We start from the raw sequence: 86,799 nt of genomic DNA on the forward strand, positions 1-86,799 counted from the left end.
ATGATATGTCTTCAATGAAAGGTATGGATCATGATATGTCTTCAATGAAAGGTATGGATCATGATATGTCTTCAATGAAAGGAATGGATCATGATATGTCTTCAATGAAAGGTATGGATCATGATATGTCTTCAATGAAAGGTATGGATCATGATATGTCTTCAATGAAAGGAATGGACCATGATATGTCTTCAATGAAAGGTATGGATCATGATATGTCTTCAATGAAAGGTATGGATCATGATATGTCTTCAATGAAAGGTATGGATCATGATATGTCTTCAATGAAAGGTATGGATCATGATATGCCTTCAAAAACAGTAAGCTCTTCTGGATCTGATCAAGTGGTTTACGGATGGGCGAATGCATCAACACCAGCTGGTCTAAAAGCACTTCAATATAGTGATTTACAATCTTTAACCCCCCAAAAAGATACCCGTGCTCCAGAACGTGAAATTGAAATCCGCTTAGGTGGAAATATGGAGCGCTATATTTGGACAATTAATGGTAAGAAGTTTAATGAAACTGAACCATTTAAAGTGAAATATGGTGAGCGTATACGCTTGAAATTTGTTAACGATAGTATGATGGCTCATCCAATGCATTTACATGGCATGTTTATGCAACTGGAAAATGGCCAAGATCCTAGCAATATGCCGAATAAACATACAGTAATTGTTCCACCAGGTAAAACAGTTACAACTTTATTAACGGCTGATGAGTTAGGTGAATGGGCTATCCATTGCCATTTGCTCTATCACATGTCTGCTGGAATGATGAATAAACTTATTGTGGCAAATGTCGATAGTAATAGTACTGATTCGAAAGATGTTGTTGCTCAACCTAATACTAATGATAAGGGGGTAAATCAACATGCGCACCACTAAAAAAATATATTCTAAGACATTTTTATCTATAGCTTTAATTGGATTATCAGGTGTAGCTTTTGCAAATGATACTGCTGTTCAAAGCATGGATAGTAGTACTAAATCCTCTCAGTCCGAGAGTATGAAAATGCTGTTAAAAGAGCCTGGTGGATTAGGTTATGTTGATCGTAATACTTACCAAAATTCAACTTCTGGTAATGATGGAGATAATGGTATAGGCCTGGAAGCCGAAACTTCTAATAACCGAAATCATGATAAACATCTGAAAGAACATGGTGGACAAGTTTTCCAAATGACTAAGTTTGAGAATGAGTGGACTGTGGATGAAGATGGCAAAGGTGCTTTAGGATCGAAAATTGAAACATTGATAGGTACAGATGAAAATCGCCTATTTATTGAAGCAAATTTGGATAAAGCAGAAAGTCATGATCCAAAATATGATGTATCTGCGCTTTATAGCCGTAATGTAGCACCCTTTTGGGATGTACAGGCTGGGGTGAGATACAGTGAAGATAAAAATAACAGCAACAGCGATCGGGTTGATGGTGTTGTTGGCGTGTTGGGATTAGCTCCATATTTCTTTGAAACCCAAGCTTATTTGTACGGTGGTGAGAATAATTTTTGGGGGGCAAGCTTAGAAGTCGAGCGTGATTTCCTGTTAACCCAGAAATTGATCACACAACCTTATCTTGAAGTAGATGCTGTATTTAGCGATGATTCTAACTATGCTGCAAAATCAGGTTTGTCTGAACTAAAAACCGGTATTAAAACCCGATATGAAGTCACTAAAAGAGTCAGACCTTTTGTGGATGTTGCTTACCAATATGAAAAAGGACAAAAAGCAACTAACGTGCAAGAAGCAACTGAGTCCGAAAAAGGATGGAAATATGGTGCAGGCATCGAATTGGTATTTTAAAATACTATAACTTGAAATCATGAATAGTAGTTTCGGCTACTATTCATGAAATTGTTGCTATTACGATTCAATTCTGTAAAACTAAAAAAGCTTAAAATTTGGTCTATGTCTATGCAGTGGTTAAAAACATGCCTATCGCTGTTTTTATCGTTTGCTATCCTGTTAGTAGGATCGGCTGCTGTTGCCTCGTCTGTACATAAACGATGTTTAATGCCATCTGAACAGATGCAATCCATGCAAATGGAAGAGTCGAAAAATCAGAATATGATGCATACTGATTGTATGAAAGGAGAAGCAAAGTCCAAAAAAACTCTGCATGATCCATCCTGTCTGTCTGAACAAGATTGCATTATGTCTTTTACCAAGCTTGTATATGCTAATGACGTTCAGGGTATTTTGCACTCAATGGTTTCCTTTCCTATAGAGCGCTCAGCTTTTTACTCTTTAGATCAAAATCTTCCTTCTCCATACCCTTCGGGTTTATGGAAGCCTCCACGCTCTAACTAATTTGATAGTCCTCTATCATTCATAGAATTTTCTATGAATGTTCTGCGCGTGCGCGTAAACATTTTAGAGCAAAAAATATGAATATTTATAAAGAAAAGCAATCTCATCGTAAGAGATGGCCAATAGCTACTATCTGTTTCTGTCTGGTCTATGGTCAGGCTTATGCTGAGCCATTAACTTTGAATACAGCTATGAAGCTTGCTGAGCAATATGCACCTACCCTAAGAGCAAATAGTGCAAGGATTGAAGGGGCTGAAAATATGGTTTCAGCTTCAGGTATTTTACCCAACCCTAAATTATTTGTAGGTTTAGATAATTACCCTGTATCCGGCGATGCCGCATGGTCAGTCACACGCGAAGGTATGACTATGCAAAAAATTGGCGTGATGCAAGATTTTCCAAATCGTGCCAAAAGACAAGCTGAGGTCGATTTAGCAAAAGCTGAACTAGGTTCGGCCAATGCTCAAACTGAGATTCTGCGTATTGAGGTACGTCAGAAAGTCGCATCTGCTTGGCTTAAGCGCTTTTATCTTGAACGTAAATTAGCACTATATGATGAACTGTTTTCAGAGAATCGATTACTTTCTCAAATTACTCAAACACAGGTCATCTCTGGTCGTACAATCATTGCCGATGCACTTGATCCAAGACAAGAAGCCACGGTATTGCTTGACCAGAAGGATGATTTACTTCGTGATTTAAATAAAGCCAAGTTAGAGTTGCATCGGTTAGTCAGTGCAGAACCTACTGAAAATCTCTCTCAAATTGAAACCTTACCTGACCAAGCACCATCTATCTACCTTGATACATCAAAGCTATATCATCATTTGCATCAACATCCTGAATTAAAAGCATTTCAGGCAGAAAAGCAAACTGCTGAAGCAAAACTGAAGCAAGCTCAGGCTTTACAGAAACCAGATTGGGGTATTGAACTTGCTTATCAGCATCGAGCACCCGAATTTGGCGATATGATCGGGGTGCAACTAACAACAGAGCTTCCTGTCTTTTCAAAAAGACGTAGTAGTCCACTCATTCAGGCAGCTTTAGCCGAACAAAACAGGATTACCGCCGATCAAGAAGTCCAATACCGTGACCATCTCACTATGCTAGATGATGGGTTATCCGATCTTGATGCACTTGATCAGCAAATTAGACGTGCGATGCAAACAAGTATTCCACTCGCTAAACAAAAAGTGGGTTTACAGTTGGCAAGCTATCAAGCAGGTAAAAGTAATTTGTCTAATGTTATTGCTGCTCGACAAGCTCTTTTAGAACAGCGTTTGCGTCTCATTGATCTCCAACAGCAACAGGCTGTGACTAAAGCCCAACTTTATTATGCCTTTGAAGAACCGACCTTAAACCATGTTGAGGGGCAGCCATAATGTTAAGAAATAAATTAGCAGTTACTGTCATGGGCGTTGCGGTAATTAGTCTGGCTGCGGGTGGTGGTGCTGGATACTGGATTGCACATCAGAAATACAATCCTCAATCAGGTCCGCAACAGGCTGCCAAAGTGTTGTATTGGTACGACCCAATGAAGCCTGAACAGCATTTTGATAAACCGGGGAAATCGCCATTTATGGACATGCAACTGGTTCCTAAATATGCAGATGAAAATACTACGATGACTGAAGACAGTTATCCTGCGGTTAAGATTGATCCATCCCTCCAACAAAATTTAGCAATTCGTTATGCTTCAGTCGAACAAGCTGTGATGGGAAATACTTTGTTAACCAATGGTATATTGCAGACCAATGAACGACAGGTAGCTATTTTACAAACAAGAGCAAGTGGTTTCGTCCAACGAGTGTACGGACATGCTGTTGGGGATATGGTGACGCAAGGCAGTCCCATAGCTGATATTTCAATACCTGAATGGACAGGAGAACAAACTGAATTTCTAGCTGTACTCCGAACAAGAGATCGTTCTCTTATTCAGGCAAGCCGACAACGTTTACAGCTTTTAGGAATCCCACAAAATGTGATTAATCAAGTCGAGCGGACACATCGAGTGCAATCCAATATGACTTTAAGTGCACCTGTAAGTGGATTTATTGATTCGTTAGAAGTCCGCAATGGAATGGCTTTAGCTATGGGGCAAACGCTTGTCACCATCAAGGGGATAAGCCCAATCTGGTTAGAAGCATCTGTTCCAGAAGCACAAATTGCCGGGATAAAACGGGGAATGAAAGTTGAAGCTACTTTTGTTGCATATCCTCAAATAGTGTCCGGTAAAGTCATTGATATTTTACCAACTTTGGATAGCACGAGTAGAACCATAAAAGTTCGTATTGAGTTGCCCAATAGAGAGGGATTGCTCAAGCCGGGAATGTTTGCTTCCGTTAAATTCTCCAACAACCCACAAAGCAATTTAGTTATACCAGAGCAAGCTGTTATACGTACAGGTACTCGGAACGTTGTCATTGTGGGACATGAGCAAGGGCGTTTTGAACCTGTTGTAGTACAGTTAGGTCAAAGTGATGGCAATAAAATTGCAATTCTAAAAGGGTTGAAAGCTGGTCAGAAGGTGGTAATTTCAGGGCAATTCCTGATTGATTCTGAAGCAAATTTACAAGGTGTATTGGATAAGCTGAACACTGGACAATCGAAGACTTCATCTCAAGTGGTTAAGACATCAATATATCAAGGCATTGGTAAAGTTGAAAAAGTCACAGCTCAAGACATTACCATTTCACATCAGGCGATTCCTGAGTTGGGTTGGGGGGCTATGACTATGAGCTTTAAACAACCAGTGCAACCATTTACCCAAATTCAGCAAGGCGATCAGGTCCGTTTTAGTTTTACACATGCTAGAGATACTTACGTTATTTCTGACATTTCCAAGATGTCTATGACATCTATGAAGAACTAAACGGGAGGACGATTATGATTGCCCGTATTATTCGTTTTTCAATTGCAAATCGTGTATTTGTCCTGTTGGCCGCTTTAATTCTGGCTGCTTGGGGAACTTGGGCCGTAAAGAATACTCCGGTCGATGCATTACCAGATTTGTCTGATGTACAAGTAATTATTCGAACTAATTTTTCTGGTCAGGCACCACAAATTGTTGAAAATCAGGTGACCTACCCTTTAACAACAACCATGTTATCGGTGCCCGGTGTTAAAACTGTTCGCGGTTATTCTTTTTTTGGTGACTCATTTGTTTATGTCATCTTTGATGAACATACTGACCTTTACTGGGCCCGTTCTCGTGTATTGGAGTATCTAAATCAAATTCAAGGGAAAATGCCTGCAAATGCGAAATCTTCATTGGGACCAGATGCCACTGGCGTTGGTTGGGTTTATGAATATGCATTAGTAGACCCAACAGGACAGCATGATCTTTCGGAGCTGAGAAGCATACAAGACTGGTTTTTAAAGTATGAACTGAAGACATTACCTAACGTGGCTGAAGTTGCCACAATTGGGGGAATGGTTAAGCAATATCAGGTTGTCTTAGACCCAAGCAAGATGGCTACTTTAGGTGTCACACAAAACAATGTCATTGAGGCGATTCAAAAAGCTAATCAGGAAACTGGTGGTTCAGTTCTGGAAATGGCTGAAACGGAATATATGGTGCGGGCTTCTGGTTATTTAAAAACTTTAGATGATTTTCGCCAAATTCCTTTACGAACAAATAGTTTCGGTGTTCCTGTTTCTTTAGGTGATGTTGCAACTATTCAACTTGGTCCAGAAATGCGTCGTGGCATCAGTGAATTGAATGGGCAAGGTGAAACGGTTGGGGGTGTCGTGATTTTACGAGCAGGTAAAAATGCACGTGAAACGATTACTGCTGTGAAAGCGAAGCTAGCTGAATTACAACAAAGTCTACCGAAAGGTGTACAAGTTGTTCCTGTATATGATCGCAGTCAATTGATTGATAGAGCAGTAGAAAATCTCAGCCATAAATTAATTGAAGAGTTTATTGTGGTGGCTTTAGTCTGTGGACTATTCCTCTGGCATTTACGTTCAGCAATGGTGGCTATTGTTTCTTTGCCGCTTGGGATTTTATCTGCTTTCTTGGTGATGCATTATCAAGGGCTAAATGCCAATATCATGTCGTTGGGTGGTATTGCTATCGCGATTGGCGCTATGGTCGATGCCGCAATTGTAATGGTTGAAAATGCACATAAGCATATCGAAACTTGGCAACACGAACATCCTGAGCAAGTCTTGGAAGCACAAGTCCGTTGGAACATCATTACACGTTCTGCCAGTGAGGTCGGGCCAACTTTATTTTTCTGTCTACTCATCATTACCTTATCCTTCATTCCTATTTTTACTTTACAGGCACAAGAAGGTCGCTTGTTCTCACCACTGGCATTTACTAAAACCTATGCAATGGCAGCAGCAGCAGGTTTATCCATTACCTTGATTCCCGTTTTAATGGGTTATTGGATTCGAGGGAAATTACCTTCTGAACAGCGTAATCCACTGAACCGTTTTCTGATCAAAATATACAGCCCTATGTTGGATAAGGTTTTAGCTCATCCAAAGACAATTTTACTTGGTGCATTGCTAATTTTCCTTATTAGTCTTTTCCCTTTAACACGGTTAGGTGGGGAGTTTCTACCCAATATGGATGAAGGTGATTTACTGTATATGCCTTCAGCTTTACCGGGATTGTCCGCAGCAAAAGCTTCTGAGCTACTCCAACAGACTGATCGAATGATTAAAACCGTTCCTGAAGTTGCAACAGTATTCGGTAAAGCTGGTCGCGCAGAGTCAGCCACAGATTCTGCACCATTAGAAATGTTTGAAACCACGATTCAGTTCAAACCACGGTCTGAATGGCGTTCAGGTATGACACCTGACAAATTGATAAAAGAACTAGATAAGGCAGTCCAAGTACCGGGTTTAACAAACATTTGGGTGCCACCTATCCGTAACCGGATTGATATGTTGGCAACTGGGGTGAAAAGTCCAATCGGGATTAAGGTTTCAGCAAATGATCTGCAAGATATTGATCGGGTAGCACAGCAAATTGAACAAGTGGCTAAACAGGTGCCCGGTGTTAGTTCAGCTTTAGCTGAACGGCTCACAGGTGGTCGATATGTTGATGTTGATATTAACCGTATGCAGGCTGCGCGATATGGTCTCAATATTAAAGATGTACAGCAAATCGTCTCATCAGCGATTGGCGGGGAAAATATTGGTGAAACTGTTGAAGGCTTGGCACGGTATCCCATTAATGTACGTTACCCACGAGAGATTCGAGATTCACTGGAAGCCTTAAGAAATTTACCGATTCTAACTGAATCTGGTCAACAAATAGTCTTGAGTAGTGTTGCTAATATTCAAATTACAGATGGGCCGCCAATGCTTAAAAGTGAGAATGCCCGTCCAAGTGGTTGGATCTATGTCGATGTACAAGGACGTGACTTAGCTTCGGTTGTACAAGATTTGAAGCAGGCCATAGACCAAAAAGTAAAACGTTCTTCTGCCATGAGCATTAGCTATTCAGGACAGTTTGAGTTCATGGAGCGTGCGAATGCTCGCTTAAAAGTTGTTATTCCAATTACTTTGATGATCATTTTTCTATTGCTCTATTTGATTTTTAGGCAAGTACAAGATGCTGTTCTGATTATGGCAACACTACCTTTTGCCTTGATTGGTGGTATTTGGGCTATGTACTTGAGTGATTATCACTTTTCGGTTGCGATTGCTGTTGGTTTTATTGCACTTGCTGGTGTTGCCGCAGAGTTTGGTGTAGTCATGTTGTTCTATTTAAAGCAAGCAATTGAGCATGCACAGCAAAGCCTATCTTCTTCAACGGCATCCTTAACAGAGCAACAACTCAATAAGGCAATTCATACAGGAGCCGTGCTACGTGTTCGCCCTAAAGCAATGACAGTCGCTGTCATTTTGGCGGGGTTAATCCCTATTCTGTTGGGGACTGGAACAGGTTCTGAATTAATGAGTCGTATTGCTTTACCTATGGTTGGGGGGATGATTTCAGCCCCTCTCTTATCTATGTTTGTTATCCCTGCGGCATATCAGCTTTTAATCAAAAGAAAACTATCAAAGAATTGATAGTTTTATTATTTCGTCAAAAGAGGTTTTATTATGTTGAAATTTATGAAAATTGTGGCTCTTGTTGCAACTGTTGCTGCGTTAAGTGCATGTAGCAAAAATGAGGCATCAGAGCAAAAGAAAGCGGAAGCACCGATGGAGCAGATGAGTAAAGAGTCATCTACAGTTGCAACAGCTCAAGCTGTTGGTGTGATTACTGCTATTGATACGAAAGAAAATATTCTAACACTCGACCATGAAGCAATTCCTGCAATTAAATGGCCTGCAATGACCATGGGCTTTAAAGTTGCAGATCCAGCATTATTGAATGGTTTAACTGTAGGGGAAAAGGTTGACTTCGAATTAAAAATAGAGGGTGAGAGTCAGATTATTGTTGCTGTGAAAAAAAGCTCATAATCAGTTTGATACTTAAAAGAAAAATGGATGCGAAGGCATCCATTTTTCTTTATGAAATATTCTTATTTTGATTAAAGTCTACTAATAAGCTGATATGTAATGAAGGCAAAGAAATACGCAAGCCCAAATAAGTAAGTCGCCATAATAACAGGCTGTTTCCAGCTACCAGTTTCACGACGAATGGTCGCTAATGTTGCAAGACAATGTGGTGCGAAAATGTACCAAACTAATAATGACATCCCTGTAGCTAGCCCCCAACCATCAGGACCAGAGATTTGACTCAACAATGTTTGAGTTACAGTATCTTCATCTCCAGACATAGCATAAATTACACCTAAAGCAGCAATGACAACTTCCCTTGCAGCCATAGCAGGAATTAATGCGATACAGATTTCCCAAGTAAAGCCAATAGGTGCAAATATAGGCTGAATAATGTGTCCAAGTTGTCCAGCTAAACTATAGTTGATAGCAGGCATCGTGGCATGCTCAGGTGGTTGAGGGAACGTAACCAACACCCAAAGCAATATAGATAATGCTACGATAATACCACCAACTCTTTTTAGAAAGATCGTAGCTCGATCATAAAGTCCTAATGCAACGTTTCGAATATCTGGCAATCGATAAGTAGGCAACTCAAAGATAAAAATACTTTCTGTTTTATCTTTTCTAACTAGTTTCAAAAATAAAGAAACACATAATGCTGAAACAATTCCAGCCATATATAGTCCAAAAAGAACTAAACCTTGTAGGCTCAACCAACCATAAACTAATTTGTTTGGAATGAATGCCGCAATTAGCAAAGCATAAACAGGTAATCTTGCAGAACAAGTCATTAATGGCGCAATCATAATGGTTGCTAGACGATCTCTTTCCGAACTAATGCTTCGTGTTGCCATGACACCAGGAATAGCACAGGCAAAACTAGACAATAGTGGAATAAAGGAACGTCCACTTAAACCAGCTTTGGACATTAATTTATCCAAAAGGAATGCTGCTCGTGGCAAATAACCTGATTCTTCTAAAATTAAAATAAAGAAGAATAAGATAAGGATCTGCGGCATATAAGCCAAAACACTACCCGATCCAGCGATTACCCCATCAACAATAAGACTTCTAAGTAATGGATGAGTAATAAGCGGGCCAATTGTATTACCTAACCAAGCAATTGCATTTTCAATTAATGAGATAAAAGGTTGTGCCCAGATAAAAACGGCTTGGAACATGACAAACATGGTAAGCGTTAGGATGACTAAACCAAGTACAGGATGTAAGAAAATTTTATCCAAGAAAGCTGTTCTTGCATCACCGTTATCATTTTTTAAAATTACCTGTTTAGTAATATTTTTAATCTGATCAAAATGATTCAGATCAGAATGATAAGGAGTGACAAATAGATTTTTTTGATCTAATTGATTTAGTAGTTCTTGCACGCCTTTAGTTTTAACGGCAACAGCCTCAATAACAGGGATACCCAACAATTCTGATAGCTTATTAATATCTATCGAAATACCACGCTTTTTGACCTCATCCATCATATTTAAAACAAGAAGCATTGGTCGATTCAATGCCCTTATTTCAAGCACAAGACTTAAATGTAAATGTAAATTAGTGGCATCAACCACACATACATATATATCAGGTAGAACCTCACCCTCAAGCTCACCTAAGCATACAGCCCTTGTTACCTCTTCATCTAGACTCGTAGGCTTTAAGCTGTATGTGCCGGGCAAATCTAAAACTCGAACTGATTCACCAGAAGGTAGTTTAAAAAAACCTTCTTTCCGCTCAACAGTAACACCAGCATAATTAGCTACTTTTTGACGAGTACCTGTTAAAGTATTAAAGAGAGATGTTTTCCCACAATTTGGGTTACCAATAAGTGCAATATTTTTACTGTTCATTTGAAACAATCTCTACAAAAATTCGTTCAGCTTCATTCTTTCTTAACGCAAATCGAGAAGTTTCAATTTGAACCAATACTGGATCACCACCGAAAAGTCCCTTAGCTAGAACTTGTAAAGTTTCACCAATTCTGAAACCTAACAATTCAAGTCGTTCGAGAACTGGATCATTTTTATCTAAATATTGGTTACCTTTTTTTAGGTCAACAATTTTGACAAATTCGTTTGGTTTAACTTGGAATAAATTCATTTTTAATACTCTTATTTCAATGCCAAAATTTTTCGAGCACCGTTAAGTACGAAAAGTGAAACAATTATTCCTATAACAAGATCTGGATATGCGGAACCTGTCAAAGCAACTAGTATCCCTGCACAAATCACACCAAAATTGACTATGATATCATTGGATAAAAAGACCCAACTAGCCTTCATGTGTGCACCATCATTTTTTTGATGAGACATTAGGTATATACAATAAAAATTGGCAATTAGCGCTAAAGCAGCAATTCCAATCATCAAGAAAGACTCTGGCTCACTACCATAAATGAACCGACGCACAACATCTACAATTACAGAAGTAGCGAGAATTAACTGTAACCAGCCTGAAAGATGCGCTGCTTTTAATTGTTTTTTTACACTTTTACCAACAACAAACAGTGCTATACCAAACACTGTGGCATCAGCAAGCATATCCAATGAGTCAGCAATCAAGCCTGTAGAGGCAGCTACCAAACCACTGATAAACTCTATAAAGAATAATAGGAGATTAATCGCTAAAAGAATTTTTAAAACTTTTGCTTGTTCAGACGTATCTGCTTTTTCAGGCATTTCACCCACAGAGGCAGCGGTACTTTCAAGTTTGGCTCCAAAACCAAGTGCTTCAAGTTTGCTAGTAATTTCATTAAGACCATCATTATGAAAAACTTTTAATTTCCGATTAGGTAAATCAAATATTAGTCCTTTGACCTCACTCACTGGAGACAATGCCATACGAACCATTTGCTCCTCAGCAGAGCAATCCATTTTCGGAATCAGAAACGTACTGATTTCTTTTGCATGCTCTTTATTTACATAGGCTTCAGTTTTATTTAATTTAGCGCCAAACCCAAGAGCTTCAAGTTTTGCAGTGATTTCATTACTTTCACCATTATGCATAACTTTTAGGTTTCGATTCGGCAAATCAAAAACTAGCCTCTTAACATTTACCAAAGAAGATAAAGTCATCCGAACCATTTGTTCCTCTGCGGAACAATCCATTTTAGGGATTTTATAGTCACTGATGAAAGTCGCTACACCCTCATTATCACTGATTATCTCAGGTGAACTTATTGAATCTGGGGTGCAACATGAGTTTGACTGCGTAGAACATGGCTGAGTACTAGCACAAGAATCTTTTTCATCTGGCTTAGATTGTTGTGGTACTTCATTACCACAACAAGAGCTTTTACTTTCTTCAGCAGTTAAATCTTTACTGTTACCAGAATTTGTTTCTGATTCATTTTGATTTTGCTTAGTGTCTTCACAAGAACTTTCTTTATTACAACCGCAACCACTCATTGATGTGCCCATAGTCATATCTTTACTTATTGCATATTAAAATCTCTATAGCTACTATAGAGTCAAGTTGGATTTTGAGTATTTCTAATGTTTATGAAGATAGGAGAGCTCTCTGAGAAAACGTCGTGCTCAGTACTGACAATACGGTTTTATGAAAAAGAAGGTTTAATCCCGCAACCTGATCGAACTCAAGGTAACTATAGACTATATACTGAAGATTACATTGATCGGTTGAAATTCATTGTGAATTGTCGTTCTTTGAATATGAACTTAATTGAAATCAAAAAATTACTAAATTATAAGGATCTGCCTAATCTAAATTGTTCTGATGTGAATGAGCTTATCGATTCACATATTAACGATGTAGAGGAAAATATTCGGAATCAGCAGAAACTCATACAGCAGCTATTAGAAATAAGAAAGACTTGTGATGGGTTATGTACAGTGGACAAATGTGGTGTACTGAAGAAGTTAGCCTGAATAAAAAGTTAGTGATCACATTTGTTTCTCAAACTTACTGATACGTATATTGGCTTATTTAATATTATTGCTAAATTCTTAATCTAAAATGAATTGTTTACAGCAGTTTTTCAAATTTAACTAGCTTATTTAATGGATTGTATTTTGCAGACCATCATATATGAAGTTGCATATATATGCTAATTCATATATAAAGATATTAATATATTAGAGGTCCCAGTTTCATGACAACTTCATTAGATGTAAAGATTTATCACAATCCTGCTTGTGGCACCTCTCGGAATACTTTGGCTTTGATTCGCAATACAGGAATTGAACCAACCGTTATTGAATATCTCATTACACCACCTAGTCATGACGAATTAGTTAAATTGATTCAGGATGCAAACTTAACAGTAAGAGAGGCTATTCGTCAGAATGTAGATCCTTATCGGGATTTACAGCTTGATCGTAGTGATTTGAGTGATGAACAACTACTCAGTTTTATGCTTGAACATCCTATTTTGATTAATCGACCATTTGTTGTTACTGAATTAGGTACTCGCTTAAGTCGTCCTTCAGAAGTTGTCTTGGATATTCTGCCATTACCACAAAAAGGTGCTTTCACTAAAGAAGATGGTGAACAAGTGATCGACGAAAATGGTCAGAGAGTAAATTAAAAAATTTAGTTCTTGTATGTGATTATCTGCATATCCAAATTTATAGGTAGCAAAGATGGATCAAGTTAATTTTTTTAAATGCTTATCAGATGAAACCCGTCTCAATATTGTCACTTTAATTGCTGAGAATAAAGAACTCTGTGTTTGTGATCTGACAGAAAAGCTACAACTGAGTCAACCAAAGATTTCTAGGCATTTAGCTTTATTACGCTCTTCTGGTCTCTTACAAGACAGACGACAAAGCCAATGGGTGTACTACAGCATTAATCAACAACTTCCAGCATGGTGTTTTGAAATTCTAGATACTTTAAAAAAAACATCATCTAGTCAAGTTGTAAGCAATACCAACACGCTTTCTATAAATAGTTATTGTGAGTAATAGATTATGAAATTCCTTTTTTTGTGTACTGGAAATAGTTGTCGTAGCATTTTGTCTGAAGTGCTTTTTAACAGTCGTGCTCCTCATGACTGGAAAGCATACAGTGCAGGTAGTAAGCCATCAGGACAGGTGCATCCATTGACTATTGAAACTTTGGAAAACCTTGGTCTTTCAACAGAAGGTTTATGGAGTAAAACCATTGATGACTGTGAGCAATATAAACCTGATGTAGTGATTACTGTGTGTGATTCAGCAGCTCAAGAAGCTTGTCCTCTTTATTTGGGGGGAGCGATCAAGGCACATTGGGGCTTGGCTGATCCATCACATTTAGACTTGCCTAAAGAGGAAAAATTAAAAGCTTTCCAAGTGACAGTAGACCATATCAACCGTCGTTTAGATGCTTTATTTGCACTTGATACAGCAAATATGTCTCGTCCTGAATTAATTGCTGCAATCAATCACATATCAGATATTGAATGAGAAAATCATGGCTCAACAAAGACTGTCATTTTTAGATCGTAACCTGACGCTATGGATTTTCATTGCGATGGGGTTGGGGATTGCGATAGGTGTCTTCTTACCTCAAGCTTCCGTTACTTTAGACAAAATGAGTGTGGATTCTGTCAATATTCCAATTGCGATTGGTTTGATTCTGATGATGTATCCACCGTTAGCCAAAGTGGACTATGCAGCTCTACCACAAGTATTTAAAGACAAAAGAACATTAACTTTGTCTTTAGTACAGAACTGGATTATTGCTCCTGTATTAATGTTTGCATTAGCAATTATTTTTTTGCATAGCTATCCAGAGTATATGACTGGACTAATCCTGATCGGATTAGCTCGTTGTATTGCAATGGTTTTAGTTTGGAATGGTTTAGCCTGCGGCGATAACCAATATGTAGCAGCATTGGTTGCATTCAATAGTATCTTTCAGATTTTGTTCTTTAGTACTTATGCTTGGTTATTTCTTACCTTCTTACCACCTTATTTTGGTATTGCTGGGCAAGTAATCAATGTGGATTTTTGGACGATTACCCACGCGGTATTAATTTACTTGGGTATTCCTTTTTTTCTTGGTTTCTTGACCCGTTTGATCTTAGTCAACGCCAAAGGCTTAGAGTGGTACCAAAATGTCTTTTTACCGAAGATCAGTCCATTAAGTCTATTGGCATTACTGTTTACTATTGTTGCTATGTTTAGTCTCAAAGGTGGAGATGTAGTGAGTCTGCCTTTGGATGTAATTCGAATTGCGATTCCATTAACAATTTACTTTATCGTAATGTTCTTCATTAGTTTCTTTATGAGTAAGTGGATGGGTAATGACTACCCAAAAACTACAGCAATTTCATTTACTGCTGCGGGTAATAATTTTGAGTTAGCACTGGCTGTAGCCATTGCAACCTTTGGTTTAGCATCGCCTGTGGCATTTACTACAGTCATTGGGCCATTAGTTGAAGTACCAGTTTTGATTGCTTTGGTCAGTGTCTCTTTATGGCTAAGAAAAAAGTATTTTGAATCGGTGTAAATCTATGAATCTCCCAAATGTTGATATGAATCTTCTTGATCGACCTACTTTAGAGAAAGTTCAAGCTAAAGCACTGGATCATGCACCACGCATCTTATTGTTATATGGCTCGAATCGTGAACGTTCTTATAGTCGTTTAGCGGTGATGGAAGCAGGACGAATCTTGGAGGAGTTTGGTGCTGAGGTGAAAATCTTTCATCCGAAAGGATTGCCTTTGCCAGAAGATGCCGATACTGAACATCCAAAAGTAAAAGAATTGCATGAACTTTTGGCTTGGTCAGAGGGTATGGTTTGGTGTTCACCTGAGCGTCATGGTTCTATGAGTTCTATTTTTAAATCCCAAATCGACTGGATTCCTTTGGCTGGTGGTGCAATACGTGCGACGCAAGGTAAAACTTTAGCACTTATGCAAGTTAGTGGTGGTTCACAATCTTTTAATAGCGTTAACCAGATGCGTATTTTGGGGCGCTGGATGCGGATGATTACAATCCCGAATCAATCTTCAATTCCTAAAGCCTTTTTAGAGTTTGAAGAAGATGGACGTATGAAAGCATCTTCTTATTACGATCGTATAGTAGATGTGATGGAAGAACTCTATAAGTTTACATTACTTACGCGTGGACAAAGCCTGTATCTAACTGATCGATATTCTGAGCGTAAAGAATCTGCTGAAGAATTATCTAAACGTGTTAACCAGCGTAGTCTGTAACACATTGGAGAGAACTAAATGCAAAGTAGACATTCACGTCTGATAATTCTCGGTTCTGGCCCTGCGGGCTATAGTGCAGCTGTCTATGCAGCGCGTGCAAACCTTAAACCTACTTTAATTGCGGGTTTACAACTAGGTGGGCAACTTACAACAACAACCGAAGTTGACAACTGGCCGGGCGATCCTGAAGGTTTAACTGGTCCTGCATTAATGGATCGTATGCAAGCACATGCTGAACGCTTTGGTACAGAACTCGTCTATGACCATATTAACGAAGTGGACTTAAATGTACGTCCTTTTGTTTTAAAAGGTGACATGGAAGAGTACACATGTGACGCTTTGATTATTGCAACTGGTGCTACAGCTCAATATCTTGGCCTAGAGTCTGAACAAAACTTTATGGGACAAGGCGTAAGCGCATGTGCAACATGTGATGGTTTCTTCTACAAAAACCAAAAAGTAATGGTTGTAGGTGGTGGTAACACTGCTGTTGAAGAAGCGCTTTATTTATCAAATATTGCTTCACATGTAACGCTAGTACACCGCCGTGATAGCTTACGTTCTGAAAAGATTTTGCAAGATCATTTATTTGCTAAAGAAAAAGAAGGCAAAATCAGCATTATCTGGAATCACGAAGTTGAAGAAGTATTGGGTGACAATACTGGTGTAACAAGTGTTCGCCTTAAATCAACTCAAGATGAGTCTAAGCAAGACGTAGAGGTTCATGGTCTATTCGTTGCAATTGGCCACAAACCAAATACTGGAATGTTTGATGGTCAATTAAACTTACGTGATGGCTATATCCAAGTACAAAGCGGTACTTCTGGTAATGCAACAGCAACTTCTGTAGCTGGTGTTTTTGCTGCTGGTGACGTCGCTGACAGCATTTATCGTCAAGCGATTACTTCAGCTGGGTCAGGCTGTATGGCTGCTCTAGATGCTGAAAAATATCTAGATCAATTGAACGATTGAAAAGCTAATTCAATCACTTGAAAGTTTTAAGAAATAAGCCCAGTCTGTTAAACAGGCTGGGCTTTTGATTTTGTTTATGACAATAAAGAAGAGGGAGAGATAATTTGTCTCAATTACAAGCTGAAGTAGATGTAGTCATTATTGGTGGTGGACAAGCAGCTCTTGCTACAGCCTATTTTTTAAAACGTAAGAAAATTCCATTTGTGATTTTAGATGACCAAAATCAGGCAGGTGGTGCATGGTTACATGCTTGGGAGTCTTTACGTCTTTTTTCTCCAAATACTTGGAGTTCGTTGTCGGGCTGGATGATGCCAAAAACTGAACAAACTTATCCAACGCGGAATGAGGTGATTCAATACTTATCTGCATACGAACAACGCTATCAATTTCCTGTCATTCGACCTATACATGTTGATCATATTGAGAAAAAAAATGACTGCTTAGATGTATATGCGGGTGATAAATATTGGCGAGCAAAGGCCGTTGTCAGTGCTACAGGTACATGGAGTCAGCCTTATATTCCACATTACGAAGGATTAGAAAGATTTAAAGGAATACAAACCCATTCAGCACATTATGTTAATCCAGAACCTTTTATTAATAAAAAGGTTCTAGTGATAGGAGGAGGTAACTCTGGTGCTCAAATTCTTGCTGAAGTTTCAGAAGTTGCAGACACTATTTGGATCACAGTAAATCCTCCTCAATTTTTATCGGATGATGTTGATGGGCGTGTTTTATTCCTTCGAGCAACAGAACGTTTGAAGGCACAACAGGAGGGACGAATAGTTGATCAATCCATTGGTGGTCTAGGGGATATTGTCATGATTGATAGTGTCAAAGATGCACGTGAACGTGGGGTATTACATAGCAGAGAACCCTTTAAAGCATTTAAAGAATATTCGGTTGTTTGGGAGGATGGTTCAACACAATTGGTTGATGCTGTGATTTGGTGTACAGGCTTCAAAGCATCCCTAAATCACTTAAGGAGTCTAGGAGTGATAGAACCTAATCAGACTGTTGCTGTCAATGATGGGCGTTCAATAAAAATAAACAACCTTTGGCTAGTTGGTTATGGTGAATGGACAGGCATGGCATCGGCAACATTAATTGGGGTTTCTAGAACAGCCAAAGCAGTAGTCGATGAAATAGCTGTTTACTTAGCTATAGATTAAAAATTCTTAAATAAAGGGTGGCTAAAGATATAGAAGGTTTATATATTTTTTATATCAAACACTTATATTTTTTTTTGGTGGTATTGGTTCTAATTTAGTTAGTGATCAATAACTGGAAAATTTTAACTAGACTCTAGTTGCTTAATATAATTCCCAATAAAACTAGTCTACTGTTTATATACTCTTTCATGAGTAAGGAGGTATCTGAGTACTACAAAAGTTGTTATTACTCAGATACCGACAGATTTAATTGAGCTAATTACACTGTAAGCAGAACCAATTACAGAGATGAAATCATGAAGTCTATAGATGAAATAAAAGCTCAAGAGGTATGTGTAGCTATTCTATTAGATAAAAAAGCTACTAATACGCAAGCCAAGATACTTCCTAGTGAAAATATAATCATTGATAGGTTACTTGAGCGTAAAGTTGAGTTACAACATGCTTATAGTGAGTTGTATTCAAAACTAGGGAAATATCATCAAGCCCTCACAAATTTTTTAGATTTGTTAGTAGAAATTACTTCAATGCATAGTCCAGAGGAAGTAATAAAGTCTAGAGCTGCTCAGAAAAAATTGAATGAGATTAATCAGCAAATTTCTATTAAAGCTCATGAATTAGCAGCTCTCCTAGAAACTAGATCCGAGTTAATAAATACTTCTGGCTTTATGACAGATACCCATTATCACATTGGTAATGTAATTCGTGAAGCATCTCAGAATAATCCGTATTTTAGAACATCTTTGCTAGATAAATTAAAGCAACTCCAAGGTCGGTTTGATCTTAAATATTGGCCTCGGTTAGATGATGTAATGAAAGTTATCGCTGAAGATGCAAGAATGGCCGTACCTATTGCTATTGATTCTATTACTGAAGTGGCAACAAGAGGTGAGAGAGCTTCCTTAGTTGATTATTTTAGAGCTTTATTTGAAGCTATTGAATGTAATCGTCAGAAAGAATATGGTTTCTTACCTAATGACTTTAAGTTAACAGATAATACAATTGCTACTTTAGCTAATTGCGCCTTAGCTTTAGAGCCAAAAGAAATGATTGATGGCCTATATGTGAAAAATTTTAGAAGTCGTGAACGCAAACGCATAGGTAGTGACTCCTAATTTTAAATATGTGGACAAGTCTGGATTTGTCCACATACATAAAACAATCTATAGACTACCTATCCCTATAACAGAAAGTATTTTTACTGTTATTTATTATTTAAGATCATTAGAGGTTAGTCAGACTGTAATTCTGTTAGAAAGACCGTGACTAAATTAGGTTTTGAATGAAGGAATTATGGGCAGCTTATGTCAATTCAATATCTAACATATCAAACTTTAAATATTGATTTATTTAATTAAATTTATTCTTTTATTTCAAAAAAATCTAACAAAGACCATATCACTGATAAATATTTAAGCAATTAAAGTAGTTCTCAATAATTAGTTTATGATAATTACCAAAATGGGAATTGAGTTGTATTTTGAAATGGTGTAATTTATTCCCAAATTGGGAATATTTTTAAATGAAGCTTTTAGGTCTTGAAAAAATAACAGTGATTGAGTGTGAGTTTGCTAAAAAATGGCTCATAAGTTGGATCTCTGAAATACGTGATGCTCATTGGCGGGGCGCGGAAGATATTCTGAAACAATTTCCAAAAGTATCTATTTTGGAAAATCAATGTTTCGAATTTTCGATACATAACTCTAAATGGGTTATTTGTCTACAAATCGCGTTTTCTCAAAGAATAGCGATTATTAAAGCTGTAAACATTAAAGGTGCTAACAATGGAATTTAAAGTTATTCGTACAAGAGAGCAGTATCAAGCTTATCTTGACGAAGTGCATTCTTTAATTATGCTAAATCCGGCTATAGGAAGTCCTGAGAGTGATCGGTTGGAATTATTATCGGTTTTAATAGAAGATTATGAAAATAAACAATATCCGATAGAGGCGCCTGATCCTATTGATGCAATTCTATTTAGGATGCATGAGAAAGGGTTAAAACAAGCTGATTTGGCCCCATATTTTGGTACTACTAGTAGAGTTTCTGAAGTTCTTAATCGAAAAAGAGCTTTAACCGTAGATATGATCCGAGCATTATCTGTAGGGTTGGGACTGTCGGTAGAGACATTAATTGGTTTATCAAATTCAAAGAATACATTAGATAAAAATAATATTGATTGGTCTAAATTTCCTGTTAAAGAGATGAAAAATAGGGGGTGGTTAAAAACATTTCTTGCTGATACGGCAGCATCAACTGAGAGTATTATCCAAAAATATATTGCTCAATCAGGGTTACAAATCGGCTCAGCTTCTTTTAAACGAAAGTTGTCTGGTGATGCCCAAACACCTAATACGATGTATGCACTGTATGCGTGGCTAGCTAGAGTCATTCTCCAAGCTAGAGATAAGAAAGATAGTCTAGGAAAATATGACCCTAATTTAATAAATAGTAATTTTTTAAGAGAGTTAGCTCAATTAAGCTGGTTTGAGCATGGGCCAATATTAGCAATTGAATACTTAGAAAAGCATGGAATTGCTGTAGTCATTGAGCCTCATCTTAAGGGTACGCATCTTGATGGAGCGGCATTGAAGGACAGTGACGGCACTCCTATTATTGGGCTAAGTTTACGATATGACCGATTGGATAATTTTTGGTTTACGTTACTACATGAATGCGCACATATTTGGAAGCATGTTGATGAAACAGAAGCATTTCTCGATGATTTAGATTCATCAAGTATGGAGGATCGGAGGGAGGCTGAAGCAAATCGATTGGCAAGAGAGGCATTTATACCAAGAGGAGTTTTGAGACGTACAGAGGCATTTATCTCACCAAGTAAAGAATCTATTGAAAAGTTGGCTAAAGAGTTGAGAGTTCATCCAGCAATCATTGCAGGGCGTATTCGAAAAGAGTTGGGAAATTACACCTTATTTTCAGACTTGGTTGGTCAATATCAGGTCAAGGCATTATTAACCAATTCTCATTTATTAAGTGTTGAGGAGTAGAGATGATGAAAATTCCAGAATATGTCCCAATCATGAAAGCGAAGCAAGGTGAATTTGATGCGATAAAACCTATTAGGTCTGAGCAGTTAGAATATCAAATACAGCCAACTTTCCACCCTTTATTTGAAATGCCTAATATTTATAAAGAAGGGGTTTCAAGACTTGTTGATATTAATAGCCGTTGCGAGAAAATAGGGAAATTATGGAGTGGAAATATTGCTTTAGTGGATGGTTATTTTTGGAAACCATCTGAAGCTTTATTGGAGAATGGTGAGCATTTCCTAACCTATACGTATAACAAATTGTTTGCATTAGGAGTAAAGGTAGTTCCTGTAATTGGTTATGACCGTTGGTTTGATCAAATGAGCAGTCTTTATCATCAAACAATGAAAAATTTAAATTATCCAGAGGCTCCTTATTTTTGTATTAGATTAGATGGTGAGGCAATGTATGATATTGATGAACCTGATTTTTTCAAAGAACAACTAGAATCAATTATTTCTGATTTAAAATTAGCAGAAAATAATTGTTCTATATTATTAGATTTTGGGGATGTAAGTGTCAATCGTATAACAATTGAACAGATGCTAAGCAAGTCTAGAGACTTTTTAGAAGTATTAACTGAATATGATTTTAAATACATTTCTATCAGTGGAGCTTCATATCCTTCAAGCGTTGCAGAAGCCATTGAAGATCATGATACGGATGGTCCAGTACTTCGAAAAGAAATGGTTGTATGGCAGACTTTAAGAAACATGTTCCCTAATGTTAAATTGAAGTTTGCAGATCATGGAGCAAGACATCCAGCTCCAGAAAAGCAGATTATTAATCAACATACGAATGGAAAAATTATCTACACTATAGATAAAAATTACTATGTCGTAAGAGGCCATCCATTTTCTAGAGATGGTGGAAGTCATGGGCATAGAAAGCAGCTAGCAATGAGATTAATTAATTCTATCTATTATGAAGATGTAAGCTTTAGTTGGGGAGACAATAAAATCTTTGAATGTGCGCACGGTATTAATAATTTTATAGGAAATCCTACGCAATGGGTTGCAATTGATACGAGCCACCACATTCGGTATGTCTTAGAGGAAATAGGATCTTTTGAGCTAGCTTATCAAAAATAGATCAAATAAAAATCCAGCCATTCATAAATGGGCTGGATTTTTAAATTATTTTTCAGTAATTAAATTTTTACACTAAATTTACACCATGAATTTTATTTTTGTTTCTAAGTTTTTAATAATAAATGATATTTTATTTTAGTTGATCCTATCCATCATAGGTGCGACAGAAATTCTTTTAACCATTTGATTTAATTTATTTTTTTTATTTAAGGGCGAATTTTCTGTTACACTCATGACAAATTTACCTTAGAATTTCGGAATATTTCAGCATCTATTCGTATATTCTCGCATTTATTGCACCGTATTTGTACCGCGAGTTTCGAATAAAAAAGGGTGCAAATTTATATGAATATTATGGTTAAAGCAATTTGAAGTTTAGGGAGATAGGGGTGATTGAGGTAATAGAAGAAGATGGATTTTTAACTGAATTAAAAGTTATGAGTTCCACTAGTGGGGGATGTTCGGCAACAACTATTTTGGCGCAAGTTGAATGGTCTGATGGTGTAGTGCGTGATACATATATTAAAATTTTTGACCATCAAGATCGTGTAAAAGAAATATTGAATGAAAGCTTTGGTCATTTATGTGCTAACACAGTAGGGTTAGAACAACCTGAAAAAGTAGCACTTATAAAAATTTCAGTGGATGATTATGCTCCATCTGCATCCGATCAGTATGCATCAGATAATGGATTCTATTATGCTTGGGCGTCAACTACTATTGGCTCGGAAAATCTAAAGAAAATTTATTTTAAGAATCCTGATAATGGTGGACTTCCGGATGAGTGGAAGAACTATGCTGATTTCCTACAGAGTTGGGAAAAATTCCCATGCTTAATTTCACTTGATGATTGGATAGGAAATTCAGATAGAAATCCAGGAAATATAATATTTATTAATAAAAACAGACTTGGAATTATTGATCATGGGAGATTGTTTGGTGTCCATGATTGGAGATACGAACCTGTTGATCCAAATAATGATCTTTGGATGAATCAAGCTTTAGAATGTTTTAAAATATTTTATAAGCCGAGTTTCCCAAATCATATTGCTTGTCAACCAATCTTCAACGAAGCTATTGAGCATTCCAGTGTATTTCAAATACATAAAGATATGATTGAAAGCCAAATTGTAGATATTGTAAAAATCTTAGAGCCTCACCATACTAGTGCAGAAACTTTAGTATCTGCTTTCATCAACTATTGTTTAGAGCGTTTAAAAACAATAAATATAAGGTTAAGAACGCAACTAGGTCATTTAGGAGCAACAGTATGAATAATCTAACTAGTGCTACTGAAAAGAAAAAAAATATAAAAGGTAATTGGTCTATAGTTCAGTGGGTACCTGATATAGCGACAGAAGAAACTCATAATATTGGTATTGTTTTGGATGTTGAAAATGACTCATCTTTTCGGTTCTTAGATACATTTGACAGAGTGAAATGTCTTTACGATGAAAACACTGTTATGCATTTACAGGATGTAATCGAATTGACACACGATGCTCTTGGTGTTGGAAAGCATAATTTTTCAGACCAAATAAAGCTTATCAACAAGGGGATTACGAAGGGTAGAAGCCTTGATGAAATATTGGATAGATTATATTTGAGAGCTATTTCTTTGGCTAAACCTCATGTTCAAAGAGAAGTGAGAAGAGATAGTTTTTCAATAGTGCGAAATGATGATTTTGTAAAAAGGGTTCCTAAAAAAATCAGGGAACAATTTATTAAATCAAATGATCGTGATTTAGCAAATCTATTTCCTGTAGATCAATATATTGATGTTCTTAATAACCGTTTAAAAGTTCCAATTCGCTCAAATAGCCATTATGGAAGTATTACCTCTGTAGTAACGACTAGTACTAATACGATCAATACGAATTATTTAATGGCTGCAACAGATCTTTTAGCTGCTGCAAAAGGTGATGGGAAAATTCCTACTTTCTTCGTTTTAACTCCGGCTGAGGATGAACTTGCTAAATTAGATAAAAGTAAAGTTGATCAAATTGATCTAACTATAGATCGGCTTAATTTCAAAATGGAGCAGCAAGACGTTAAATTGATCTGTGAATCTAGCGAAGATTTGTTGGTTGATAAAATGAAATTTTGGGCGAAAGAAGTAGCTTAACTCTATTGTAGTAAATTAAATAAAAAACCTCATTTTTGAGGTTTTTTATTTAATTTTTTGTACCTTATTTGTGCCTTGTTATATTTGTAATTAAATAAGATGTTGAAAGTTATAGTTTAATTTTAAATACCATCCAATCTATCATGGGTGCGACAGAAATACGAGGTTGTAACGATTGAGGTGATTGCATAACCAATAGCCCAAAAGTCGCTAAATTAATGAAAGGGCAGCATTATACGAGGTTTATGCTTGAATCGACAGGAGCATTTAACCGAGTAATTTATAACCACCCTTGTATTGAATATAGAAAGATGATTTTTAACAAATTACTTTATAGCTAAGCCATTTACTTTTTTTGTAAGAAAGCATCAATCACGCTAAATAAAATACAAAACACAACGAGCCCCACACCTGCAAAGCAAGTCATAGTCCATCCACCACGATTCCATGCAAAAATCCCTAATGCCGAACCACCAGCACCACCAATAAAGTAAGTAGTCATATAGATGGCATTAATACGAGATTTAGCATCTGGACGTAAACGGAAGATAATACTTTGGTTGCTGGTGTGAACAAGGGCAAGTGCCAATTGAATTAGAGCAAAACCAATAACATAAGCTGAAAGTAGAGTTTGTCCGAAATAGAAGCAAATCCAACTTACCAAAAACAGCCCACAGCCCATCCAAGTGAGGAGGCGTGTATACCCTTGGTCGGCATATTTACCAATATAGCGTGTTGATAATGCCCCAAAGATACCGACTAGTGGGACTAGTCCGATAAATAGATCGGGCAAATGGTGTGCCGAAGTCAAAAGTAAGGCGATGGTGGAATACAAAATACTTACTGCGGCAAAGGCGAAAGCACCTGTAAGCGCTCTTAATAATAGTCGCTTTTCCTCTTTTAAGAGTTGAGCCATGGAAACAAATATTTGTCCATAGTTCATTTTCATGCGTAAGACATAAGGCAGACGGCTTTTTAAAGTAAATGCCAACAGAAGCATTAATACGCCGCTGACGACATAGACTACTTTCCAGTGGAAAAGGTTGGAAAATAAGCCAGCTAAACTGGTAGAGAGTAAAATTCCGACCAATAAGCCACTCATTAAAAAACCAATGATCTCGCCAGTTTTTTCGGGCTTTACGGTCATTGTGGCAAGTGGGATGAGGACTTGGGCAGCAACAGAAAACAATCCCGCTAAAATTGTACCAATCCACAACATGGGTAAGTTCACCGCAAAAGCAGATGTAAATAGACCAACAGCGCAAAGCACCATCAAAAACGGAATAGCTTTGGCTTTATTGACAATATCACCCAATGGGACAATAAAGAGTAAACCGAGGGCATAAGACACCTGTGCAAATGTCACTGTTAAAGCGGCTTGTGCTTGAGTTACAGCAAACTCTTGCTGGATAGAGTGAATTAGAGGCTGACAATAATAATTCACACCTGCACATAAACCGCATGCTGCTGCCATCAACCAAAGCAAAGGTTTATTTTGACTGATATCTTCAGGGGTAGACATGACGTTCTCTCAGTTTTATTGGGTGTATGCCGTTGCTTCAACTTCAATAAGCATGTGTTCTAGTGCAAGGCGCGGCACAGGAATAAGTGTACAGGCAGGAAAAGAATGATTTTTCCATAAATTTTGCATAATTTTAATCAGAATTTGATGTTTTTCGACCGAGTGGTCAACAACTAAAACTCTCAATACAGCAATATTGCTAAGCTCTGCATTGGCCGCTTTTAAAGCATGTTGAATATTATCAAAAACTTGGTTCGCTTGTTCTTCAAAACTTGGGCTTAATTCACCTTGGGAATTTTCGCCTCCTTGACCTGCTAAATGAATAATATTCTTAAAGCTCTCCACTACAGCAACATGACTATAAGCGTTTGGCGTTGGGTTATATAAAGTTGATGGATTTATGATTTTAAAAGTTTCTTGACTCATTGGAGCTCAACCATTCATTAAAATTTAGATGAGTATCCAACCTCAACTTAAGTTGAGGTCAAGAGAATTTAATGTTTTAGTCTTTTCTTTCTGAGTGTAATCATCATGACACCGACAATATTAAGAAGGCAGCCGATCCATTGCCACATATTGAGATGTTCATTTAAAAAAGCAACGGCAAGCAAAATCGTTAAAACTGGTCCAATTGAAGCAATCATTGCAGATTGAGAGGCACCTAATCGTTCAATGCTTTGCATGAGCATAACGGTGGGTAAAACGGTAACTAAAAAGCCTAAGCCAATGCCATACCAAATTACACTAGAGGGGAGTTGTAATAGAAGTTGAATAGGTTGAGGTGTGCTTAGTGCGTAATGAGTTAATGTACCGATACAAGCCACAGTTAAGGCTAACCCTGTGAAATTCCAAGAGCCAAATTTCTTAATGAGAGGTGGCGTCAGCAACAAATAGCCAGCGAAAGCCACGGCACTTGCAAATACGAAACTTGTCCCTAACCAGAAGTTGCCCTGAATTGGTGCGTTGTTGTGCTCCTGAAGCATAACCAGCACGGTTCCACCATAACTAAGAAAAATGGCAAAGAAACTTTTTACATCTAATTTTTGTTTGTAGAGTAAGCTTGATACGATGACTGTAAGCGTGGGATATAAAAATAGAATAATTCGTTCTAAAGAGGCACTAATAAACATAAGGCCCATGAAATCGAGCCAACTTGCAAAGTAGTAGCCTAATAGACCAGCAAAAATTAAAATTAGCCAATCCTTCTTTTTTATGCCCTGATTATGATGCCTGTTAAACCAGCAAATTAATAGAAAGAACGGTAAAGCGCTTAACATACGTAAAGCCATCAGGACCGTACCGTCTACTAATGGAGAAAGGGCATAAGTCTGTTTAATAAAGATTGCTTTTGTACTGAATAGAAACGCAGAGCAAAGAGCAAAAAAAGACCCGATTTGAAACGAAGATAAAGAAATTTTCATATACAGGACTGTATAAGAGAGACTATTGTCTGCAAAAAAAGAAAAACCTTCCCATATTACACCTCTAAACAAATATCGTGAATCATCAGTTCAAAATATGGGTATTTATTAAATAAATAGTGGGTGGTATTTTAAAAAAGTTCAATTAGAATCCAAATTCTGTACAAAGAATACACATGGGGGAAACATTGCAGCTTGCAATGTTTTTGACAATGAGAAATTAGCTTGAGGAACGCTCATGCAGATCGGAATCCCAACCGAAACTGTCGTCGGTGAAAATCGTGTAGCTGCTACGCCAGAGACAGTAAAGAAGTTGATTAGCGCTGGTCATAGCGTTGTGATTGAACGTGGTGCTGGTGTAAAGGCTGCGTACATTGACAGTGCTTATGAACAGGTCGGTGCAACCATTACGGATGATGCCTATACGGGTAGTCAAATTATTTTGAAAGTTCGCGCACCACAGGGCGGGGAAATTCAGAAACTTGCAGCAAATACCGCTGTTGTAGCAATGTTTGATCCTTATCGTAATACCGAGCTAGATCAGTTTGCGAATCAACAAGTGTCTGCTTTTGCTTTAGAACTGCTTCCTCGTACGCTTTCTCGTGCACAAAACATGGATGTGTTGTCTTCTCAAGCAAACTTAGCTGGTTATAAGTCAGTTTTACTTGCTGCTGCTGAATATCAACGCATGTTCCCAATGCTTATGACTGCTGCGGGTACTGTAAAGCCTGCGCGTGTTGTGATCATGGGTGTTGGGGTTGCTGGTCTTCAAGCGATTGCAACTGCAAAACGTTTAGGTGCAATTGTTGAAGCGACAGACTTACGTCCTACAGCTAAAGATCAAGTTGAGTCTTTAGGTGGCAAGTGGTTAGACGTCCCAATGTCTGAAGAAGAGCAACAACGTGCAGCAGATGCCGCTAAAAATGGTTATGGATGGATGCCGGGTGAGCAATACATCAAAGACCAAGCTGCGATTGTAGATAAAGCTGTTTCTAATGCTGACATCGTGATTACTACTGCATTGTTACCAGGTCGTGATGCACCACGTTTAATTAAAGCTGAAACTGTTGCCAAGATGAAACCGGGTTCTGTCATTTTAGATATGGCTGTTGAAACTGGTGGTAACGTTGAAGGCTCTAAAGTTGGTGAGACTGTGTTTACAGAAAATGGCGTGAAAATTTTGGGTGTCCCAAATATTCCGGCAACTGTAGCAACAGAAGCTTCTGCATTGTATGCGCGTAACGTTTTTAATTTCGTAGAAACCTTATTCGACAAAGAGAAAAACTTTGCGATTAATCAGGAAGACGAAATCCAAAAAGCCCTATTGGTCACTCATGGCGGTCAAGTACTGCTTAAGCGTGGTTAAGGAGATTTCTCATGGTTGAAACTATTACAATTTTCGTCCTTGCCATCTTCGTAGGTTATTACGTGGTTTGGGGTGTTACGCCAGCTTTGCATACACCACTTATGGCAGTAACTAATGCGTTGTCATCTATTATTGTGGTAGGTGCGATGTTGCAAACTGTAGGTCTGCCAGTTTTAGGTGTAGATGCTAACGTTGCATTTCAAAGTGTGAATGTGGTGAGCGTACTCGGTGCGATTGCAGTATTTTTGGCAAGCATTAATATTTTCGGTGGCTTTGCAGTAACTGCACGCATGCTGGAAATGTTCAAGCCTAAGCAAAAGAAATAAGAGGGCTTTGACATGGAATTTATTCAAGCAAATGCAAACTGGTTGTACCTTGTTGGCGCAATCCTCTTTATCTTGACGCTTCGTGGCTTATCTGGTCCTAAAACAGCAATTCAAGGTAACCGTTACGGTATGATCGCAATGGCGATAGCAGTTGTAACAACCTTCTTTGTTGCGAATAACCCAGTTATTTGGATGATCGTTGGGGCAATGGTGTTAGGTGCAATCGTGGGTATTGCGCGTGCACGTACAGTGCCAATGACTCAAATGCCGGAAACTGTTGCGCTTATGCACTCATTGGTGGGTTTGGCTGCGGTATTAATTGCGATTGCTGCAATTTTACATAACAACCAACTTACTGAACTATTCGCTCAAAATGAGGCGGCTTTAACAGCAGCTGGCGTGCAGCATGCACACATGAGTAAGGTTCATTTATTTGAATTGTTTGTTGGTTGTTTCGTTGGTGCGATTACCTTTACTGCATCTGTGTTTGCGTATGGTAAATTGGCTGCGAAAAAATGGGCTAAAACAATTTCTGGTGCATGGGTTAAACCTGTTCAAGCACTTATCTTTGTTGCGATGTTGGCTTGTGGTTTCTACTTCTTTACAACTGGCAACATGACTGCTTTCTGGGCAATGACAGCACTTGCACTTGCATTTGGTTGGGTTTGGATTGCACCGGTCGGTGGTGGTGATATGCCTGTAGTGGTATCGCTTCTTAACTCATTCTCTGGTTGGGCAGCGGCAGGTATTGGTTTTACTCTTGAAAACAACATGTTGATCGTTGCAGGTTCGCTTGTAGGTTCATCTGGTGCGATTCTGTCGTACATCATGTGTAAAGCAATGAACCGTTCGATCATCAATGTATTGTTTGGTGGAGCAATGGGTGGTGCAGCAGTTGCATCTGCAGATAAAGGTGAACAAGTTCAACGTAACTACCGTTCAGGTTCTGCTGATGATGCTGGCTTCTTGATGTCAAATGCGGACAGCGTTGTGATTGTACCGGGTTATGGTATGGCGCAAGGTCGTGCTCAAAATGCGGTAAAAGAGTTATGTGAAATTCTAAAAGAGCAAGGTGTTCGCGTCCGTTTCGCAATTCACCCGGTTGCAGGTCGTATGCCTGGTCATATGAACGTACTACTTGCTGAAGCGGACGTAGCATATGAAGACATTTTGGAAATGGATGAGATCAACTCAGACTTCCCTGCAACTGACGTAGTACTTGTAATTGGTGCAAACGACGTTGTAAACCCAGCTGCAAAAGATGATCCAAGCTCACCAATTTATGGTATGCCGATTCTTGAAGCTCATAAAGCGCGTACAATCATGGTGATTAAGCGTTCTATGGCAACTGGTTATGCTGGTCTAGACAACGATTTGTTCTATAACGAAAAAACAATGATGATCTTTGGTGATGCCAAGAAAGTTGTTGAAGATATGACAAAAGCAATTAACGGTACAGGCCACTAATTTGCTTTGAAATAAAAAAACCACCTTCGGGTGGTTTTTTATTTTGAGCTGGTTTTTTAAAGAAATTTTTCTACAAGATCCATAGATTGTTGATACAGGTCACGTGCCAGTTGCTGATTTTTAGCGTGTGATGATTTCCAGTCTGGCATATGTGCACTCACATATTCACCATTACGGTTCTGCCATGCATCTCCAGTTGCCATTTCTGTAATGAGTTTTGCTGGAACTGAGGTTGGGACTAAGCCTAATTTCATCGCCGCATAGACAGGTTTGGGTAAGTCGCGATAAATATCAGAAGCGACACCGCCCGGATGTAATGCATTATTGGTAATTGAACTTCCGGCTAACTGTTCTGCTAATGCATTGCTGAATAGCAAATTCGCAAGCTTTGATTGACCATAATAGAACAGGGGATTGTAAAAGCCTTCTGCGCGAAATTTATTGGGTTTAATTGAACCAACCCAGTGAGCAATAGATGCAAGATGGATAATGCGCGCTTTAGGAGATTGTTGTAAAACTGGGAGTAGTTTTTGAGTTAATAAAAAATGACCTAAATAATTAACCCCAAATTGTTGCTCAAAGCCTTCACTGGTCAACTGTTTGGTTTTGGCAAATAAGCCTGCATTATTAATGAGTACGTCAAGGTTGCCATAGCGATCAGCAATTTCATAGGCAGCTTTTCTGGTTAATTCAAGACTATTTAAGTCGAGAGAAACGATATCGACTTGTCCTTGGTTGAGTGAGCGTAGTTTGTTTTGTGCCTCTTGTGCTTTTTGAGGATTTCGACACGCCAAAATCACATGTTGCCCTTGTTTTACAAGTTGTTCTGCTGTGGCAAAACCAATACCTGTGTTGGCGCCTGTAATGAGTATCTTCACTTTTTAGTGCTCCGGTTATGCTATTTATTGATGAGACTATAAGAATTGGTATAGTGCTGGAATTCTGACAATTTGTCATGTCAATTTTAAATAAGAGTGATGACTTGCTTGTTAGTGTTATTAAAGTTTTGTTGAGTTACCAGCTTTTCATAGAACATGAGGGTAAAGGTGGGTGTTTAAATAATAAAAGTTTCAGTAAGTGTATAAACAAAAAGCGGCTCAAAAGAGCCGCTTTTTTAAAAGCAAAATTTTATGCGACCGACTCTGGAGCAGTACGCCATAAGCTTTCTAAATCATAGAATTTACGAGCTGTTGGTAGCATTACGTGTACTACAACAAAGCCGAGATCAATTAAGATCCATTCTGCATCTCGTTCACCTTCAACGCCAATCGGGCGGAAACCGGCTTTTCGAGCTTCTTCTGCAACATTGTCAGCAAGTGCTTTGACGTGGCGAGTAGAAGTACCACTTGCAATTACAATAGCATCAGCGACATTGCTAATTGAGCTAACATCTAACTGGAGAATATCTTTTGCTTTTACATCAACTAAAGCGTCGTGGACGACTTTGAGACAAGCTTGTACGTCTTTATTTGAGGTGTTCATTGCGAAATCGTGAGAATTAGACACGCTGGGCGATGGTTCTAAATTCATATAGGGTATATTTTCCTGACAATTACTCACTATCTAATATAGTGGTTTTTGCGCTAAATTTCAAACAGAAGTCGTAACAGTTTATATATTTACATCATCAGAAAAGTATTTTTTCTTCCATGTAAACGACTGATTTGAACCATTTTCAGGTTTATATTCCGCTGCAATATAGTTCTGATATGAACTTTGCTTTAACCAAGAAAAAATTTGTTCATAAGGAATTTGAGCTGTATCAGGCTCATGGCGGCCCGGACAGTCTGCAAATTGAATATGTCCAATTAAGTTAATATTCTCTTGCAAACCCTCAAGTACATCTTCACCCATCATGGCCATGTGATAGCAGTCATATTGCATTTTGAGGGCAGGGTGATTGACTGCTTCTAGCATTTCTTGGCCCTGCGCAATGTTCTGCACCAAAAAGCGAGGCATATCCGTGCCATTAATCATTTCAAAAACGGGTTCTATATCATGTTCACTGAGTAAGTTGCAGGCAAGTTTTAAATTGGCTGCTAGTGTTTTTAAACAAGGAAGTAAGTCAGCATCTAGTGGTTGCTTACCCGCCAAAATATTAACACGAGGAACGTTTAAAGCCGTGGCATAGCTAATAGCCAATTCTAATGCCTCATGGAAAGCTGTTTCTTGGCCGGGAATGCCTGCTAAACCGTTTCCGCCTTGCATAAGATCACCTGCAGGCACATTAATTAAACAAAGGCTGAGGTTGTAGCGTTCGAGTTGAGTTTGAATATCTGCAATAGACAATTCATAAGGGAATTGAATTTCGACATATTCAAAACCCTGTGCATGGGCTAGAGCAAAACGTTCGATTAAAGGAACTTCGGTAAAAATCATGGATAAATTGACTGCAAGACGACCCATACTCAAACTCCGTTTATTTTTGCTCTATTAATTGAATCATAGTAGCTAAATCTTTCTCGGCAAAGCCATTTTTTTGGTGAGTTTGTAGCTGTAATAGAGCTTTTTGTGCAACTGGGATATCTAAATTAACATTGTTAGCCAATGTTACTGCGTTGTTAAGATCCTTTGATAATGTTTGAACTTTCCACTGAACAGGTTCAAAGGTATGAGTTGCCATACGTGGGGTGAGAATTTGAAAAGGTTTTGAATCTGCAAATCCACCCGCTAAAGCTGGAGCGAGCAAAGTCGTATCTACACCTGCTCGATCTGCAAGAGCAACAGCTTCTGCAATAAGCGCACTGTTGGCTGCAACAATGAGTTGATTGCAGATTTTGGTGGCTTGGCCAGTTCCTGTATCTCCCATCCGTGTTACACGTTGAGATAAAACATTATAAACAGGCGTTAATTCTGTAATGGTTTGAGCATCACCACCTGCAAAAATAACAAGCGTGCCTTGTTCTGCTCCAGCTGTTCCACCTGATACAGGTGAATCAATCCAAATAACGTCATGTGTGGCAGCAGTTTGAGCAAGCGTTTTTGTTGCAGCAACAGATAAGCTCGAGAAATCAACAATTACCTGTTTAGCTTTTAAGTTCGGCTGAATTTGTTCAAATACTGCCTCTACGGCTTTGTCATCTGCTAGACAGATTAAAATAACAGGATATTCGCCAATATTTATAAGATCTAGAGGCTGTGCGCCGATATCAATCAGTTCTTCACATGCAGAAGGGGTTCGATTCCAAACCGCAACTTGAAAGCCAGCTTGAATAAGGCGGGTTGCCATGCGGCTCCCCATAAGCCCTATACCTAAAAAAGCAATAGGGGTGTTGCGATCAAAATTCATAATCTAAGCTCTTTATTTATATTGGCGTGGTAAAAAATTAACTTCCGGATGTTTGTCTTTTTTACGAGCAAGTTTGCTATTTTTACCAAGTAATAATTTAAGTTGCCAGATTTTTTCTAGACGTAATGATTTTTCTGGTTGGTGTTCCATTGCATCAAGTACACGTTTTGCAGCAGTGAGAGCATCGGGTGAGCGTTGTAACATTTCAGTGGCAATTTCATTTGCTTTTTCTAGCGGAGAGTCGCTTAAATGAGTTACAAGACCAATTTCTTTTGCATAATCTCCATCAAAAACGCGGGCCGTTAAGGTGAGTTCTTTTGCAAGATCAACGCCAATTAAGCCTTTTAATGAACGAGTAAGTCCCATATCTGGAACTAAGCCCCAACGGCTTTCCATAATCGACATTTTTGTGTCTGGATGAGAAATTCGAATATCAGCTGCTAAGGCAAGTTGCATTCCGGCACCAAAACAATATCCTTCAAGTGCCGCAATTACAGGTACAGGTAAATTTTGCCAAATAAGAAATGCTTTCTGGAAGAGACTTTGGCCAGGTTTCACAAGCTCCCAAATGGCAAAGGCAGAATTTTTCGGATTATTCAGATCAGATAAATCAATTCCGGCACTAAAAACTTGTGCTTCACCTGTCAAAATCACACAGCGGATCTCTCGATCTTTTTTAATGGCTTTTGCTGTTGAAACGAGTTCTTTGAGGAGGGCAAAACTCATGGCGTTACGTTTATCAGGACGGTTTAGATAAACTGTTGCAATGCCATTATTCTTTTCAATACGTAAAAGTGCCATGAAATTCCCGCTTATTTTTTTATCGACAAGCGGAGCATAACATGGCTGTAATTTGGAAACATGACAGCTCAGTCATACCATTTGATAGATACGCTAGTCAGGGATCACCAAGATTTGATGAGCAGCACTTTCTACTTCTTTCACTACAAGGCCTAGCTCATCAAAGCGTCTCATAACTTCTTCAATAAAACCTTCATCTGCTATACGGCGTTCTTTGCGTAGTGTTGAAATAAATTGCTCAAAGTCACCTGTCACTTGTTGTAGTTTTGGAGTCCCTACATAGCGAGTAGCGCCATAAAGACGATGTAAAACATGCTCAAGTTGAGGGAAGTCTTCAAGCTCAATGAGCTGCTGCATTTCGTCTAGCTCAGTTGGGAAACTATCAACTAACATTTTAAGTAAATCTTGAGCTAAGTCTTCTTTATTGGCTGCAAGCTGCAAGCTTTGTTGCCAGTTTAGAATTTCTGGATCTAATGCTTCTGCAACGACATGATGGTCTTTATCTGGAGCTTTTGCTGTAAAGTTGTTTTTAGTCCATTGCGTTAGAATCTGGATAATTTGTTCCATTTGAATTGGCTTGGTGACATAGTCATTCATGCCGACTTTGAGAAGTTTTTGTTTTTCATCGGCAAGGGCATGGGCGGTTAATGCAATAATTGGAAGCTGCATTTCTCCATCTAAAGTCGACTCTAATGAACGAATAGCACGCGTGGTATCAATACCTGACATGACAGGCATTTGAATATCCATGAATACTAGATCAAATGGTTTGAGTTTCTGATCGATTCGCTCTTGAATCAGATTAAGCGCTTCTTGACCACTGATTACTTTAGTTGTTCTAACGTTGAGTTCACCCAGTAGGGCTTCTAAAACAATTAAGTTAGGTAAATGGTCATCCACTGCCAGAATGTGTAAACCCTGACCATTAAAGTCTTGTTGTTCTTCTTCAAATACAGGTTGATCGCTCAACAGTTGAATAAGACCACTTCGGCTGAGTGGTTGATAGAGAGGACGAGCACGATATTCAGTGAGCATATTTGGCTCAAGCGTCATTTGATAGCCATAAACTGCCAAATTACCTTGATAACGACTACGAATTTCTTTTAATAACGCTTCAGTATCACCACTATGGTCAACAATGAGCCAGGTATTATCTTTCTGATCAAGATGTTTTAAACGACTAAATAAGTCCAGAATCGATTGTGTCTCGATGTGCGGAACATGATAGTTTTCAAGGTAATAACGTAAAACACTTGCTGTAGCAGGGTGGGCAAGATAAGACACCACTTGTAAATGTTCAAAGTGCGGGTGTTCAATCTCGTAATCTTCATCTACCACAAATTGTGCAGTAAACCAGAAGGTCGAGCCTTTTTCTGTTGGAGCACGTTCTTGGTTATCCTCAAAACCAATTTGGCCATGCATGAGATGGACAAGCTGTTTAGAAATAGCTAGACCTAAACCTGTACCGCCAAATTGGCGTGTAACGGATGCATCACCTTGCGAGAAAGATTCAAATAATTTTTTACGATCTGTGCCGCTTAAACCAATACCACTGTCTTGTACACTAAAATGAAGCAAGCATTGCCCAATATCATCATGTTCCATACGAACACGAACAATAATTTCACCGTCTGGAGTGAACTTAATCGCATTTGAAATCAAGTTGGTCAGAATTTGTTTGAAGCGTAAAGCATCACCAATCACTTGCTGTGGGATGTTATCTGCATAATAAAACGCCATTGCGATATGCTTTTGAGCAGCCAGTGGAGACAGCATATCCATGACATCAAAAACAGCTTCTTCTAAATCAAACGGTGCTGTTTCGAGCTCTAACTTACCCGCATCAATTTTTGAGAAATCTAATACATCATTAATTAATGCCAATAAATGGGCAGATGATTTGCGAATGGTTTGTAGGTAAAGATTTTGTTCGTTATTTAGATTTTGTTGGCGGAGTAATAAATGAATAAAGCCATCAATACTGTTTAAAGGCGTTCGAAGCTCATGACTAATATTGGCAAGGAAAACTGATTTGGCTTGGTTCGATGAAATTGCTTGGTCACGTGCTTGACGATAGGTAATGTTTTGAACTTCTAAGGTATCTAGCGTTCTGCGTAAGTCTTCTTCGGTTTGTTCGGTGTGTTCTTTTAACTCTAAAAAGCTAAAGTGCAATCGTTTAACAACGTTTGCAATATCACGCTGTAATAAGCGCAATTCACCCGTACTGTTAATGACCATATGCTGGTCCAACGTGTCTGCATTTAAACGTTGCAACTGCATGCGAATTTCGTACATCGGCGCAATCCAGCGACGCGAATAAAAATTCAAGCAAAGTAAAAGTAACAGTAAGGTCATTAAGCCAGTAATGACGAGGGCGATTAGAATACGGTAACGAGCCAATTCTAGTGGCTGATTATCCATTTCAATCACAAGCCAGACAGGTGCTTTTCCGGGTGTGTCGCTAATCCGCTGTCCATAAATATTGTTGTGGTTATAAGAGATTGGACCAAAAAAATTATTTTTTTCAGTAAAGTTTGGCCAGTAACGATTGTCTCGATAACCGATACTTAAATAAGTCTGACCATTACTATCAATTAAAGCAGCACGCTTTAGATTTTTTTCATTAAACATGCTTTGCATGATGTGCTGAGCATGGTCATATTCATCGGGCTGTAGTTCAACTAGGTGGTATAAATCTAGTGCGATTTGATTATAGCGAGCTAAAATTGCTGAGGCATGATGTAGCTGTTGTTGTTTTACTGAATGCGAGGTTTCAGTTAAAACCAGAAAAGCACCAACACACGTTAAAATCATAATGGGCACAAAAATAAGAGCAATCAATTGCCCATATGCATGATTCAGACGTAAGCGTTTCGATAAGGTTTTATTGAAATTAGACATGGCTACATCAGATTTATCTCTCTGTACGGCATCTTATCACGCTTTATTTTAAAACAGACGGCATTTTATAAATGACCGAGCTTTAATCGCTTTCATGAAAAAGCATATTGAAATGGGTGCAGTACCGAGCATTTTTTCATACAATAGGCCCACCTCGATATAGGTGTTGATCATGAGTAATACACAACCTGATTTTTTAGCTGACGAATTTTTGTTAGATCACTATGTAGGTAAGACACCTCTAGTTCGTTTGCAGCGATTAGCTTCTCATACGCAAGCGATAGTTTTAGCAAAATTGGAAGGTAATAATCCGGCAGGTTCTGTAAAAGACCGTCCTGCATATAACATGATTATGCAGGCAGAAAAACGTGGTCAAATTAAACCGGGTGATACATTAATTGAAGCAACCAGCGGTAATACAGGTATTGCGTTGGCTATGGTTGCGGCAATGCGCGGCTATAAAATGAAACTTATTATGCCGAACAATATGAGCCAAGAGCGTAAAGACGCAATGTTGGCTTATGGCGCAGAGCTGATTGAAGTAACGCCACAGCAAGGTATGGAAGGTGCACGTGATTTAGCCTTGCAAATGGAAAAAGAAGGCAAAGGTCACGTTTTAAATCAGTTTGGTAATCCTGATAATGTTGAAGCTCATTATCTAACGACTGGTCCTGAAATCTGGAAGCAAACAGGTGGGAAAATTACCCATTTTGTAAGCTCAATGGGCACAACCGGTACTATTATGGGTGTTTCTAAATATTTAAAAGAACAAAACCCAGATATTCAAATTGTTGGTTTACAACCTGCTGATGGCTCAAGTATCGCTGGTATTCGCCGTTGGCCAAAAGAATATTTGCCTACTATTTTTGATAGTAGCCGTGTGGATCGTATTATTGATATTCCACAAATTGAAGCTGAAAAAACTATGCGTAAATTAGCACGTATGGAAGGTGTTAGTGCTGGTACATCTTCAGGCGGTGCAGTTTGGGCATCAATCAAAATTGCAGAAGAAAATCCAGATGCTGTTATTGTTTGCATTATCTGTGACCGTGGCGATCGCTACTTGTCTACAGGTCTGTTTTCAGTACAGGACGATAACTCATAATTGAGAGAAATAATGCGTTTCCCTACCTTAGTTTTTGATATTGAAACTTTAACTGATTTAAAAGCGGGTGCGCATTTATATCATCTTGATTTACCTGAGGCCGATGTAGAGCAAGCATTGACGAAAATCCGTCGCCAAGAATCTGGTATGGATTTTCAGCGTTTGCCTTTACATGAAATTGTTTGTATTTCTGGCTTATGGGTGGATGAGTCTGGTTTTAGATTATTTTCTTTTAGTCGAGAACAATATTCTGAAGCCGAAATTTTACAGAAATTTCTATCTATTTTTGATAAGCGCCATCCGACTCTAGTAAGTTGGAATGGTTCGCAATTTGATTTACCAGTTATCCTATTTCGCGCTATGTATCATGGGCTCTCTGCACCTGGTCTGTTTGATCAAGGTGAGATTGATAGCCAAAAGCGTTTTAATAATTACCAAAACCGTTATCACCATCGCCATATAGATTTAATGGATGTGATGGCAATGTTTAATGGTCGTAATTTTCAAAAGCTTGATGATATTGCCTGTATTTTAGGTTTGCCGGGTAAGCGTGGCGAATCGGGTTATCATGTGCCTGAATATGTTCGTAATCAACAGTGGTTAAAATTGACGAGCTATTGTGAAGGGGATGTGCTCAATACATGGTTTATTTATTTGCGTTGGTTAGTACTAAAAGGCCAATTAAATGCAGATGAGCATAACCATTGGATCAGTTCGAGTATTGAATATTTACAGACTATACCACAGCAAGCCGATTTCCTTGAAGTATGGGAACGTACTTCGAAACATACTGAATTTACTTCTCACTATTTTAATTCTTCAGATTTTTAGGTTCATTCTTTGAAACAACAAGCCAAATCTCGCAACCTTCAACAACCTGAATATATTTTTCAGGTTGAAACACTTTCTCATGAGGGGCGTGGAATTGCGCATTATGGTTCTCATCCTGAGCACCCTGCAGATAAGCATGGCAAAAAAGTTTTTATTCGTTATGCATTGCCAGGAGAAACTGTAAAAGCTCGGATTACCCATCAAGCGAAGCGTCTTGAAGAAGCTGAAATGTTGCAGTTGTTAGGAGAACCTTCAGCACATCGTATAGAGGCAATTTGTCCTCATTATGGTATCTGTGGGGGTTGTAGCATGCAGCATATTCACCCTAATGAACAAATCCGTTTAAAACAAAATGTACTCCAGTCACATTTACAGCATTTTGCAGGTATTCAACCTGAACAGTGGCTAGAACCGATTCGATCTTTACAAAGTGATTATCGTCGTCGTGCTCGAATAGGCGTGCGCTATTTGCCAAAACCAGATCGCTTAATCATGGGTTTTCGCGAACATCATAGTAATCGTTTAACTTCGATCCATAGCTGTAGTGTTTTGGATAAAAACTTATCAAATAGTCTGCCTGAGTTACGCACTTTACTCCAAAGTCTAAAAGGCAAAGCGCACATTGGTCATGTAGAATTAGCAAAAGGTGATAATGAAATTTCTTTATTGGTTCGTCATGTAGAAAAATTAAACAATTCTGATGTCAACCAATTAAAGCAATTTGCGTTACACAAAGGGTGGCATTTGTATTTGCAACCTAAAGGTCCTGAAAGCATTCATCGTATTGATGATGAACAAGGTGCTTTACGTTTACATTATGCCTTAGAAAGGTTTAATGTAAATTTTGCTTTTTCGCCATTGGATTTTACTCAGGTCAATGCCACAGTAAATGAACAGATGGTTCAATTGGCATGTGAATTGCTTCAATTGCAACCAGGTGAAAAGGTACTTGATCTATTTTGCGGTTTGGGCAATTTCTCACTCCCGTTAGCACGATGTGTTGGTGAGAGTGGTCAGGTTGTCGGTGTTGAAGGGAGTGAAGAAATGGTGCAGCGAGCAACAGCTAATGCGGAATGCAATAGTTTGGTGCAAGCAACCTTCTTTTCACAAGATTTAACAAAAGATTTTTCGCATCATTCTTGGGCAAATCAAGGATTTGATGCATTATTGATTGATCCTCCTCGTGCTGGTGCATATGAAATTATGCAGTATGTATCAAATTTTGGAGCAAAAAGAATCGTTTATGTATCATGTAATCCAGCTACACTGGCAAGGGATGCGGGTGTTTTGGTCCAATATGGTTACCAGTTAAAAAAAGCAGCAGTGATGGACATGTTTACGCATACCGAACATGTTGAATCCATTGCACTATTTGAAAAAATTCAAGAGATAAACGATTAAAAACATGAGTTACATATTGAGGAGAATGGTATGGTCACAGTACGTGAACAGTTACCTGAACAACTAACCGAGTTGTCAGAGGAAACGACTGTAGAGCATGCCGCCGAAACGCAAATCGGTTTAGCCTCATGGTTGGATCGGGTGCGTGAAATATTAGATGGGGCGGAGCTTGAACAACTTGAAAAAGTCGCTCATTTAACCCTGCAAAAAGAGTTAGATTCAACGGTTAATCATCGTTCCAATACTTTTGCTACAGGCGTTGGAATGGCCGACATTCTGGCACATCTCCATGTAGATGAAGATACTTTATCAGCAGCAATGCTTTATCGTAGTGTACGTGAAGGCATTACCGATATAGAAGAAGTAAAACAGAAATTCGGGGAGCAAGTTTACAACCTTGTCAAAGGTACTTTGGCAATGGGTAAACTCTCAGAACTTATTGAGAAAAATAAACGGTTAGAAGATCACTTTAATAATAATCAACGAGAACATCTAAGCGGCATTTATAAAATGCTGATTTCGGTGACAGAAGATGTTCGTGTTGTTTTAATTAAACTTGCTGAACGTACTTATTCTTTGCGAGAGCTTGCAAATTCCTCTCGTGAACGCCAAGAACGTGTAGCGCGTGAAATTCTTACTATTTATTCGCCGTTGGCACATCGACTTGGTATTGCTCAGCTTAAATGGGAGCTCGAAGATCTAGCATTTCGCTATTTGGCTCCAGATCGCTATAAAGAGATTGCTTCATTACTCAACGAAAAGCGTTTAGAGCGTGAGCATTATATTCAGTTCGTCATTGACCGTTTGAAAAATGAGTTAGCGTCTTACGGTATTGAAGCTGAAATTACAGGTCGTGCAAAACACATTTATTCGATTTATCGAAAAATGAAGAGCAAAAACCTGAGCTTCGACCAACTTTATGACATTCGTGCTTTGCGTGTGTTGGTCAATAGTGTGCCAGAATGCTATCACTCTTTAGGTATCGTACATCAAATCTGGCGTCATATTCCGCATCAGTTTGATGACTATATTACAAACCCGAAAGCCAATGGTTATCGTTCTTTGCATACGGCTGTAATTGCTGAAAACAAATCTCTTGAAGTGCAAATTCGTACTCACGAGATGCATGATGAAGCAGAGTTAGGCGTATGTTCACACTTTAACTATAAAGAAGGTTCAAAGAATACCGACCATTCTTTTAACCATCGTTTGCATTCATTACGTGCCGTTTTAGAACATTATCAAGAGCGTAATGAAACGACGGTACATCAAAACGAAGATGAAACAGAAGGCTTTGAACAGTTACAAGACTTTGAAGGCTTTGAGAAGATTTATGTTTTCAGTCGTGATGGTGATATTAAGGAATTGCCGCGTGGCTCAACAGTTTTAGATTTTGCCTATCATGTGCATACAGAAGTAGGGAATAAGTGTTATGCAGCGCGGGTCAACCAGCGTTATGTGCCACTTACCTATACTTTAAAAACGGGTGAACAGGTTGAAATTTTAACTAAAAAAGATCGTGAACCAAACCGTGACTGGTTGGTGAACTCTTTGGGTTATATCAAAACCTCTCGTGCACGTGACAAGTTGCGTCATTGGTTTAGACAGCAAGACCGTAGTAAGAATCTTGAAGTAGGCCGAGAACTGCTTAATAAAGAGTTGGCTCGTCTTGCGATTCACCCAAAAAGTATCGACCTAAACGATTATTCATCACATTTTAATGTGAAGACCGGCGACGACATTTTGGTGAATTTGGTCAGTGGCGATATTAGCTTACATGCCCTGATTAATCAGGTGAACCGCCAAATGCATCTAGATCAGGATGAGCCTGAACTAGTACTTAAACCAACGTTAAATCCGCGTGCTAGCCATACGCTATCAGCACATGGCATTTTAATTGATGGTTTAGATAATGTAGAGCTGCACATCGCTCAGTGCTGTCAGCCGGTACATGGTGAATCAATCGCTGGATATATTACTTTGAACCGTGGTGTCAGCATCCATAAAGTCATTTGTTCTGACTATCAGCGGATGATTAAGCAAGAGCCAGAGCGTGCTGTTGAAGCTGATTGGGAAATGCAGCCAACACGGGGTCAAAGCGTTCAGATTGTGGTGGAAGCATATGATCGTCGTGGTCTGCTTAAAGACTTAACTCAAGTGATTTTCTCTGACCAAATCAATATTCGTCAGGTTAATACAATTTCTGAGGCAGATGGTATTGCTAATATGAAGTTGCTCATTGAGGTTAAAGGTTTAGCGCAGCTTTCTCGTTTATTGGCTCGCCTAGAGCAGCAACCTGGAATCATTAGTGCGCGACGCATGATTCAAGGCGTTTAATAAATTAAGTAAAAAGGCTGTCAAATGACAGCCTTTTTATTGCAAATTACTTTTTAGATAAATAAATATTGGTGAGTCGATTTAGAAACTGAGGGCTCAACGTTGATAGTTGATAAAGTAGTTTGGTTTTTATACCCACTGGAGTGTGAGTAGGCGTCCAAAAATGAGCCTTTTTCTCTACAAGCGTAAGCACCTGCTGAGCAATATCATTGGGGGTTAAATCTATCCCCATATTTTGAATTGTGCCTGCATCCATATTGTTAACCATTGCAGTTTGCACAAATAGCGGCATCACATCTAAAACGCGAATACCATATTTTTTCCATTCCACATCTAAACCTTCAGTAATTCCGCGAACTGCAAATTTACTAGCTGAATAAGAAATCAAATCAGCTTGCCCATAAATTGCAGAGGCTGAAGAGAGGTTGATAACGCGTGCAAAAGACGCTTGCTTTAAGTAGGGTAGAGCAGCGTGACAACCATTGATTACGCCGTTTACATTAATATTTATTGTTCTTTGGTGAGCTTTAATATCAGTCATTTCAAACGCGCCAGAATATAAAATACCTGCATTATTTACCAAAATATTAAGTTCACCAGCCCATTCGGTAAATTCTTTTAATGTGTATTGCCACTGGCTGTAATCACTTACATCTAGATAGCCGGCACGGGCATTTGGCCCTAAGTCATTTGCTAGTTCCTGAGCAAGCGATTCATTAATATCGTAAATGCCTACTTTATATCCTTGTTTGTAGAATACGTGTGCAATTTCAGCCCCAATACCTTGAGCGGCACCACTAATCAGAATACTGTATCTCATCTTTTTTCTCTTTGTCAGTACAATAGTGCGACTGATTTAATCGCTTTGATTTTGATCATAACAAATTAAAATCTTAGTTTGACTGACCGACTTTTTAAACTTGAGGGTTACCATGGATAAATTGCTTAAAATCATGCAAGAGTTACGTGAAAAATGTCCGTGGGATCAACAACAAACCCCAATGTCACTGACTAAATATGCGATTGAAGAGGCGTATGAAGTCGAGGCGGCCATCCGTCAAGGTGATATTAATGAAATTAGAAATGAACTAGGCGATTTGTTATTGCAAGTTGTGTTTCAATCACAAATGTTTAGTGAGCAAGGCGCTTTTAACTTTCAAGATGTTGTTGAGGCAATAAGTGAAAAGTTAATACGCCGTCATCCCCATGTTTTTCAGGCAGATCAATTTAATACTTTAACACCCGAACAAGTAAGTGAGCTTTGGAAACAAATTAAGCAACAAGAAAAACAAGGCAAGCGGCAATCAAGATTAGATGAAATTAAACATGGGCCAGCTCTGTTACAGGCACAAGAAATTCAAGCAAATGTAGCTAAGGTTGGGTTTGATTTCGAAACGGTAGAAGATGCTTATGAAAAACTAGAAGAAGAGTTGGATGAGTTTAAGCAGGCCCTAAAAAATCAAAATATTGATGAAATTCAAGACGAATTTGGAGATTGCCTGTTTTCATTAGTCAATGTTGGACGTAAACTTGCGATTTCAAGTGAAACATCACTTTTATCGACAATACATAAATTTAGAAGCCGTTTTGCTTTTATTGAAGATCAAGCGCAAAAACAGCAAAGAACATTAGAGGATATGACCTTGTTTGAAATGGATGAATTGTGGAATCAGGCAAAGCGGCAGTTAAAGTTAGGGGAAAAAACACATGCAGCTCAGCATGAATCTTTGGAAGAATAAGCACAACATTTTCATTGTTTTATTTTGGAGCCTGATTTCTTCAACCTTTGTTCAGGCTCAATCTTTTGATCAAAATTTTAAGGAGTGGAAGGCTAAACAGCAGATGTATGATCAGAAGTTGAGCATGCAACAAGCCTCTCATTCTAATAGTCCAAAAAGCTCAGTTATGACTGATTCGTCAGGGCAAATACACTTGAATCAAGCCAATATTGATGAGCTCCAAAAGCTAAAAGGTATTGGTGAGAAAAAGGCTCAGGCGATTGTAGAATACCGTCAAAAGAATGGCGGCTTTAAAAATATTGATGAATTTAAAAACGTAAAGGGTATTGGTCCAGCCATTTTTGAAAAGAATAAAACGCGTTTGACTTTATAAATCATCTGTCTGTCAATTATCATTTCATGCGCAAACTACAGAGAATCAAATTGCCCTTTGTGTGCGTTAGAGCTATGATTAGCGACAACTTGTTATTTACGTCCTGACGTAGGAGACAGCGTCTTTTGCAAACCTTGCGAGCGTCAAAATGTGGTTTGTCCACAGCCCAACTTCCTTCTTCGATTTTAGATGTGATCGATAGCCTGACTAAAGCTGGCTATGAAGCTTATATTGTTGGGGGTGGTGTCCGTGATTTAATGCTAGGGCTTAATCCTAAAGATTTCGATGCAGTCACTAATGCAACACCTTCCCAGATTAAAGAAGTTTTTGGCCGACGTTGTCGAATCATTGGCCGTCGATTTGAATTAGCACATGTCTATTCAGGGCGTGAGCTTATTGAAGTTGCAACTTTCCGTGCTCCTCCAAAAAAAGCAGTCACTAGTGCTTCGGGCATGATTTTACGTGACAATAACTGGGGAACAATCGAACAAGACTTTGCTCGCCGTGACTTTTCAATCAATACGCTATATTACCAACCGCGTAAGAGTATTGTGCTTGATTTCTGCAAAGCAATTGACGATGTAAAAAATAAAACTCTACGTTTATTAGGTGATCCGGCACAGCGCTTCGAAGAAGACCCTGTGCGTATGCTGCGGACTTTACGTTTTGCAGCGAAGTTAAATTTTAAAATTGATTCAGATATTCTCGATATATTTGATGCAGAGATGACGCAACTATTGCGTGATGTTTCTCCGCATCGTTTATATGATGAATCTCAGAAGCTCTTTACAATGGGACATTTGGCGCGTGTTTTGCCAATGTTGATTGAGTTTGGTGTTTGGAAACAACTCTTTGCCGATATTCAGCCTAACCTCACTCCATTTATTTTAAGAGCAGCAAAGAATACAGATCAGCGTATTCAAGTGGGTAAAACAATCAACCCTGCATTTTTCTATGCAGTCTTATTGTGGCAACCATTTTTAGAGCGTTGTGAATTTTATTTATCTAAAGGTGTGGTACCAGCTGAAGCGCGTGCACAAGCTGGTTTAGATGTCTTAAAACGTCAGGCAACACGCACTGTGATTCCTCGTTTTGCAGAAACTTTTATTCGTGAAGTTTGGGAAATGCAGACCCGTTTGCTTAATCCGAAACCACAGCAAATTGAAGCATTGGCTGGACATGCGCGTTTCCGTGCTGGTTTTGACTTCTTGTTACTTCGTGAAAAGTCAGGTGATGACACGACACAGGGAATGGGAAGCTGGTGGGAAGCCTACCAAGAAATGTCGAATGACGAAAAAGAAGCTGCAATTAGCCAGTACAATCGTCAGAAAGCTAGAAACCGTCGTAAAGCCGTTGCTGAACCTGTTGAAAACAATAAAGTTGAGACGGAAATCGAACCTTTGGTTGATATTCCTGAACCACGCAGCCGTCGTGGGAAAAAAGAACGTGCTCGACAAGAACAATCGATGGGTCGTTTCGTTGAAAAAGCCTCTGCTTCAGAAGCTGGGGTGATGAGCGACCATCCGATTTTGAAGCGTAAGCGAGTACAACGCGATTTAAGCCAAGTTATTTTTGGGCCAACGCAATGACAACGAAGACCTATATTGGTTTAGGAAGTAATTTGGGTGATTCGCGCCAAATCTTATCTGAAGCCATTGCTAAGCTTAAAACTTTAGGTGGAGTGAAAGTTTCTAAACTTTATCAAAGTCCACCTATGGGGCCTCAAGATCAACCAAATTATTTAAATGCAGTTGCAGAGCTAAATACAGATCTCATGCCTTTAGATTTGTTAGACCAGTTACAACGATTTGAGCAAGAAGCTGGTCGTGTACGCGTTCGTCGTTGGGGAGAGCGTACCTTAGATCTGGATTTGCTTATATATGGTGATGAAAAAATTCAAAATGAGCGCTTAACTGTGCCACACATTGGAATTCTAGAGCGAGATTTCGTTGTAATTCCTTTATTAGATTTAGACGCTGATTTACATATTAATGATCAGCCACTTAAAAATTTAGAACTCATACAGCAGCCCACGCTGACTGTACTTGCTGATGAGTCTTGGGCTTAAAACCTGACTTATTACGTTCTGCAAACTCCTGTAGAGGATACCATCATGATTAGTCTAAGTGACTTAAGAAAATTTAAAGCCGAAGGACGTAAGTTCTCTTGTCTAACTTGTTACGATGCGAGTATGGCAAAAGCAATGGAACTTGCTGAAATTGATACAATCTTAATTGGTGATTCTCTTGGAATGGCAATTCAAGGTCGTGACTCAACTTTACCTGTAACTGTTGAGGACATGGCTTATCATACGGCGGCGGTGCGTCGCGGTAACCAGCATGCTTTGATTATGACTGACTTACCATTTATGAGTTATGCCACCTTAAATGATGCTTTGCAAAATGCAAGAACAGTTATGCAAGCTGGTGCTCAGATGATCAAAATCGAAGGCGGCGCTTGGCTAAGTGAAACTGTACAAGTGTTAACACGTAATGGTGTACCTGTATGTGTACATTTAGGTTTAACTCCTCAATCTGTACACGTATTTGGTGGTTACAAATTACAAGCTAAAACACGTGAAGCAGCTGATCAACTTATTGCTGACTGTACGGCAGTGGTTGAAGCGGGTGCGGCAGTTCTATTGCTTGAATGTGTTCCTGCTCAGTTAGGACAGGAAATTGCCGAACTATTTCCAAATACACCTGTGATTGGTATTGGTGCGGGTAATGCGACTGATGGTCAGGTACTTGTGGTACAGGACATGTTGGGTTTAACTTTTGGTCGAGTTGCGCGTTTTGTCCGTAACTTTATGAAAGAACAATCTGGTGAAACAGCAATCCTAGATGCTTTTAAAGCTTTTCATGCTGCTGTGCAGGACCAGTCATTTCCAGCCAAAGAACATACTTTCCACGTTGAGCTGTAATTCATGAAAACAGAAACCACCATACAAGGTCTTGCAGCTTCTTTAAATCCTGCTAGAGCTGCGCGTAAAATTATTGGTTTTGTCCCAACCATGGGAAATCTACATGAAGGACATCTCACACTTGTTCGTGAAGCGAAAAAGTTATGTGATGTTGTGGTTGTTAGTATCTTCGTAAATCCAACTCAATTTGGACCGGGTGAAGATTTTGATAACTATCCTCGTACTTTAGAACAAGATAGTCGTCTATTAGCCGATGTTGGTTGTGACATTATTTTTGCACCATCAGTTGAGCAAATGTACGGTACTCAGCCACGTTTAACCAATATAAGTGTTAGCCAAATTACTGATGCTTTATGTGGTAGCTCGCGTCCAGGTCATTTTGATGGCGTAGCTTTGGTGGTCACCAAACTCTTTAATATTGTGCAACCTAACTATGCTTTCTTTGGTCAAAAAGATTACCAACAGTTAGCAGTGATTCGCCAGTTTGTACAAGATTTAAATATCCCGCTAGAAGTAATTGGTGTGCCAATTGTTCGTGCAGCAGATGGCTTAGCTCTTAGTTCAAGAAATGGTTATTTAAGTCCAGAGCAACGTCAGGTCGCTCCGGTTATTTATCAAAGTTTAAAGCAAGCTGAGCAGCAGTTACATCAAGGCAAAGATCTACAACAAGTTTTAGAAGATATCAAAACTCAGTTGACAGATAATGGGTTTGTTGTGGATTATGTCGAAGCTCGTCAGTCAAATCTGTTACCTGCTACTCAGTTTGATCGTGATATTGTGTTGTTCATCGCGGCAAAATTGGGTGCAACTCGTTTGATTGATAACTTAGAAGTTGCCTTTACACCCCAATAAACAGATCAAAGGACAGCCATGCCATGAAGCGTATACTTATCGTGACAGGACAGTCTGGTTCAGGAAAATCTTCGGCTCTCCAAGTGTTAGAAGATTTGGGCTATTACTGTATTGATAATTTGCCTTTGGCATTGCTGCCCGAAATTGTGGCAAAGCTAGATCATGAAAATAATCTAGAGCAGTTGGCATTAGGTGTGGATGTTCGAAGCACTCGTGCAGATATGCAAGAGTTCGATCATGTTTTTGAGCAACTACAAAAACATGGCACAGTTGATGTGATTTATCTGACTACGCAAGATCAGGATTTGATCGCACGTTTTAGTGCATCACGTCGTCCGCATCCATTAGCCAATCGTTTTAAAAGTCTGTTGCAATGTATTCATGAAGAAAAGCAGTTACTGCTGCCAATTCAGTTCCGCGCTACGGTTCATATTGATACAACGGATAAAAGTGTTCATGATTTAAAGCATATTTTACTGTCTAAATTGGGGCAGTCAGATAAGCTCATCGTGATATTGCAGTCATTTGGATATAAACATGGCATTCCTTTAGATGCTGATTATGTTTTTGATGTACGGCATTTACCAAATCCGCATTGGGATTTAGAATTGAGACGTTTTTCTGGTTTGGATGAGCCAGTAAGACTATTTTTAGAAGCAAGTCCGCAAGCAAACGAAATGTTTGATGATATCCTTCACTTCTTAAAAAAATGGCTTCCAGCATTTGCTGAAGGACATCGTCACTATATGACGATTTCTATTGGTTGTACGGGTGGTCAACATCGTTCCGTTTATATCGTAGATAGACTAAAACAAGCACTTGAGGCAGAATGGTCTGTTCAGGTCTTACACAGAGAAATGAAGCACTGGTCATGATAGACACAACTGTTGATGTAATTAATAAACTCGGTTTACATGCTCGTGCATCAGGAAAACTGATAGAGGTCACTACAAAATTTCGTTCGTCGATCCAAATTGGAAAAGGCGATCATTTAGTAGATGCAAAAAATATTATGTCTTTGCTGATGTTAGGTGCAGGTAAAGGGACTACTTTACGATTGGTCATTGATGGTACCGACGAAGAGCAGGCATTAAATGAAGTACAGGCGTTATTCGCCGCAAAATTTTATGAGGCAGATTAATCGTGGCACGTCGTCCCCAACGTTATACTGAAGAAGATTTTGGCTCTTTAGAAGGACGTGCAAGTAAAACAGAACAGAAAAAAGCAGTTCAACGTATGGCTGCTTTAGGTGAGCAATTAGCACAACTTTCTGTTAAACAGATTCAAAAACTCCCAGTTGATGAACGTTTAATTGATGCGTTAATGGAAGTACAGAACATTAGTTCTTTTGAAGCTCGTCGTCGTCAGTTTCAACGTATTGGTAAATTATTGCGTAATGAAGATGAGACCGTTATTTTGTCTTATTTAACTCCGCAGCAAGGCGCAAAAAAACAGGCTCAATTGATGCGTTGGGTTGATCGTATGATCGAACAAGGTGACCCTGCAATTAATGAATTTAGTAAAATTTATAATGCTTCGGAACGGCACACCTTGCGTCAGCATGTGTTGAGAATCAACCGTGATAAGAGTCAACAAGTGAGTGAGGCAGAGCTTGAGGCATCAAAAGGTAAATTTGTAAACTATGTACAGCAAATTGCTTTATTGTCTGATCAAGGCTAAATGCTTTTCCATAAAAAAGCGACGCTCAAGGCGTCGCTTTTTTTATTTATACATTTTCAGCCCGTTCTCTTGCCCATTCACGCAAGATAAATTTCTGTAATTTACCTGTCGATGTTTTCGGAATTTCTGTAATAACCACATCTTTAGGCACTTTAAAGCGCGCTAATTCTTTTTGGCAGTGTGCAATAATTTCTTCAGGTGTTGCTGTAGCGCCCATCTTTAATTCAATAAACGCGCATGGTACTTCTTGCCAACGTGCATCGGGTTTAGCGACTACAGCAGCGGTTAATACAGCAGGGTGTTTATACAAAACATCTTCTACTTCTAAAGATGAAATGTTTTCTCCACCTGAAATAATGATGTCCTTCGAACGATCAGTAATTTTTGCATAACCATCTGGGTGGCAAACGGCTAGGTCGCCCGTGTGAAACCATCCGCCAGCAAAGGCTTCTTGAGTTGCTTTAGGGTTCTTTAAATAGCCTTTCATGACAATATTGCCACGGAACATGATTTCTCCCATGGTTTGACCATCATTAGGCACAGGTTCCATAGTCTCGGGGTCTAACACACGCATACTGTCTTGTAACGGGTAGGGTACGCCTTGACGGGAATGAAGTTGGGCTTGTTCAGCAATTGATAGTTCATTCCATCCAGATTGCGAAGCACATAGGGCAGAAGGCCCATAAGTTTCTGTTAAGCCATATACATGGTTTACGTTAATCCCCATGTTTCGCATCCCTTCAATAATGGCAACAGGGGGAGCTGCCCCAGCAACCATGACTTCAACATGGTGAGCAAAGCTGGTTTGTTTTTCTTTAGGTAAGTTAAGAATCATTGAAAGAACAATAGGCGCACCACAGAAATAATCAACTTTATGGGCTGCAATCAATTGCATGACTAATTCGGGATCGACTTTGCGTAAACAGATATTGGTTCCACCACTTGCTGCTATGCTCCATGCAAAACACCAGCCATTACAATGAAAGAGGGGGAGTGTCCATAAATACACAGCACGCGGTTTCATTCCACAAGCCAAGATATTGCTTGCAGCATTAAGATAAGCCCCGCGATGATGATAGACCACACCTTTAGGATTACCTGTAGTTCCAGATGTGTAATTTAAGCTAATCGCATCCCATTCATCTTCTGGTAAATGCCAAGAGAAGTTAATGTCGCCTTGAGCGATCCATTCTTCATATTCAAAGGAACCCAAAAACTGATTTTCACCTTCGTATTCCGTATCAGCTACATCAATCACAACAATGTGCTGATTCGGAATAAGTGAGAGGGCTTCTCTTGCCAAATTCACAAATTCAGGATCAACCAACAGCACTTTACTTTCTGCATGTTCCAACATGAAAGCGATTGTTTTTGCATCTAAACGTGTATTGAGGGTATTAAGTACCGCACCCGCCATAGGAACTGCAAAATGTGCTTCAATCATGGCTGGAATATTTGGCAATAAGACAGATACCGTATCATTTTTCTCAATTCCCAGTTGCTTGAGCTGAGATGCAAATTGGCAACAACGTTGGTAAGTTTCTTTCCATGAAATTTGGCGCTTACCATGAATAATTGAAGCTTGATCTGGGTAAATATAAGCCGCACGCTCTAGGTAGCGTAGAGGTGATAACGCAACAAAGTTTGCGGGTGTGCGTGGTAACTCATCATAAGCACTAACCATGTGAAACAACTCCGTGTTCTATTTTTAATTCATTCTTTGAACATATGATGTAATATCAATCAAAGCATCTATGCTTTAGTCTTAAAGGCGATACCCTCCAGTCAAAAAATGAGCAGAAATGCTATTTTCTTCATCTTAAACCACTTGTGTTAAACATGTTTAAAAATCATCTCAATATATTTTTAAGTCATTTATTGCTGTTTACGCGATAAGCAAAATGTATTTATGATTTTATGGACTCAAAGGTTTTCACATTGCTTGAACAAGTGTAAAATCTTTCAGGTTTTTTAACTTTGATTTACACCGTTTTTATATTTTGAGGTTCGCCTCGATCATAATCTCGCGGTGAAATGCTCCTTCGTATAGGGCATCACTCCTTAAGGATTTTTTTATGCCAATTATCACATTGCCAAATGGCGATCAAAAGAGTTTTGATCACGCTGTATCTGTTATGGAAGTTGCCCAAAGTATTGGGCCTGGTCTAGCAAAAAATACTGTTGCTGGCCGTGTAAATGATCGCTTAGTTGATGCATGTGACTTAATTACCGAAGATTCGACCTTACAAATTATCACTCCAAAAGATGAGGAAGGTCTTGAAATTATTCGCCATTCTTGTGCACACCTTGTAGGGCATGCTGTTAAACAGCTTTTCCCGGAAGCCAAGATGGTGATTGGTCCAGTCATTGAAGAAGGTTTTTACTACGACATCTGGATGCCACGTCCTTTTACCTTGGATGATATGGCAGCTATCGAAGAGCGTATGAAAAAGCTCATCGATCAAGATTACGATGTCGTTAAAAAAATGACACCGCGTGATGAAGTTATTGCTGAATTTACTGCGCGTGGCGAAGAATATAAATTACGCTTGATTGCAGACATGCCTGAAGAAACACAAATGGGCTTGTACTACCATCAAGATTATTTGGATATGTGTCGTGGTCCACACGTACCGAATACCAAATTCTTAAAATCGTTCAAGCTCACTAAAATCTCTGGTGCATACTGGCGTGGTGATGCGAAGAACGAACAGCTTCAACGTATTTATGGTACAGCTTGGGCAGACAAAAAACAGCTCGCTGCATACATCAAACGTATCGAAGAAGCTGAAAAGCGTGACCATCGTAAAATTGGTAAAGCTTTAGACTTGTTCCATATGCAAGAAGAAGCACCGGGTATGGTGTTCTGGCATCCAAATGGCTGGACTATTTACCAAGTACTTGAACAATACATGCGTAAAGTTCAGCAAGACAACGGTTACCTTGAGATTAAAACACCACAAATTGTAGATTTTACACTGTGGGAAAAATCAGGTCATGCGGCGAACTATGCTGACAACATGTTTACGACTCATTCTGAAAATCGTAACTATGCCGTTAAGCCAATGAACTGCCCATGTCACGTGCAAGTGTTCAACCAAGGTTTGAAGTCTTACCGTGATTTACCGATTCGTTTAGCAGAGTTTGGTTCTTGTCATCGTAACGAACCATCAGGTTCTTTACACGGCATTATGCGTGTACGTGGCTTTACACAAGATGACGCGCACATCTTCTGTACTAAAGAACAGATCGGTCAAGAAGTTGCTGACTTTATTAAGCTGACTTTAGAAGTTTATAAAGATTTTGGTTTTGAAGAAGTGCAAATGAAACTTTCTACACGTCCAGAAAAACGTGTGGGTGATGATGCACTTTGGGATATGGCTGAAAAATCTTTAGCAGATGCTTTAGATGCAGCGGGTCTTGAATGGGAATTACAACCTGGTGAAGGCGCGTTCTACGGTCCGAAAATTGAATTCTCATTGAAAGACTGTCTCGGACGTGTATGGCAGTGTGGTACTATTCAGTGTGACTTCAACTTGCCAGAACGCTTAGATGCGTCTTATGTGACTGAAGACAATGATCGTGATCAGCCTGTGATGTTGCATCGTGCAATTCTTGGCAGTTTTGAGCGTTTTATTGGTATACTAATTGAACACTACGCTGGTTTCATGCCACCTTGGTTGTCGCCGTTACAAGCATGTGTCATGAATATTACGGACTCTCAAGCTGAAGCTTGTGAGAAAGTCGTAGCAAAACTCAAAGAAAATGGCCTTCGTGCTATTTCTGACTTGAGAAATGAAAAAATCGGATTTAAGATTCGTGAGCGTACTCTAGAGCGTATTCCTTACCTATTAGTTCTTGGTGATCGAGAAGTTGAAGAAGGTACAGTGAATGTGCGTACCCGCTCAGGAAAAAATTTAGGTACTATGTCAGTAGATGCATTCATTGACTTAGTGAAGTCTGCCGTCGCCGAACGTGGCCGGTATATTGTGGAGTAAGAAAGATTAAACAGCCTGACCGTAACCAACAACAAGGTGCAAAAAGCAACCGTCCAGCAATTAACGACGAGATCCGTGCAAAAGAAGTACGCCTCGTTGGTGCTGACGGTGAGCAAAAAGGAATTGTTTCATTAAATGAAGCACTGCGCGCTGCTGAAGAGGCAGATCTTGACCTAGTTGAGATCGTTGCAAACGCCGAGCCGCCTGTTTGTAAAATTATGGATTACAACAAGCACTTGTTTGACCTTAAGCAGAAGCAAAAAGATGCGAAGAAAAAACAGCATCAAGTGCAAGTGAAGGAAATCAAACTGCGCCCTGCAACTGATGTTGGTGATTATCAAGTTAAGCTTCGTGCTATTTTGAAATTCCTTGAAGAAGGAAACAAAGTGAAAATCACTTTACGTTTCCGTGGTCGTGAAATGGCTCACCAACAACTTGGCTTAGCTCAATTACAAAAAATTGAAGCTGATGTTGCTGAGTTTGGGGTTGTGGAACAAGCACCTAAAATGGAAGGCCGTCAAATGGGTATGTTACTTGGACCTAAAAAGAAAAAGTAATACTCAAAAAAAGCACTGCAAAAGCAGTGCTTTTTTATATCCTTATCATAATGAAAAAGATGATTTAATTTTCTCTGTTCAGTTTTATTTAAGACAATTGCTATATCTTTTAAAAGAAATTCAATTCTTGAATTTTATGTATTTTTTAGTGTTGGAAATCTCATCGCCTCTCTTAAAACATGCTATAACGCAAGACGCAGTCATGATAACGATGAATAGGAAAATAGAATGATTGATCTATATTATTGGGGAACTCCCAATGGACATAAAATCACAATTGCCTTAGAAGAAATGGGACTGGACTACACTCTTTACCCAATCAATATTTTAGAAAATGATCAATTTCAACCAGACTTTCTGAGAATTTCTCCAAATAATAAAATTCCGGCAATTGTTGACCAAGATGGACCTCGTGGTGAGCCAATTTCAATATTTGAATCAGGCGCGATCTTGCAATATCTAGGTCGAAAAACTGGATTATTTTATCCAACTGATGAGCAAGAGCGAGTTGAAGTTGAACAATGGCTCATGTGGCAAATGGGTGGGCTAGGGCCTATGCTAGGGCAGAACCATCATTTTAACCGTTTTGCACCAGAAAAAATTCCATACGCTATAGACCGCTATGTAAATGAGACTAAGCGCTTATATGGTGTGCTGAATAAGCAGCTCATTGGCCAGAAGTTTGTTGCAGGTGAATACTCGATTGCTGATATGGCAATTTTACCTTGGATTTTGCGCTATGAATGGCAAGGTATTCAGTTAGAGGATTATCCTTATGTACAAGAATATATTGTTCGCTTGACGGCACGTCCTGCGGTACAAAAAGCACTATCAATTAAAGTCATCTAACTTTTATTGGTCGCGTAATGAATAAAGTGAAAGGTGATTTGGTCTAATTTAATATGCTAAGTTACTTTTTACTTTTTTTGAGCGCGTTTGGGGCGGCTACATTATTACCGTTACAATCAGAAGCTGTACTCGCCACCTTATTATTAAAAAAAGAATATTCTGCTTTTCTTCTAATTTCTTTCGCCACTTTCGGAAACGTACTGGGCTCGTGTGTGAACTGGTGGCTTGGTTTAAAAATAGAGCACTTTAAACACAAAAAGTGGTTTCCTATTTCTGAAAAGCGTTTAGAGCAAGCTCAAAGCTTTTATCATAAGTATGGGTTTTATTCGCTGTTGCTAAGTTGGACACCTGTGATTGGTGACCCAATTACTTTAGTTGCAGGTTTATTCAAAGAAAATTTTTGGCGCTTTTTAATTATCGTTTTGATTGCTAAAGCAGGGCGTTATATTTTTATTTATTGGGTAATTACAGGTTTTATTTAAAATAAAAGCATCCGAAGATGCTTTTAATAAAATGGTCTAACTAGTCTTCTGAGCTTTTGGTAATATCGACTTTAAATAGATCATTGGTTTTTAGCCAACAGAAGGTGACCACTGCAAGTGTCATACAACCCCCAAAAATAGTGGCTGCAATTGTTCCTAAATATTTGGCTGCTAAACCTGACTCAAATGCACCAAGCTCATTACTTGATGAAACGAACATTCCGTTTACAGCAGCAACGCGACCACGCATATTTTCTGGTGGAAAAATTTGCAAAATGGTTTGTCTAACCACAACTGAAATACTGTCACAAGCGCCTGTCATAGCCAACGCAAATAGTGATAACCACATGTTATTTGAGAACGCGAAAAGAATCGTGAAAACACCAAATCCTGCAACAGCAAGTAGCATGTTACGCCATGCATGTTGAGTTGGTGGAAAGCGAGTCAAAGCAATCATAGTGACGAGCGCTCCAATAGATGGCGCCGCACGTAAATATCCCAGTCCTTCTGGACCGACTTTTAAGATATCTTCTGCAAAAATTGGTAATAATGCGATGACTCCACCAAATAAAACAGAAGCTAAATCAAGAGAAATTGCCCAAAGAACAATTTTAGTTTTCCAGATAAAACGGAAACCATCTCCTAAACTTTCTAAAACATTAGCAGTTTCAATTTTAGGAAAAGTACGCTTATGCAATAGGTTAATTAAGATGAAACAAATACCAAGTAAAACCGCAACACTAAATAGACTTGTTTCTCGGCCTAAATAGGCAAGCATGAAACCACCAAGCATTGGCCCGATAATTACACCACTTTGCCAACCGATTGTCGTCCATGTTGCACCATTTGCATACAGTTCACGAGGAATCAAAAATGGTTTTAAAGACGTTGCAGAGGGATTATAAAACCCACGTATAGTACCTAAGCCAAAAATAACAGCATAAATACCCCAAGAAAGGAAATTTACACTGATATGACCTAACCCATGCAGATGGAACAGCGACCACAGCACTAAAGGAAGAGGAACCGAGAAAAACAAACAGATTTTCATAATAATCTGTTTATTAAATCTATCTGCAAAATAGCCACCCCAAAGCGATAGGGCAATAAATGGAATGGCTTCTGCTAATCCAATTAAGCCTAAAGTTAGAGGATCTTTGGTAATTTGATAAAGTGAATAAGCAACAATAATTTCTTGAATCAAAATTGCTAACGTTAAGCAAAATTGATTAATCGTAACAATTGAGAAATCTCTGTAGCGTAAGGCTGCAAATGCATCATGTTTCTGCATTAGAAATATCGTATGTTGATAATTTGATCGTATTATAAATGGAAAAAAGCACAGGCGCTTTATTTATTATTGATATGGCTGCCACAGTTAAAATCGAAAAACCTTTCTTTGCACTCATAAAAACAGTAACTAATAGTTTTAATTTTAGTCAGCATGCTATAAAATACGCGCTTCCTTACCTGCAGGTCGATTTTGCAATGGTGCAATCGCGCCGAACAGGTGCCTAAAAGAGGTTACTATGGCTAAGTTAAAAACTCGCCGTGGTGCAGCTAAACGCTTCAAAGCGACTGCAAACGGTTTTAAGCGTAAACAAGCGTTCAAGCGCCACATCTTGACCAAAAAATCTGCTAAACGTATCCGTCAATTACGCGGCTGTGTAATGGTTCATGTTTCTGACATGAATTCAGTTCGTCGTATGTGCCCATACATCTAAGGAGATTATAAATGGCTCGTGTAAAACGTGGTGTAGTGGCTCATCGTCGTCACAAAAAAATTCTTGCTCGCGCTAAAGGTTACTACGGTGCTCGTTCACGCGTTTACCGCGTAGCGTTCCAAGCGGTAATCAAAGCTGGTCAATACGCTTACCGTGACCGCCGTCAAAAGAAACGTCAATTCCGTGCTCTATGGATTGCGCGTATCAATGCTGGTGCTCGTCAAAACGGTTTGTCTTACAGCCGTATGATCGATGGCTTGAAAAAAGCTCAAGTGATCATCGACCGTCGCGTATTAGCTGACATCGCTATGCATGATGCAGTAGCATTTGCTGCTTTAGCTGAAAAAGCTAAAGGTGCATTAGCTGCATAAGCTTAGAGATTCAAAGAAAGACCGCTTTTTAGCGGTCTTTTTTATTATCAGGAATATTATATTTTTCAGATAGTGTCGTAGACAGCTCTTGTACTCTAGAATTAGCTTGTGTGCATTGTTGTTTTAAGTCCATATTTATGGCATTTAAAGCGGTATTTGTTAATTCGTTCTGAAAATATTGCATACATATTTGATTGCGTTCTAAATAAAGTTTCTTTAAAGATAGGCCTTGTTCTGTTTTAATGTCTAACTGCGCTAGATTTATATTATCTTCTTTTAATAAACTAATTCTCATTTCATTAAGTTCTTGTTTAAGTTTTTTTGTTTTATCCAATTGCTTTTGTAATAATTCAAAATTTTCTTTTATTAATTGTGTTTTATTATTAAGCGGTGAAAATATAAAATCGTTAATCCTGGAGTTATTTTCAGACCATTGTTGAGCTAAGGCTGAATACTTGGGATGCTCTTGATTTTCAATGGACTGTAATTGTTTTAATTCTTGTTGAATCTGACTGAGTGTAAATTCTATTACAGGGAAATTAACGGAACTTTTTTCTTGGTTTGAAATATCTTGTTGTGCATATGTGGCCATGGAATATAATGCAATAAATATTAGTAGTAATCTTTTATATATCATTTTCATATATTCCAATGGTTAAAGTCCAAAATAATAAGCCAAAGCACAAATAATAATGGTTAAAATAATGACCTTAATCACGCCTGAACCAGTGCCTTTATGGTGCTGAGACTTGAGATGCTGTGGATTTTCATTTGATTGCTCAAATGGAGATGCTTTAACTACAGGCACCATCTGAGCTGTCTGATAATGGTTGGCAACTTTCACAATAAGCTTGGCAAACAAATCATCAGTTTTTTGTGTAAAGTTTCTTAAATTAATGAGTTGCTCTTGGTCTAGTTCTTCTCCCAAAGGATCATTTGCAAGGCGTTTCTTCTGTTCTAAATAATCAGCTAATGCTTGAGTACGAGATAAAAGTTGATGGGCATAATCTGCGGGATAATTCTCTGGAATTAATGCAAGTTTTGGCTCTAAGCTTTTAATATTTGTACCATCAAAAAGAGCATTTTGAAGTTCTGGTTCCTCAAAGCCTGCTGCATATTTACTACGAAATAATTCACTATCCATAAAGTCAGCTATTTCTTGCCATGGCGGATTTTTTAAATCAGCTTCAATTTTTTTTGATAATTTTTCATTGAGTTCAAAACGCCAGAAAGTTTCTAAACGAAGCTCACAGGTTTGTGAGGCAGGGGCTTCAAACTCATTATCATTGTTATACCATTCGGCAAGCTCATGGCCAAAAATCCAAGCAAACTTCTTATCATTCTGATGGCTCACGATAAAATGAGTATAAGGTAAGAGCTCGATATTACCGTTTGGATTTTGCTCTTCATTGAGAAGGCTTGATAAATGTAAGCTGAGTTTTGAGGTGCCTTGTTTTTTTAATGCTTCTAGCCAGACTTGAAAGTGTTGGGCCAACAAATGTTGAGAAGTTAAGTCACGAAACTGAAAACTATGATGGTCGAAAATATGATGTTGTCGCCATTGGTTAAAGCTTAAATTCTGACGGAGGTATTCATTACCATATGTCACAAGCGTAAGTTGTTGTTTCCAAATCTGATTAAGCGCCATAATAGTTGATCTCATTGACGATACTACTATCTTATACGTTTTATCTTTTTGTTGCCTAATACATTTTTCATGATGGATAAACTTCATCAATTCGATGAAAAACTGTTAGAATGCAGTGTTTTATTATATTTTTTAAATTTGTTGCTTTGAGAGTTAATATGTCACTGGAAGCCCTGACCACAGAAGCGCTTGCTGCCATTGCAGCAGCTCAAGACCTTGTTGCACTTGATCAGGTGCGTGTGCAATTTACAGGGAAAAAAAGCCAGCTTGCAGAACAATCGAAAGCATTAGGGAAAATGGACCCTGAAGAACGCAAAGTACAAGGTGCTGCGATTCATGCTGTTCGAGAAACAATTAATACTGCATTAACAGAGCGTCAAGCGGCACTACAACAGGCAGCACTTGCACAAAAGCTAGCAAGTGAAACGATTGATATTACATTGCCGGGCCGTGGTCAACGGATTGGTACAGTTCATCCTGTTACTCAAGTACAAGAACGAATTTGTCAGTTCTTCACTAAAGCTGGTTTTACAGTTGCAACCGGTCCAGAAGTTGAAGATGACTATCACAATTTCGAAGCATTAAATATTCCTGGTCACCATCCAGCACGTGCTATGCACGATACTTTTTACTTTGATGCCACTCACTTATTACGTACGCATACCTCTGGGGTACAGATCCGTACAATGGAGACGAGTGAACCGCCAATTCGTATCGTGTGCCCTGGCCGTGTTTACCGTTGTGATTCGGATCAAACGCATTCGCCAATGTTCCATCAGATCGAAGGCTTATACGTTGCTGAGAACACCAGCTTTGCTGAATTAAAAGGTTTATTGATTAACCTACTGAATGAATTTTTTGAGAAAGATTTAAAAGTACGTTTCCGTCCTTCATATTTCCCATTTACAGAGCCTAGTGCAGAAGTAGATATCATGGATGAGCGTGGACGTTGGTTAGAAGTATTAGGCTGTGGCATGGTACATCCAAATGTATTACGTGCTGCGGGTATTGATCCTGATAAATACAAAGGCTTTGCTTTTGGTTTAGGGGTAGAGCGTTTTGCAATGTTGCGTTATGGCATTAATGATTTGCGTATGTTCTATCAAAATGATGTGCGTTTCTTACGCCAATTTGCCTAACAATTTTTCAGGATTAAAAAAGGTTTATAAAGATGAAGATTAGCGAAAATTGGCTACGCACATGGGTTAACCCAGCAATTGATAGTGAGACATTGTCTGATCAGTTAACTATGCTTGGTCTTGAAGTTGACGAACTTGCACCTGTTGCCAAGCCATTTACTGGCGTCGTGGTCGGCGAAGTTTTAACAGTTGAGCAGCATCCAGATGCAGATCGTTTGCGTGTAACGACAGTTAATATTGGTTCGGGCGAGCCTTTACAAATTGTTTGTGGGGCACCGAATGTTCGTGCTGGCATGAAAGCTCCAGTTGCAACGATTGGTGCTGTATTACCGGGTGATTTCAAAATCAAAAAAGGTAAACTTCGTGGAGTTGAGTCACAAGGCATGCTTTGTGGTGCTTCTGAAATTGATCTTGAAGATAAAATCGATGGTTTGCTTGAGTTACCTACCGATGCTCCAGTAGGGGTAAACATCCGTGAATACTTAAAACTCGATGATAATGTCATCGATATCAGTATTACACCAAACCGTGGTGACTGTTTCAGTATCCGTGGTATCGCTCGTGAGATTGCAGTAATTAACCAACTGCAAATGAATGAAGCTGATATTAAGTCAGTTGATGCGACAATTGCTGATGAGAAGAAAGTAGTGATCAGCACTGAAGGTGCTCCACGCTACTTAGGACGTGTAATTAAAAACGTTAATGTAAAAGCTGCTACACCTGAGTGGATGGAACAGGCTTTAGCTCGTTCAGGAATTCGCACGCACAGTATTTTGGTTGATGTGACGAACTATGTCCTTATGGAACTGGGGCAGCCAATGCATGCTTTCGATTTAGCTAAAATCGAAGGGACTGTACATGTGCGTCAAGCTCAGCCACAAGAAAAATTACAGCTCCTTAATGATCAAGAAGTTGAATTGCAAGAAGATATTATGGTGATTGCTGATGACCAGAAAGCTTTAGCAATCGCAGGTATCATGGGTGGTTTAGCATCAAGCGTAACTGATGACACAACTGACATTTTCCTAGAAAGTGCATTCTTCGCGCCACTTGCTATTGCTGGACGTGCTCGTCGTTTTGGCTTGCATACTGATTCTTCGCAGCGTTATGAACGTGGTGTAGATTTTGAGTTGCCGTTAATTGCCATGAACCGTGCTTCGCAGCTTATTCAAGAGTTAGCAGGTGGTGAGTTTGGTCCAATTACTGTAGCTGAAAAAACTGAAATTTTACCAAAACGTGAAGCAATTGAACTGAAACAAGCTCAGGTAGACCAATTGTTGGGATATCAATTGACGGCTGATTTCATTGCAGATGCTTTAAATCGACTAGGATGTGAAGTAACTGTTAAAGCTGAAGGTGAGTGGAGCGTAGTGCCTCCATCACATCGCTATGATATGGCTATTTATCAAGACTTAATTGAAGAAGTGGCACGTATTGATGGTTATGACAATATCCAAATTAGCTTACCAAGCATGGATGTTCAATTAGCTAAATATCAAGACCGATTTGAAATTGCAGAGTTGCGTCAAACTATCGTGACTTTAGGCTATCAAGAAGCAATTAGTTTTAGCTTTGCTGATGCAAAACTTGAAAAGCAATTGAACCCGCAAGTAAATCCGTTAATGCTAGCAAATCCAATTTCAAGTGATTTGGCTGCGATGCGTAGTACTTTGCTTTCAAGTTTAATTCCTTGCGTACAATATAATCTTAACCGTCAGCAAAGCCGTGTTCGTTTCTTTGAATTAGGACTGCGTTTTGATTATCAAGATGCTAAGAGTATTGAAGATCTAAAACAGATTCCAACTTTAGCTCTAGTGGCAGTTGGCTCCCAACAACCAGAATCTTGGCATGTGAAGCCTCAACCAATGGATTTCTTTGACTTCAAAGGAGAGATAGAAGAGATTATGGCTGCTGGTCGTGTCAAAGTTGAATATGTACGTTCTGAGCGTGCATGGTTGCATCCGGGGCAGTCTGCTGAAATTTTAGTTGATGGACAATCAATTGGTTATTTAGGACGTTTGCATCCATCTCTAGAAAATGAGCTTGATTTAACAACAACGTGGGTTGCTGAACTCGATCAAACAGCCGTTTTGCAATCTTATGTATCTAATTTTACAGAATTATCACGTTTTCCTTCGATCAGACGTGATATTGCGCTTTTAATCTCTGATAATATAAATGTTAGAGATATTCAGCAGTTAATCGAAAAAACTGGTGGAGAGCTTTTAGACTCTACATGGTTATTCGATGTGTATACGGGGCAGGGTGTCGAAGAAGGTAAGCGCTCATTGGCGTTTGCATTATTATGGCAACATCCTTCACGTACGCTTGAAGATGCTGAAATTAAATCTGGTATGGACAATATAATCCAAGTGTTGGAAAACACTTATCAAGCGACATTGAGGGCCTCATGACAGCATTAACTAAAGCAGACATGGCTGATCATTTAAGTGAGTTAACCAGCTTAAATCGCCGTGAAGCAAAACAAATGGTCGAGTTGTTCTTTGACGAGATTAGCCAAGCACTTATTGCAGGGGAGCAGGTTAAGCTTTCTGGTTTTGGTAATTTCGAGTTAAGAGATAAACGCGAACGTCCAGGACGTAACCCTAAGACAGGTGAAGAAATTCCAATTTCAGCACGTAGGGTAGTGACCTTCAGAGCGGGTCAGAAGTTTAGACAACGCGTTGGAAATGAGCAGATCGATTGATCTGCTTTTTTTATATTTTAAATAGCTTTATATAGTTTATTGGGCAGCAATATAGGACCGCTTAATCTTAGAAAATCAAAATTTAGATATAAAAAAAGAGGACAAAATGTCCTCTTTTTTATCTAATCTAGAATATAGATTAGTGTGCAGCAGAAGCAGCAGCAACGTCAGAAGCAGCAGCAGCAACGTCAGAAGCAGCGGCAGCAGTTTCAGAAGCAGCAGCGTCAACAGCTACAGCAGCTTCAGAAGCAGCTTCAGTAGCTTCAGAAGCAGCAGCTACAGCTTCAGAAGCAGCAGCAGGAGCTTCTTCTTTCTTAGAACAACCAACGAAAGCTAAAGTAGCAGCAACAGCAGCAGCAACAGCGAATTTTTTGAATAACATGGCATCACTCTCACAAAAAAGATTTGAGATTAAAAAAACCTAAGTTGGACTGTTTTGCTTTTATTATTCCTAAAACGTAGCTAGGTAACAACGCATGGAGCAGTCTAACTGGTCTGCCGCTATGCTATCACTGCAAATGCTGAAATACTACTGTCGTCTGTCAAAAAAACGTATGAAAAAGAGAAAAACAGACTGTTTTTTAACAGAAAAAAACAATTAATCAGCTCGTGTATATTGGAAAAGGTAGAGGTAAGCTACTAAAAAAACTAAGCTTTTTTATGCAAAAATATTTATTATCAAAAGCTTATAAATAATTTTACATAAAAATAAGCAAAATGTATTTTTGTGTAAAGCTTGTCAACCAAATAAAAAGCCACTCAAAAGAGTGGCTTTTTTTGAAGGCTTAATTACTTAAGTTGAAGCTTTACGTTTCATTTGATCAAAGAAATCATCATTTGTTTTGGTTTCTTTCATGCGGTCAAGTAAGAATTCCATTGCTGCCAACTCATCCATAGGGTGAAGTAGCTTACGGAGGATCCATACTTTGCGTAATTTATCTTCATCCATTAAACGCTCTTCACGACGTGTGCCAGATTTTTTGATATTCATAGCAGGGAAGACACGTTTTTCAGCAATACGGCGATCAAGAGTGATCTCTTGGTTACCTGTACCTTTGAATTCTTCATAAATTACATCATCCATTTTACTGCCTGTTTCAATCAAAGCAGTAGAGATGATCGTAAGTGAGCCACCTTCTTCGATATTACGTGCTGCACCGAAGAAACGCTTAGGGCGCTCTAATGCATGAGCGTCTACACCACCAGTTAATACTTTGCCTGATGACGGAATAACAGTGTTGTAAGCACGTGCAAGGCGGGTAATAGAGTCAAGAAGAATCACAACATCTTTTTTGTGCTCAACAAGACGTTTAGCTTTTTCAATTACCATTTCTGCAACTTGTACATGGCGAGCTGGTGCTTCATCAAATGTTGACGCAATAACTTCACCGCGAACAGTACGCTCCATTTCGGTTACTTCTTCTGGACGTTCGTCAATTAATAGAACAATCAAGAATACTTCTGGATTGTTTCTAACAATCGATTGAGCAATATTTTGAAGTAACATTGTTTTACCCGCTTTCGGCGGTGCAACAATAATAGAACGTTGGCCTTTACCAATTGGCGCAACTAAATCAACGACACGAGCAGTTAAGTCTTCTGTCGTACCATTACCTAATTCCATAACCAATTGTTCGGTCGGGAAAAGGGGAGTTAAGTTTTCAAATAAAATTTTATTTCGAGAATTTTCTGGCGTGTCATAGTTAATCTGGTTAACTTTGAGCAACGCAAAATAACGCTCACCTTCTTTTGGAGGGCGAATAGTACCTGTGATGGTATCACCTGTACGCAAGTTAAAGCGTCGGATCTGTGAAGGACTCACATAAATATCATCCGGACCTGCTAAATACGAACCTGCGGCAGAACGCAAAAAACCAAAACCATCAGAGAGAATTTCGAGAACGCCGTCACCAAAAATTTCTTCGCCATTCATCGCATGGCGTTTCAAAATGGCAAAAATAATATCTTGCTTTCTGTTACGAGCCATACCTTCCAGGCCCATAAATTCAGCAATTTTAATTAGTTCGCCGATTGGTTTTTTCTTGAGTTCAGTTAAATTCATAAGGGTCAGAATTAGGAAAGAGTAGAGTGTGGTTTAAAAAGGAGAAAAATCGCTCGCATACAAAAAAGATTATCGCAATTGTATTTACACAATAACAATTCAGAAGTCTGATTAATTGTTTCGAAGAGAAATGTGAAAAAACAATTTCTGTTGCCGAGTGGCGATCTTTATGTTTGTGTCTTGTAAGAAGCCGGACGAAGATGATTCCCTTCAGTGCCTCTTGAGCATGCAATATAAGCCAGCCTAGCAAATTTGTCAATTTATAGGCGAAAAAAATACGCTATAAAAAAGTATAGCGTATTTCTTTTTTAGCATTTTGACTTAAACGTTTTCATCAATAAAGCTAACAAGTTTAGAGCGAGGTACAGCACCAATTTGTTGAGCTACAACTTCACCATTTTTGAAAAGTAGTAAAGCAGGAATGTTACGGATGTTGTATTTCACTGCTGTATCTTCGCAAGAAGTCACATCAACTTTAACAATTTTTACTTTACCAGCATATTCACTTGATAGGTCTTCAAGAACAGGTGCGATCGCTTTACAAGGTGCACACCATCCTGCCCAGAAGTCAACAAGTACAGGGGTTTCAGCATCTAAAACATCTGCTTGGAAGTTAGCATCAGTTGTATTTACAATAGTCGCAGACATGGTACGGCTCCAATTTTTAAAAAAAAGTGCTATTACAGGAGAAATTATCTCTATCAGTATTACATAGCTACTTAGTTCAATGTAAGGGTTTGATGCTATTATTCAAGGCTTAACTAAATTTGTCTAATGGATGCTCACGATATTCATCATCGACTTGTACAATCGACTTATAAATAGAAAAATTTAAATGACAGCTAATTGTTGATGAAAATGGCTTTTCAATTGCATTCTTGTGAATTACTCTAAGCGTGAATTGTTATGGGTTTAGTTCAATAATGTCTGATTTTCTGATTGATGAAGAATTACTTGCTGCCATAGATATGGGGTCGAACAGTTTTCACCTTGCAATTGCACGGGTAGATCATGGTGAAGTTAAAAAAGTTGCTTCGATGTCAGAAAAAGTACAGCTTGCAGCTGGTTTAGATGAGAATAAAAACCTAACAGAAGCCGCTCAGCAACGAGGCTTAGCCTGCTTGGCTCGTTTTGTTGGAAGATTAAGCTCTGTTCAACCAAATCGTTTAAGAATTGTGGCGACCAATGCCTTGCGTCAGGCAAAAAATGGTCATGAATTTATCCAAAAAGCAGCAGAAATTTTGCCTAAACCTATTGAAATTATTGCTGGGCGAGAAGAAGCGCGTCTGATTTATCTTGGCGTATCGCATACCATGGCAAATGGTGGTCGACGTTTAGTTGTAGATATTGGTGGTGGTTCTACTGAGTTCATTATTGGTGAAGAGTTTGAGCCTATTTATACAGAGTCATTGCAAATGGGATGTGTGGCTTATACAAAAGCCTACTTTGCCGATGGCGAAATCACACAAAAAGCCTTTGATAAAGCAGTAGTTGCTGCCCGTAAAGAACTTTCAGCTATTGCAACAACGTATAAAATGGAAGGTTGGGATACTGTCGTTGGTTCTAGTGGAACGATTAAAGCTTGCCGCCAAATTATGGTGAATATGGGCTTGAGTGATGAGCAAGAAAACGTCACTCGAGAAGGGTTATACAAACTCAAAGATAAATTACTTAAGTTTAAAAATATTTCTGAAATTGATTTTGAAGGGTTAAGAGAAGACCGACGAGCAGTTTTGCCAGCCGGATTGGCAATTTTGTACGCAGTTTTTGAGGTTTTAGAAATTGATCGTTTGGCATATTCTGATGGTGCATTACGTGAAGGAGTCATGTATGACCTATTAGGTCGTTTTAAACATGAAGATATCCGTGATCGTAGTGTACAAGCTTTAATGGGACGTTATAACGCTGATCCAAAACAAGCAGAAAGAGTCGTAAATACAGCACAACAATTATTTGATGGTGTTGCAGAACCTCTCAATTTAACGAGTGAAGACAGTGACTTACTGCGCCGAGCTGCCTATTTGCACGAAATTGGTTTGGCGATTAGTCATGGTGGGTATCACCGTCATGGTGCTTATTTATTGCAGCATTCTGATATTCCGGGCTTCTCACAAATTGACCAAAATCACCTTTCACATTTGGTCGCTCACCACCGTCGTAAATTGCGAAATGATGTAAAAAATGAAATTTTGAAGGCTGGTGGTCATAAATTACTTTATCTATGTTTATTACTTCGCCTAGCAGTTTTACTCAACCATAGTCGAAGTGATCAGATGCTTCCTGCCATTGAACTGACCATCATAAATGATCAACAATGGCAACTTAGTGTTTCTGGTGATGCCAAACAATGGCCATTGTTAGTTGCCGACTTGCATGATGAGCAAGAGCAGTTTAAGCATTGGGACATTGAATTGAATATTCAGTCGGAAAAATTTATCGATTAAAGGGATAATATTCGACCTATGAAAAAAGCTACTCAGTCCAAAGCGTGGACAACGGTTCAAATTGCACGTCATCCTGATCGTCCGCAGTTTCTAGATTATGTCGGTGAAATCTTTACAGAGTTTGATGCCTTGCATGGTGATCGTTTGTTTGGTGACGATGGTGCGATGGTAGGTGGTCTTGCTCGTTTTGATGGTCAACCTGTGATGGTTATTGGCCAACACCGTGGTCGTAGTACCCGTGAAAAATTAAAGCACAACTTCGGTATGGCTAACCCAGAAGGTTACCGTAAATCTCAACGCCTATTAGATATGGCAGAGCGCTTTAATCTTCCGGTCTTCACATTTATTGATACTATGGGTGCTTATCCAGGTGTTGGTGCTGAAGAGCGTGGACAAGCTGAAGCAATTGCAACTAGCCTTGCTCAACTTTCAAGTTTGAAAGTTCCTGTTGTCGCAACAGTACTTGGTGAAGGCGGTTCTGGTGGTGCTTTAGGTATTGGTGTTGCTGACCGAGTAATTATGTTGTCGCATAGTATTTATTCTGTGATTTCACCAGAAGGCTGTGCATCTATTTTATGGAAAACTGCTGAAAAAGCGGCTCAAGCAAGTGAAGCTTTAGGTTTGACAGCAGATAAATTACAATCTCTAGGTATTGTTGAATATGTAGTAGATGAAGGCGAAGGGGCTCATTTAGACCCTGAGCAAGTCATGCAAAACCTAAAAGTAGTTTTGAAGCAAGCTTTGGATGAGTTGCTACCAATGGATGCAAATGAACGATGCGAAGCACGTTATCAACGTTTAATGAAGTTTGGCAGCGAAAATTTAGGCATTGCGTCTTAAAACAGGCTCAAGAGTTTTCAGAAAATAGTACTTTTCTTATTGGATGTAGTGGTGGCATGGATTCAATGCTGCTACTACATTTGATGTCTCAAATTTTCCCTCATAAGATCCGAATAATTTACATAGATCATCAACTGCAATCAAAAAGTGCAGAGTGGGGCGAACTCGTTGCTAAACAAGCGACTCGTTTAAATATTCCTTATACCATTCAAAAAGTTCAAGTTACTGACGGTAATTTGGAAGCTCAAGCACGTCAGGCACGTTATTACGCTTATCTACAACATTTACAAGCCAACGAAATTTTAGTGCTTGCTCATCACCAGCAAGATCAGGCTGAAACAGTAATATTGCGTTTATTATCGGGTGCGGGTGTTGATGGGCTTGCTGCTATGCAGTGTATTGATCATCGTGTTGATATGACAATTTGGCGCCCTTTTTTGGATTTAACCCGTGAGCAGATTGCCGAGTGGACTACTCAACTTGAGATTGAGTATGTAGATGATCCTACAAATTACGATATCCATTATGATCGGGCGTGGTCGCGTGAAGAACTTTGGCCCTTCTTACAAAACCGATTTCCAAAAATGCAGCAAGCACTTAGCCGTACTAGCTATTTGATGCAAGATGCTTCTGAAATTTTAGAAGAAGTTTTAAAAGCTGATTTGCAAAATTGTGGTACGGACGAATGTTTGGATTTAACTTGGCTATTAAAACTATCTTCTGCTCGACAGCGCCAATTGCTTTCAGTTTGGATGAAAGGTGATGGACAATATCGGCCTGCATTTGAAATGGTTGAGCGGTTAAAAAATGAAGTAATTGCTTCTAAGTCTGATGCACAAGCGGCATTACATTGGAACCAGTTTTATTATGTCCGTTATCAACATTATCTTTATCGGTTGAGTAGACAAGTTTTTCTTGCTGAAAAATTAAACCCAGTTGAAACCGAGACGGAGCATCATTTTCAACTAGGGGAAATAGTGGATTGCGCTTCAGGATATTTTCAAATAACTCAAAAAAATATGGGGTTGTCTGCATCTTTATTAAATAAAAAATTAAAAATAATTCGACGCCAAGGTGGTGAAAAGGTCCATTTATATGGTCGTGTTGGGCAATGGCCATTAAAAAAAGCAATTCAAGAAGCACATATTTTGCCTTGGCTTCGTCATACAATTCAAATATTAGTCATAGATAATGTTATGCTTGGGGTTTTTACACCGAAAGGATTTTGGTTGGCTCAGTCTCCGTATTGTGAGCAAGGAGGATGGCAACCAGATTTAATTTCTTATTCTTGTAATCTGGTAAATGGCGAAGATGGTTATGACAAGTGCAGTAAATAGTAATATCTGTTTTATTGGTGGTGGTAATATGGCCCAAGCTTTGATTGGTGGGCTCATTTCAAGAGGTTTACCGCCAACACGTATTACCGTTTCAGATCCTGTTGAGCAAATACGTCAATTATTGCAAGAAAAAGAAGTCCATGTGACACAAGATAATGTAGCTGCAATTAAAAATGCTGATGTCGTTGTACTGGCAGTAAAACCACAAGTTTTGGCGACTGTTTTACGTCCTTTAAAAGGACTGTTATCAGATAAATTGGTTATTTCAATTATTGCTGGTGCTGAAATTCAAACGATATCAAACTTAATTGATAGCAATCGAATTGTTCGAGTTATGCCAAATACGCCAGCTCTAGTTCAGACGGGTGCACATGGTATCTATGCAAATGATGTAGTAGGTACTTCGGATCGTGAATTAACAAGTCAGATTTTAGCAGCCACAGGCTTAACAATTTGGGTAAACTCCGAAGCTCAAATTGATGCGGTAACAGCGGTTTCTGGCTCAGGTCCTGCATATTTCTTCTATCTCATGGAAAGTATGATCCGTGCGGGTAAAAATTTAGGACTTGATGAAAAAGTTGCAACTGCGTTGACTCTTCAAACGGCATTAGGTGCAGCTCAAATGGCAATTACGAGTTCAAACACTCCTTCTGAACTTCGTAAGAATGTGACATCGCCAAATGGCACAACTCAAGCTGCACTTGAAGTTTTTGACCGTGCACAAATCTCCCAAAATATTCAATCTGCATTGGCTGCTGCACAGAAGCGTAGTCAAGAATTGGCTCAAGAATTGAGTGACAGTGCGAAATAGCTTAAATAGGATAAGACAACTATGGGTGCAAATTCTGCGCTAATTTTTGGAATTTTAATTAATGTCGCGATTTTATTGGTCTTTTTCCGTTTTTTAATGCAATTGGCGGCAGTAAGTCCTTATAATCCTGTGGTTTTATCGACCGTAAAGGCGACTAAAATTGTTGATATTTTTGGCCGAATTTTTCCGACGGTCGCAAAAGGCCGATTTAATTTGGCTGCGTTGGTTCTTTTAATTATTTTATATTTGCTGAAAATTTTTGGCGTGATGTATCTTTCTGGTTCTATGCCAAATAGTCCGGTTCACTTAGTGATTCTGACATTTGTGACGATGATTCAGGACCTAATTCGTTTCTGCCGTTATTTAATTTTCGCGACAATTATTTTGAGTTGGGTGGTTATGTTCACTCAATCGCGTTCACCTTATATTGAAGTGATTCAAGATTTAGCTGAACCATTACTCGCACCATTCCGTCGTTTATTGCCTAATATGGGAATGATTGACTTGTCTCCAATTTTGGCGTTTTTGGCGCTTTATATTGCCGAGATCTTAATGAATGAAGTTGCAAAAGTTCTTTTAACGGGACTTTAAGTTAACGCAAAAAAAGGGCTGTTAATACAGCCCTTTTTTTATTTCTACTAATTAATGGGCATCATCCCAGTTTTGCCCTTGCCCAACTTCAACAACTAAAGGCACAGAAATTTTTACTACAGATTCCATGACAGTCGCGATTTGCTTAGAGAGCTCCTCGGCAATGTTTTGATCTGCTTCAAACACTAATTCATCGTGTACTTGAAGAAGTAACTTGGCTTGATCTTTTGGCAAGATTTTATCGACTTCAATCATTGCGAGTTTAATGATATCAGCAGCACTACCTTGTAAAGGCGCATTAATTGCAGCACGTTCGGCAGCCTTACGTACCATTACATTTCGTGCATCAATATCTGGTGTATAAAGACGACGACCTAAAATAGTTTCAACAAAACCTTGCTCTGATGCAACTTGACGTGTGCGTTGCATATATTCATAGATGCCAGGATAGCGTTGGAAATATTGCTTAATATAGTTTTGCGATTCTTGACGTGTAAAGCCTAATTGACGAATCAAACCAAACTCAGACATACCATACAGTAGACCAAAGTTTACTGCCTTAGCTTGACGACGTTGATCATTGGTCACATCTTCAATTGCAATGCCCAATACTTCTGCAGCAGTACGGCGGTGAACATCTTGTCCATGCTGGAATGCATGTACTAAAGCATCATCTTGAGAAAAATGAGCCATTAAACGTAATTCAATTTGCGAGTAATCGGCAGCCAATAATACTCGACCTTCTGGCGCAATGAATGCTTTACGAATTTGGCGCCCAATTTGTCTACGAATTGGAATATTTTGTAAGTTAGGATCTGAAGAGGAGAGGCGACCTGTTGCTGTAAGTGCTTGGTGATAACTTGTATGTACACGATGCGTGTCGTTATGAGATTGCTCAACTAGACGATCAGTATAGGTACTTTTTAGCTTTGCTAAACCGCGATGCTCTAGAATAATTTCCGCTAAAGGATGTTCAATTTTTTCTAAAACACTTTCACTGGTGCTGTATTGTCCAGTTGCAGTTTTTTTACCGCCTTTGATTCCTAATTTATCAAATAGGATTTCACCTACTTGTTTAGGAGATGCAATATTAAAAGTTTCATCTGCAATTTCCATCGCTTGATTTTCAAGCCCTTCCATCGTTTTTGCAAATTCAACGCTTAATTTATCTAAGAAGGCATGATCTAGACGAATACCATCTTCTTCCATACCCGATAAAATACGGGCAACTGGCATTTCGATGTTATATAAAATATTTTCTAGCTCAGGAAATGGCTTAAGTTTGTTTGAAAGCACTTCATACAAACGATAGGTCACATGAGCATCTTCTGCAGCATAGTGAGCAGCAACTTCAATCTCAATTTGATTGAAAGTCTTTTGTTTAGCACCCTTACCAGCAATTTGTTCAAAAGTGGTGGTTAAGTGGCTTAAGTAGACACGAGCTACGTCATCCATGCCGTGACGAGTGGCCGCTGCATTCAATACATAAGATGCAAGCATGCTATCGAAATACCAGCCTTTAAGTTCTATGCCATGATTGGCAAAGATATGGGCATCATATTTAAGGTGATGCCCAATTTTTTTAACTGCTTCATTTTCTAGCACAGGCTTAATTTGAACCAGAATTTGATCACGATCTAATTGCTGCGGCGCATTTTCATAATTATGCGCTAATGGAACATAGTAGGCATCTTTCGCATCAAATGCGATTGAAAAACCAACCATCTCTGCAATACGGTAATCAAGGCTTGTAGTTTCTGTATCAATAGCAAAATGATCGGCATTTTGCATGCGTTGCCAGAGCTGATCCCATGCTTCTTGGGTTAAAACAGTGTGATAATTTGCAGTTCCAAGCTGGTCATCTTGACTAGTTAAGCTTGCTTGATCTTCGGTTTCTATAGATTCAGCAGGTTTAACTTCATTTTGAACAACAGTTTGTGAAGCTTGTTGTTTATAGCTTGAGCTATTTGGATTGTTTGGATGATCAAGCGACTGTAATTGGTTTCTAAACTCAAGCTCAGTATAAAGATTACGTAGAGCCTCTACATTTGGATCAGTAAGCTTTAACTCATGCCAATCGAGTTCTAAAGGAAGATCACAAACAATGCTAGCTAACTGGTGGTCAAGCTTAATATTGTCTAAGTTATCTTTAATATTTTGGCTAAGTTTGCCTTTAAGTTGGTCTGCATTGGCAATAATATTGTCTAAAGTGCCATATTCAGTTAGTAACTTAGCTGCTGTTTTTGCACCTACGCCAGGTACACCCATGATGCCATCAGACGCATCGCCCATAAGGGTTAAGTAATCGATAATTTGATTTGGCCAAACACCAAATTTTTCAAATACCCCGTCGGTATCCATGACGCGATCTTTAAAGCTATCTTCAAGCTTTACATGATCATTGACGAGCTGAGCCATGTCTTTATCTCCGGTTGAGATAAGTACATGATGGCCTTCGAGTACGGCACGTTTAGCGAGCGTACCGATAATATCATCTGCTTCTGCACCCGGAAGACTATATAAAGGAATTCCTTGAGCTTTAATCAATGCATGTAAATATGGAATCTGTTGAGATAACTCTTCCGGCATGGTTGGGCGATCACCTTTATAAATAGGTGAAAGCTTGTGACGAAAAGTTGGCTCAGGCGTATCAAAAATGACAGCCATATGTGTTGGCTGCATACGGCGCATTAATTTTTGAATGGCAGAAATTGCCCCACGTATTGCATTGGTATGTAACCCTGTAGAGGTCGTCAATGGTGGTAATGCATGATATGCACGAAATAAAAAATAGGACCCATCAACCAAGACAAATGGTGGCATTGAACAATTCCTTAATCTGAATTACGGGTATTTTACGTGAAAACGGCTATGAATGCAGGTTTATGATTTTTGCAGTATTTTGTATGTATAAATATACGCTTGTATTGGCTTGAAGTAAGATGACCTGTAATGAAGGTGTCATATTGCTAAGCCCATGTATAAAAAAGACAAACAGGGAATGATCATTGTTTTGATCGCTTTGACTTTGTTTTTAGCCATTTCAATTGGTTTTAAATTTCAGAGTGCCGTTATTGCTTTATCTATTGCACTTACTGTCATTCTAGTTCAATTACTATCAAATCTACATGAGCGTTTAACTCATTTAGAACAGCAGTTTTCTCGGCAGAAAACGCCACTTTATTCTATTCACATGCAAAGAACAGTGATTTATGCAGCCGCCTTGGTTGCATTAGTTGCTTATATAAATCATTGGATGTGGATTGCTGGTGGGGCTTTACTGGTTTTATTGCTATGTTTGATTCAAACCATTAGTGCATTTCATACTCGACTATTATACCTCGAGTCAGCAAAACAAACTGTTCATGTAAATGAGACCATACAAACAGAAGTTATAAATCCTGTAATAGAACAAGTTAGTGCCAGCAATACGGACACGCTAGTCCCAGCAGAAACGGCACCTTTAAATCAAACAGAACAATCAGCCCATGTACAGACTGCATGGTGGCAACCAGCCGTGGATTGGATGATTCATGGTAATCCAATCTTAAGAGTTGCTGTTGCTGTGCTTATGGTTGGGGTAGTGTTGCTATTACGTTTTGCAAGCGAGCATTGGCAACTTAGTTTAGGTGTGAAACTTGGATTTATTGCGATTGCTGGAGGTGTGTTAACGGCATTTGGGTATACATTGCAAAAGAAAAATCAGCTGTTTGCTGTGGCATTGCAAGGTGTTGGGCTGGCTGTTGTATTCCTGACACTTGTGTTCTCACATCATTTTGGTGTAATTGCCAACCTAACTACAGCGAGTATTCTGTTTACGATTTTATTAGCTATTACTGTATTCCTGAGCTTAAAACAACAAGCTATTTATTTGGCAATATTAGCACTGGGTATGGCTTATGCGGCTCCTTTAGTTATTCCTCAATATCGCCCTGATGTAACCTTCCTATTTAGCTACTACTTAGTAATTAACTTAGCAGTTGCTGCGGTTAATTTTATTCAGCCTTGGAAAATCTTAAATCAAATTGCTTTCTTTGCCACAATGTTTATTGGTGGTAGTGCAATCGCATTTTATGCAGAACCCGCAAAATTTAATACATTAGACTGGATTTTGTGGTGCCATATAGCGCTGTTTATTTGGCTTAGTGTTCGTTATAGCCAAAATATATCTCGGACGTCAGCAAGTGAAAAACAAGAAGGCATTCGTTTACCTCCGCTCTTAGATGTTGGTCTTATTTTTAGTGTGCCAGTACTGGGCTTTACCCTTCATGCTTACTTGGTACATGAGTCTACACAAGCCTTGACGATTGGTGCCGCCGTCTTGGCGGGTACCTATGCGCTATTAACTTTTTGGATTAAAAAAACTCATCCTCAGCTTTCGGTCCTTGCGAAAAGCTTTTTCATTCTCGCGGTTGCGTTTTTTGCCTTAATTTTCCCGCTTGCAAAAGGAGCACATTGGACAGCGATTGGTTGGGTTGCCCAAGGTACGGCTTTAATTGTGTGGGGAGTAACTGAGCGCTACCGTTTAAGCCGATATATTGGTGTGGTTTTAGTTTTACTTAGTTCTATTGCGCTGTTTTATCAGGTGTGGGTAAACGAAGAGTTCCCAACGCTAAGCACAAGCATCTATGCAATTGCTCAATTTATTTCTGCCTTTTATTTATTGCAATACAACAGTAAAGAGCAACGCTATTTTAGCGCAAGTATGTTTAGTGGCATTTTCTTGTGTTTAGGGATGTATGCGGGTGCTGTAGCTGGTGTAGAAATAATGGCATGGCATCATCATGCTTTGAGTCCGTATTTGATGTTCGCCGTAGTTCTAATCGCAATATTTAGCGCAGTTGTTCACTATAAACTTCGTGTGCAATGGCAAAGTTTGCAGTTAATTTTAATTAGCCTGTTACTGTTGTTAGTTTTGGGCGAAGCCTTTGCGAGTCAAGTGTTTACGTTGTTTAAATGGGTAGACTCATTACAACAAACTACTTTCTTAGTCGCTACCATTATTCTAAGTGCCTTATTTATTATGGCTCAACCGCAGTCGGATGAGTCTGGGTACTTAAATGTCTGGGTTGGTTTAAGCTGGTTGGCGTTAGCAGTAGTTGGTTTGGCGATCTTTCCAAAAATGCCAGTTGTTGCTCTGGCTTTTATCCCTGTGGTTTATTCGCTTTGGACGTATAAGGCTCATAAAACTACATTGTTGCATCAAATTCCGGTTTGGTGTTTAAGCTTAATTTGGTTGCTAGTTGTGAGCGTTGATCGCCACTCTGCTGAGTACCTTTATTTTGTTCCTTTATTTAACTTAACTGATTTTCTTTCTATTGTAGTATTTGCAGGTCTGCTCTTTATTATTTATCAACATGCTTTTGATCAAGATAAATCACAAGAGTGGACTTTTAAAATTACAACAATTTTAGCTGGGTTATTGGTATTCAGTAGTGTGGTCGTTAGGGGCTTACATCATTACTGGGGGACACCACTATGGAGCTTAGCAATTTGGACGAATGGTGAAGTGCAGTTAAGTTTGACATTGCTTTGGGTCATTTTGGCATTTGTATTAACTACATTCTCAAGCCGTAAAATGATTCGTCAACTCTGGTTTGTAGGTGCTGCTCTTTTAGGTATTGTGGTATTAAAGTTGATTTTACTTGATCTATCACAAAGTGCGACATTAACTCGAGTCATTTCGTTTATTGGGGCAGGTGGAGTAATGTTAATTATTGCTTATCTTGCGCCATTACCCCCGTCATCTACCGTACAGAAGAATCAAGAGCCTAAGCTTTAGGCTCTCGTTTTAATTCTTTTTGATTGCTATATTGATCGATATCGTCTTCAGCAAAACCAGTAGATGGTCGATCAATCAAGCCCATTTTAGGAACAGGAATTTCAATTCGGTTATCTAAGAATCCATTTCGGATTCGTTCTTGCATTTCATCTCGAACTTTTAAAGAGTTCTCTTGTCTACACCACATTGTGAATAAAAGCTCAATTGATGATTCCCTGAATGCGGTAACCGTAACTGCAGGTTTGGGATCATCCAGTACAAGTGGATAATGGGCTGCTACATTCAGTAAAACCTCACGTACTTTAATAATATCTTCGTGAAAGTTGATTGCGAGCGTAATTGGGATACGTCGTATCGGATATTTAGACAAGTTGTGTACAGGCGCACGAATGAGTTGTTCGTTCGGTAAACGAATATAGACATTGTCGAGTGTAAGTAATTTTACCGAAAGTAAATCAATTGAGATGACTTCGCCTTCAATTGTATTACCACGAATGAGAGTAATTTGGATCGTATCACCGACTTCAAATGAACCTTCACCAATCAAAAATAAACCACTAATCAAGTTACTGGCAGATGTTTGCGATGCAAAACCGAGTGCTACAGTTAAAATCCCTGCTGCACCGAGGAATACACTAAGTTTGAACCCAGCTTCTTTCAAACTCGTCATGATGAAGAGTAAAAAAATAAAATAAAAAATACCACGGCGCCATACAAGGCGTTGGTGAGCATTAAAACGTGAGCCAATGGTTCTAATAAACGTATTCGAAATAATACGAGCAAGAACAAAGCCAATGAAACACAGTACAACAGCGACTAAAATTTCACTAATACGTTCGGTATTGATATTGGTAAATATACTTTTGAGGCTATCAGCGATATCTTTTGGAATATTTGAATCAGCCATATAAACCTCTTAAAAGAATGAATCAAACATATTGAATAATGCTCCACCAGGTGAGCGTGGTGGGTGAACATAGGTCACTTCACCAGCAAGAGGTGGCGTACGATTTTCAATACGAATACGTGCCGGACGATCAGAACCCTCATAATAAACTTTAATTTGAGAAGTCCATAAGCGTCCCGTACTTTCACTATAAAATAGCGGTAGGGCCGTCACTGGCACATTCATGCGATCAAAGCGTAATTGATGATTACTTGTGTTGTGAAAGTCGATTGGAGTAACAGCACGGAAAGCGCGTGGTGTTAATAGATTCAAATCAGTACGGCCATCCACGGAAGTGGCATAACAGATTTCTCCTTGCTGCGCATTAGGACCAAACCACGTATCTTTAGGCTGAATCACAGGAATCTCAAACAAAGGTTCATGCTGACTTTCAACTAAGCCTGCAATCCATAATGGTGTGCTGATATATAGAGTCCCACGTTGACCTGCTGGAATGTAAATAGGATCAACAGGTTTAATGACCACAGAACGATCTGCCAGACGTGGCATCAGTAAAAATTCTGGATTGGTCTTTCGAAACATGTAACGTTCTACTTGAACCGTATGCGGAAAGGCAAAATGTGGATCGGCAATTGGGTGCCAATCTTGTTCATTATCATCTTGGAGAGATGGACGATAATATTCGATGCGCCATTCTTTTATGCCACGTGTTAAACGAAAGAGCATTGAACCGAATTGCCATGCTTTGGACTGGTTAATTTCAAAGTGCTGTTCACCCCACCATTTTAAAGAATTCTGGGGGTGAGGCTGATATTCATTATTTTCAAACAAGACGCAAAATTCCTCTACCGAGTTGTTAAACAGACTTCACGCTGTAATCTGCTTAGAGTACACTCAAAATCATCTTACTCATCATTATAAATTGTGATGCAAATATTGAAACAAATACAAGTTCCATATAGTTTTGCCAAGCGTCATGGTGTTTTATTTCGTTATGACGGTGATCAGGTATTTATTATTAGACGCCAAAACACTGAAAAAATTGCATTACAGGAAGCAAGACGCATCTTGGGTAAGCCAGCTCATTATCAATTATGTACTGAACAAGAATTTAATACGCTCTTAAGTACGAGTTATGCAGGTGATACAGGGGAGTCACAACAAGTTGCAGCTGGTTTAGAAGATCATCCGGACTTATTGAGTTTGGCCGATCAGGTTCCCGAAACAGAAGATTTGATGGACCAAGAAGATGACGCACCTATTGTTCGTCTGATCAATGCACTTCTTTCTGAAGCAATTCGAGTAGGGGCTTCTGATATTCATATTGAAGCTTTTGAAAAGAAACTATCTGTACGATTACGTGTAGATGGACAATTACGTGAGATTGTACAACCACGCCGTGAGTTGGCGCCTTTACTTGTTTCGCGTATTAAAGTTATGGCGAAGCTTGATATTGCTGAAAAACGTGTACCACAAGATGGACGTATTTCTTTACGTCTTGCTGGCCGTGAAGTGGATGTGCGTGTTTCAACTTTGCCATCGTCACATGGTGAAAGGGTCGTTATGCGTTTGCTTGATAAACAAGCGGGCCGACTCAACATGACTCACTTGGGTTTAATGGCTAATGACTATGAGCGTTTAACTCAGTTAGTGCATCGTCCTCACGGTATTATTTTGGTCACAGGGCCTACTGGTTCGGGGAAAACGACCACCTTATACGCAGCTTTGTCTGATCTAAATGACAATACTCGTAATATCTTAACTGCTGAAGATCCAATCGAATATCAACTCGAAGGCATTGGCCAAACCCAAGTGAATACCAAAGTAGATATGACATTTGCTCGTGCTTTAAAAGCAATGTTACGTCAAGATCCTGATGTGGTAATGGTGGGGGAGATCCGTGATCTGGAAACTGCTGAAATTGCGGTTCAAGCATCTTTAACAGGCCATTTGGTTTTATCAACACTACATACCAATACAGCTATTGGTGCAGTTACTCGTCTTAAAGATATGGGGATTGAACCCTTCTTGTTATCAAGCTCTTTAATTGGGGTGATTGCTCAACGTTTGGTTCGTACTTTATGTCCACATTGTATGACATGGCGTGAAGCCGATACTTTTGAGAAACAGGTTTTTCAACATATTAATAATGAACCATTATTGCAGTTACCTGAAGCTAAAGGGTGCGATCATTGTTCACATTTAGGTTTTAATGGGCGTACAGCGATTTATGAAATCGTACCAGTTGATGAACCCATGCGCCGTCTGATTCATGGTAATGCAGCGGAATATGAATTAGAAAATCATGCTCGTGAGTATTCCGGTTCTATTCGTGATGATGGTTTGCGCAAAGTACTGGCGGGTAAAACTACACTCGAAGAAGTGCTTCGTGTAACTAATGAGGCAAGTGAAGCATAATATTTAAGATGTAAAAAATGCCCGATTTGATTCGGGCATTTTTTAAATATAAAAACTTATTCAGTCACAATATTAAACGTCACATCAATATTATTGCGAGTTGCATTTGAATATGGGCAAACAATATGAGCTGCTGCAACTAACTTTTCAGCTTCTTCACGATCCATACCCACTAAGTAAACATTTAAAGTCGCTTCGATGCTAAAACCTGTAGGAATTGGACCAATACCTACTTCACCTTCTACATAAGCGTCTTTGCTAATGTTAAATTTATCGCGGTTTGCAACAAATTTTAAAGCACCTAAAAAGCATGCTGAATAACCAGCTGCGAATAGTTGCTCTGGATTTGTTACAGCACCACCAGCGCCACCCATTTCTTTAGGTACACCAAGTTGTACATCTAATACGCCGTCTGATGAAGTCGCACGGCCATCACGACCACCGGTTGCTTTAGCTTTTGCACGATAAACAACTTTTTCTAATGACATCGTTTTTATTCCTAAAATAAATTGAATACAAATATATCGTACACGACTTAATTATTTTGACAAGTATATTTTTTAAAAAAATTGCTGTTTATTTGACTAAGTTTGTACGGAGTTTAGTAAGTTGATCTTTAAGGCCTAGTAGTGTTGTCATATCACATGAACTTGCTTCTAATACGCCTGATGGAATATGGATTGCTTGATCTTTTAATTTTTTTCCTTCATCACTTAGCGTAATAATCACTTGTCTCTCATCTTGAGTTGAACGGGTACGATGAAGTAAATGCGAGGCTTCTAACTTTTTCAAGATAGGAGTGAGGGTAGATGATTCTAAAAAAAGTTTAGCTCCAATTTCTGAAACAGTCACTTCATCCTGCTCCCATAACACCAACATCACTAAATATTGGGGATAGGTAATGCCCAAAGGTGCTAGAAGTTTTCTGTAGAGTTGATTAAGCGCTAAATTCGTTGAATAAATGAGGAAACATAATTGATTCTCAAGCTTTAAGTTTTGACAGTCTTGGTCCATATCTTCCTCAAAGAAACTAGTATTGCTTTTGTAGTATATCGCGTTCTATTCAGTTTCTTAAATGTTCATAAGAATAGGTTATGAATAAAGTAAATTAAGGGATATAAAAAATGGAATAATTACATCAATTATTCCATAAGATAAAAATATTCTAGATGAAAGTGTTTACCACAAATCTGCAATCTTTTTCATTAAACGCGCACGATACTTCGCAGTAGGATTATTTGCATTGCGTTGCTGCTCTTGTTCATAAAAATCTTGCCATGCAGTAATCATTTCAAGCGTAGTTCCTTGTTTTTTAATTACAGAAACATCTGCTGGCTGAATATTTTCTAAACGTTGTCTTGCACCTTCTGCGCCTGTACCCCAGCCAATAATTCTTTGGCCAAAAGCGGGCAAGGGGATATTTTTAGGGGTTGCTGGAAGAATATCTGAATTGAGCTGTGCAGCAGGCGAAACAAAATGGTTTGTTGTACCAAACTCTGCATAACAATGAATATTTGCCCCCAAGCAAAAAATGCTAAATAAGTATTTCCACATGAATAATTAAACTTTTAATAATGAATCAATTTACGGTGAGTCATCAGAGGCATTGAAGAGCGGACGAGTTCTTGTGCTGTTAAATCAAAGGGTACAGTGATTAAACCACTCCCTTCATATCCAATCATACTTAAAATTTGGCCACGACTATCTGTTGCCCCAGAGTGTCCCCAGGTTTGTCGTTTTTCACCATGCCAGCCCTGTTGTGCTGCGCCTAAAACATAACATTGGCTATCCATTGCCCGAGCTTGTAGCAAAAGCTGCCAGTGCATTTGTCCAGTTGTATAAGTAAATGCAGCAGGAGCAGTAAGAATATGAGCGCCTTGTTGTCTCAGAGTTAGAGCAAGCTCTGGAAAACGTAAGTCATAACATACCATTAAGCCAATATTGCCAAAAGGGGTAGATGTGACTACTACGTCTGTTCCAGGTTCAAAAAAACGAGACTCTTGATAACCACCGACCGCATCGCCCACTTGTACATCAAATAAATGGATCTTGTCATAACGTGCTTCTGTACGCTCAGGGCTAATACAAAGACTAACCGTCCGGACTCGACCATCTTGAATGGTAGATCCATCTGGACGAAATGGGCATGGTAAGGTACCGGCCACAATCCAGATTTGATATTGATGTGCTAGTTTCTCAAGCCGTTGTTGAATAGACTCAAATTGCTCAGCTGTTTCGCGTTGTTTTCCAGCAGCAAAACATACAAAGTTTTCGGGGAAAACAATCAGGCTAGCATTTTGTGCCTTACTTTGTTGAATCAAAGACTCAATGACTTGAAAATTATTTTCAATATCATCTTGAGAGTTCATTTGAGCAACAGAAATAAGGGTCATATTCTAATCCGGCTTAATGTTTAAAGTCAGGCATTTTGCTTATCTGATACCTGTTCAAGCGTATCTTGTTCTTTCTGTAACTGCTTCACAAGTGGCTCAAACATATTCTGATTGTTTGCATTGAGTTTCATCAATGTCTTATGTGCATCCAGAACTGTTCTTAGCATTGCATTATGAGTGATCTGTTCATCAGTTAACGTTAATGTGCAAACGTTAGGATCGCCACAGTAATTCAAAATGACAAAAACCTGCCCTAGCCCCATACTGTTGGCTAAGGTTGTGATATCTGGATTGGTAGATAGCATCACAGCTTGAATATGATGAGTTTGTTTAAGCTTTAAACCTAGCTTAGCCAGGATGCCTAACACCGTACTATCAATAAATGTTGTTTGGGTTAAATCAACGATTGCACCAACAACATTCTCTTGCTGTTCAATTCTGTTTAAAAGTTTGTCTAGACTTATACAAGAATGGGCTCGCACTTCACCAATAAGTTTGAAAATATGCGTTCCATTTAAACTTGCATATTCAACATGACCTGTTGACATATAAATGCCATTTTCAGAGAAGGATAGAAAAATTATCACATAGTGCCATCGCAGACTCAAGAGTCCTTAAGTCGTATATTATGTAATTAATTGATTCGTAAATTAATTCATTCGACAAAGACTGAAGATGGCAATGTCATCAGCCACATGATCGGGTGCTTGGAATGATTGATTTTGCAAATGATGAACCAATTGTTGGAACTGATCATTTAACCCACCATCAAAAGGTTCAAGTGCTCCATCTGAGCAAACAATGAAACGTGCTTGGTGATTTAATGTACAAACATGCTCTTCAACTTCGAGTTCATCAGTCAAGCCTAATGGGAAGCTACTTGTTGTTAAAATTTTTGGAGCTTGATTAGGTTCAAAAATGATAGGAGGAGGGTAGTGCCCAGCACTTGACCAGCGAAGCGTATGTGTTTCAAGGTTTAAAATACCCACCACAATCGTAATGTGCTTTTCAATATTCTCTTGAACTAACATGCCATTTAATTTTTTTATTAATTGCCTTGGGGTTTTAGAGCGGCCATGGAAAGCTGCCATCCAAGATGTTAATAAACTACTGGTTACACCATGTCCTGAAACATCGGCAAGATAAAATAAAACTTCCTTATCATTTAATTTCCAGTAGTCATACCAATCACCAGAAAGATAAGCTGAAGGCTGAAAGAAAGTTTCGACTTGATAATTTAATAAATCAATTGGATTAGGTAATAGTCTTTTTTGTAGTTCAGCAGCCGAAGGTAAATCGCGGCTATCTTGATTACGTTTGTATTGAGCATCGATTCTTGATAATGCTTTATTTAAATCATGAGGTAGTTGATTCCATACCCAACCTGCAAGAGCACCCGCTTCCCAAGCTTGGGCTAAAGCGCTACCTTCATGTTCAAAAGCAATGACAACCGTTGGTAAATTCCATTTATATGTCAGGAAATCTTGTACATCTGCTATTGCAATGATGGTTGGATCATATAAATCTAAATCATCTATGTTAATGACTTGTAAGCCTGGCAATTTATCCAAAGCTTGCTCTAAATAAGGGATAGAGCGTGTCGGTTTAATAAAATACATAGAAGAGATGGTAGTCCTTTTATATGATCACTTTATTCATCATAGAGTATGTATGATCAAAATCAAGGTATTGCCCAACTCTTAATCCAAGCAATACCTCGATTTCATCTTTTAAGGGTTTTGATTCTCATCAGGTGTATCTTCTGAATCATCATCAATGAAAGATACATCAGCTGAGTCACCCTTTTTCTCTGCAATTTGGAATGCTTTACGTTGGAGATATAAATCTCGAATCATGGCATATTGATCACCTTGTAAGGTCTGATCTAGGTCCAGATATTGAGCGCGTGTATCAACCGCTTGTAACATATTACTTGACCAATAAAGCCCCTCTTGATCATCCATAACATATTTCTGTGGACGTGCTTGGGCGTCTACTGCTAAACCAAAACCATCACGTAAGGTACTTGGACCGAAAAAAGGCAACATCAGGAATGGGCCAGAAGGAACACCATAGTAACCGAGAGTTACACCAAAATTCTCTTCTTCAGTCGGTAAACCTAAACGGCTGGCAGGGTCAGCTAAACCAAGAGTAGTTAACGTATTAATTGTAAAGCGACCTAGGGTTTTTGCCGCACGGCCAGGGCGGCCTTGAATAAGCTGGTTAACAGCATTCCAAGGTTCTCCAAGATTTTTGCGGAACTGACGATAAGAACCACGTACATCTTCTGGAGTCTTTTCTCTATATTGCACAGCAACTGGGCGTAAAAAATTTCGGTCCAACATGTCGTTAAATGAGTAAATTGGACGATTTAATGACTGTAATGGATCTTTTACAGGATCTGGTTGTGCTGCATTCGCATTAATTTTTAAATCTTTAACTTTAATATTTTTTAAATCTTTAATAATTTGTGAGCGCGTATGAGTCGGTGCTGTTTCTTCTAATGAGCTCGCATTAGAAGATTCGCTTATAGTATTTTCTTGAGCATATAAAGAGGTACAAACACCTACAGATAATAAGCTTAGTAAAATTAAATTAGAATAATTCATATAATTCCTTAACCGCCAGCCAGGCTAATACTTAAATGTGCAGTTGGGTGGAGATATGTTTTAATACAAAATTGATAACCTATTATCAATGTAAAATTGATCAAATAATATAGATAAAATGATAAAAAGCTTAAAAAGTATCCAGTTGATGATATTGATTTAAAAAAAGGGTTGCAAAGGGGATGAGATGGTCTATAATGCACATCCATCGGCGGTGATGCAGATAGAAACTTGTTGAAAAACAGTTACTTGTGATTAGATTGGTTGCTTTAAGTGATGAATTTGATGGTAAGTTGGTTTGAGAGATAAGTTTTAAAAATATCGAAATTACCTGTTGACTTTTAAGAGATTAAGAGTAATATAGCCGACCTAGCTTGCTGGTGACGAACCAGGAAGAAGATCATTAAGAGAATTGAAGAACAACTTGTGTGGAT

At 38.8% G+C, this 86,799-nt stretch carries 85 protein-coding genes; 55 read left to right on the top strand and 30 right to left on the bottom strand.

The features are described 5' to 3' along the window. The 7 genes from HMPREF0013_RS18390 to HMPREF0013_RS18420 all read left to right on the top strand — a co-directional run. Window positions 1-887: multicopper oxidase domain-containing protein (locus tag HMPREF0013_RS18390; RefSeq protein ID WP_029767077.1), on the top strand; the 887-nt coding region annotated here is incomplete at its 5' end. Next, window positions 874-1,803: a copper resistance protein B gene (locus HMPREF0013_RS18395; protein ID WP_001260874.1), complete on the top strand. Its 930-nt coding sequence runs from the start codon at window positions 874-876 to the stop codon at window positions 1,801-1,803. The genes HMPREF0013_RS18390 and HMPREF0013_RS18395, both read left to right, overlap by 14 nt. A 45-nt stretch (window positions 1,804-1,848) precedes the next feature. Further along, a complete protein-coding gene (locus HMPREF0013_RS18400; RefSeq protein WP_000771473.1) occupies window positions 1,849-2,310 on the top strand; it encodes a hypothetical protein in 462 nt (153 codons plus the stop codon). Between the two features lie 77 nt (window positions 2,311-2,387). After that, window positions 2,388-3,692, top strand: a complete 1,305-nt coding sequence (locus HMPREF0013_RS18405) for a TolC family protein (protein ID WP_001028920.1) — start codon at window positions 2,388-2,390, stop codon at window positions 3,690-3,692. Then, window positions 3,692-5,182 (top strand): efflux RND transporter periplasmic adaptor subunit, encoded by a 1,491-nt coding sequence (locus tag HMPREF0013_RS18410; RefSeq protein WP_000945698.1) that lies wholly within the window; start codon window positions 3,692-3,694, stop codon window positions 5,180-5,182. Before HMPREF0013_RS18405 ends, HMPREF0013_RS18410 begins: the two co-directional genes overlap by 1 nt. 14 nt (window positions 5,183-5,196) lie before the next feature. Beyond that, the gene (locus HMPREF0013_RS18415; RefSeq protein ID WP_000561666.1) at window positions 5,197-8,343 is read left to right on the top strand and encodes an efflux RND transporter permease subunit; all 3,147 of its coding nucleotides are present in this window, start codon (window positions 5,197-5,199) and stop codon (window positions 8,341-8,343) included. Window positions 8,344-8,376: 33 nt separating this feature from the next. After that, the gene (locus tag HMPREF0013_RS18420) at window positions 8,377-8,739 is read left to right on the top strand and encodes a copper-binding protein (protein ID WP_000911302.1); all 363 of its coding nucleotides are present in this window, start codon (window positions 8,377-8,379) and stop codon (window positions 8,737-8,739) included. A gap of 71 nt (window positions 8,740-8,810) precedes the next feature. On the opposite strand, the gene feoB is transcribed toward HMPREF0013_RS18420, so the two are convergent. Genes feoB through HMPREF0013_RS18435 form a run of 3 tightly spaced genes read right to left on the bottom strand, consistent with a single transcriptional unit; the run spans window position 8,811 to window position 12,209 of the window. Further along, on the bottom strand, window positions 8,811-10,640 hold the full coding sequence (feoB, locus tag HMPREF0013_RS18425) for a ferrous iron transporter B (RefSeq protein ID WP_001086233.1): 1,830 nt from the start codon (window positions 10,638-10,640) through the stop codon (window positions 8,811-8,813). Next, a complete protein-coding gene (locus tag HMPREF0013_RS18430; RefSeq protein WP_001048218.1) occupies window positions 10,630-10,890 on the bottom strand; it encodes a FeoA family protein in 261 nt (86 codons plus the stop codon). The genes feoB and HMPREF0013_RS18430 overlap by 11 nt, the downstream gene beginning before the upstream one ends. A gap of 11 nt (window positions 10,891-10,901) precedes the next feature. After that, on the bottom strand, window positions 10,902-12,209 hold the full coding sequence (locus tag HMPREF0013_RS18435) for a cation transporter (protein WP_000537300.1): 1,308 nt from the start codon (window positions 12,207-12,209) through the stop codon (window positions 10,902-10,904). A gap of 75 nt (window positions 12,210-12,284) precedes the next feature. Here HMPREF0013_RS18435 and cadR point away from each other — a divergent pair, with 75 nt between their 5' ends. From cadR to HMPREF0013_RS18505, 14 genes are all read left to right on the top strand, one after another. After that, window positions 12,285-12,677 carry a Cd(II)/Pb(II)-responsive transcriptional regulator gene (gene cadR / locus HMPREF0013_RS18440; protein WP_000480874.1) on the top strand — a complete coding sequence of 131 codons (393 nt, stop codon included), beginning with the start codon at window positions 12,285-12,287 and terminating at the stop codon, window positions 12,675-12,677. Window positions 12,678-12,901: 224 nt separating this feature from the next. Continuing rightward, complete coding sequence (gene arsC, locus HMPREF0013_RS18445) at window positions 12,902-13,336, top strand: arsenate reductase (glutaredoxin) (protein WP_000213577.1); 435 nt, start codon at window positions 12,902-12,904, stop codon at window positions 13,334-13,336. 55 nt (window positions 13,337-13,391) lie between these two features. Continuing rightward, window positions 13,392-13,715 carry a metalloregulator ArsR/SmtB family transcription factor gene (locus tag HMPREF0013_RS18450; protein WP_000373080.1) on the top strand — a complete coding sequence of 108 codons (324 nt, stop codon included), beginning with the start codon at window positions 13,392-13,394 and terminating at the stop codon, window positions 13,713-13,715. Between the two features lie 6 nt (window positions 13,716-13,721). Beyond that, window positions 13,722-14,195: an arsenate reductase ArsC gene (locus HMPREF0013_RS18455; protein WP_000670223.1), complete on the top strand. Its 474-nt coding sequence runs from the start codon at window positions 13,722-13,724 to the stop codon at window positions 14,193-14,195. 7 nt (window positions 14,196-14,202) lie between these two features. Next, window positions 14,203-15,243, top strand: a complete 1,041-nt coding sequence (gene arsB / locus HMPREF0013_RS18460; protein WP_000068658.1) for an ACR3 family arsenite efflux transporter — start codon at window positions 14,203-14,205, stop codon at window positions 15,241-15,243. A gap of 4 nt (window positions 15,244-15,247) precedes the next feature. Continuing rightward, the gene (gene arsH, locus HMPREF0013_RS18465; protein ID WP_001052988.1) at window positions 15,248-15,952 is read left to right on the top strand and encodes an arsenical resistance protein ArsH; all 705 of its coding nucleotides are present in this window, start codon (window positions 15,248-15,250) and stop codon (window positions 15,950-15,952) included. 18 nt (window positions 15,953-15,970) lie between these two features. Continuing rightward, window positions 15,971-16,924 (top strand): thioredoxin-disulfide reductase, encoded by a 954-nt coding sequence (trxB, locus tag HMPREF0013_RS18470; RefSeq protein ID WP_001191832.1) that lies wholly within the window; start codon window positions 15,971-15,973, stop codon window positions 16,922-16,924. A 104-nt stretch (window positions 16,925-17,028) separates the two neighbouring features. After that, window positions 17,029-18,096, top strand: coding sequence for an ArsO family NAD(P)H-dependent flavin-containing monooxygenase (locus HMPREF0013_RS18475; protein WP_002132853.1), 1,068 nt, complete (start codon window positions 17,029-17,031; stop codon window positions 18,094-18,096). A 296-nt stretch (window positions 18,097-18,392) separates the two neighbouring features. Next, window positions 18,393-19,211: a hypothetical protein gene (locus tag HMPREF0013_RS18480; RefSeq protein ID WP_000835370.1), complete on the top strand. Its 819-nt coding sequence runs from the start codon at window positions 18,393-18,395 to the stop codon at window positions 19,209-19,211. A gap of 407 nt (window positions 19,212-19,618) precedes the next feature. Continuing rightward, the gene (locus tag HMPREF0013_RS18485) at window positions 19,619-19,891 is read left to right on the top strand and encodes a type II toxin-antitoxin system HigB family toxin (protein WP_000770669.1); all 273 of its coding nucleotides are present in this window, start codon (window positions 19,619-19,621) and stop codon (window positions 19,889-19,891) included. Then, window positions 19,881-21,104 (top strand): ImmA/IrrE family metallo-endopeptidase, encoded by a 1,224-nt coding sequence (locus HMPREF0013_RS18490; protein ID WP_000394712.1) that lies wholly within the window; start codon window positions 19,881-19,883, stop codon window positions 21,102-21,104. Before HMPREF0013_RS18485 ends, HMPREF0013_RS18490 begins: the two co-directional genes overlap by 11 nt. Before the next feature lie 2 nt (window positions 21,105-21,106). Further along, window positions 21,107-22,237: a beta family protein gene (locus tag HMPREF0013_RS18495; protein ID WP_000975797.1), complete on the top strand. Its 1,131-nt coding sequence runs from the start codon at window positions 21,107-21,109 to the stop codon at window positions 22,235-22,237. Between the two features lie 389 nt (window positions 22,238-22,626). Beyond that, window positions 22,627-23,511: a hypothetical protein gene (locus tag HMPREF0013_RS18500; protein WP_002117297.1), complete on the top strand. Its 885-nt coding sequence runs from the start codon at window positions 22,627-22,629 to the stop codon at window positions 23,509-23,511. Next, complete coding sequence (locus HMPREF0013_RS18505) at window positions 23,508-24,362, top strand: DUF3037 domain-containing protein (RefSeq protein ID WP_002117160.1); 855 nt, start codon at window positions 23,508-23,510, stop codon at window positions 24,360-24,362. The genes HMPREF0013_RS18500 and HMPREF0013_RS18505 overlap by 4 nt, the downstream gene beginning before the upstream one ends. Window positions 24,363-24,708: 346 nt before the next feature. On the opposite strand, the gene HMPREF0013_RS18510 is transcribed toward HMPREF0013_RS18505, so the two are convergent. From HMPREF0013_RS18510 to HMPREF0013_RS18520, 3 genes are all read right to left on the bottom strand, one after another. After that, window positions 24,709-25,884: an MFS transporter gene (locus HMPREF0013_RS18510; protein WP_002117295.1), complete on the bottom strand. Its 1,176-nt coding sequence runs from the start codon at window positions 25,882-25,884 to the stop codon at window positions 24,709-24,711. 15 nt (window positions 25,885-25,899) lie between these two features. Continuing rightward, window positions 25,900-26,310 (bottom strand): RidA family protein, encoded by a 411-nt coding sequence (locus HMPREF0013_RS18515; RefSeq protein WP_002117279.1) that lies wholly within the window; start codon window positions 26,308-26,310, stop codon window positions 25,900-25,902. Between the two features lie 68 nt (window positions 26,311-26,378). After that, entirely contained in the window at window positions 26,379-27,305 is a 927-nt protein-coding gene (locus HMPREF0013_RS18520; RefSeq protein ID WP_025464147.1) for a DMT family transporter, read from the bottom strand. Window positions 27,306-27,543: 238 nt separating this feature from the next. Between HMPREF0013_RS18520 and HMPREF0013_RS18525 the strand changes: the two genes are divergently transcribed. Genes HMPREF0013_RS18525 through HMPREF0013_RS18535 form a run of 3 tightly spaced genes read left to right on the top strand, consistent with a single transcriptional unit; the run spans window position 27,544 to window position 30,464 of the window. Beyond that, a complete protein-coding gene (locus HMPREF0013_RS18525; protein ID WP_002117245.1) occupies window positions 27,544-28,671 on the top strand; it encodes a Re/Si-specific NAD(P)(+) transhydrogenase subunit alpha in 1,128 nt (375 codons plus the stop codon). Window positions 28,672-28,682: 11 nt separating this feature from the next. Next, on the top strand, window positions 28,683-28,997 hold the full coding sequence (locus HMPREF0013_RS18530; RefSeq protein WP_000230434.1) for a proton-translocating transhydrogenase family protein: 315 nt from the start codon (window positions 28,683-28,685) through the stop codon (window positions 28,995-28,997). Between the two features lie 12 nt (window positions 28,998-29,009). Beyond that, entirely contained in the window at window positions 29,010-30,464 is a 1,455-nt protein-coding gene (locus HMPREF0013_RS18535) for an NAD(P)(+) transhydrogenase (Re/Si-specific) subunit beta (protein ID WP_002117259.1), read from the top strand. Between the two features lie 56 nt (window positions 30,465-30,520). Here HMPREF0013_RS18535 and HMPREF0013_RS18540 read toward each other — a convergent pair whose 3' ends face one another. The 6 genes from HMPREF0013_RS18540 to HMPREF0013_RS18565 all read right to left on the bottom strand — a co-directional run bounded on the left by HMPREF0013_RS18540 (window position 30,521) and on the right by HMPREF0013_RS18565 (window position 37,455). Further along, window positions 30,521-31,342: an SDR family NAD(P)-dependent oxidoreductase gene (locus tag HMPREF0013_RS18540; protein ID WP_002117247.1), complete on the bottom strand. Its 822-nt coding sequence runs from the start codon at window positions 31,340-31,342 to the stop codon at window positions 30,521-30,523. A 250-nt stretch (window positions 31,343-31,592) separates the two neighbouring features. Next, entirely contained in the window at window positions 31,593-31,994 is a 402-nt protein-coding gene (rsfS, locus tag HMPREF0013_RS18545; RefSeq protein ID WP_001047580.1) for a ribosome silencing factor, read from the bottom strand. A gap of 81 nt (window positions 31,995-32,075) precedes the next feature. After that, window positions 32,076-32,870: a hydroxypyruvate isomerase family protein gene (locus HMPREF0013_RS18550; protein ID WP_002117284.1), complete on the bottom strand. Its 795-nt coding sequence runs from the start codon at window positions 32,868-32,870 to the stop codon at window positions 32,076-32,078. 13 nt (window positions 32,871-32,883) lie between these two features. Further along, a complete protein-coding gene (locus HMPREF0013_RS18555; RefSeq protein WP_002117186.1) occupies window positions 32,884-33,753 on the bottom strand; it encodes an NAD(P)-dependent oxidoreductase in 870 nt (289 codons plus the stop codon). Between the two features lie 12 nt (window positions 33,754-33,765). After that, a complete protein-coding gene (locus HMPREF0013_RS18560; RefSeq protein ID WP_002117154.1) occupies window positions 33,766-34,554 on the bottom strand; it encodes a crotonase/enoyl-CoA hydratase family protein in 789 nt (262 codons plus the stop codon). Between the two features lie 93 nt (window positions 34,555-34,647). Further along, the gene (locus HMPREF0013_RS18565) at window positions 34,648-37,455 is read right to left on the bottom strand and encodes an ATP-binding protein (RefSeq protein WP_002117167.1); all 2,808 of its coding nucleotides are present in this window, start codon (window positions 37,453-37,455) and stop codon (window positions 34,648-34,650) included. Window positions 37,456-37,627: 172 nt separating this feature from the next. Here HMPREF0013_RS18565 and cysM point away from each other — a divergent pair, with 172 nt between their 5' ends. Genes cysM through HMPREF0013_RS18585 form a run of 4 tightly spaced genes read left to right on the top strand, consistent with a single transcriptional unit; the run spans window position 37,628 to window position 43,129 of the window. After that, complete coding sequence (gene cysM / locus HMPREF0013_RS18570) at window positions 37,628-38,560, top strand: cysteine synthase CysM (protein ID WP_002117176.1); 933 nt, start codon at window positions 37,628-37,630, stop codon at window positions 38,558-38,560. 12 nt (window positions 38,561-38,572) lie between these two features. After that, window positions 38,573-39,391, top strand: a complete 819-nt coding sequence (locus HMPREF0013_RS18575) for a 3'-5' exonuclease (protein ID WP_002117219.1) — start codon at window positions 38,573-38,575, stop codon at window positions 39,389-39,391. A gap of 9 nt (window positions 39,392-39,400) precedes the next feature. Next, on the top strand, window positions 39,401-40,792 hold the full coding sequence (gene rlmD, locus HMPREF0013_RS18580) for a 23S rRNA (uracil(1939)-C(5))-methyltransferase RlmD (RefSeq protein ID WP_002117270.1): 1,392 nt from the start codon (window positions 39,401-39,403) through the stop codon (window positions 40,790-40,792). A gap of 30 nt (window positions 40,793-40,822) precedes the next feature. Continuing rightward, entirely contained in the window at window positions 40,823-43,129 is a 2,307-nt protein-coding gene (locus HMPREF0013_RS18585; protein ID WP_002117181.1) for a RelA/SpoT family protein, read from the top strand. A gap of 46 nt (window positions 43,130-43,175) precedes the next feature. On the opposite strand, the gene HMPREF0013_RS18590 is transcribed toward HMPREF0013_RS18585, so the two are convergent. After that, window positions 43,176-43,949: an SDR family oxidoreductase gene (locus tag HMPREF0013_RS18590; RefSeq protein WP_002117159.1), complete on the bottom strand. Its 774-nt coding sequence runs from the start codon at window positions 43,947-43,949 to the stop codon at window positions 43,176-43,178. 112 nt (window positions 43,950-44,061) lie between these two features. On the opposite strand from HMPREF0013_RS18590, the gene mazG reads away from it, so the two are divergent. The 9 genes from mazG to yjgA all read left to right on the top strand — a co-directional run bounded on the left by mazG (window position 44,062) and on the right by yjgA (window position 50,696). Further along, complete coding sequence (mazG, locus tag HMPREF0013_RS18595; protein WP_002117253.1) at window positions 44,062-44,868, top strand: nucleoside triphosphate pyrophosphohydrolase; 807 nt, start codon at window positions 44,062-44,064, stop codon at window positions 44,866-44,868. Further along, the gene (locus HMPREF0013_RS18600; protein WP_002117268.1) at window positions 44,837-45,241 is read left to right on the top strand and encodes a ComEA family DNA-binding protein; all 405 of its coding nucleotides are present in this window, start codon (window positions 44,837-44,839) and stop codon (window positions 45,239-45,241) included. Before mazG ends, HMPREF0013_RS18600 begins: the two co-directional genes overlap by 32 nt. Window positions 45,242-45,366: 125 nt before the next feature. Next, complete coding sequence (gene pcnB, locus HMPREF0013_RS18605) at window positions 45,367-46,830, top strand: polynucleotide adenylyltransferase PcnB (RefSeq protein WP_002117192.1); 1,464 nt, start codon at window positions 45,367-45,369, stop codon at window positions 46,828-46,830. Beyond that, complete coding sequence (folK, locus tag HMPREF0013_RS18610; RefSeq protein ID WP_002117282.1) at window positions 46,827-47,309, top strand: 2-amino-4-hydroxy-6-hydroxymethyldihydropteridine diphosphokinase; 483 nt, start codon at window positions 46,827-46,829, stop codon at window positions 47,307-47,309. Before pcnB ends, folK begins: the two co-directional genes overlap by 4 nt. A gap of 45 nt (window positions 47,310-47,354) precedes the next feature. Next, on the top strand, window positions 47,355-48,164 hold the full coding sequence (gene panB / locus HMPREF0013_RS18615) for a 3-methyl-2-oxobutanoate hydroxymethyltransferase (protein ID WP_002117298.1): 810 nt from the start codon (window positions 47,355-47,357) through the stop codon (window positions 48,162-48,164). A 3-nt stretch (window positions 48,165-48,167) separates the two neighbouring features. Then, window positions 48,168-49,016 carry a pantoate--beta-alanine ligase gene (gene panC, locus HMPREF0013_RS18620; protein WP_002117191.1) on the top strand — a complete coding sequence of 283 codons (849 nt, stop codon included), beginning with the start codon at window positions 48,168-48,170 and terminating at the stop codon, window positions 49,014-49,016. A gap of 23 nt (window positions 49,017-49,039) precedes the next feature. After that, window positions 49,040-49,891, top strand: coding sequence for an RNase adapter RapZ (rapZ, locus tag HMPREF0013_RS18625; RefSeq protein ID WP_002117179.1), 852 nt, complete (start codon window positions 49,040-49,042; stop codon window positions 49,889-49,891). After that, on the top strand, window positions 49,888-50,157 hold the full coding sequence (locus HMPREF0013_RS18630) for an HPr family phosphocarrier protein (protein ID WP_000567533.1): 270 nt from the start codon (window positions 49,888-49,890) through the stop codon (window positions 50,155-50,157). Before rapZ ends, HMPREF0013_RS18630 begins: the two co-directional genes overlap by 4 nt. 2 nt (window positions 50,158-50,159) lie before the next feature. After that, window positions 50,160-50,696 (top strand): ribosome biogenesis factor YjgA, encoded by a 537-nt coding sequence (gene yjgA / locus HMPREF0013_RS18635; RefSeq protein ID WP_002117241.1) that lies wholly within the window; start codon window positions 50,160-50,162, stop codon window positions 50,694-50,696. Between the two features lie 46 nt (window positions 50,697-50,742). On the opposite strand, the gene HMPREF0013_RS18640 is transcribed toward yjgA, so the two are convergent. Continuing rightward, the gene (locus HMPREF0013_RS18640; RefSeq protein WP_002117216.1) at window positions 50,743-52,380 is read right to left on the bottom strand and encodes an acyl-CoA synthetase; all 1,638 of its coding nucleotides are present in this window, start codon (window positions 52,378-52,380) and stop codon (window positions 50,743-50,745) included. Window positions 52,381-52,771: 391 nt separating this feature from the next. Here HMPREF0013_RS18640 and thrS point away from each other — a divergent pair, with 391 nt between their 5' ends. The 4 genes from thrS to HMPREF0013_RS18660 all read left to right on the top strand — a co-directional run bounded on the left by thrS (window position 52,772) and on the right by HMPREF0013_RS18660 (window position 56,582). Then, window positions 52,772-54,694: a threonine--tRNA ligase gene (thrS, locus tag HMPREF0013_RS18645; RefSeq protein ID WP_002117224.1), complete on the top strand. Its 1,923-nt coding sequence runs from the start codon at window positions 52,772-52,774 to the stop codon at window positions 54,692-54,694. Window positions 54,695-54,699: 5 nt separating this feature from the next. Beyond that, window positions 54,700-55,251, top strand: coding sequence for a translation initiation factor IF-3 (infC, locus tag HMPREF0013_RS18650; RefSeq protein WP_075383312.1), 552 nt, complete (start codon window positions 54,700-54,702; stop codon window positions 55,249-55,251). A gap of 228 nt (window positions 55,252-55,479) precedes the next feature. Next, window positions 55,480-56,100 (top strand): glutathione S-transferase N-terminal domain-containing protein, encoded by a 621-nt coding sequence (locus HMPREF0013_RS18655; RefSeq protein ID WP_002117212.1) that lies wholly within the window; start codon window positions 55,480-55,482, stop codon window positions 56,098-56,100. A gap of 53 nt (window positions 56,101-56,153) precedes the next feature. Then, a complete protein-coding gene (locus tag HMPREF0013_RS18660; protein WP_005078995.1) occupies window positions 56,154-56,582 on the top strand; it encodes a YqaA family protein in 429 nt (142 codons plus the stop codon). A 40-nt stretch (window positions 56,583-56,622) separates the two neighbouring features. Here the strand turns inward: HMPREF0013_RS18660 and nreB are convergent, their stop codons facing one another. Continuing rightward, a complete protein-coding gene (gene nreB / locus HMPREF0013_RS18665) occupies window positions 56,623-57,873 on the bottom strand; it encodes a nickel resistance MFS transporter NreB (RefSeq protein WP_002117292.1) in 1,251 nt (416 codons plus the stop codon). Window positions 57,874-57,911: 38 nt separating this feature from the next. On the opposite strand from nreB, the gene HMPREF0013_RS18670 reads away from it, so the two are divergent. The 3 genes from HMPREF0013_RS18670 to rplT are packed head-to-tail and all read left to right on the top strand — an operon-like array spanning window position 57,912 to window position 58,677. Further along, a complete protein-coding gene (locus tag HMPREF0013_RS18670) occupies window positions 57,912-58,100 on the top strand; it encodes a hypothetical protein (RefSeq protein WP_002117227.1) in 189 nt (62 codons plus the stop codon). 11 nt (window positions 58,101-58,111) lie between these two features. Beyond that, window positions 58,112-58,306 (top strand): 50S ribosomal protein L35, encoded by a 195-nt coding sequence (gene rpmI, locus HMPREF0013_RS18675; protein ID WP_002054552.1) that lies wholly within the window; start codon window positions 58,112-58,114, stop codon window positions 58,304-58,306. A gap of 11 nt (window positions 58,307-58,317) precedes the next feature. Next, window positions 58,318-58,677, top strand: a complete 360-nt coding sequence (gene rplT / locus HMPREF0013_RS18680; protein ID WP_000124858.1) for a 50S ribosomal protein L20 — start codon at window positions 58,318-58,320, stop codon at window positions 58,675-58,677. 28 nt (window positions 58,678-58,705) lie between these two features. Here rplT and HMPREF0013_RS18685 read toward each other — a convergent pair whose 3' ends face one another. Beyond that, the gene (locus HMPREF0013_RS18685) at window positions 58,706-59,269 is read right to left on the bottom strand and encodes a hypothetical protein (protein ID WP_002117151.1); all 564 of its coding nucleotides are present in this window, start codon (window positions 59,267-59,269) and stop codon (window positions 58,706-58,708) included. 63 nt (window positions 59,270-59,332) lie between these two features. Continuing rightward, window positions 59,333-60,325: a hypothetical protein gene (locus tag HMPREF0013_RS18690; protein ID WP_002117303.1), complete on the bottom strand. Its 993-nt coding sequence runs from the start codon at window positions 60,323-60,325 to the stop codon at window positions 59,333-59,335. A 158-nt stretch (window positions 60,326-60,483) separates the two neighbouring features. Between HMPREF0013_RS18690 and pheS the strand changes: the two genes are divergently transcribed. From pheS to HMPREF0013_RS18705, 3 genes are read left to right on the top strand one after another with little or no spacing between them, the layout of a single operon-like run. Further along, a complete protein-coding gene (gene pheS, locus HMPREF0013_RS18695) occupies window positions 60,484-61,464 on the top strand; it encodes a phenylalanine--tRNA ligase subunit alpha (RefSeq protein WP_002117277.1) in 981 nt (326 codons plus the stop codon). 32 nt (window positions 61,465-61,496) lie between these two features. Continuing rightward, the gene (gene pheT / locus HMPREF0013_RS18700; RefSeq protein WP_002117166.1) at window positions 61,497-63,878 is read left to right on the top strand and encodes a phenylalanine--tRNA ligase subunit beta; all 2,382 of its coding nucleotides are present in this window, start codon (window positions 61,497-61,499) and stop codon (window positions 63,876-63,878) included. Further along, window positions 63,875-64,171 (top strand): integration host factor subunit alpha, encoded by a 297-nt coding sequence (locus HMPREF0013_RS18705; RefSeq protein ID WP_000126166.1) that lies wholly within the window; start codon window positions 63,875-63,877, stop codon window positions 64,169-64,171. The genes pheT and HMPREF0013_RS18705 overlap by 4 nt, the downstream gene beginning before the upstream one ends. Before the next feature lie 139 nt (window positions 64,172-64,310). Here HMPREF0013_RS18705 and HMPREF0013_RS18710 read toward each other — a convergent pair whose 3' ends face one another. Beyond that, window positions 64,311-64,553 (bottom strand): hypothetical protein, encoded by a 243-nt coding sequence (locus HMPREF0013_RS18710; protein ID WP_002117215.1) that lies wholly within the window; start codon window positions 64,551-64,553, stop codon window positions 64,311-64,313. Window positions 64,554-64,647: 94 nt separating this feature from the next. Here HMPREF0013_RS18710 and HMPREF0013_RS24710 point away from each other — a divergent pair, with 94 nt between their 5' ends. Beyond that, window positions 64,648-64,773 (top strand): hypothetical protein, encoded by a 126-nt coding sequence (locus tag HMPREF0013_RS24710; RefSeq protein ID WP_002117184.1) that lies wholly within the window; start codon window positions 64,648-64,650, stop codon window positions 64,771-64,773. Between the two features lie 191 nt (window positions 64,774-64,964). Here the strand turns inward: HMPREF0013_RS24710 and rho are convergent, their stop codons facing one another. Then, a complete protein-coding gene (gene rho / locus HMPREF0013_RS18715) occupies window positions 64,965-66,233 on the bottom strand; it encodes a transcription termination factor Rho (protein WP_002117304.1) in 1,269 nt (422 codons plus the stop codon). A gap of 321 nt (window positions 66,234-66,554) precedes the next feature. Further along, a complete protein-coding gene (trxA, locus tag HMPREF0013_RS18720) occupies window positions 66,555-66,881 on the bottom strand; it encodes a thioredoxin (RefSeq protein WP_005804292.1) in 327 nt (108 codons plus the stop codon). A gap of 275 nt (window positions 66,882-67,156) precedes the next feature. Between trxA and ppx the strand changes: the two genes are divergently transcribed. From ppx to HMPREF0013_RS18745, 5 genes are read left to right on the top strand one after another with little or no spacing between them, the layout of a single operon-like run. Then, on the top strand, window positions 67,157-68,677 hold the full coding sequence (gene ppx / locus HMPREF0013_RS18725; protein WP_002117171.1) for an exopolyphosphatase: 1,521 nt from the start codon (window positions 67,157-67,159) through the stop codon (window positions 68,675-68,677). An 18-nt stretch (window positions 68,678-68,695) separates the two neighbouring features. Then, window positions 68,696-69,517 carry an acetyl-CoA carboxylase carboxyltransferase subunit alpha gene (locus tag HMPREF0013_RS18730; RefSeq protein ID WP_005066304.1) on the top strand — a complete coding sequence of 274 codons (822 nt, stop codon included), beginning with the start codon at window positions 68,696-68,698 and terminating at the stop codon, window positions 69,515-69,517. After that, window positions 69,454-70,854: a tRNA lysidine(34) synthetase TilS gene (tilS, locus tag HMPREF0013_RS18735; protein WP_005804293.1), complete on the top strand. Its 1,401-nt coding sequence runs from the start codon at window positions 69,454-69,456 to the stop codon at window positions 70,852-70,854. Before HMPREF0013_RS18730 ends, tilS begins: the two co-directional genes overlap by 64 nt. Further along, window positions 70,829-71,665, top strand: a complete 837-nt coding sequence (gene proC, locus HMPREF0013_RS18740) for a pyrroline-5-carboxylate reductase (RefSeq protein ID WP_005804294.1) — start codon at window positions 70,829-70,831, stop codon at window positions 71,663-71,665. Before tilS ends, proC begins: the two co-directional genes overlap by 26 nt. A 21-nt stretch (window positions 71,666-71,686) precedes the next feature. Next, window positions 71,687-72,256 (top strand): YggT family protein, encoded by a 570-nt coding sequence (locus tag HMPREF0013_RS18745; protein ID WP_000501183.1) that lies wholly within the window; start codon window positions 71,687-71,689, stop codon window positions 72,254-72,256. A 51-nt stretch (window positions 72,257-72,307) separates the two neighbouring features. On the opposite strand, the gene polA is transcribed toward HMPREF0013_RS18745, so the two are convergent. Next, window positions 72,308-75,079, bottom strand: a complete 2,772-nt coding sequence (gene polA, locus HMPREF0013_RS18750; RefSeq protein ID WP_005804295.1) for a DNA polymerase I — start codon at window positions 75,077-75,079, stop codon at window positions 72,308-72,310. Between the two features lie 154 nt (window positions 75,080-75,233). Between polA and HMPREF0013_RS18755 the strand changes: the two genes are divergently transcribed. Continuing rightward, complete coding sequence (locus tag HMPREF0013_RS18755) at window positions 75,234-78,038, top strand: DUF2339 domain-containing protein (RefSeq protein WP_019767959.1); 2,805 nt, start codon at window positions 75,234-75,236, stop codon at window positions 78,036-78,038. Here the strand turns inward: HMPREF0013_RS18755 and HMPREF0013_RS18760 are convergent. Both HMPREF0013_RS18760 and HMPREF0013_RS18765 read right to left on the bottom strand, forming a co-directional pair. Continuing rightward, window positions 78,028-78,945: a mechanosensitive ion channel family protein gene (locus HMPREF0013_RS18760; protein WP_005066312.1), complete on the bottom strand. Its 918-nt coding sequence runs from the start codon at window positions 78,943-78,945 to the stop codon at window positions 78,028-78,030. The two genes, HMPREF0013_RS18755 and HMPREF0013_RS18760, sit on opposite strands and share 11 nt — an antisense overlap. Before the next feature lie 9 nt (window positions 78,946-78,954). Beyond that, window positions 78,955-79,776: a hypothetical protein gene (locus tag HMPREF0013_RS18765; protein WP_005804297.1), complete on the bottom strand. Its 822-nt coding sequence runs from the start codon at window positions 79,774-79,776 to the stop codon at window positions 78,955-78,957. A gap of 96 nt (window positions 79,777-79,872) precedes the next feature. Between HMPREF0013_RS18765 and gspE the strand changes: the two genes are divergently transcribed. Continuing rightward, window positions 79,873-81,363, top strand: coding sequence for a type II secretion system ATPase GspE (gene gspE / locus HMPREF0013_RS18770; RefSeq protein ID WP_005804298.1), 1,491 nt, complete (start codon window positions 79,873-79,875; stop codon window positions 81,361-81,363). Between the two features lie 56 nt (window positions 81,364-81,419). On the opposite strand, the gene HMPREF0013_RS18775 is transcribed toward gspE, so the two are convergent. The 7 genes from HMPREF0013_RS18775 to HMPREF0013_RS18805 form a co-directional block, all read right to left on the bottom strand. Beyond that, window positions 81,420-81,851 (bottom strand): organic hydroperoxide resistance protein, encoded by a 432-nt coding sequence (locus HMPREF0013_RS18775; protein ID WP_005066315.1) that lies wholly within the window; start codon window positions 81,849-81,851, stop codon window positions 81,420-81,422. 88 nt (window positions 81,852-81,939) lie between these two features. Further along, a complete protein-coding gene (locus HMPREF0013_RS18780; RefSeq protein WP_005804299.1) occupies window positions 81,940-82,377 on the bottom strand; it encodes a MarR family winged helix-turn-helix transcriptional regulator in 438 nt (145 codons plus the stop codon). A gap of 165 nt (window positions 82,378-82,542) precedes the next feature. Next, window positions 82,543-82,917 carry a DUF4951 domain-containing protein gene (locus tag HMPREF0013_RS18785; protein WP_005804300.1) on the bottom strand — a complete coding sequence of 125 codons (375 nt, stop codon included), beginning with the start codon at window positions 82,915-82,917 and terminating at the stop codon, window positions 82,543-82,545. Between the two features lie 14 nt (window positions 82,918-82,931). Then, complete coding sequence (locus tag HMPREF0013_RS18790) at window positions 82,932-83,756, bottom strand: carbon-nitrogen hydrolase family protein (RefSeq protein WP_005066320.1); 825 nt, start codon at window positions 83,754-83,756, stop codon at window positions 82,932-82,934. 26 nt (window positions 83,757-83,782) lie between these two features. Beyond that, window positions 83,783-84,304, bottom strand: a complete 522-nt coding sequence (gigB, locus tag HMPREF0013_RS18795; protein ID WP_002117273.1) for an anti-anti-sigma factor GigB — start codon at window positions 84,302-84,304, stop codon at window positions 83,783-83,785. A 102-nt stretch (window positions 84,305-84,406) separates the two neighbouring features. Continuing rightward, window positions 84,407-85,375 (bottom strand): RsbU family protein phosphatase GigA, encoded by a 969-nt coding sequence (gene gigA, locus HMPREF0013_RS18800; RefSeq protein ID WP_005804303.1) that lies wholly within the window; start codon window positions 85,373-85,375, stop codon window positions 84,407-84,409. Between the two features lie 111 nt (window positions 85,376-85,486). After that, window positions 85,487-86,365, bottom strand: coding sequence for a VacJ family lipoprotein (locus HMPREF0013_RS18805; RefSeq protein WP_005804305.1), 879 nt, complete (start codon window positions 86,363-86,365; stop codon window positions 85,487-85,489). Window positions 86,366-86,799: the final 434 nt, after the last annotated feature.

Source organism: Acinetobacter sp. SH024 (assembly GCF_000163635.1).
Taxonomy (GTDB): domain Bacteria; phylum Pseudomonadota; class Gammaproteobacteria; order Pseudomonadales; family Moraxellaceae; genus Acinetobacter; species Acinetobacter pittii.

Bases quoted from the DNA above. Each gene is read 5' to 3' on its own strand.
- pheS (WP_002117277.1), top strand. From the start codon at position 60,484: ATGTCACTGGAAGCCCTGACCACAGAAGCGCTTGCTGCCATTGCAGCA.
- rpmI (WP_002054552.1), top strand. From the start codon at position 58,112: ATGGCTAAGTTAAAAACTCGCCGTGGTGCAGCTAAACGCTTCAAAGCG.
- rapZ (WP_002117179.1), top strand. From the start codon at position 49,040: ATGAAGCGTATACTTATCGTGACAGGACAGTCTGGTTCAGGAAAATCT.
- cysM (WP_002117176.1), top strand. From the start codon at position 37,628: ATGAGTAATACACAACCTGATTTTTTAGCTGACGAATTTTTGTTAGAT.
- HMPREF0013_RS18705 (WP_000126166.1), top strand. From the start codon at position 63,875: ATGACAGCATTAACTAAAGCAGACATGGCTGATCATTTAAGTGAGTTA.
- ppx (WP_002117171.1), top strand. From the start codon at position 67,157: ATGTCTGATTTTCTGATTGATGAAGAATTACTTGCTGCCATAGATATG.
- gspE (WP_005804298.1), top strand. From the start codon at position 79,873: ATGCAAATATTGAAACAAATACAAGTTCCATATAGTTTTGCCAAGCGT.
- HMPREF0013_RS18655 (WP_002117212.1), top strand. From the start codon at position 55,480: ATGATTGATCTATATTATTGGGGAACTCCCAATGGACATAAAATCACA.
- HMPREF0013_RS18455 (WP_000670223.1), top strand. From the start codon at position 13,722: ATGAAATTCCTTTTTTTGTGTACTGGAAATAGTTGTCGTAGCATTTTG.
- HMPREF0013_RS18755 (WP_019767959.1), top strand. From the start codon at position 75,234: ATGTATAAAAAAGACAAACAGGGAATGATCATTGTTTTGATCGCTTTG.
- rsfS (WP_001047580.1), bottom strand. From the start codon at position 31,994: ATGAATTTAGAACCATCGCCCAGCGTGTCTAATTCTCACGATTTCGCA.
- HMPREF0013_RS18710 (WP_002117215.1), bottom strand. From the start codon at position 64,553: ATGTTATTCAAAAAATTCGCTGTTGCTGCTGCTGTTGCTGCTACTTTA.
- folK (WP_002117282.1), top strand. From the start codon at position 46,827: ATGACAACGAAGACCTATATTGGTTTAGGAAGTAATTTGGGTGATTCG.
- polA (WP_005804295.1), bottom strand. From the start codon at position 75,079: ATGCCACCATTTGTCTTGGTTGATGGGTCCTATTTTTTATTTCGTGCA.
- nreB (WP_002117292.1), bottom strand. From the start codon at position 57,873: ATGCAGAAACATGATGCATTTGCAGCCTTACGCTACAGAGATTTCTCA.
- HMPREF0013_RS18805 (WP_005804305.1), bottom strand. From the start codon at position 86,365: ATGAATTATTCTAATTTAATTTTACTAAGCTTATTATCTGTAGGTGTT.
- HMPREF0013_RS18405 (WP_001028920.1), top strand. From the start codon at position 2,388: ATGAATATTTATAAAGAAAAGCAATCTCATCGTAAGAGATGGCCAATA.
- HMPREF0013_RS18590 (WP_002117159.1), bottom strand. From the start codon at position 43,949: ATGAGATACAGTATTCTGATTAGTGGTGCCGCTCAAGGTATTGGGGCT.
- HMPREF0013_RS18730 (WP_005066304.1), top strand. From the start codon at position 68,696: ATGAAAAAAGCTACTCAGTCCAAAGCGTGGACAACGGTTCAAATTGCA.
- arsH (WP_001052988.1), top strand. From the start codon at position 15,248: ATGAATCTCCCAAATGTTGATATGAATCTTCTTGATCGACCTACTTTA.
- HMPREF0013_RS18790 (WP_005066320.1), bottom strand. From the start codon at position 83,756: ATGACCCTTATTTCTGTTGCTCAAATGAACTCTCAAGATGATATTGAA.
- HMPREF0013_RS18450 (WP_000373080.1), top strand. From the start codon at position 13,392: ATGGATCAAGTTAATTTTTTTAAATGCTTATCAGATGAAACCCGTCTC.
- pheT (WP_002117166.1), top strand. From the start codon at position 61,497: ATGAAGATTAGCGAAAATTGGCTACGCACATGGGTTAACCCAGCAATT.
- HMPREF0013_RS18745 (WP_000501183.1), top strand. From the start codon at position 71,687: ATGGGTGCAAATTCTGCGCTAATTTTTGGAATTTTAATTAATGTCGCG.
- arsB (WP_000068658.1), top strand. From the start codon at position 14,203: ATGGCTCAACAAAGACTGTCATTTTTAGATCGTAACCTGACGCTATGG.
- HMPREF0013_RS18600 (WP_002117268.1), top strand. From the start codon at position 44,837: ATGCAGCTCAGCATGAATCTTTGGAAGAATAAGCACAACATTTTCATT.
- HMPREF0013_RS18535 (WP_002117259.1), top strand. From the start codon at position 29,010: ATGGAATTTATTCAAGCAAATGCAAACTGGTTGTACCTTGTTGGCGCA.
- HMPREF0013_RS18530 (WP_000230434.1), top strand. From the start codon at position 28,683: ATGGTTGAAACTATTACAATTTTCGTCCTTGCCATCTTCGTAGGTTAT.
- HMPREF0013_RS18685 (WP_002117151.1), bottom strand. From the start codon at position 59,269: ATGGCCACATATGCACAACAAGATATTTCAAACCAAGAAAAAAGTTCC.
- HMPREF0013_RS18555 (WP_002117186.1), bottom strand. From the start codon at position 33,753: ATGAATTTTGATCGCAACACCCCTATTGCTTTTTTAGGTATAGGGCTT.
- HMPREF0013_RS18435 (WP_000537300.1), bottom strand. From the start codon at position 12,209: ATGGGCACATCAATGAGTGGTTGCGGTTGTAATAAAGAAAGTTCTTGT.
- HMPREF0013_RS18585 (WP_002117181.1), top strand. From the start codon at position 40,823: ATGGTCACAGTACGTGAACAGTTACCTGAACAACTAACCGAGTTGTCA.
- HMPREF0013_RS18410 (WP_000945698.1), top strand. From the start codon at position 3,692: ATGTTAAGAAATAAATTAGCAGTTACTGTCATGGGCGTTGCGGTAATT.
- arsC (WP_000213577.1), top strand. From the start codon at position 12,902: ATGACAACTTCATTAGATGTAAAGATTTATCACAATCCTGCTTGTGGC.
- HMPREF0013_RS18400 (WP_000771473.1), top strand. From the start codon at position 1,849: ATGAAATTGTTGCTATTACGATTCAATTCTGTAAAACTAAAAAAGCTT.
- gigA (WP_005804303.1), bottom strand. From the start codon at position 85,375: ATGTATTTTATTAAACCGACACGCTCTATCCCTTATTTAGAGCAAGCT.
- trxA (WP_005804292.1), bottom strand. From the start codon at position 66,881: ATGTCTGCGACTATTGTAAATACAACTGATGCTAACTTCCAAGCAGAT.
- HMPREF0013_RS18565 (WP_002117167.1), bottom strand. From the start codon at position 37,455: ATGTCTAATTTCAATAAAACCTTATCGAAACGCTTACGTCTGAATCAT.
- mazG (WP_002117253.1), top strand. From the start codon at position 44,062: ATGGATAAATTGCTTAAAATCATGCAAGAGTTACGTGAAAAATGTCCG.
- thrS (WP_002117224.1), top strand. From the start codon at position 52,772: ATGCCAATTATCACATTGCCAAATGGCGATCAAAAGAGTTTTGATCAC.
- gigB (WP_002117273.1), bottom strand. From the start codon at position 84,304: ATGTCAACAGGTCATGTTGAATATGCAAGTTTAAATGGAACGCATATT.
- HMPREF0013_RS18785 (WP_005804300.1), bottom strand. From the start codon at position 82,917: ATGTGGAAATACTTATTTAGCATTTTTTGCTTGGGGGCAAATATTCAT.
- HMPREF0013_RS18515 (WP_002117279.1), bottom strand. From the start codon at position 26,310: ATGAGTCAAGAAACTTTTAAAATCATAAATCCATCAACTTTATATAAC.
- HMPREF0013_RS18690 (WP_002117303.1), bottom strand. From the start codon at position 60,325: ATGGCGCTTAATCAGATTTGGAAACAACAACTTACGCTTGTGACATAT.
- HMPREF0013_RS18525 (WP_002117245.1), top strand. From the start codon at position 27,544: ATGCAGATCGGAATCCCAACCGAAACTGTCGTCGGTGAAAATCGTGTA.
- HMPREF0013_RS18415 (WP_000561666.1), top strand. From the start codon at position 5,197: ATGATTGCCCGTATTATTCGTTTTTCAATTGCAAATCGTGTATTTGTC.
- HMPREF0013_RS18780 (WP_005804299.1), bottom strand. From the start codon at position 82,377: ATGGACCAAGACTGTCAAAACTTAAAGCTTGAGAATCAATTATGTTTC.
- HMPREF0013_RS24710 (WP_002117184.1), top strand. From the start codon at position 64,648: ATGGAGCAGTCTAACTGGTCTGCCGCTATGCTATCACTGCAAATGCTG.
- HMPREF0013_RS18640 (WP_002117216.1), bottom strand. From the start codon at position 52,380: ATGGTTAGTGCTTATGATGAGTTACCACGCACACCCGCAAACTTTGTT.
- HMPREF0013_RS18485 (WP_000770669.1), top strand. From the start codon at position 19,619: ATGAAGCTTTTAGGTCTTGAAAAAATAACAGTGATTGAGTGTGAGTTT.
- HMPREF0013_RS18630 (WP_000567533.1), top strand. From the start codon at position 49,888: ATGATAGACACAACTGTTGATGTAATTAATAAACTCGGTTTACATGCT.
- HMPREF0013_RS18510 (WP_002117295.1), bottom strand. From the start codon at position 25,884: ATGTCTACCCCTGAAGATATCAGTCAAAATAAACCTTTGCTTTGGTTG.
- tilS (WP_005804293.1), top strand. From the start codon at position 69,454: ATGCGAAGCACGTTATCAACGTTTAATGAAGTTTGGCAGCGAAAATTT.
- cadR (WP_000480874.1), top strand. From the start codon at position 12,285: ATGTTTATGAAGATAGGAGAGCTCTCTGAGAAAACGTCGTGCTCAGTA.
- HMPREF0013_RS18395 (WP_001260874.1), top strand. From the start codon at position 874: ATGCGCACCACTAAAAAAATATATTCTAAGACATTTTTATCTATAGCT.
- proC (WP_005804294.1), top strand. From the start codon at position 70,829: ATGGTTATGACAAGTGCAGTAAATAGTAATATCTGTTTTATTGGTGGT.
- panB (WP_002117298.1), top strand. From the start codon at position 47,355: ATGATTAGTCTAAGTGACTTAAGAAAATTTAAAGCCGAAGGACGTAAG.
- HMPREF0013_RS18670 (WP_002117227.1), top strand. From the start codon at position 57,912: ATGGAAAAAAGCACAGGCGCTTTATTTATTATTGATATGGCTGCCACA.
- trxB (WP_001191832.1), top strand. From the start codon at position 15,971: ATGCAAAGTAGACATTCACGTCTGATAATTCTCGGTTCTGGCCCTGCG.
- HMPREF0013_RS18575 (WP_002117219.1), top strand. From the start codon at position 38,573: ATGCGTTTCCCTACCTTAGTTTTTGATATTGAAACTTTAACTGATTTA.
- HMPREF0013_RS18430 (WP_001048218.1), bottom strand. From the start codon at position 10,890: ATGAATTTATTCCAAGTTAAACCAAACGAATTTGTCAAAATTGTTGAC.
- HMPREF0013_RS18490 (WP_000394712.1), top strand. From the start codon at position 19,881: ATGGAATTTAAAGTTATTCGTACAAGAGAGCAGTATCAAGCTTATCTT.
- HMPREF0013_RS18775 (WP_005066315.1), bottom strand. From the start codon at position 81,851: ATGTCATTAGAAAAAGTTGTTTATCGTGCAAAAGCTAAAGCAACCGGT.
- HMPREF0013_RS18420 (WP_000911302.1), top strand. From the start codon at position 8,377: ATGTTGAAATTTATGAAAATTGTGGCTCTTGTTGCAACTGTTGCTGCG.
- rho (WP_002117304.1), bottom strand. From the start codon at position 66,233: ATGAATTTAACTGAACTCAAGAAAAAACCAATCGGCGAACTAATTAAA.
- HMPREF0013_RS18505 (WP_002117160.1), top strand. From the start codon at position 23,508: ATGAATAATCTAACTAGTGCTACTGAAAAGAAAAAAAATATAAAAGGT.
- feoB (WP_001086233.1), bottom strand. From the start codon at position 10,640: ATGAACAGTAAAAATATTGCACTTATTGGTAACCCAAATTGTGGGAAA.
- panC (WP_002117191.1), top strand. From the start codon at position 48,168: ATGAAAACAGAAACCACCATACAAGGTCTTGCAGCTTCTTTAAATCCT.
- HMPREF0013_RS18495 (WP_000975797.1), top strand. From the start codon at position 21,107: ATGATGAAAATTCCAGAATATGTCCCAATCATGAAAGCGAAGCAAGGT.
- HMPREF0013_RS18550 (WP_002117284.1), bottom strand. From the start codon at position 32,870: ATGGGTCGTCTTGCAGTCAATTTATCCATGATTTTTACCGAAGTTCCT.
- HMPREF0013_RS18480 (WP_000835370.1), top strand. From the start codon at position 18,393: ATGAAGTCTATAGATGAAATAAAAGCTCAAGAGGTATGTGTAGCTATT.
- HMPREF0013_RS18560 (WP_002117154.1), bottom strand. From the start codon at position 34,554: ATGGCACTTTTACGTATTGAAAAGAATAATGGCATTGCAACAGTTTAT.
- HMPREF0013_RS18760 (WP_005066312.1), bottom strand. From the start codon at position 78,945: ATGGCTGATTCAAATATTCCAAAAGATATCGCTGATAGCCTCAAAAGT.
- HMPREF0013_RS18660 (WP_005078995.1), top strand. From the start codon at position 56,154: ATGCTAAGTTACTTTTTACTTTTTTTGAGCGCGTTTGGGGCGGCTACA.
- HMPREF0013_RS18520 (WP_025464147.1), bottom strand. From the start codon at position 27,305: ATGAAAATTTCTTTATCTTCGTTTCAAATCGGGTCTTTTTTTGCTCTT.
- rplT (WP_000124858.1), top strand. From the start codon at position 58,318: ATGGCTCGTGTAAAACGTGGTGTAGTGGCTCATCGTCGTCACAAAAAA.